Origin of the sequence: Streptomyces sp. NPDC032472 (assembly GCF_040636955.1) — a bacterium.
Taxonomy (GTDB): Bacteria; Actinomycetota; Actinomycetes; order Streptomycetales; family Streptomycetaceae; genus Streptomyces.
In genome coordinates, this window is sequence record NZ_JBEZVK010000004.1 from 57672 (window position 1) to 171179 (window position 113508).

General features: G+C 71.9%; 95 protein-coding genes, 3 pseudogenes and 1 CRISPR repeat array (2 of these 99 running past the window's edge). Of the genes and pseudogenes, 49 read left to right on the forward strand and 49 right to left on the reverse strand.

Translation table 11 applies throughout. The annotated features are described in order from the left end of the window. Window positions 1–199 carry the end of an EF-hand domain-containing protein gene (locus AB0F11_RS03545; RefSeq protein ID WP_362167900.1) on the forward strand. It extends 320 nt beyond the left edge of the window, so 199 of the gene's 519 nt are visible here — the last part of the coding sequence; the start codon falls outside the window, past its left edge; it ends in the stop codon at window positions 197–199. Between the two features lie 591 nt (window positions 200–790). Here the strand turns inward: AB0F11_RS03545 and AB0F11_RS03550 are convergent. From AB0F11_RS03550 to AB0F11_RS03560, 3 genes are all read right to left on the reverse strand, one after another. Next, window positions 791–2332, reverse strand: coding sequence for an FG-GAP-like repeat-containing protein (locus tag AB0F11_RS03550; RefSeq protein WP_362167903.1), 1542 nt, complete (start codon window positions 2330–2332; stop codon window positions 791–793). 180 nt (window positions 2333–2512) lie between these two features. Beyond that, window positions 2513–4966 (reverse strand): trypsin-like serine protease, encoded by a 2454-nt coding sequence (locus AB0F11_RS03555; protein ID WP_362167906.1) that lies wholly within the window; start codon window positions 4964–4966, stop codon window positions 2513–2515. A gap of 314 nt (window positions 4967–5280) precedes the next feature. Next, window positions 5281–5796, reverse strand: coding sequence for a hypothetical protein (locus AB0F11_RS03560; RefSeq protein ID WP_362168192.1), 516 nt, complete (start codon window positions 5794–5796; stop codon window positions 5281–5283). A 599-nt stretch (window positions 5797–6395) separates the two neighbouring features. On the opposite strand from AB0F11_RS03560, the gene AB0F11_RS03565 reads away from it, so the two are divergent. Continuing rightward, a complete protein-coding gene (locus AB0F11_RS03565) occupies window positions 6396–9761 on the forward strand; it encodes a hypothetical protein (RefSeq protein WP_362167908.1) in 3366 nt (1121 codons plus the stop codon). 143 nt (window positions 9762–9904) lie between these two features. On the opposite strand, the gene AB0F11_RS03570 is transcribed toward AB0F11_RS03565, so the two are convergent. Then, on the reverse strand, window positions 9905–11440 hold the full coding sequence (locus AB0F11_RS03570) for an AMP-binding protein (protein ID WP_362167910.1): 1536 nt from the start codon (window positions 11438–11440) through the stop codon (window positions 9905–9907). A gap of 186 nt (window positions 11441–11626) precedes the next feature. Between AB0F11_RS03570 and AB0F11_RS03575 the strand changes: the two genes are divergently transcribed. The 4 genes from AB0F11_RS03575 (at window position 11627) to AB0F11_RS03590 (ending at window position 15895) form a co-directional block, all read left to right on the forward strand. Then, window positions 11627–12814 (forward strand): amidohydrolase family protein, encoded by a 1188-nt coding sequence (locus AB0F11_RS03575; RefSeq protein ID WP_362167912.1) that lies wholly within the window; start codon window positions 11627–11629, stop codon window positions 12812–12814. Then, on the forward strand, window positions 12814–13968 hold the full coding sequence (locus tag AB0F11_RS03580) for an acyl-CoA dehydrogenase (protein ID WP_362167914.1): 1155 nt from the start codon (window positions 12814–12816) through the stop codon (window positions 13966–13968). Before AB0F11_RS03575 ends, AB0F11_RS03580 begins: the two co-directional genes overlap by 1 nt. 5 nt (window positions 13969–13973) lie before the next feature. Beyond that, window positions 13974–15017 carry an acyl-CoA dehydrogenase family protein gene (locus AB0F11_RS03585; protein WP_362167917.1) on the forward strand — a complete coding sequence of 348 codons (1044 nt, stop codon included), beginning with the start codon at window positions 13974–13976 and terminating at the stop codon, window positions 15015–15017. A gap of 359 nt (window positions 15018–15376) precedes the next feature. Beyond that, a complete protein-coding gene (locus AB0F11_RS03590; protein WP_362167920.1) occupies window positions 15377–15895 on the forward strand; it encodes an ATP-binding protein in 519 nt (172 codons plus the stop codon). 168 nt (window positions 15896–16063) lie between these two features. Here the strand turns inward: AB0F11_RS03590 and AB0F11_RS03595 are convergent, their stop codons facing one another. The 5 genes from AB0F11_RS03595 to AB0F11_RS03615 all read right to left on the reverse strand — a co-directional run bounded on the left by AB0F11_RS03595 (window position 16064) and on the right by AB0F11_RS03615 (window position 19665). Further along, entirely contained in the window at window positions 16064–16735 is a 672-nt protein-coding gene (locus AB0F11_RS03595) for a response regulator transcription factor (protein WP_362167922.1), read from the reverse strand. After that, on the reverse strand, window positions 16732–17913 hold the full coding sequence (locus AB0F11_RS03600) for a sensor histidine kinase (protein WP_362167924.1): 1182 nt from the start codon (window positions 17911–17913) through the stop codon (window positions 16732–16734). Before AB0F11_RS03600 ends, AB0F11_RS03595 begins: the two co-directional genes overlap by 4 nt. 10 nt (window positions 17914–17923) lie before the next feature. Further along, window positions 17924–18361 carry a hypothetical protein gene (locus tag AB0F11_RS03605; RefSeq protein WP_362167927.1) on the reverse strand — a complete coding sequence of 146 codons (438 nt, stop codon included), beginning with the start codon at window positions 18359–18361 and terminating at the stop codon, window positions 17924–17926. A gap of 237 nt (window positions 18362–18598) precedes the next feature. Next, window positions 18599–18799, reverse strand: a complete 201-nt coding sequence (locus AB0F11_RS03610; RefSeq protein WP_362167929.1) for a DUF397 domain-containing protein — start codon at window positions 18797–18799, stop codon at window positions 18599–18601. Between the two features lie 11 nt (window positions 18800–18810). Next, entirely contained in the window at window positions 18811–19665 is an 855-nt protein-coding gene (locus AB0F11_RS03615) for a helix-turn-helix transcriptional regulator (RefSeq protein WP_362167932.1), read from the reverse strand. A 264-nt stretch (window positions 19666–19929) separates the two neighbouring features. Here AB0F11_RS03615 and AB0F11_RS03620 point away from each other — a divergent pair, with 264 nt between their 5' ends. After that, window positions 19930–20328, forward strand: coding sequence for an ATP-binding protein (locus AB0F11_RS03620; protein WP_362167934.1), 399 nt, complete (start codon window positions 19930–19932; stop codon window positions 20326–20328). A gap of 109 nt (window positions 20329–20437) precedes the next feature. After that, window positions 20438–20974: a hypothetical protein gene (locus AB0F11_RS03625; RefSeq protein WP_362167937.1), complete on the forward strand. Its 537-nt coding sequence runs from the start codon at window positions 20438–20440 to the stop codon at window positions 20972–20974. Here the strand turns inward: AB0F11_RS03625 and AB0F11_RS03630 are convergent. Beyond that, entirely contained in the window at window positions 20893–21819 is a 927-nt protein-coding gene (locus AB0F11_RS03630; protein WP_362168194.1) for a cyclase family protein, read from the reverse strand. The genes AB0F11_RS03625 and AB0F11_RS03630 overlap by 82 nt on opposite strands. Window positions 21820–21934: 115 nt before the next feature. On the opposite strand from AB0F11_RS03630, the gene AB0F11_RS03635 reads away from it, so the two are divergent. From AB0F11_RS03635 to AB0F11_RS03645, 3 genes are read left to right on the forward strand one after another with little or no spacing between them, the layout of a single operon-like run. After that, a complete protein-coding gene (locus AB0F11_RS03635; RefSeq protein ID WP_362167939.1) occupies window positions 21935–22909 on the forward strand; it encodes an SDR family oxidoreductase in 975 nt (324 codons plus the stop codon). 15 nt (window positions 22910–22924) lie between these two features. Continuing rightward, window positions 22925–24148 (forward strand): acyl-CoA dehydrogenase family protein, encoded by a 1224-nt coding sequence (locus tag AB0F11_RS03640; protein WP_362167941.1) that lies wholly within the window; start codon window positions 22925–22927, stop codon window positions 24146–24148. After that, complete coding sequence (locus AB0F11_RS03645; RefSeq protein ID WP_362167944.1) at window positions 24145–25212, forward strand: Zn-dependent alcohol dehydrogenase; 1068 nt, start codon at window positions 24145–24147, stop codon at window positions 25210–25212. Before AB0F11_RS03640 ends, AB0F11_RS03645 begins: the two co-directional genes overlap by 4 nt. Before the next feature lie 576 nt (window positions 25213–25788). Here AB0F11_RS03645 and AB0F11_RS03650 read toward each other — a convergent pair. Beyond that, on the reverse strand, window positions 25789–26415 hold the full coding sequence (locus tag AB0F11_RS03650) for a flavin reductase family protein (RefSeq protein ID WP_362167946.1): 627 nt from the start codon (window positions 26413–26415) through the stop codon (window positions 25789–25791). A 158-nt stretch (window positions 26416–26573) separates the two neighbouring features. On the opposite strand from AB0F11_RS03650, the gene AB0F11_RS03655 reads away from it, so the two are divergent. Together AB0F11_RS03655 and AB0F11_RS03660 are read left to right on the forward strand one after the other, a co-directional pair. Then, window positions 26574–27479: a hypothetical protein gene (locus AB0F11_RS03655; RefSeq protein WP_362167948.1), complete on the forward strand. Its 906-nt coding sequence runs from the start codon at window positions 26574–26576 to the stop codon at window positions 27477–27479. A 196-nt stretch (window positions 27480–27675) separates the two neighbouring features. Further along, window positions 27676–28470 carry a VOC family protein gene (locus tag AB0F11_RS03660; RefSeq protein ID WP_362167951.1) on the forward strand — a complete coding sequence of 265 codons (795 nt, stop codon included), beginning with the start codon at window positions 27676–27678 and terminating at the stop codon, window positions 28468–28470. Between the two features lie 39 nt (window positions 28471–28509). On the opposite strand, the gene AB0F11_RS03665 is transcribed toward AB0F11_RS03660, so the two are convergent. The 4 genes from AB0F11_RS03665 to AB0F11_RS03680 form a co-directional block, all read right to left on the reverse strand. Continuing rightward, entirely contained in the window at window positions 28510–29322 is an 813-nt protein-coding gene (locus tag AB0F11_RS03665) for an enoyl-CoA hydratase-related protein (RefSeq protein ID WP_362167953.1), read from the reverse strand. Window positions 29323–29704: 382 nt separating this feature from the next. Further along, window positions 29705–31948: an acetate--CoA ligase family protein gene (locus AB0F11_RS03670; RefSeq protein WP_362167955.1), complete on the reverse strand. Its 2244-nt coding sequence runs from the start codon at window positions 31946–31948 to the stop codon at window positions 29705–29707. A 295-nt stretch (window positions 31949–32243) separates the two neighbouring features. Continuing rightward, on the reverse strand, window positions 32244–32630 hold the full coding sequence (locus tag AB0F11_RS03675; RefSeq protein ID WP_362167956.1) for an Imm7 family immunity protein: 387 nt from the start codon (window positions 32628–32630) through the stop codon (window positions 32244–32246). A gap of 95 nt (window positions 32631–32725) precedes the next feature. After that, the gene (locus AB0F11_RS03680) at window positions 32726–34093 is read right to left on the reverse strand and encodes an NAD(P)-binding domain-containing protein (RefSeq protein WP_362167958.1); all 1368 of its coding nucleotides are present in this window, start codon (window positions 34091–34093) and stop codon (window positions 32726–32728) included. A 174-nt stretch (window positions 34094–34267) separates the two neighbouring features. On the opposite strand from AB0F11_RS03680, the gene AB0F11_RS03685 reads away from it, so the two are divergent. Next, window positions 34268–34720 (forward strand): DoxX family membrane protein, encoded by a 453-nt coding sequence (locus AB0F11_RS03685; protein ID WP_362167960.1) that lies wholly within the window; start codon window positions 34268–34270, stop codon window positions 34718–34720. A 23-nt stretch (window positions 34721–34743) separates the two neighbouring features. After that, window positions 34744–35178, forward strand: a complete 435-nt coding sequence (locus AB0F11_RS03690) for a Zn-ribbon domain-containing OB-fold protein (RefSeq protein WP_362168196.1) — start codon at window positions 34744–34746, stop codon at window positions 35176–35178. A 111-nt stretch (window positions 35179–35289) separates the two neighbouring features. On the opposite strand, the gene AB0F11_RS03695 is transcribed toward AB0F11_RS03690, so the two are convergent. The 4 genes from AB0F11_RS03695 to AB0F11_RS03710 all read right to left on the reverse strand — a co-directional run bounded on the left by AB0F11_RS03695 (window position 35290) and on the right by AB0F11_RS03710 (window position 39260). Beyond that, on the reverse strand, window positions 35290–36156 hold the full coding sequence (locus AB0F11_RS03695; RefSeq protein WP_362167962.1) for an oxidoreductase: 867 nt from the start codon (window positions 36154–36156) through the stop codon (window positions 35290–35292). Window positions 36157–36343: 187 nt separating this feature from the next. Then, entirely contained in the window at window positions 36344–37075 is a 732-nt protein-coding gene (locus tag AB0F11_RS03700) for a pyridoxal 5'-phosphate synthase (protein ID WP_362167965.1), read from the reverse strand. A 402-nt stretch (window positions 37076–37477) separates the two neighbouring features. Further along, the gene (locus tag AB0F11_RS03705; protein ID WP_362167968.1) at window positions 37478–38017 is read right to left on the reverse strand and encodes a hypothetical protein; all 540 of its coding nucleotides are present in this window, start codon (window positions 38015–38017) and stop codon (window positions 37478–37480) included. 46 nt (window positions 38018–38063) lie between these two features. Continuing rightward, window positions 38064–39260 carry an acetyl-CoA acetyltransferase gene (locus AB0F11_RS03710; RefSeq protein WP_362167969.1) on the reverse strand — a complete coding sequence of 399 codons (1197 nt, stop codon included), beginning with the start codon at window positions 39258–39260 and terminating at the stop codon, window positions 38064–38066. A 112-nt stretch (window positions 39261–39372) separates the two neighbouring features. Here AB0F11_RS03710 and AB0F11_RS03715 point away from each other — a divergent pair, with 112 nt between their 5' ends. Together AB0F11_RS03715 and AB0F11_RS03720 are read left to right on the forward strand one after the other, a co-directional pair. Continuing rightward, complete coding sequence (locus tag AB0F11_RS03715) at window positions 39373–40539, forward strand: acyl-CoA dehydrogenase family protein (RefSeq protein ID WP_362167971.1); 1167 nt, start codon at window positions 39373–39375, stop codon at window positions 40537–40539. Continuing rightward, entirely contained in the window at window positions 40536–41000 is a 465-nt protein-coding gene (locus tag AB0F11_RS03720; RefSeq protein WP_362167974.1) for a nitroreductase family deazaflavin-dependent oxidoreductase, read from the forward strand. The genes AB0F11_RS03715 and AB0F11_RS03720 overlap by 4 nt, the downstream gene beginning before the upstream one ends. 39 nt (window positions 41001–41039) lie before the next feature. Here the strand turns inward: AB0F11_RS03720 and AB0F11_RS03725 are convergent, their stop codons facing one another. Then, window positions 41040–41687, reverse strand: coding sequence for a TetR family transcriptional regulator (locus AB0F11_RS03725; RefSeq protein ID WP_362167977.1), 648 nt, complete (start codon window positions 41685–41687; stop codon window positions 41040–41042). 246 nt (window positions 41688–41933) lie between these two features. Between AB0F11_RS03725 and AB0F11_RS03730 the strand changes: the two genes are divergently transcribed. The 3 genes from AB0F11_RS03730 to AB0F11_RS03740 all read left to right on the forward strand — a co-directional run bounded on the left by AB0F11_RS03730 (window position 41934) and on the right by AB0F11_RS03740 (window position 45940). Beyond that, window positions 41934–42734: a VOC family protein gene (locus AB0F11_RS03730; RefSeq protein WP_362167981.1), complete on the forward strand. Its 801-nt coding sequence runs from the start codon at window positions 41934–41936 to the stop codon at window positions 42732–42734. A gap of 180 nt (window positions 42735–42914) precedes the next feature. Next, window positions 42915–45365 (forward strand): PQQ-binding-like beta-propeller repeat protein, encoded by a 2451-nt coding sequence (locus AB0F11_RS03735; RefSeq protein WP_362167983.1) that lies wholly within the window; start codon window positions 42915–42917, stop codon window positions 45363–45365. Window positions 45366–45442: 77 nt separating this feature from the next. Next, window positions 45443–45940: a peptidylprolyl isomerase gene (locus AB0F11_RS03740; protein ID WP_362167985.1), complete on the forward strand. Its 498-nt coding sequence runs from the start codon at window positions 45443–45445 to the stop codon at window positions 45938–45940. Window positions 45941–46016: 76 nt separating this feature from the next. Here the strand turns inward: AB0F11_RS03740 and AB0F11_RS03745 are convergent, their stop codons facing one another. Genes AB0F11_RS03745 through AB0F11_RS03765 form a run of 5 tightly spaced genes read right to left on the reverse strand, consistent with a single transcriptional unit; the run spans window position 46017 to window position 49290 of the window. Continuing rightward, a complete protein-coding gene (locus AB0F11_RS03745; protein WP_362167987.1) occupies window positions 46017–46532 on the reverse strand; it encodes a hypothetical protein in 516 nt (171 codons plus the stop codon). Next, window positions 46529–47041, reverse strand: a complete 513-nt coding sequence (locus tag AB0F11_RS03750) for a hypothetical protein (RefSeq protein ID WP_362167989.1) — start codon at window positions 47039–47041, stop codon at window positions 46529–46531. The genes AB0F11_RS03745 and AB0F11_RS03750 overlap by 4 nt, the downstream gene beginning before the upstream one ends. A 2-nt stretch (window positions 47042–47043) precedes the next feature. Continuing rightward, window positions 47044–47541 carry a hypothetical protein gene (locus AB0F11_RS03755; protein ID WP_362167991.1) on the reverse strand — a complete coding sequence of 166 codons (498 nt, stop codon included), beginning with the start codon at window positions 47539–47541 and terminating at the stop codon, window positions 47044–47046. Window positions 47542–47579: 38 nt separating this feature from the next. Next, on the reverse strand, window positions 47580–48920 hold the full coding sequence (locus AB0F11_RS03760; RefSeq protein WP_362167994.1) for a hypothetical protein: 1341 nt from the start codon (window positions 48918–48920) through the stop codon (window positions 47580–47582). 13 nt (window positions 48921–48933) lie between these two features. Then, complete coding sequence (locus AB0F11_RS03765) at window positions 48934–49290, reverse strand: hypothetical protein (protein ID WP_362168198.1); 357 nt, start codon at window positions 49288–49290, stop codon at window positions 48934–48936. 267 nt (window positions 49291–49557) lie between these two features. Between AB0F11_RS03765 and AB0F11_RS03770 the strand changes: the two genes are divergently transcribed. Further along, window positions 49558–50007, forward strand: a complete 450-nt coding sequence (locus tag AB0F11_RS03770) for a hypothetical protein (protein ID WP_362167996.1) — start codon at window positions 49558–49560, stop codon at window positions 50005–50007. An 18-nt stretch (window positions 50008–50025) separates the two neighbouring features. Here AB0F11_RS03770 and AB0F11_RS03775 read toward each other — a convergent pair whose 3' ends face one another. The 4 genes from AB0F11_RS03775 to AB0F11_RS03790 all read right to left on the reverse strand — a co-directional run bounded on the left by AB0F11_RS03775 (window position 50026) and on the right by AB0F11_RS03790 (window position 52989). Next, window positions 50026–50490, reverse strand: coding sequence for a hypothetical protein (locus tag AB0F11_RS03775; RefSeq protein WP_362167998.1), 465 nt, complete (start codon window positions 50488–50490; stop codon window positions 50026–50028). A 95-nt stretch (window positions 50491–50585) separates the two neighbouring features. Further along, window positions 50586–51362 carry an enoyl-CoA hydratase/isomerase family protein gene (locus AB0F11_RS03780; RefSeq protein ID WP_362168000.1) on the reverse strand — a complete coding sequence of 259 codons (777 nt, stop codon included), beginning with the start codon at window positions 51360–51362 and terminating at the stop codon, window positions 50586–50588. Further along, window positions 51359–51826, reverse strand: coding sequence for an OB-fold domain-containing protein (locus AB0F11_RS03785; RefSeq protein WP_362168002.1), 468 nt, complete (start codon window positions 51824–51826; stop codon window positions 51359–51361). The genes AB0F11_RS03780 and AB0F11_RS03785 overlap by 4 nt, the downstream gene beginning before the upstream one ends. An 11-nt stretch (window positions 51827–51837) precedes the next feature. After that, a complete protein-coding gene (locus AB0F11_RS03790) occupies window positions 51838–52989 on the reverse strand; it encodes a lipid-transfer protein (RefSeq protein ID WP_362168004.1) in 1152 nt (383 codons plus the stop codon). A gap of 94 nt (window positions 52990–53083) precedes the next feature. Between AB0F11_RS03790 and AB0F11_RS03795 the strand changes: the two genes are divergently transcribed. Beyond that, a complete protein-coding gene (locus tag AB0F11_RS03795) occupies window positions 53084–54829 on the forward strand; it encodes an AMP-binding protein (RefSeq protein WP_362168006.1) in 1746 nt (581 codons plus the stop codon). A gap of 20 nt (window positions 54830–54849) precedes the next feature. On the opposite strand, the gene AB0F11_RS03800 is transcribed toward AB0F11_RS03795, so the two are convergent. From AB0F11_RS03800 to AB0F11_RS03810, 3 genes are all read right to left on the reverse strand, one after another. After that, entirely contained in the window at window positions 54850–55617 is a 768-nt protein-coding gene (locus tag AB0F11_RS03800; protein WP_362168009.1) for a class I SAM-dependent methyltransferase, read from the reverse strand. Window positions 55618–55941: 324 nt separating this feature from the next. Further along, the gene (locus AB0F11_RS03805; RefSeq protein ID WP_362168011.1) at window positions 55942–56178 is read right to left on the reverse strand and encodes a hypothetical protein; all 237 of its coding nucleotides are present in this window, start codon (window positions 56176–56178) and stop codon (window positions 55942–55944) included. A 193-nt stretch (window positions 56179–56371) separates the two neighbouring features. Continuing rightward, the gene (locus tag AB0F11_RS03810; protein WP_362168014.1) at window positions 56372–59536 is read right to left on the reverse strand and encodes a BTAD domain-containing putative transcriptional regulator; all 3165 of its coding nucleotides are present in this window, start codon (window positions 59534–59536) and stop codon (window positions 56372–56374) included. 132 nt (window positions 59537–59668) lie between these two features. On the opposite strand from AB0F11_RS03810, the gene AB0F11_RS03815 reads away from it, so the two are divergent. Together AB0F11_RS03815 and AB0F11_RS03820 are read left to right on the forward strand one after the other, a co-directional pair. Next, window positions 59669–60889, forward strand: a complete 1221-nt coding sequence (locus AB0F11_RS03815; RefSeq protein WP_362168016.1) for an amidohydrolase family protein — start codon at window positions 59669–59671, stop codon at window positions 60887–60889. 109 nt (window positions 60890–60998) lie between these two features. Then, complete coding sequence (locus tag AB0F11_RS03820; protein WP_362168018.1) at window positions 60999–61829, forward strand: trypsin-like serine protease; 831 nt, start codon at window positions 60999–61001, stop codon at window positions 61827–61829. A gap of 67 nt (window positions 61830–61896) precedes the next feature. On the opposite strand, the gene AB0F11_RS03825 is transcribed toward AB0F11_RS03820, so the two are convergent. After that, the gene (locus AB0F11_RS03825) at window positions 61897–62331 is read right to left on the reverse strand and encodes an NUDIX domain-containing protein (RefSeq protein ID WP_362168020.1); all 435 of its coding nucleotides are present in this window, start codon (window positions 62329–62331) and stop codon (window positions 61897–61899) included. A gap of 227 nt (window positions 62332–62558) precedes the next feature. Between AB0F11_RS03825 and AB0F11_RS03830 the strand changes: the two genes are divergently transcribed. The 9 genes and pseudogenes from AB0F11_RS03830 to AB0F11_RS03870 all read left to right on the forward strand — a co-directional run bounded on the left by AB0F11_RS03830 (window position 62559) and on the right by AB0F11_RS03870 (window position 72035). Further along, entirely contained in the window at window positions 62559–63467 is a 909-nt protein-coding gene (locus tag AB0F11_RS03830; RefSeq protein WP_362168200.1) for an LLM class F420-dependent oxidoreductase, read from the forward strand. 10 nt (window positions 63468–63477) lie between these two features. Further along, window positions 63478–64263: a glucose 1-dehydrogenase gene (locus tag AB0F11_RS03835; RefSeq protein ID WP_362168024.1), complete on the forward strand. Its 786-nt coding sequence runs from the start codon at window positions 63478–63480 to the stop codon at window positions 64261–64263. A 120-nt stretch (window positions 64264–64383) separates the two neighbouring features. Continuing rightward, the gene (locus AB0F11_RS03840) at window positions 64384–65505 is read left to right on the forward strand and encodes an LLM class flavin-dependent oxidoreductase (RefSeq protein WP_362168027.1); all 1122 of its coding nucleotides are present in this window, start codon (window positions 64384–64386) and stop codon (window positions 65503–65505) included. A gap of 301 nt (window positions 65506–65806) precedes the next feature. Next, window positions 65807–67546, forward strand: coding sequence for a D-aminoacylase (locus tag AB0F11_RS03845; protein WP_362168030.1), 1740 nt, complete (start codon window positions 65807–65809; stop codon window positions 67544–67546). Further along, entirely contained in the window at window positions 67543–69060 is a 1518-nt protein-coding gene (locus tag AB0F11_RS03850) for an aldehyde dehydrogenase family protein (protein ID WP_362168032.1), read from the forward strand. The genes AB0F11_RS03845 and AB0F11_RS03850 overlap by 4 nt, the downstream gene beginning before the upstream one ends. A gap of 91 nt (window positions 69061–69151) precedes the next feature. Then, window positions 69152–69382, forward strand: a pseudogene (locus tag AB0F11_RS03855) (amino acid transporter); the annotation flags it as partial. A gap of 97 nt (window positions 69383–69479) precedes the next feature. Then, complete coding sequence (locus AB0F11_RS03860) at window positions 69480–69803, forward strand: hypothetical protein (protein ID WP_362168034.1); 324 nt, start codon at window positions 69480–69482, stop codon at window positions 69801–69803. Window positions 69804–69878: 75 nt separating this feature from the next. Beyond that, a complete protein-coding gene (locus AB0F11_RS03865; RefSeq protein ID WP_362168037.1) occupies window positions 69879–70667 on the forward strand; it encodes a DUF4239 domain-containing protein in 789 nt (262 codons plus the stop codon). A gap of 147 nt (window positions 70668–70814) precedes the next feature. Further along, the gene (locus AB0F11_RS03870; protein ID WP_362168039.1) at window positions 70815–72035 is read left to right on the forward strand and encodes a glycosyltransferase; all 1221 of its coding nucleotides are present in this window, start codon (window positions 70815–70817) and stop codon (window positions 72033–72035) included. Window positions 72036–72116: 81 nt separating this feature from the next. Here AB0F11_RS03870 and AB0F11_RS03875 read toward each other — a convergent pair whose 3' ends face one another. The 6 genes from AB0F11_RS03875 to AB0F11_RS03900 all read right to left on the reverse strand — a co-directional run bounded on the left by AB0F11_RS03875 (window position 72117) and on the right by AB0F11_RS03900 (window position 80730). Then, entirely contained in the window at window positions 72117–72929 is an 813-nt protein-coding gene (locus AB0F11_RS03875; RefSeq protein ID WP_362168042.1) for a hypothetical protein, read from the reverse strand. Continuing rightward, window positions 72926–77479, reverse strand: coding sequence for a putative T7SS-secreted protein (locus tag AB0F11_RS03880; protein WP_362168044.1), 4554 nt, complete (start codon window positions 77477–77479; stop codon window positions 72926–72928). The genes AB0F11_RS03875 and AB0F11_RS03880 overlap by 4 nt, the downstream gene beginning before the upstream one ends. Beyond that, window positions 77466–78140 (reverse strand): hypothetical protein, encoded by a 675-nt coding sequence (locus AB0F11_RS03885; protein ID WP_362168046.1) that lies wholly within the window; start codon window positions 78138–78140, stop codon window positions 77466–77468. Before AB0F11_RS03885 ends, AB0F11_RS03880 begins: the two co-directional genes overlap by 14 nt. 126 nt (window positions 78141–78266) lie before the next feature. Then, window positions 78267–78587 carry a hypothetical protein gene (locus AB0F11_RS03890; RefSeq protein ID WP_362168049.1) on the reverse strand — a complete coding sequence of 107 codons (321 nt, stop codon included), beginning with the start codon at window positions 78585–78587 and terminating at the stop codon, window positions 78267–78269. A gap of 15 nt (window positions 78588–78602) precedes the next feature. Continuing rightward, complete coding sequence (locus AB0F11_RS03895) at window positions 78603–79463, reverse strand: TIGR03619 family F420-dependent LLM class oxidoreductase (RefSeq protein ID WP_362168051.1); 861 nt, start codon at window positions 79461–79463, stop codon at window positions 78603–78605. A gap of 118 nt (window positions 79464–79581) precedes the next feature. Further along, window positions 79582–80730 carry an ADP-ribosylglycohydrolase family protein gene (locus AB0F11_RS03900; RefSeq protein WP_362168202.1) on the reverse strand — a complete coding sequence of 383 codons (1149 nt, stop codon included), beginning with the start codon at window positions 80728–80730 and terminating at the stop codon, window positions 79582–79584. Window positions 80731–81223: 493 nt separating this feature from the next. Here AB0F11_RS03900 and AB0F11_RS03905 point away from each other — a divergent pair, with 493 nt between their 5' ends. After that, on the forward strand, window positions 81224–82318 hold the full coding sequence (locus AB0F11_RS03905) for a tyrosine-protein phosphatase (RefSeq protein ID WP_362168053.1): 1095 nt from the start codon (window positions 81224–81226) through the stop codon (window positions 82316–82318). Between the two features lie 675 nt (window positions 82319–82993). Here the strand turns inward: AB0F11_RS03905 and AB0F11_RS03910 are convergent. Together AB0F11_RS03910 and AB0F11_RS03915 are read right to left on the reverse strand one after the other, a co-directional pair. Beyond that, window positions 82994–85732, reverse strand: coding sequence for a bifunctional FO biosynthesis protein CofGH (locus AB0F11_RS03910; RefSeq protein ID WP_362168055.1), 2739 nt, complete (start codon window positions 85730–85732; stop codon window positions 82994–82996). Between the two features lie 49 nt (window positions 85733–85781). Next, on the reverse strand, window positions 85782–86597 hold the full coding sequence (locus tag AB0F11_RS03915; protein WP_362168057.1) for an SDR family oxidoreductase: 816 nt from the start codon (window positions 86595–86597) through the stop codon (window positions 85782–85784). A gap of 419 nt (window positions 86598–87016) precedes the next feature. Here AB0F11_RS03915 and AB0F11_RS03920 point away from each other — a divergent pair, with 419 nt between their 5' ends. The 6 genes and pseudogenes from AB0F11_RS03920 to AB0F11_RS03945 form a co-directional block, all read left to right on the forward strand. Then, window positions 87017–88426 carry a family 2B encapsulin nanocompartment shell protein gene (locus AB0F11_RS03920; RefSeq protein ID WP_362168059.1) on the forward strand — a complete coding sequence of 470 codons (1410 nt, stop codon included), beginning with the start codon at window positions 87017–87019 and terminating at the stop codon, window positions 88424–88426. Between the two features lie 1835 nt (window positions 88427–90261). Next, a pseudogene (locus AB0F11_RS03925) lies at window positions 90262–91407 on the forward strand (family 2 encapsulin nanocompartment cargo protein terpene cyclase); the annotation flags it as partial. A gap of 15 nt (window positions 91408–91422) precedes the next feature. After that, window positions 91423–92292: a geranyl diphosphate 2-C-methyltransferase gene (locus tag AB0F11_RS03930; RefSeq protein WP_362168061.1), complete on the forward strand. Its 870-nt coding sequence runs from the start codon at window positions 91423–91425 to the stop codon at window positions 92290–92292. Window positions 92293–92765: 473 nt separating this feature from the next. Then, window positions 92766–93563 carry a maleylpyruvate isomerase family mycothiol-dependent enzyme gene (locus AB0F11_RS03935; protein ID WP_362168063.1) on the forward strand — a complete coding sequence of 266 codons (798 nt, stop codon included), beginning with the start codon at window positions 92766–92768 and terminating at the stop codon, window positions 93561–93563. A 446-nt stretch (window positions 93564–94009) separates the two neighbouring features. After that, entirely contained in the window at window positions 94010–94873 is an 864-nt protein-coding gene (locus AB0F11_RS03940; RefSeq protein WP_362168065.1) for a helix-turn-helix domain-containing protein, read from the forward strand. Between the two features lie 96 nt (window positions 94874–94969). Beyond that, a pseudogene (locus tag AB0F11_RS03945) lies at window positions 94970–95276 on the forward strand (Uma2 family endonuclease); the annotation flags it as partial. Here AB0F11_RS03945 and AB0F11_RS03950 read toward each other — a convergent pair. Further along, window positions 95255–96448 carry a PLP-dependent aminotransferase family protein gene (locus AB0F11_RS03950; RefSeq protein WP_362168067.1) on the reverse strand — a complete coding sequence of 398 codons (1194 nt, stop codon included), beginning with the start codon at window positions 96446–96448 and terminating at the stop codon, window positions 95255–95257. The pseudogene AB0F11_RS03945 and the gene AB0F11_RS03950 sit on opposite strands and share 22 nt — an antisense overlap. Window positions 96449–96577: 129 nt before the next feature. On the opposite strand from AB0F11_RS03950, the gene AB0F11_RS03955 reads away from it, so the two are divergent. Next, the gene (locus AB0F11_RS03955; RefSeq protein ID WP_362168069.1) at window positions 96578–97417 is read left to right on the forward strand and encodes a hypothetical protein; all 840 of its coding nucleotides are present in this window, start codon (window positions 96578–96580) and stop codon (window positions 97415–97417) included. Between the two features lie 97 nt (window positions 97418–97514). Here the strand turns inward: AB0F11_RS03955 and AB0F11_RS03960 are convergent, their stop codons facing one another. The 3 genes from AB0F11_RS03960 to AB0F11_RS03970 all read right to left on the reverse strand — a co-directional run bounded on the left by AB0F11_RS03960 (window position 97515) and on the right by AB0F11_RS03970 (window position 99945). Beyond that, window positions 97515–97727, reverse strand: coding sequence for a DUF397 domain-containing protein (locus AB0F11_RS03960; RefSeq protein ID WP_362168071.1), 213 nt, complete (start codon window positions 97725–97727; stop codon window positions 97515–97517). A 214-nt stretch (window positions 97728–97941) separates the two neighbouring features. Then, window positions 97942–98826, reverse strand: coding sequence for a helix-turn-helix transcriptional regulator (locus AB0F11_RS03965; protein WP_361904453.1), 885 nt, complete (start codon window positions 98824–98826; stop codon window positions 97942–97944). A 381-nt stretch (window positions 98827–99207) separates the two neighbouring features. After that, complete coding sequence (locus AB0F11_RS03970; RefSeq protein ID WP_362168074.1) at window positions 99208–99945, reverse strand: GPP34 family phosphoprotein; 738 nt, start codon at window positions 99943–99945, stop codon at window positions 99208–99210. A gap of 562 nt (window positions 99946–100507) precedes the next feature. Between AB0F11_RS03970 and AB0F11_RS03975 the strand changes: the two genes are divergently transcribed. From AB0F11_RS03975 to AB0F11_RS03985, 3 genes are all read left to right on the forward strand, one after another. After that, window positions 100508–103165, forward strand: coding sequence for a hypothetical protein (locus AB0F11_RS03975; RefSeq protein ID WP_362168076.1), 2658 nt, complete (start codon window positions 100508–100510; stop codon window positions 103163–103165). Window positions 103166–103294: 129 nt separating this feature from the next. Further along, a complete protein-coding gene (locus AB0F11_RS03980) occupies window positions 103295–105142 on the forward strand; it encodes an MFS transporter (protein ID WP_362168079.1) in 1848 nt (615 codons plus the stop codon). Window positions 105143–105242: 100 nt separating this feature from the next. Next, window positions 105243–105431: a hypothetical protein gene (locus AB0F11_RS03985; protein ID WP_362168081.1), complete on the forward strand. Its 189-nt coding sequence runs from the start codon at window positions 105243–105245 to the stop codon at window positions 105429–105431. A 228-nt stretch (window positions 105432–105659) separates the two neighbouring features. Then, window positions 105660–106176: a CRISPR direct-repeat array (repeat unit 29 nt; unit sequence CTGCTCCCCGCACACGCGGGGATGACCCC). Window positions 106177–106530: 354 nt separating this feature from the next. Here AB0F11_RS03985 and AB0F11_RS03990 read toward each other — a convergent pair. Both AB0F11_RS03990 and AB0F11_RS03995 read right to left on the reverse strand, forming a co-directional pair. Beyond that, the gene (locus AB0F11_RS03990) at window positions 106531–106728 is read right to left on the reverse strand and encodes a hypothetical protein (protein WP_362168083.1); all 198 of its coding nucleotides are present in this window, start codon (window positions 106726–106728) and stop codon (window positions 106531–106533) included. Window positions 106729–106787: 59 nt separating this feature from the next. Beyond that, a complete protein-coding gene (locus AB0F11_RS03995) occupies window positions 106788–107543 on the reverse strand; it encodes a GntR family transcriptional regulator (protein ID WP_362168086.1) in 756 nt (251 codons plus the stop codon). A gap of 79 nt (window positions 107544–107622) precedes the next feature. On the opposite strand from AB0F11_RS03995, the gene AB0F11_RS04000 reads away from it, so the two are divergent. The 5 genes from AB0F11_RS04000 to AB0F11_RS04020 all read left to right on the forward strand — a co-directional run bounded on the left by AB0F11_RS04000 (window position 107623) and on the right by AB0F11_RS04020 (window position 111801). Next, window positions 107623–107901 carry a hypothetical protein gene (locus tag AB0F11_RS04000; protein WP_362168089.1) on the forward strand — a complete coding sequence of 93 codons (279 nt, stop codon included), beginning with the start codon at window positions 107623–107625 and terminating at the stop codon, window positions 107899–107901. A 325-nt stretch (window positions 107902–108226) separates the two neighbouring features. Next, entirely contained in the window at window positions 108227–108451 is a 225-nt protein-coding gene (locus AB0F11_RS04005) for a hypothetical protein (RefSeq protein WP_362168091.1), read from the forward strand. Beyond that, the gene (locus tag AB0F11_RS04010; RefSeq protein WP_362168205.1) at window positions 108448–109182 is read left to right on the forward strand and encodes a GntR family transcriptional regulator; all 735 of its coding nucleotides are present in this window, start codon (window positions 108448–108450) and stop codon (window positions 109180–109182) included. The genes AB0F11_RS04005 and AB0F11_RS04010 overlap by 4 nt, the downstream gene beginning before the upstream one ends. Then, on the forward strand, window positions 109179–109511 hold the full coding sequence (locus tag AB0F11_RS04015; RefSeq protein WP_362168094.1) for a hypothetical protein: 333 nt from the start codon (window positions 109179–109181) through the stop codon (window positions 109509–109511). The genes AB0F11_RS04010 and AB0F11_RS04015 overlap by 4 nt, the downstream gene beginning before the upstream one ends. Before the next feature lie 1396 nt (window positions 109512–110907). Next, window positions 110908–111801, forward strand: coding sequence for a hypothetical protein (locus AB0F11_RS04020; protein WP_362168096.1), 894 nt, complete (start codon window positions 110908–110910; stop codon window positions 111799–111801). Between the two features lie 179 nt (window positions 111802–111980). Here AB0F11_RS04020 and AB0F11_RS04025 read toward each other — a convergent pair whose 3' ends face one another. Both AB0F11_RS04025 and AB0F11_RS04030 read right to left on the reverse strand, forming a co-directional pair. Next, complete coding sequence (locus AB0F11_RS04025; protein ID WP_362168098.1) at window positions 111981–113099, reverse strand: endonuclease domain-containing protein; 1119 nt, start codon at window positions 113097–113099, stop codon at window positions 111981–111983. Between the two features lie 189 nt (window positions 113100–113288). Beyond that, a protein-coding gene (locus AB0F11_RS04030) for a hypothetical protein (protein ID WP_362168101.1) crosses the window boundary here: on the reverse strand, window positions 113289–113508 show its 3' end. It continues 257 nt past the right edge of the window; only the last 220 of its 477 coding nucleotides appear in the window; the start codon falls outside the window, past its right edge; it ends in the stop codon at window positions 113289–113291.

Below are 113508 nucleotides of genomic sequence, written 5' to 3' on the forward strand. Positions count from 1 at the left end.
GATCGCGGTGGCGGACGCGGACGGCGCGGGCCCGACCCCGGAGGCCGCGGCCCGCGTCCTGCGCGTGCTCGGCACGCCGGCGGAGCTCGCCGGGCAGATCGCGGCGGCCCTGGACGCGGACGGCGACGGCCGCATCCGGGAGGAGGAGATCCTGACGGCCTTCGCCGGCTACTGCGGCGTCGAGGCCCCGGACGCGTAACGGCCTGCCGGCCCGACCACCGCCCGGCGCCGGCGTCCGCCGTCGGGCGGCCGCCCGCTCCCCGAAGCCGGGCTCGGCGCCCGATGCTTGCCCGCCGGGCCGCGACAGTGGCCGCGCCTCCCGAGGCCGGGGCCCGGTGCCGCCTGTCCGGGGGACCCGGCGGGTCGGCATGCCGACCCGCTGCGCCGGGTCGTTTCCCCACCCCGCCCCTTCCCGAACCGGGGCTCCGCCCCGGACCCCGGTGCGGGGCTGCGCCACGCACCCCTCCCCCTGACTCCGTCCGGGGGATCCCCCAGGGGGAACGCCGCGCAGCGGCACGATCCATCCTGCGCGGCCTTTGGGCGCACCGGGCGTGGAGCGCCTGGAATACCGGGCCGGGCGAAGCCCGTGCACCCGGCGGGGGCCAGGCCGGGGGCCCATCGGTCACCGGGGCCCGAGCCCCGTCGAACGCGGCCACGCAGGCATGCTCGTGGAGCTGTCATCCGACTTGTCGGCGTCATCCTCCGCGTTCTGGTCAGGGTTGCGTCCGTCCGGTCGGTGTGGACCGGACGGACGCGGCTGTGCCTGCCGGCAGCTGGCGAGCCGGTGTGGTTATACGCCGCTGGCGATCTGGCCGATGCCGTTCCATCCGTCGACTCGGCCGTTGCCGAGCCAGGCGCTGTAGGCGGTGCTGGTGCCGCTGCCGCGCAGCAGGAAGTCGGCGTGGGTGTCGCCGTTGAAGTCAGCGAAGTGGACGCGGTTGTGTTCGGTGGTCACCCCGGAGGCGACTTGACCGACGTTGTTCCAGCCGCCGGCTACGTCGCCGCCCATGTTGATGTGGACGTTGACGGAGCCGTTGGGGTTGATGACCCAGTAGTCGGCCTTGCCATCACCGTTCCAGTCCGCCAGGCGTACCCGCGAGCGGTCGGTGGTGGTGCCGGTGGCGACCCTGCCGATGCCCTGCCAGGCGTTGGGGCCGCGGTTCAGCCAGACGCTGACGTTGCCGTTGTCGGCGATGGTGAGGAAGTCCGAGCGGCCGTCACCGTCCCAGTCGGCGAAGCGGACCTCGTCCTGCTTGGTGGTGACGCCCGACGCGACGATGCCAAGGTTCTGCCAGCCGGCGCCGACGTCGCCTCCGCGGTTGATGTGGACGTTGACGGAGCCGTTGGGGTTGATGACCCAGTAGTCGGCCTTGCCGTCGCCGTCGAAGTCGGCGAGGCGTACGCGCGAGCGGTCGGTGGTGGTGCCGGTGGCGACCCTGCCGATGCCCTCCCAGGCGTTGGGGCCGCGGTTCAGCCAGACGCTGACGTTGCCGTTGTCGGCGATGCTGATGAAGTCGGGCTTGCCGTCACCGTTCCAGTCGGCCCACCGCACCTGGTCACTGCCGCCGGCCTCGTTCGCGGCGGCGGAGCGCCGCGGTTCGATGGTCTTGGTGATCCACTGGGCGAGGTCGTCGGTGCGGGCGGCGATGGCGCCCGTACGGGTTTCGGCCGGGTTGGCGCCCAGGCAGCCGCCCTGCCAGGAACGGCTGTTGACGCCGACGAGTTCACCCGCGGCGTTGAGGAGGGGGCCGCCGGTGTCGCCCTTGCAGATGGCGTCGGTGCCCTTGCCGGTGATCGCCAGGGTGGTGGTGGCCGCGGAGTCGAGGGTGAACGTGCCGGTGTGGAGCTTGCCCGGCACCCACTCGGTCTTCGTCCGGCCGAAGCCGGCGGAGGTGAGGTCGGTACCGGCCGCGGGGGCCGTGGCGGCGACCTTGGCGGTGGCCGCGTCCCTGGCCGGCAGCACGAGACGGGCCAGGACCAGGTCGCGCTCCGCGCGGGGGGCGATTTCGGTGACTTCGCGGGTCTCGCCGTTGGCCAGCGTGACGGTGGCCTGCAGAGCGGGCTTCCCTGCGGGAACCTGCTCGCCCGCGCGGCTGGCGAAGCAGCTGGCGGCGGTGGCGACCCACCACTGGTCGACGAGCGTGCCGGTGCAGGCGCGGGCGTTGGCCTCGTCGCCGATGTTCAGCTTCACGACGGGTGCGTACTGGCCGGACGGGGCTTCCGGGCCGGTGAGGGCATGGGCCGGGGCGACGGCGACCAGGCCGGCGGCGACCGCGGTCGCAGTCACGACGAGGCTGGTCATCCGCGCCGGACGGGGACGGAGAGCAGACATGGGGAACTTCCTTATTGATGGAATTCGGTGCGCGATTGCGCGAGCGGCTCGGGTAGGGCCGGCTCCGGGAGGTGAGTCGTCGCGTCGCGTCGCGTCGCGGCTGCCCCGCTCCGGGGCGAGGCAGCGGCCCGCCCGTACCACGGTGGTTGCCGTGGTACGGGCGGGCCGGTGAGCGGCGTTCTACTTGGTGGTGGTGACGGTGATGTCGGTCGGGCTGCTGAGGGTGCCGGGGATCGCGCGCCAGGCGGTCCAGGCGTCCATCGTGGTGTCGAGGGTGGTGTTCTGGACCTTGCCGCCCGCATCGGTGGCGTAGACGTGGACGTTGTTCGCTGCGGAAGTGCTCGTGATGCGGGTCAGGCTGCTACCGCCGATCTTGTTCCAGGTCGGCTTCCAGCTTCCGGCCAGGTAGTCGCCGGTCTGCGCATAGAGCGCGCCGTCGGAGCCGATGGCCTGGACGCGGACGGTGTGGCCGATGCCGGAGACCGCGATGTCCTTGGCGCCGGTGAGGTTGCCGGGCAGCTCGCCCCAGACGGTCCAGTTGCCGGTGCGGCTGTCGAAGTCGCGACCGTAGACCTTGCCACCGTTGATGCCGTAGAGGCGGACGAAGGGTCCGGCCTTGACACTGGTGATGCTGGTCAGGCCCGTTGCCCCGGCGACCGGCGTCCAGGTGTTGTTCCAACGGCCGGCGTTGTAGTCGCCGGTCTGCGTGTACAGGTCACCGTTCGAGCCGATGATCTGGACGTACAGCACGTTGTTGATCATCGCGGCGGAGACGTCCTTGACGCCGCCGGCGCCACCGGGGATGTCCGTCCAGTTGCCCCAGGTGTTGGTGCGGACGTCGTACGTGCGGTCGTAGACCTTGCCACCGGCGATGCCGACGTAGCGGATGACGCCGCCGTGGTCCACTGCGGTGAGGTTGGTGATGGTGGCGCCGCCGACGTTGGCCCACTGGGCGCCGAAGGCGCCGGTGTCCAGCTTGCCGTTCTGGCTGAACAGGGTGCTGCCGGCAGCTGCGGCGAGTGTCACCTTCGTGGGGGTGACGGCGACCGCGGCGGCGACGTCGGAAGCCCCGGAGAGGCCGCCCTGGACCTCGCTGAAGGCGCTCCACGAACCGGTGGCGGCGTTCATCGATGCGTTGCTGATCTTGCCGTTGGCGCCGACGGCGTAGAGCTCGATGGTGTTGCCGGACGGGATGCTGCTGATGCGGGTGAGGCCGGTGCCGCCGACCTTGGTCCACGCGTCGTTCCAGCGGCCTGCGTCGTAGTTGCCGAACTGGGTCCAGACCCCGCCGTCGGAGCCGATGATTTGGACGTGGACGTTGTTGCCGACGGTGCTGGAGGCGATGTCGACGGCGCCGCTGACGCCGCCCGGGACCGCGCCCCAGGGAGACCAGGAGCCGGTGCGGGTGTCGTAGTCGCGGCCGTAGACCTCGCCGCCGCCGATGGCCTGGACGCGCACCGTGGTGCCGGATACCGCGCTGGTGATGTGGGAGAGCCCGACCGCACCGACCGCGGTCCACTTCGTGTTCCAGCGGCCTGCCCTGTAGTCGGCGGCCTGCTGGTACAGGTTGCCCTCGGAGCCGACGATCAGCACGTGGACCGTGTCACCGACCAGGGCGGCGGAGATGTCCTTCGCTCCGGCGGCGTCGCCGGGGACCTGGCCCCAGCCGGACCACTTGCCGGTCGCGAGGTCGAGGTCCTGGCCGTAGACGCGGCCGCCCGCGATGGCGTAGGCGCGGACCGAGTCCCCGTGGCGGACCGTGCTCACCCGGGAGACGTCTTGGCCGTCGACCTTGCCCCACGACGCGCCGTACTCGCCGTACCCGAGGTCGCCGGCCTGCGACCACATGGTGCCGCCGCCACCGGCGAGCAGGGCCACCTGGTCGCCGTTGCGAGGAGCGGTGACCTGAGCGATCCAGGCGCCGAGGTCGTCGACACGGGCGGAGACGGCGCCGGTGCGGGTCTCGGCCGCGTTCGTGCCCAGGCACCCTCCCTGCCAGGAGCGGCTGTTGACGGCCACGAGCTCCCCGGCCGCGTTCAGCAGCGGGCCGCCGGTGTCGCCCTTGCAGATGGCGTCGGTGCCCTTGCCGGTGATGGCGAGGGTGGTGGCGTCAGAGCTGTTCACGGTGAAGGTACCGGTGTGGAGCTTGCCGGGCACCCACTCGGTCTTCGTCCTGCCGAAACCCGCCGCGGTCACGTCGGTACCGGCAGCCGGAGTGCTTCCGGCGCGCTTGGCGGGGGCGATGCCCACGGCCGGGGCGGCAAGTCGGGCCAGGACCACGTCTCGGTCGGAGGTACTCGCCGAGACCTCGACGATGTCACGGCTCTGCCCGTTGCTCAGCCCCGCAGTCGATTTCAGGGCGGGCTTTCCGGCCGGAACCGGCTTACCGGGGGTGGCCGCGAAGCAGCTCGCGGCGGTCAGGACCCAGCGCGGGTCGACCAGCGTGCCAGTGCAGGCCCGGCTGTTGGCCTCGTCGCCGATGGTCAGCTTCACGGTGTAGGCGTGCTGGGCCGCCTGGGCTTCGGGTCCGGTGACCGCCTGTGCCGAGCCGGCCGATACGAGGCCTGCGGCAACCGCGGTGGCGGACACCAGTAGACCGGTCATCCGCGCGGAGCGCAGATGGGGTACAGACATGCTTCTCCCTTTGGAGCAGAGCGTCGGCACGCGGGATTCTCACGTGTGCCGGGGCGCAGGTCGACTGCGAAGTCGACCGTTGAGTCGGTGTGGTCGGGCCTCGGCCGGGGGCCGCTTGTCCGAAACGTCGCGGGCGCCGAGCCGGCTGTAGGAAAAGAGCGGATGGCGGTACGCGAACGATTCTCTCCGGGCGATCCTGGACCTCGTGGGAGAGAAGCAGATCGGATTCGGCTTCAGCGAATCCGTATGCAGCGCATCAGGGATTCGGAGTCGATGACTCGAGACAGGCGAAAGAACCGCCAGCCACAGGGGCTTTACTTGGCAGTCCTGATTTCCATGAGCATGAAATCACGGCCCTGCGCGTCCGCGCTCTCGCCGACCGGAGTCCAGTCGTTCTTCTTCACCTCGAACGTCTTCTCCTCGGCACCGGCCGACATCTCCACCTGCGTGTTATAGCTGTTTCCCTGGATGAAGTAGACCGCGGGAATCTCCAGAGTCAGGTAGCCACTGGTGCCCGTGACGCTGAAGCAGGTCTTTTCGTTCTTGCGGCCCCAGACCTCAAGCAGGTCGGTCGCGCTCCCGCAATCGGCGAGGAGGATATGGCCATCGCCGCGCTTGAGCGTGATGTGCCGCTCCGCAAGGATCTTGTCGGCGTTCGGATAGGCAAAGTCCTCGATGGCGTAGCCAGGGCCTTCGTCGGCGACCGCCTTCATGGAGGAGGTGTCCGCGGCGGATACGCCCGTCACGCCGCCCGCAATCGCGAACCATGCCAAGGCGCTGGCGCCCGCGGCTGCACCAAAGGTTCGCAGAATTGCCTTACGTGCCTTCATTGCTGTCCTAGTCGTCGGTTTCGAGGAAGTCTCGAAAGATGCATCAACGCCGGAGGTGAAGGCCGTCATCTGACCAACGGGAAACGACTCGTCCATGAGTCCGTCACCCACTGGAAGCCCCCCACTCCCAGCCGGATCGTAACTGTTCGTCAGGAGTTCCGTAAAGCTGGCCAGGGGCAGGTCGGTGACGAAACAGCGACGCACCGAGTCGCCCCCGCCGCACCTCCCGCATCGAAACGCACTGCGCCGACAGTCGTCCATCGATTACCAGGGTGCGAAACGGGGCAAGCCGCCCATGTGGGGAGTGACTTGTGCCACGCTGGAGAATCTCGCCGGTGGCTGCGGAATGTTGAGTTCCGAATTCCCTAACTGGAAGGCGGGATTCCAGATTTTCCCATGACTCAAACCGTGTCGTACGCTGCGTGTCGCGGGTGTTCAATACGCTGATTGCCTCGTAAGGTCGCGGTGCACATCTGTCGTGTCCCCGCCCGACTTCCTTACGGGCCGGGGCACATGGGCGCGGCCAAGGCAATTTCCCTGTCTGGCGATTCGCCACCGCCGGCGTGTCAACCGCCAGGCGCTGATTCCGAAGGACCGTTTTGGACACCATCTATTGGAGCAGGCGGCGTGTTCTCACCGCTGTAGCTGCCACCACGGCTGTCGTCACCACCTCCAGCCTGGTTCTCAACCCCGTAGCGGCATGGGCCGATACACCGCCGCCAGAGGGCGACGGCGGTGACCCGTTCAGGCTGCCCGACACCCCTCGAGCCAAGGTCGTCAAGGCGTGGCTGCTGGGTGGCAAGGGTGTCCGCGCCGCCGCCGAAGCGGTGTTGACCGGATCCGACGCCGAGGTCCAGACCTTCCTGACCGTCACGCTCCCCGCGGAGACGGCGATGGACAATCGCGTTGCCCTTGCCACCTCCCTCACGAGAGGCGGCAAGGGCACCCGGCGTGAGGCCATCGCGGCGATCAACGGCGGCGACGCCTCCATCGCCGCCTACCTCGCGGGCGGCTTCAAGACCGCCATCGCGGAGGACCTGCGGGTCGCCACCGGAATCGTGATGGCCAACGGCGGCAAGGGTGTGAACCGCGCAGGGAGCGAGGCCCTGAATGCCGGCACCCAGGCCGCGTTGGAGACATTCCTCACCGACGGCCAGTACACCGCCCGCCAGGAGGACATGCGCGTCGAGGTCGGCAAGCTCTCCTTCCAGGCGGGTCCGGAGGTGAAGAAGTACGCCTCGCGTGCCATGTCCGGCACCGCTGCCGACATCGAATGGTTCCTGGAGACCGGCCAGCACATCGCGCGCGCCCGCGACCAGGAGGCCTCGAAGATCGAGGAACTCGTCGCGGTCGTCGAACGCGAAGGCAAGAAGGCCGACGCGATGACGAAGCAGGCCGAGGAGGCCTCCGCCCGCGCCGTCAAGGCGGCGGACCAAGCCAAGGAGGCGGCGGAGAAGGCGGCGTACGAGGCCCAGCAAGCCCAGGCCGATGTGGCCAAGTCCGGCAGGGCCGCCCGCAAGGCCTCCGAAGCCGCGAAGGGGGCGGCCGACTCGGCGCGTGTCGCGACCAGCGCTTCCCACGCCGCCGTTCAGGCTTCCCGCCGCGCCGCTTACGCCGCCGCCGCCGCGAGCCAGGCCGCGGCCACCGCCGGCTCCGCTGCGGCCCAGGCATACGGCGCCGCCATCGCCGCGTCCAAGGACGCCTCCCAGGCATCCGCCGCCAAGGACGCCGCCGTCTCCGCCCGCAACGCCGCGGCCAGGGCGCGCAGTGCGGCGACCGCCGCCGACTACGCCGCCAATGCTGCGTCCCAGGCTGCGGGCGCCGGGTCCGCCGCCGCGTCGGCAGCGCGCAACGCCGCGGCCGCCGCGAAGTCTTCGGCGGTGGCAGCCGAAGCCGCGGGCGTCGCCCAGGCGGAGGCCGCAGAGGCCAAGCGCGAAGCGCAGATCGCCAGCGCCAACGCCCAGCTCGCCACCAATGCCGCCGGTATGGCACAGAATCTTGCGAACACGGCCGCGGCGGCTGCCCGCACCGCACGCGACGCGGCGAACAGCGCGGCCGACCACGCCGAGAAGGCCGCGGCCGCCGCGGAGTGGGCTGTCCAGTACGCAGGCCAGGCAGTGGAGTACGCGAACAAGTCGACCGAGTTCGCCAACGAGGCCAGCAAGGCCGCGAAAACCGCCACCGACGCCGTCGCCCAGGCGGTCGCGGTGGAGCAGGCCGCGCGGGAGGCCGAGTGGCAGCGCCTCGACCAGGACACGCAGCAGGCGATCGAGGAGACCCGTCTGCTCAAGCGGATCGAGGACCTGGAGCGGGCGGAACTCGCCGAGAAGCGCACCCAGGCCGCGCAGGCCGACCAGGCCCAAAAGGACCTCATAGCCCAGGCCGAGTCGGCACTCAAGGCAGGTGACACGAACCTCGCCGCCACCCTTGGACGCAAGGCGGCCGTCACCATGATGCGTTCCAAGGGCACCTGGTCGCTTGAGGCCGCACGCTTCGCCCTGTCCGGCACGGACTCCGACGTTCACACCTGGATCGACACCGCCCGGCAGATCGCCCAGCGGCAGGACGACCGGGAGACCAGCCTCTATCTCGCTCGGACCTGCGCCCCGGACATCGCCGATGCCGCGACCAAGGCGTTGGCGAGCAGCGACGCGGAAGCCGCCACGAAGTTCCTCGGCGGCGGCGCCATCCAGGCCGCCGCGACGGAGAACCGCGTCCTGGTCGGCCGCATCCTGGCCGGCAACCCCGGCAAGGCGGTGAAGGCGGCGGCGACCGAGGCGCTGAACGCCGGAACCGCCCAAGCCCTGCACGAATTCATCAACGTCAAGCACGAGGCGGCGCAGCAGGAGGACGACGCGGTCGCCACCGCAGCCCTCATCGCCACGGGGGGCCGGTACACCCAAGCTCATGCCAAGGCCGCGATGGAGGGCCCGGCGTGGATGCGCCGCAACTTCGTCTCCTCGGTCCAGTACAAGACCGCTCTGCTCGACTACGACTCCGCCACCCACATCGCCGCCATGCAGGGCGCGATCGCGGCCGCCGCAAAGATCGCGTACAAGGCCCAGGAGAACGCCCACCGTGCCCAGGAGGCGGCTGCGAAGGCCCGTGACGCCGCCACCGAAGCGCTGCAGTGGGCGGACAAGGCGAAGCAGTCGGCAACGCAGGCCGCCACCTCCGCACAGCAGGCGAACACGTTCGCGAATGACGCCGAGCAGTCGGCGGCGTCCGCGCAGGCCTCGGCCGACCGGGCGAAGAAGGCGGCCGCCACCGCGCGCACCGCCGCGCGCTCGGCGAACTACTCCGCCAACCGTGCCCTGGACGCCGCCCGCAGCGCGGTCGCCTCCGCCAACGCCGCTCAGGCTTCGGCCGCTTCCGCCCACGCCTCCGCCGTTCAGGCCGGACAGGACGCGAAGACGGCGGCGGCTGCGGCGAGCGACGCGCACCGGATCGCCACGGAAAAGCGGACGGCTGAAGTCGCGGAGGCTGCCAAGAAGGCGGCCGAGGAGGCGCGCGCGGCCAAGGAAGCCGGGAAGAACCCGGCCGACACCCCTGACAACGACACCGTCAAGAACGACCTTCCCTGGTGGAAGGACGCGAAGTGGTGGGCGAACGCGGCGAACTGGGCGAGCATCGGCACGGGTTTCCTCGCCGCCGGCTTCGGTATCGCCGGTATCTTCTTCCCGCCCCTGGAGCTTGTCGCTGGCGGGCTCGCGTGGACCTCCCTCGGCCTGTCCGCTGTCAGTACCGTGCTCACCGGAATCGGCTACGGATGGACGAGCGGCGAATTCAAGACGTCCCTCGGGGGCACGGCTCTGGGACTCCTCACCTTCGGCCAGTCCAAGTGGATCGGCGCGCTCAGCAAGATCGACGGCAAGGTGGTGGCTCCTGTGGCCACGAAGATCACGCAGTTCGGACACGACCTCATATCACCGGTCACCGGCCTCTTGGGAACCCTCGGCTTCTAAGGACGTAGAGGCAGTTAGGCGTTCAGGGCCGGTGGCCGGTATGCCATCGGCCCTGCCGCGTACGCCGAAGCCCCCAAAGGCGGCCGGCGCACTTGAAGGCGGCGCTGAGCTGTGACCTGGCCAGGCGGGCGGCCCTGGCCGGGCTACGCGAAGCGTTCGCGGAGTTTGTATTTGAGGACCTTGCGCAGGGTCTCGTTGCGGGGGAGGGCGTCGACCAGCTCCAGCTGCTCCGGCAGTTTGTGCGGGGACAGGCCCTGGCTGCGCAGGTACGCCGTCACCTGGGGCAGGGTCAGCGGGGTCGCGCCCGCGGGCTGCTCGACGACCGCGCAGACGCGTTCGCCGCGGTCGGGGTCGGGCAGGCCGATGACGGCGGCGTCGCCGACGCCGGGCAGGCGGTGCAGGAGGTCCTCTATCTCCTTCGCGGAGATGTTCTCGCCCTTGCGGATGATCACGTCCTTGCTGCGGCCGGTGAGGACCAGGTATCCGTCGGCCGTCAGGTGTCCGAGGTCGCCGGTGACGAGGAAGCCGTCCGCGTCGAAGGCCTCGGCGGTGGCGCGCGCGTCGAGGTAGCCCCGGCAGACGGCCTCCCCGCGCAGCCGGACCTCGCCGTCGGTGCCGGCGGGCAGCGGTTTGCCCTCGGCGTCGGTGATGCGGATCTCCATGCCGGCGGGCGGCCGGCCCTCGGTGCCGGCCAGGTGTTCGGCGGTGTCGTCGGGCGAGCCCATGGTGATCATCGGGACCTCGGTCATGCCGTAGCCGTGGGTGAGCCCGCAGCCCAGCTCGCGCACGACGGCGTGGTAGAGCTCCGGCGGCTTGGGGGCGCCGCCGCCCGCGAGGAGGCGCAGGGTGGGGATCAGCTTCCGGGACGGGTCCTTGCGCTGCTCGGCGAGGAACATCGAGTAGAAGGCGGTGGAGCCGCCCGCGACCGTGACCCCGTGGCGCCGGTAGCCGTCCAGGGCCTCGGGCAGCGCGAACTTCTCGAAGAGCACGGCCGGGAACCCGTAGAGCAGCAGCATCACCAGGTAGTCGGGCCCGCCGATGTGCGCGTACGGGAAGGCGATCGAGCCCACGTCGTCGGCGCCGAGCTGCAGGGCGTGGGCCAGGCAGGAGCCGCCGGCGATCAGGGAGCGGTCGGTGTGCAGGACGCCCTTGGGGTCCGAGGTGGTGCCGGAGGTCCAGTAGATCCAGCGTACGGAGGTCCCGTCGGCCGGCGGCGGGGGCAGTACGGCCGGATCGCCCTCGGGCAGGGTGTCGTACGCCTCGAAGACGCCCGGCGCCCCGAGCCGGCGGGCCATCGCGGTGTGGTCGAAGCCGCGCCACGTGCCGGGCACGGCGAAGTGCGCGGCCCCGGACTCGCGCAGGGCGAAGCCCACCTCGCGGTCGCGGTAGAAGGGGATGACCGGGGACTGGACGGCGCCGAGCCGGGCCAGGGCCAGGGAGAGCAGCACGGTCTCGATGCGGGTGGGCAGCTGCCAGGCGACGACGGTGCCGGGGCGCATGCCCCGGTCGTACAGGCCGGCGGCGGTGCGCTCGGCGCGCGCCCGCAGCTCCCCGAAGCCGATGCGGCGGCCGCCGTCGGCCTCGATCAGGACCGGGGCGCCGGGGGTGAGCGCGGCCCGGCGCTCGACCAGCTCCCACAGGGTGGGGGACTGTGCCAGCTCTCTCGCGGTGTCCGCCATGGCGGCCGACCTCCGTCCTGTCGTAGCGGTGCGGCGACCGAAGCCATTCCATTCCGTTCAATCTGACGGATAGTCAGATCGAATGGAGAGCGTAGGGCTCCGGCGCTTGTCGGTCCAGGGGTCGCGGGGCTAGCTTGTTTCTGACGATCCATCAGAAACGCCGGACACGGTGTGTTGGGGGGACCCATGGAACTGCCTCGGATCATCAGCGTCGACGATCACGTGATCGAACCGGCGCACCTCTTCGAGACCTGGCTCCCCGCCAAGTACCGCGACCGGGGACCACAGCCGCTGACCGCCGGCATCGGAGAGCTCCAGTACGTCGGCGGCAAGTACCAGATCACGATGGACCCGGACGGCCCGCCCACCGACTGGTGGATCTACGAGGACCTGAAGTTCCCGTACAAGCGCAACATCGCCGCCGTCGGCTTCGACCGCGACGACATGACCCTGGAGGGCATCACCCGCGCGGAGATGCGCCGGGGCTGTTGGGACCCCAAGGCCCGCCTGGCCGACATGGACCTCAACCACGTCGAGGCCTCCCTGTGCTTCCCCACCTTCCCCCGCTTCTGCGGCCAGACCTTCGCCGAGGCGCACGACAAGGAGGTGGCCCTCGCCTGCGTCCGCGCCTACAACGACTGGATGGTCGAGGAGTGGTGCGGCGACAGCGGCGGCCGGCTGATCCCGCTGTGCATCATCCCGCTGTGGGACATCGGCCTCGCCGTCGCCGAGATCCGGCGCAACGCCGCCCGCGGGGTGCGGGCCGTCACCTTCTCCGAGATCCCCACCTACCTCGGCCTTCCCTCCATCCACTCCGGCTACTGGGACCCCTTCTTCGCCGTCTGCCAGGAGACCGGCACCGTCGTCAACATGCACATCGGGTCCTCCTCCCAGATGCCCGCCGCCTCTCCCGACGCGCCGCCCGCCGTCCAGGCCTCGCTGAGCTTCAACAACGCGATGGCCTCGATGATGGACTTCCTCTTCAGCGGGGTCCTGGTGAAGTTCCCGCAGCTCAAGCTCGCCTACAGCGAGGGCCAGATGGGCTGGATCCCGTACGCCCTCGAACGCGCCGACGACGTCTGGCAGGAGCACCGCGCCTGGGGCGGGGTCCGCGACCTGATCCCGGAGCCGCCGTCCACGTACTACTACCGGCAGATGTTCTGCTGCTTCTTCCGCGACAAGCACGGCATCGCCTCGCTCGACGTCGTCGGCCGCGACAACGCCACCTTCGAGACCGACTACCCCCACGTGGACTCGACCTTCCCGCACACCAAGGAGGTCGCCCTCGACCATGTGAAGGGCCTCGACGAGGAGACCGTCTACAAACTGATGCGCGGCAACGCCATCCGCATGCTCGGCCTGGACCTCGTCTGATGGACCTCTCGTACACCGAGGAGGAGCAGGAGTTCCGCGCCCGACTGCGCGCCTGGCTCGCCAAGGTGCTGCCCGAGTTGCCGCCCAAGCCCTCTGCGGACGACTGGCCGGGCCGGCGCCGTTACGACCTCGGCTGGCAGCGGCGCCTGTACGACGCCGGCTACGCCGGGCTGCACTGGCCCGTCGACGCGGGAGGCCGCGGCGCCACCCCCACCCAGCACCTGATCTTCCTGGAGGAGACCGAGCGGGCCGGCGCCCCCTACGTCGGCGCGAACTTCGTCGGCCTGCTGCACGCCGGCCCGACCATCGCCGCCGAGGGCACCGCCGGGCAGCGGGCGCGCTGGCTGCCGCCCGTGCTGCGCGGCGACGAGGTGTGGTGCCAGGGCTTCAGCGAGCCCGGTGCCGGCTCCGACCTCGCCGCCCTGCGCACCCGCGCCGTCCGCGACGGCGACGCCTACGTGGTCACCGGCTCGAAGATCTGGACCTCCCACGCGGAGGTCGCCGACTGGTGCGAGCTGCTGGTCCGCACCGACCCCGAGGCCCCGAAGCACCGCGGGATCTCCTGGCTGGCCCTGCCGATGGACGCCCCCGGGGTCACCGTCAGGCCGCTGCGCACCCTCGCCGGCTCCGCCGAGTTCGCCGAGGTGTTCCTCGACGAGGTCCGCGTCCCGGTCGCCAACCGCGTCGGCGCGGAGAACGACGGCTGGCGCGTCACCATGGTCACCCTCTCCTTCGAGCGCGGCACCGCCTTCGTCGGCGAGGTGGTGGCCTGCCGGCGCACCCTCGGCGAGCTCGCCCGCGCCGCACGGGCCAACGGCCGCTGGGACGACCCGGTGCTGCGGCGCAGGCTGGGCCGGCTGTACGGGGAGTTCGGCGCCCTGTGGCGGCTGACCCAGTGGAACGTCAGCGAGGCGCAGCGCACCGGCGGGGTCCCCGGCACCGGCGGCTCCGTCTTCAAGCTGGCCTACTCGCACGCCCGGCAGGAGCTGTACGAGGCCGCCGCCGAGGTGCTGGGCGCGGGCTCGCTCGCCCTGGAGGAGGAGTGGGTGCGCGAGCGGCTCTCGTCCCTGTCGTACACGATTGCCGCGGGCACCTCGCAGATCCAGCAGAACATCGTCGCCGAGCGGATCCTCGGCCTCCCGAAGGGCCGGTGAGGGCCGTGGACTTCCAGCCGACCGAGGAGCAGCGGGACCTGCGGGCGGGCGTACGGGAGCTGCTGGCGCGGCGGTATGGGCGCGAGGCGCTGCGGGCGGCCGTGGACCGCGGGACCGCGGTCGACCGGGACCTGTGGCGGGAGCTCGGCGAGGCAGGCTTCTTCGCGCTGCGGCTGCCGGAGGCGGACGGCGGGGTCGGGCTCGGCCTCGCGGAGGCGGTGCTCGTCTTCGAGGAGGCGGGTCGGGCGCTGCTGCCGGGGCCGCTGGTCGCCACGCACCTGGCGGCCGGGCTGGTCCCGGGAGCCGCCGCGGGCACCACCGTGGTGACCGCGTGCGACCTCGACGGGCTCGACGGGCTCGACGGGCACGAGGGGTACGACGGGCCGCTGGTGGCCCACCTCGGGGAGGCGGACGCGGTGCTCGGAACGGCTGCCGGGGCGGGCAGCGGGCCGGGGGCCGGTGCGGCGCAGCCGGCTTCGGCGTTGCTCCATTCGGGTGAGCCGGTGCCCTCGGCGGACCCGCTGACCCCGCTGCACCGGCTGCCCGCGCGGCAGGTCCTGCCGGACCCGGGCCCGTACCGCGACGAGGGCGCGCTGCTCACGGCCGCGCTCCAGGTCGGCAGCGCGCTGCGCACGGTGGAGCTGGCGGTGCGGTACGCGAAGGAGCGAGAGCAGTTCGGGCAGCCGATCGGGGCGTTCCAGGCGGTCAAGCACCTGTGCGCGGGGATGCTGGTGCGGGCCGAGGTGGCCCGTACGGCGGTCTACGCGGCGGCGGTCGCGGCGGATGCGGTGTCCGGGGCGGCAGCGTCCGGGCTGGGGGCCACCGCGCAGGTCGCGGCGGAGATCGCGGGCGCGAAGCTGCTCGCCGACGAGGCGGCGGTGCGCGGCGCCCGGGATTGCCTCCAGGTGTACGGGGGCATGGGTTTCACCTGGGAGGCCGATGTGCACCTGCACCTGAAGCGGGCGTGGGTGCGGGCCGAGCAGTGGCGGACGGCCGCGCAGGCGCAGGAGGCGCTGGCGGCGGAGCTGCTGGCCACGGCGGCGCCGTAGCGCCGTGCCGTCGCATGATGTGGCGCAATGTCGTAGCAGGCTGTGACGAGGGGGGCACGGGTGGGACGAGGCGGGACGCATGTCCGATTACAGAGAGTTGATATCGATTTGTGTCCTCCGCCCGGCGCCGGGCGCCCCGGAGAGAGAGGGGCTGCTCCGGTACGCTCCCGGGAATGCGAGCGGTAGCGCGGCGTGAGCGTCGCACAGTATGCACCATGCCTACTCCTTCGCGCTGGAATATGCCCGAAGCGCTTGTTGTGGTGACTGTATGTCAACCATGCTGCTCGGCAAGGGGATCACAATCGGTGATCCCGTCCTGTCGCGAGGCGAAGTGTCCGCCGGTTCGGATGGTGTGAGCGGTGCAGGTGCTTCAGGTGCAGCTGGAGGTAGGCCCGGATCCCGCCGAGGTCGGCCGGGCCCGCAGATGGGCGCGGTCCCGGCTGGCGGGGTGCGGCATAGGGGACGACTCGCCGCTCGCCGAGACCCTGATCCTGCTGATCTCGGAACTCGTCACCAACGCGGTCGTGCACACCGGCTGTCCGGCCGTGCTGCGGATGCTGTTCGGCGAGCCCGGCGTGCGCGTCGAGGTCGCCGACACCAGCGACCGGGCCCCCGCCCGGCGGCAGGCCGCGGGCGACGAGACCAACGGGCGCGGCCTGGAGCTCGTCGACGGGCTCGCCGACCGCTGGGGCTGGCAGCGCGAGGGTGTGGGCAAGCACATCTGGTGCGAGGTCGACCGCCCCGACAAGCCCGGGGGCGGCGCACCGGACGGCTCTCCGGTCAGCCCTGCGGGCGGCTCGGCGGTCGGCCCTGCGGGCGGCTCGGAGCGGTCCCGCGAAACATATGGGTCGATCCGGGAACCGCGCGTGTACCTCTAACGAGGTGTTGACGGTTCGTCAACTGTTGATCACCCTTGTGTTGAGCGATTCGTCGCGAGGGGACGCCAAGGGCAGACCTTGACGAGTGCGGGTCGTGGGGTGGCGGCTGCCGTGCCGCGCTCGGGGCGTGCGCGACTGTACGCCGCCACCCGCTGGACCACGCCGCCGTCACCGGGGCGGCGTGACCAGCCCCATCTCGTACGCCTTGATCACCAGTTGCACCCGGTCCCGCGCGTCGAGCTTCGTCAGCAGCCGCGCCACGTGCGATTTCGCCGTCGCCACCGAGATGAACAGGTCCTGGGCTATCTCGCCGTTCGACCGGCCGCGGCCCACCAGCGTCAGCACCTCCTGTTCCCGCTCGGTGATGGCCGGCACCCGCGCGGCCGCGGGCGGCGGCCCGGAGACGAAGTCCGCGATCAGGCGGCGCGTGACCCCGGGCGCGATGAGCGCGTCGCCGGCGGCGACCACGCGGACCGCCGCGAGGAGGTCGTCCAGCGCCATGTCCTTCACGGCGAACCCGCTCGCGCCGGCGCGCAGCGCCCCGTAGACGTACTCGTCCTCGTCGAAGGTGGTGAGAACGAGGACCCGGGCGGGGGAGGCGGGGGCGGCTCCGGTCCCGGTGATCCGGCGGGTGGCCTCGATGCCGTCCATCTCCGGCATCCGGATGTCCATCACCACCACGTCCGGCGCGAGCTCTGCGGCGAGCCGGACCGCCTCGGCGCCGTTCGCCGCCTCCCCGACGACCTCCAGGTCCGCGGTGTCCTCCATCAGGACCCGCAGCCCCGACCGCACCAGCGGCTGGTCGTCGGCGAGCAGGACCCGGATGCGGCCGCTGCTCATCGCACATCCTCCGGGTCTTCCCCGTCGACCGGCAGGCCGGCCGCCACCCGGAACCCGCCTCCGGCCAAGGGCCCGGCCTCCAGTCGGCCGCCGAGCAGCTCGGCGCGCTCGCGCATCCCGGTGATGCCGAAGCCGCTGCCGGGGCCGGCGGGGCCGGGTCCCCGTCCGTCATCGGTGATCTCCAGCGCCAGTTCCGAGTCCCCGTATGCGACCTCCACGCGGCAGCGGCCCGCCCCGGCGTGGCGTACGACGTTGGTCAGGGCCTCCTGCACGATCCGGTACGCGGCCAGCTCGATCTCCTGCGGCAGCGGTCGCGGGCTGCCGGACCACACCAGCTCCACGTGCACGCCGGTGTCCTCGGCGGTGGCTGCGACGAGCCGGTCGAGGCCGTCGAGGCCGGGGGTCGGCGCGAGGGCGGCGGGTTCGCTGCGGCGCAGGCCCACCAGGGTCCGGCGCAGGCTCGCCAGGGTCTCCCGGCTGGTGGCCTCGATGGCCTGGAGGGACTCGCGGGCCCGCTCGGGCTGCTTGCCGATGACGCGGCTGCCGACGCCGGCCTGGATGGCGATGACGCCGATGCTGTGGGCGACCATGTCGTGCAGCTCGCGGGCGATGCGCAGGCGTTCGTCGGCGAGGGCCTGCTCGGTGGCGCGGGCGTGCGCCTGCGCGGCGGACTCGCGGCTGCGGCGTACGGAGTCCCCGATGAGCCAGGCCGCCACGACGATCGGCAGCTGGCTCTGGCTGAGCACGACCTCCGGACCGCCGTGCGCGGGCAGGGCGAACTGGCCGGTGATCAGGATCAGGGCCGTGGCCGCGGCGGCGAGGGCCGCCGTCCTGCGGGGCCAGGTCACGGCGACCTGTCCGAGCGCGGCGGCGGCGGGCACCACTGCGGCGGTCGTCAGCCCGGGGCTGTGGGAGAGGAAGAGCACGAAGGTGCCGTTGAGCAGCATCAGGCCGAGCGTCGTCAGCGGTGCCCGGCGCAGCAGCACGGCGGCGAGCAGGATCCCGAGGACGGCCAGGACGGGTCCGGGCTGGGTGATCTGTCCCCCGAAGCCGAGGGGGACGCGGGCGGTGAGCTGGGTGAGCAGCAGGGCGGTGAGCCCGGCGCCGACCCAGAGCGCCGTGGTCTGCAGGCGATGAGCGGTGGGCCGCCGCGCGACGGCCCCTGATGAGGTGTCCATGCCGTCGACCCTAGTGACGGCCCCGGCCGCGGACATCGGCCTCCGGGCTGCATCCCGCGGGCTGAATCCCGAGGTACCGCACGGGCAGCACCCGCCACTCGGCCCGCAGCCCGCTCCGCAGCATGATCCCGAAGCCGGCGGGCTCCCCGCGGTGCAGGGCCGCCAGGGCGTGGACCCGCCCCTCCCCACCGGCCCAGGCGAGCGCCCGCTCGACCTCGGCCGGGCTGAGCGCGAAGGGGTGGGTGGTCCGGATCTGGATCCGGACCAGCCGCACGGCCTCCTCGGGCGTGGCGAGCATGACCCGGTCCAGCAGCTCGGGAGCGGTGGTGTAGGCGTCCTTGAAGCACACCGCCTCGAACCAGTACCCGGTGCGGATGGCTGCCTTGCAGTCCCGTCGTGTGGGCGACGTGGCCCCCTCCGGGGGCGTGGATGGTTCCGGCCGGGGCATGGTTGCCCTCCTGTGGCTGGGGTGCAGTGGCGCAGGGCTGCACGCCAGTCAGGCGCAACTGCCGGGCAGCCCAAGCGGTTTACGACAGCCGAGCCGAGCTCGGTGACGCATTGCGACGGTATCGCTACGCGAGGCGCTGTGGCAAGTGTGCACCGGTGCATGTATGCCCCGCCACCGCCGATGCGAATGCCCCCGCCGAGGGCGGGGGCATGGGAGTGGCGGTCGCCGTCCGGGCGGTCAGCTCGCGAAGTGGTCGAACTCGCCCGCCTTGACGCCTCGGATGAATGCGGCGAGCTTGGCCGGGCTGGTGGTGATGACCAGGCTTGGATCGTCGCTCTCGCGCATCACGATGCTGCCGGCTTCCCGGCCGACCTCGATGCAGTTTTCGCCGTTGCCTCCGGAGAAGGAGGACTTCTGCCAACTGATGGGTGTGCTCATGCCGCTGTCTCTCACAGTTCTCGTGCGATGTGGTGGATGATCTGGCGGGACCCTTCCGGGTCGAGAGCCGCTTTCTCCGCGATCTCGAACAGCGTGCGGTATTTCCGCAGATCGGCGTCGGCGTCGAGGAACCGGCCCCCGAACGCGCTGTCGATCTGCACGGTGTCCAGCTGGGGGACGACGCCGTGCGCATAGAGGACGGGCTGGGTCACCTCGATGAAGTCCTCGCTGGTGAACGGGATCACGCGAATCGACAGCGTGGGTCGCGTGGACAGCTTCAGCAGGTGCTCCAGCTGCTCGCGCGCGACATCGCGCCCGCCGAAGCGCATGCGCAGCGCGGCCTCGTGGATGATGGCGTCGAACGGGGGCGGGTTCGGCCGGTCGAGGAGGGCGGCTCGCTTCATGCGGAACTCGACGCGGTCCTCGACTTCGCCGGCCGGAAGCTTCGGCGTGACGCCTGAAAACAACGCGCGGGCGTAGTTCTCCGTCTGGAAGAGGCCGGGCAGGGTCATGCTCTGCATGGATCGAAGTGCTATCGCATGGTGCTCGAGTTCACCGATGTCGAGGAAGCCCGGGGCAAGGATGCCCCGATATTCGTCAAACCAGTACTGCCCACGATGCTCCCTGGCGATGGTGCACAGGGCATCGATGAGGGCGTCGTCGTCGCAGGAGTAGAAGGTTGCGAGTCGCCGGATGCGCTCCTCGCTGACGCCGAGGCGACCGGCTTCGATGTGGCTGATCTTTGCTTGGTCGACCGACAACAGGCCGGCGGCTTGCCTGGCGGTCGCGCCCGCGGCCTCGCGCAGCTTCCGCAACTCGGTACCGAGTCGCGCCTGGCGTGCAGTCGGGTTGTCCCTCGGCGGCATGTGTCCCTTCCCCTTGTCTGACACGAGTCTGCCGGTATCCCCGGCGCGGGTCCACCGGCGTCCGCCGACATGACGAACAAGGTTGCACCGGTGCATAGTTGCACCCTATGGTCCGAGGTGCACCGCATCGAGCGCCAGTAGGGCCGAAGTGCAGCCGCTGAACCGCGCCTTGAGACGGCGCGTGTCACCCTGGGGGCGGCCAGAGCCACGGCACATGACGGGCGACGGCGGCGCGCGTACTCGTACCGCGTTGGGAGAACAACGATGGCAACGACGAACACCTACCGCTTCACCGCACCCAGCCGGGCCGACACCCCCCGGCTCGCGCGCGAATGGGTCGCCCTGGTCCTCCAGGCGGCCGGGCTCGCCCACCTCGTGGACCGGGCACGGCTGTGCACCTCGGAGGTGGTGACCAACGCCCACGTGCACACCCGCAGCAGGCGGATCTCGGTCGAGGTGGCGCTGGCCACGGGCAGCCCCGTCACGGTGACGGTCTACGACCAGGCCCCGGCCGTGGCGGCGACCCTGGCGGCCATAAGCGGGACACCGGCAGGCGACCTGGCCACCCATGGCCGCGGCCTCGGCCTCCTCGCGGCGTACGCCGACGACTGGGCCGTCACCGCCCGCCCGGGGCGCAAGGCGGTGTGGTTCCGGCTGGCGTGAGGCGGGCGGGGTTCCTCACCCGTGCGGGGGAGGGAGTTCGTGCGAGCGGCGGAGGCGGCCCGGCCGCCGTACGTCGCAGGATGAACCCATGCCCCGAAGCCGAACCCGAATGTCGCACAGGGTCGCCGCCGTCACCGCCTGTCTCGGCGCCCTCGCCTACACCGTCAGCAAGGTGGACCTGGCGAGGGACGGCGAGCTCGGCATGCCGGGCTTCCCCGCGCCGGCCGAGTCCTACGGTGCGGTCGCCGACGTCGCCACCGCCCAACTGGCCAACGCGGCCCTCGGGCTGCTGATGGCCGTCGTGGCGCTGGTTCTCCTCCGCCTCCCGCGAACCCGGCTCGTGCGGTGGCCGGTGCTCGCCGCCTCCTGGGTCGGTATTGCGATGGTCGGCGCCGGTGTCCTCGGCTTCGGTGCTCGCGCCGCGGGTCTGGCGCCGGGGTTGGGTCCGACCCCGCCCCATCTGCGCACGGCGCTGGCGGCCCTGCTCGTCGGCGCGGTATGGGCGGCGGCCTGGACGGTGGCCGCGGTCGCCGCCGTCCGCGGTGGCCGCGGCGGCCGCGCCGGTCAGAGGACGGCGACCGGGGCGACCGGGGTGCCGACCGCGCCGACGAAGGGCTCCGGCATGGCCGAGAGCAGGAAGGTGTAGCGGGACTCTTCTGCACAGGCTGTGGACAAGTTCTCGAGGTTCCAGTTCTGGCCCTGGAGCATGCCCATCTCCACCAGGTCCAGCGCGTGCACCGGCAGCCACAGGTCGTCGATCTCCGGCGGGAAGATCTCGAAGGTCAGGGTGTCGTTGGCGACGGCGGCCACGTCCCGGGCGTGGAACCACTGCGGGGTGCGCACGGACAGCCCGGGCGAGGGAAAGCCGTAGCCGTGCTTGTCGCCGGCCAGGTACAGCCGGACCTGGCCGGTGCGGACCAGCACGATGTCCCCCGCCCGCACCGCGACCCCGGCGAACTCCTCGGCCTCGGCCAGGTCCTCCGGGGTCACCGCGTGCCCGCCCGGCAGCCGGTCCAGGCCCTTGGCGCGGGCCACGTCCAGCAGCACCCCGCGGGAGACGACCGGCCCGGCCTTGTCGATGCCGCTGAACTCGGCCCGCCCGTGGGCGGTGACGGTGCCGGCGGGGCGGCCGTTGTAGATGCGGCCGGAGTGCGAGACGTGGGTGAGGGCGTCCCAGTGGGTGCCGGCCTGGAGCCCCATCGTCACCGCGTCGTCGCTGCAGGCCACGCCGCCCGGCCCGAACAGCTCCTGGTTGATCTGCACCATCGTGTGCAGCGGGTTGATGCGGCCCGGGATCAGGCCCGCCTGTACGCCGTCCTCCTTGAGCGGGAGGGCGAGCGGGATGCGGCGCCCGGTGCGGACCTCGGCGGCTGCGGCCCGTACGACCTCGTCGGTGATCAGGTTCAGGGTGCCGATCTCGTCGCCGGCACCCCAGCGCCCCCAGTTGTTGACGCGCTTGGCGATGTCGTGGAACGCGGCGGGCAGGGCCATGGTCCTCATCAGCTCCTTGCGATGCGGGGACGCGTGCCCGTCAGGGGCTTGTGCGGCGGCGTCCGGCTGCCCATAAAATCTAACGTTCCGTCAGAAACCGCGGGAAGGGGTCGGCGTGGGGAACTTCTTGGCAGGCAAGGTCGTGGCCGTCACCGGCGCGGGCCGCGGCATCGGCCGCGCCGTCGCACTCGCCGCCGCAGCCGAGGGAGCCAGGGTCGTCGTCAACGACTACGGCGTCGGCATCGAGGGCGGCGCACCGACCAGCGAGATAGCCGAGGCCGTCGTGAAGGAGATCCTGGCCGCCGGCGGCGAGGCCGTCGCCGTCGCCGACGACATCTCCACCATGGAGGGCGGCCAGCGCGTCGTCGACACCGCGCTCACCCGCTACGGCCGCATCGACGGCGTCGTCTGCGTCGCCGGCATCCTGCGCGAGCGGATGCTGTTCAACATGTCCGAGCAGGAGTGGGACCCGGTCCTCGCCACCCACCTCAAGGGCACCTTCACCGTCTTCCGCGCCGCCTCCGCCGTCATGCGCCGCCAGGGCTCCGGCACCCTCATCGGCTTCACCAGCGGCAACCACCAGGGCTCCGTCGCCCAGGCCAACTACAGCGCCGCCAAGGGCGGGATCATCTCCCTCGTCCGCTCCGCCGCTCTCGGCCTGCACAAGTACGGGGTCACCGCCAACGCCGTCGCGCCCGTCGCCCGTACCCGCATGTCCGCGAACGTCCCCATGGAGCTCAAGGAGATCGGCGAACCCGAGGACGTCGCCGCCCTCGTCACCTACCTCCTCAGCGACAAGGCCGTCGCCGTCGGCGGCGAGCGCATCACCGGGCAGGTCTACACGATCGCCGGACCCAAGATCGCCGTCTGGGCGCAGCCGCGCGAGCTGCGCGCCGGCTACGCCGAGGGAGCCTGGACCCCCGAGAAGATCGCCGATTTCCTGCCCGGGACGGTCGGTACCGACCCGATGCCGATGCTCGTGCAGCTGGAGGCCATGGCCAGGGCCGCGGCCGCCAAGGAGCGGCCGAACGCCCGCAACACCCCCGCCGCCGCCGAGGCCGGCAACACCCCCGCCGCCGGCAACGCCTAGAAGGGGCCGCGCACCGTGGACTTCAGCTTCGGGGTCGAGGACGAGGAACTGCGCGTACGGGCCCGCGCCTGGCTCGCCGGGCACCTCGGGGCCGACGGCCCGTACGCCGGGGCGGTCGGCCTCGGCGGGCCCGGCAGCGAGCACGAGGGCGTGGCGGCCCGCCGCGCCTGGGAGCGCGAACTGGGCCGCGGCGGCTGGATCGGCCAGGGCTGGGAGGTGCCGGCCGGGGCGTACGGGCAGCAGCGGCTCTCCCTGACCGGACAGGTCGTCTGGGCCGAGGAGTACGCGGCGCTGCGCGCCCCCGGCCGGGTCGGCCACATCGGCGAGAACCTCCTCGCCCCGACGCTGATCGCGTACGGCAGCCGCGAGCAGCAGGACCGCTTCCTGCCGGGCATCGCGCGCGGCGAGGAGCTGTGGTGCCAGGGCTACAGCGAGCCCGGCGCCGGCTCCGACCTCGCGGCCGTGCGGACCGCGGCCGTACGGGACGGTGCCGACGGGCGGCTGCGCGTCACCGGGCAGAAGATCTGGACCTCGCTGGCGCGCGAGGCGGACTGGTGCTTCGTCCTGGCCCGGACCGAGGCCGGTTCGCGCCGGCACCGCGGGCTGTCGTTCCTGCTCGTACGGATGGACCAGCCGGGGCGGGTCGAGGTCCGGCCCATCCGGCAGATGTCGGGGACTGCAGAGTTCAACGCGGTCTTCTTCGACGGGGCCGTCGCCGCGGAGGTCGTGGGCGGCGAGGGCAACGGCTGGGCGGTGGCCATGGGCCTGCTCGGCCTGGAGCGCGGAGTGTCCACGCTCGTCCAGCAGATCGGCTTCGCGGCCGAACTGGAACGCGTCCTGGCCGACTACGCCGACGGTGCGGGGTACGGCGGGGCGGACCCGGTGCTGCGGGACCGGCTCGTACGGCAGTGGGCCGAACTGCGCACGATGCGCTGGAACGCGCTGCGCACGCTGGGCAGCGCATCCGGATCCGACCCCGGGGCGCCGAGCGTGGCCAAGCTGCTGTGGGGCGGCTGGCACCGGCGGCTCGGCGAGCTGGCCGTCGCCGTCCGCGGCGCGGCGGGCGCGACCGGGCCGGCGGACTGGGCGCCCGACCTCCCGTACGAACGAGGCCTCGACGAGGCGCAGCGCCTGTTCCTGTTCACCCGGGCCGACACGATCTACGGCGGTTCGGACGAGATCCAGCGGAACATCATCGCCGAGCGCGTGCTCGGCCTGCCTAAGGAGAGCGGCCGGTGAGAGGCGTCGTGTTCGACGGCAAGCAGGTTGTGGTGGTCGACGATCTGGAGATCGGGGACCCCGGGCCGGGGGAGGTGCTGGTCGCGATCCGCGCGGCCGGGGTGTGCCACAGCGACCTGTCGGTCGTGGACGGGACGATCCCGTTCCCGGTGCCGGTGGTGCTCGGGCACGAGGGGGCGGGGGTCGTCGAGGCGGTGGGGGCGGGGGTGACGCATGTGGCGCCGGGGGACCACGTGTCGCTGTCCACCCTGGCCAACTGCGGGGCCTGCGCGGACTGCGACCGGGGGCGGCCGACGATGTGCCGCAGGGCGATCGGGATGCCGGGGCAGCCGTTCTCGCGGGGCGGGAAGCCGCTGTTCCAGTTCGCTTCGAACTCCGCCTTCGCCGAGCGGACGATCGTCAAGGCCGTGCAGGCGGTGAAGATCCCGGACGACATCCCGATGGCCTCGGCGGCGCTGATCGGCTGCGGTGTCCTGACGGGGGTCGGGGCGGTGCTGAACCGGGCACGGGTCGACCGGGGCGAGTCGGTGGTGGTCATCGGCAGCGGCGGGATCGGGCTGAACGTGCTCCAGGGGGCGCGGATCGCGGGCGCGACGACGGTGGTGGCGGTGGACGCCAATCCGGCGAAGGAGGCGGTGGCCCGGCAGTTCGGGGCGACGCACTTCGTGGACGCGTCGGCCGTCCCCGATGCGGTGGCGGCGGTGAAGGAGATCCTCCCGACCGGCACCGACCACGCCTTCGAGTGCGTCGGCAACGTGCGGCTGATCCGCCAGGCCGTCGATCTGCTGGACCGGCACGGGCAGGCGGTGCTGCTGGGGGTGCCGGGGTTCAGGGAGGAGGCCGCGTTCCAGGTCTCCTCGATGTACCTGGACAAGACGATCATGGGCTGCCGTTACGGCTCTTCCCGTCCCCAGCGCGACATAGCCCTGTACGCGGAGCTGTACCGGCAGGGGAAGCTGCTGCTGGACGAGCTCGTGACGGAGGTCTACCCGGTGGAGGACTTCGCCAAGGCCGCCGAAGCCGCCCACGCGGGCCGCGTGGCCCGCAGCGTCCTCACCTTCTGACCCGGCCCGGCCGCCCTGGCCCCCTCGCCGGGCCTGGGCCGCTGCGGTCCCTTGGCGGGGGCCGGTCGTTTCGGCTCCCGCCCTCTGAGCCGGTTCGGCCATCCCAGCCGCGCCCGCTTTCGAAGCGAGGGTCCGGCAATTCCAGCCGCGCCCGCTTTCGAAGCGAGGGTCCGGCAGTTCCAGCCTCGCCGGCGTTTGAGGCGCGGGGTCTGGGGCGGAAAGCCCCAGGAAACCCGGCTCCGCCGGGAACCGGGTTCTGCCCGGACCCTCCCCCAGACTTCGTCCGGGGGGACCCCCACTCAAACGCCGGCGAGGCTGAGATTGCCGGTCCTCGGCTTCGGAGGTTGGGGCTGGTTCTGCCGGGGGCACAGCTCCGCCCCCGGCTTCGCAGCCAGTGGCGGCAGGCCAGTCTCGCCCTCGCTTTCGAAGCGGGAGCTGCGTACATCCAGCCTCGCCGGCGATTGAGGCGCGAGTCCGGGCGGAGCCCGCTGCCCGGCGGAGCCGGGTTGCTCCCCCAGCCACCGCTGGGAGGTGCCCCCAGGGCCGGGGCCGCGAAGGTCGGGCGGAGCCGCAGGGTCAGGTGTCGGACAGGCGGCCGAAGCGGCCCTTGTGGAACAGGAGGGGGCCCTCCTCCCCGGCGGCGCCAAGGGCCAGGACCCGCCCGACCACGATCAGGTGGTCCCCACCGGTGTGCACGGCGTGGATGCGGCAGTCGATCCAGGCCGGAACCCCGTCCAGTTGCGGGGACCTCGTCACGGGGGCCGGCCGGTGGCCCACCCCGGCGAACTTGTCGGCCCCGCTCACCGCGAACTGCCGGCACAGCTCCCCCTGCCCCGCCCCCAGGATGTTCACGCAGAACACCCCGGCGCGGGCGATCCGCGGCCAGCTGGTGGACGTACGGGCCACCATGAACGTGACCAGGGGCGGGTCGAGCGACAGCGAGGCGAAGGACTGGCAGGCGAAGCCGGCCGGGCCGTCCTCGCCCTCGGCGGCCGGGGCGGTGACCACGGTGACGCCGCTCGCGAAGTTCCCGAGCACGGCCCGGAACTCCGCAGGGCCGACGGGGGCGCGCTCGTCCTCGCCGACGGCCCGCAGGTCGGCGCGGGGCAGGGCCGAGGGCTCCGGCTCCACCGATCCGGGTGCCGCGGAGCCGACTGATCTCAGGTATCGGACGACGGTGGCCGCCATCCCTGCATGTCCCATCACACTCCCGATTGAAACTGACGGTGTGTCAGATGGGAAGGGGTGGGCGGCGCCTGCTTTCGCCCCCGGGTCAGACGTCTCTTGAACGTGTTCAAGAGGTCGGGTATGGTCCCGTCCCGAGGGGACTTGAACATGTTCAAGCAAGAGGGGGCAGTGGCATGGAGGAGGCGGAGAGAGCCGCCCGCGGCTTCGGGACGCGCGGAGCCGGGCCGGTGGCCGTGGCGCAGATCCTGCTCTGGTGGGTCATCGTCATCGCCACCTGGGACGACGGCGACTTCGGCGTCGCCTTCGGTTACGGCGAACCCGTCGACTACCTGCTCGTGGCCGTCATCGTCGGGTACGCGCAGGCCTGGCTGTTCGCCCTCCCCGTGGTGCAGCTCGCGCGGCTGTCGGCCCGGTTCACGGGGTGGCCGGCCGCCGTATGGGCGGTGCCCTGGGGGGTCGCGCTCGCGGCGGCGTACGCCCTGCCCGTGCTCCGGGCGCCCCTGCGGCCGTACGAGGACACCTGGTTCTGGATCGCGGTCTTCGGCGTGCTCCCGGTGGCGGCCGCGGGCCATGCCTACCGGCGGAACCTGTCGAGCCGGCGGATGCTCTGGCGTACGGCCTGCCGGGCCGGCGTCGCCCTGCCGGTGCTCCTCGTGGCAGCCGTCCTCATTGCCGAGGCCCGGATGCCGGTCTCGCCCGACCCGCGGCTCGGCCCGGCGGAGCCGCAGGCCGCTGCCGCTGCGCCGGCCGACCCGCAGCGACCGGCGGAGCCGCAGCGGTCCGACTTCGTCGGGACGTGGGCGGACGGGAAGGGTGCGCGCCTGCTGCTCCACGAGGGCGGAGAGGCGTCGGCCGAGGAACTGCCGCTGGAGCGCCCCGCGGAGGGGACGGCACGCTGCTCGGGAGGCGGCACGTGGACGTACCGGAAGGGGGCCGTGCAGGTCGACGTGCCCGGCTGCGAGGGGGCGTGGGCGGCACCCATGGTCTGGGCGGCCGGGGGCACCGCCGGGGAGCCGCTGCTGTCCCGGATGGTCAGGGATCCGGCGGGCTGGGAGAAGCGGGAGCTGCACAAGCGCTGAGCGGCGCGAGGGCGGGCGGGGCGGCGCGAGGGCGGGGCGGGGGCGGGGGCCCGCCCCCGGTGTTCCCCCGCGCGGGTGAAACCCCCGGGCGACCCGGATCCCGTACGCACGGCTGCTCGACCCGGCTCGGCATGGTGGCGGGGGACCGGCGTACGGCCGTACGCCGCCCGACCGCTGACATCCCGGGAGGACCCCCATGCTCGGCACCGACTTCCGTATCGGCTCACCCAACTGGCTCGACCTCGGCAGCCCCGACACCGACGCCGCGGCCGCCTTCTACGGCGCCGTCTTCGGCTGGAGCTTCGCCTCCGCCGGCCCGGAGGCGGGCGGGTACGGGTTCTTCCAGGCGGACGGCAAGACCGTCGCCGCGCTCGGGCCGCTCACCGAGGAGGGCGCGAAGTCGGCCTGGATGGTCCACTTCATGGCCAAGGACGCGCAGGCAACGGCCCAGGCGGTCAAGGACGGCGGCGGGAAGATCCGCACGGAGCCCATGGACGTCATGGGCGAGGGCTGGCTCACGCAGGCCACCGACCCGCAGGGCGCCGAGTTCGCGGTGTGGCAGCCCGGCAAGACCGCCGGGCTCGAACGCGCCTCGGAGGAGAACTCCCTGGTGTGGGCCGAGCTCCACGTGCCGGACCCGGTCGCGGCCACCGAGTTCTACAACGGCGTCTTCGGCTGGCGCAGCGAGGAGATGCAGGCGCCGGGGATGACGTACCGCGTCCTCAGCACCAAGGACGGCGACCAGAAGCAGGCCTCCTTCGGCGGCGTCGCGCCGATGGGCGATGGGGCGGGCGGCGGGGGCGTCGAACGGCCGCGCTGGGTGCCGTACTTCCACGTGGCGGACGTCGACGCCACCGTCTCGGCGGCGCAGGGTGCGGGCGGCTCGGTGATCATGCCGGCGGCGGACGTGCCGGACGTCGGCCGGATCGCCTGGGTGGCCGACCCGTTCGGTGCGGTGTTCGCGCTGCTGAAGCCGAGCGCTCGGATGTAGGGCTGGGCTTGGGGCGCGGCTTGGGGATGGGCTTCGGCTTCAGCGGCCGTGGTACTTCGGGGTGCGGCGTTCCACGAAGCTCGCCACGCCCTCGGCCGCGTCGGCCGTGGCCATGTTGATCTCCTGCGCGGTGGCCTCGGCGGCCAGGGCGGCTGCCCGGTCACCGTCCAGCGAGGCGTTGACCAGCTGCTTGGCCAGGGCGATGGCCCGGGTCGGGCCCTGCGCGAGCCGCTCGACCCACTCCCGGGCGCGGGCCTCCAACTCCGAGTCCGGGACGACGCGGTTGACCAGGCCGAGCCGCTCGGCCTCGGCCGCCGGGACGGCGTCGCCGAAGAACATCAGCTCCTTCGCCCGCTGCGGCCCGACCAGTCGCGGGAGCAGGTACGCGCCGCCGCCGTCGGGGACCAGACCGCGGCGGACGAACACCTCGATGAAGCGCGCCGACTCGGCCGCCAGGACCAGGTCGCAGGCGAGGGCGAGGTGCGCGCCGATGCCGGCGGCGGTGCCGTTGACCGCGGCGACGACCGGCTTCTCGCAGTCGAGGACGGCCGTGATCAGGCGCTGGGCGCCCAGCCGGATCATGCGGGCCACGTCGCCGGCGATGCGTTCGCTGCCGGTGGCGGGGGCGCCGCGGAGGTCGGCGCCGGCGCAGAAGCCCTTGCCGGTCGCGGTGATGACGACGGCCCGGACGGCGGGGTCGGCGGAGGCCTCGGCCAGCAGCGCGATGACCCGCTCGCGCTGGTCCCAGGTCACGGCGTTCATGGCCTCGGGGCGGTTGAGGGTGATCCACGAGACGCCGTTGTCGATGCGGTGGAGTACCAGTGAGTCGAGGGCTTGGGGGGAGTCCGTCATTGGGGTGCTGCTCCCGTTTGGTGTGGGTGTGGGTGTGGGTGTGGGGGCGCGGTCGCAGGGGCGGGTGAGGGGGCGGGGCTGCCGCTGCGCGGAGCCGGTCCCCTCCCCGCCCCTTCCCGAAACCGGGCTCCGCCCGGACCCCTCACAGATCGGGGGCTCCGCCCCCGGACCCCCAGCGCCTCAAACGCCGGCGGGGCTGATTTCAGCCCGCGCGGCGTTTGAGCGCACCGGGCGCGGAGCGCCCGGAACGGGGTCCGGGGCGGAGCCCCGGTTTCGGGAAGGGGCGGGGAGGGGACCGGCTCCGCGCAGCGGGACCCGCGCCGCGGTCCGCACCCGGCCGGGGGCCGAGACCCGGCCGGGGTACGGGTCCGGCCGCGCAGCGTCACCGGCAGATGGCCAGGGCGTCCAGGGCCACCGCGCCCTGCCCGCGCGGGAGGACCATCAGCGGGTTGATGTCCAGCTCGGACAGGACGCCGCCGAGCTCCAGCGCCATCCGCTGCACCCGCAGGACCACCTCGACCAGCGCGTCGACATCGGCCGGGGGCGCTCCCCGGACCCCGTCCAGCAGGGCCCGGCCGCGCAGTTCGGCAAGCATCGCCCGGGCCTGGTCCTCGCCGAACGGCGGAACCCGTACCGCCGCGTCGTGCAGCACCTCCACCAGGACCCCGCCCAGCCCGACCGTCACGGTCGGGCCGAACAGCTCGTCCTGCGTGACGCCGACGACCATCTCGACGCCCCGCTCCACCATCTGGCAGACCAGGATCCCGTCCAGCGGCACGTTCTCGTAGCGGGCGATGTCCGTCAGCTCCCGGTAGGCGTCGCGGATCTGGCTCGCCGAGGTCAGGCCGATCTTCACCAGGCCCAGTTCCGTCTTGTGCGCGAGCTGCGGGCCCGAGGCCTTCATCACCACCGGGTAGCCGACCAGGCCGGCCGCGCGGACCGCCGCCGCCGCGCTCGTCACCAGCTGCTCCCGCGGCACCCGGATCCCGTAGGCCCGCAGCAGCTGCTTCGCCGCGTGCTCGCTGAGCTGCTGGCCCGGGCGCATCAGCGCCTGCGCCTTGCGGTACGAGGGGGACGGGGTCCGCGGGGCGTCGGCGAAGGGGGAGCGGTAGCCGGCGGTGAAGCGTTGGTGGTGGAGGTAGGCGCGCACGGCGGTGATGCAGTTGCCGAAGGTGCGGAAGGTCGCCACCCGGGAGGAGCCGAGCAGGGTGGTGCGGTAGGCCTCCTCGGTCCCGACGGGGGAGCCCCAGATCACGCAGATCAGCTTGTCGGTCTGCTCGGCCGCGTCCACGAGGTCCTGGGCGAGCCGGTCGCTCATGGGCGGGAAGGGCCCGGTGATCGGGCAGATCAGCACGCCGACGGACGGGTCGGCGAGGATCGCGTCGATGATCTTCCGGCCGCGCCAGTCGCCGACCGGGTGACCGCCGTTGTCGACGGGGTTGGCGACGTTCAGGTACTCCGGTATCCACTGGTGCAGCTCGTCCTGCTTGGCCCGGGAGAGCGTGGGCAGGTGGAGCCCGGCCTCGGTGGCGAGGTCGGAGAAGTGGGCGCCGGTACCGCCGGAGATCGAGTAGACGACGACCCCGTCGGCCTGCGGCCTGCGGGCCCGGGCGAGGAGGGCCGCGGTGTCCTGGAGCTCGTCGAGGCCGTCGACGCGGATGACGCCGAACTGGCGCATCGCGGCGTCCACGACGGTGTCCGCGCCGGTGAGCTTGCCGGTGTGGGAGGCGGCGGTGCGGGCGCCGGCCTCGGTCCGGCCGACCTTGACCGCGACCACCGGGACGCCGTTGCGGGCGGCCCGGTCGGCAGCGAGGAGGAAGGACCGGCCGTCCTTGAGGCCCTCGACGTAGCAGGCGATCGCGCCGACCTCGGGCTGCTCGGCGAAGTAGGAGATGAAGTCGGAGGTCTCGAGGTCGGCCTCGTTGCCCGTGGGAGCCCAGTGGGAGAGCCGGACGCCGAGCTCCTGGAGGGTGTAGACGGGCCGGCCCTGGTGGCCGGACTGGGTGATCAGCGCGATGGCCGGGCCGTCGAGGTCGTCCCGGAACTCGGAGAAGGCGTTGAGGTTGGTGTTCGGGCCGAGGAGGCGAAGGCCCGATCGCCGGACCGCCGAGGCGAGCCGCGCCTGGGCGGCGGCGCCGTCGGCGCCGGTCTCGGCGAAGCCGGAGGCGAAGGCCACGGCGTACTTCACCTTGGCCTCGGCGAGCTCGTCGATGAGGGGGAGCGGGTCCGCCACGAGCAGGACCGCGAGGTCCACCTGCCCGTGCTGCGCGGCCAGCGCGGCCACGGAGGCGTGGCACGGCAGCCCGAAGACGGTGGGGCGGGTGGGGTGCACGGGGTGGACGCGGGCCCCTACGCGCTCTGCCCAGGTGATGAGCTGGCGGGTGATCCCGGTATTGGGCCTGCCTTCGGTATCGGAGGCGCCGATGACGGCCACGGACTCCGGCCGGAAGAAGCGGTCCAGGTCCGGTACGTCGGCGTGCAGCGGCCGTCCGCTGACGTCCAGGGCGACCGCGTCGTCCGGGGAGGGCGCGGCCGTGGAGTGGACGGCCGTCCTGGGGGTCTCTCCGCAGGCCTCGACGCGTGCGCGGAAGTCGGTGGTGAGGGTGCCGTGAGTAGATCCAAGCATCGCTTCGCCCGCTCCTGCTCGATGAACTTCAAGCCAATTACTGACGTGTAGTCAGATTCAGATTACTGAACTGACGCGGCGTCAGGAACAGTGCTGCGCGGGAAAGGTGGTGGAGGGCGGTGGAGGGCGGTGGAGGGTGGTGGAGGGTGGTGGAGGGTGGTGGAGGTGATGTGTGGAACGGTGGCAGACGGGGTGGGGTGGGTCCAGGGGGGATTTCGGTCGGGTGGCGCCGCCCGGGAGGTGGGGAGGGCGCCTGGGGCGGCGCGCCTGGGGGAGGGTGCCTGGGGGAGGGTGCCTAGGGGTCTTCCAGTGTCGGGATGCATGGAGACAGCAGCGCCTCGGTGTGCTGAGTGACCGTGCCGCGGGCGAGCCTGAGTACGCGTAGCTCGTTCTCGTGGCCCGGGTCCTCGTCATCGCGTATGTGGAGGAGTCCGTAGGAACCGGGAGCCACCGCTGCCACATGCTCGAACAGGCCGACGACATCGGGCGACGAGCGGTGATTGGAATGGCCTCCCAGGTGGATGAACGGCTCGCCGTTCATCCACCGGAGGTCGAGGAGGTAAGGGCTGGCCAGCTGGGCGATGCGCAGCCGAAGCCCATCGACGATCTGTCGCAGTCGGACCTCGTCGTCGTCGGCAGCTGCCGTCTCCCGGACCGTGATCCAGCCGTGGTATTCGAACACGCCGCGATCCTAGTGAGGTTGGGTCGGGACGGGTCGGGTTGTCTGTCGCGTTCAGTCGTGCACGACTGCGGCCAGGTCTGCCGGCCGGACTGTTCCTAGGCGAGCGGGTCGACCGGGGGGAGGTCCGTGTACGGGAGGGACTCGTCGCGGTCGCGCTGGGTGCGGGAGCCGAGGCGGCGGGACAGTGCCCGGGCGATCTTCTCCGCGTCCAGGGCCATCTCGCGGAACATGCCGCTGATGGGGTTGGTGAAGCCGGTGAAGTACAGGCCGGGGGCTTGGGGCAGTGCGCGGGCGCCGTGCGTGCGGGGGCGGCCGCGCTCGTCGAGGACGCCGTCCAGGTGTCCGACCAGGCCTTCCAGGGCGCGCCGGTAGCCGGTGGCCGCTATCACCGCGTCCGGGGTGATGCGCGAGCCGTCCGCGAGGATCACCTCGTCGCCGTCGAAGCCGGCGACGGCGGCGACCGGCTCGACCCTGCCCGAGCGGACCGCGTCGATGAGGCCGACGTCCTGGACGGGGATCGCCCCCTCCTTGACCCTGCTGTACAGGCCGGTGGTGGGGCGGGGGAGCCCGTACGCCGCCAGGTCCGGGACCGACGCCTTCGCGGAGAGCGCGCCCAACCGGTCCACGAGCCGCACGGGCAGCCGCCGCACCAGGATCCCGGTGCGCTGGGCCGGCCAGCCGAGGGTGGAGCGGCGCACGACGTGGGGGGTGGTGCGGATGGCCAGGCGGATGCGGGGGGTGGTGGGGGTGCCGTCCGGGCTGCCGTCCGTGGAGATGGGGGTGGGGGTGGTGCTGCTCGCCAGGTCCGCGGCTATTTCGGCGCCGGTGTTGCCTGCGCCGACGACCAGGACGTCCTTGCCCTTGAAGGGGGTGGGGTTGCGGTAGTCGCGGGCGTGGAGGAGTTGGCCGCTGTACGTGTCGAGGCCGGGCCAGTCGGGCACTGCCGGGGTGTGGTTGAAGCCCGTGGCGACCACCACGGCCTGGGCAGCGAGGACGCGGCCTCCGGTGGCGTGGAGGAGCCAGCCGGGGTCGGGGGAGTGGTGCTTCTTGGTCCGCTTCTTCGTCTGCTGCTGCTGCTTCTTCTTCGGCTTGGTGGTGGGTGCGGGGTCGGTTTCGGACCCGGTCTCGGCGGGGGGTTCGGGGGCCCGCTCGATGCAGGTCACCTCCACGCCCGTGACGATCTCCAGTTCGTGGAACTCGGCGTACTTCTCCAGGTAGCGCACCACGTTGTCGCGGGAGACCCAGCGGCCGAAGCGGCGCGGGATGGGCAGCCCGGGGAGGGCCGAGAGGCGGCGGGTGGTGTGCAGGTGGAGGCGGTCGTAGTGGCTGCGCCAGGAGGCTCCGACGGTGTCGGACTTCTCCACGACCACCGCCCTTACTCCGCGGGCGCGCAGTGCGGCGGCCGCGGCCAGGCCGCCGGGCCCGGCGCCGATCACGTAGACGGGGCGGGGCTGGGTGGTCATGTCTGGGGCTGTGGGGACTCCGGGCATGAAGAGTGAGCGTATCGACACACAGCGTTGATGGGTCTCGGACAAGGAGGGAATCGATTGCGGATCGGTCACGGGGGTCTTGCGGGATGGCCGCGCGTCCGCTCAACTGACGTACCGTCAGATTGAGTGGCAGGGCAGGAGGGGTCAATGCAGACCATCTGGCTCAGTGGGGCCGAGTGGCTCGCCGTGCTGCGGATAGGCCTCGGCCTGTGGTGGCTGGAGAGCTGGCGGCACAAGGACAAGAAGGGCTGGTTCGAGCGCGGCACCGGTATCGCCTGGGCCGCCGACATCGCGGGCAAGCACCGCTGGCCGGTGGTCAAGCGGGGCTTCGAGTCCGTGGTCCAGCCGCGGCCGCGGATGGTGGCGTACGTCGTCGTCTACGCGGAGCTCGCGTTGGGGTTGGGGCTGGTGCTGGGCTTCCTGACGCCGATCGCGCTGGTGGGCGGGCTGCTGCTGAACCTGCTCTACCTGGTGCTGATGATCCACGACTGGGCCGAGCAGGGGCAGAACGCGATGATGATGCTCGTCGCGTTTGTCTGCTTCGTGGGGGTGGGCTGGCAGGTCTGGTCGCTTGATGCGTTGTGGGGGGTGTTCCTTTGAGTGGGCAGGGTGCGCGGGCTGGGCTGGGTGCGCAGGGTGGGCTGAATGTTCGGTTTGATCTGCCGGACGTGGATGAGTTCAGCCGGGCCTACTGGGATGCGGCCGCCGAGGGGCGGCTGCTGGTGCGGCGGTGCGGGGCGTGCGGGCGGGCGCACCACTACCCGCGGGAGTTCTGCCCGTTCTGCTGGGCCGGGGAGGAGCAGGTCGTCTGGGAGCAGGCCAGTGGCCGTGCTGTGCTCTACACGTGGTCGGTGATCCACCGCAACGACCTGCCGCCCTTCGGGGCGAGGGTTCCGTACACGGCGGCCGTGGTCGACCTGGCCGAGGGGCCGCGGATGATGACCGAGGTCGTGGACTGCGAGGCGGGCGGTCTGCGCGTCGGCATGCCGCTGGAGGTGGCGTTCCGGGAGGCTGCGGAGGGGGTCTGGGTGGCGGTCTTTCGGCCCGGGGTCTTCTAGGTTTCGGGTCCGTGCCTCTGGTTTCGTGCCTCTGGTTTCGTGCCTGTGGCTCCGCTTCTGCGGCCCCGAACCGGCCCCGCCGCCGGTCCGGGGTGTCGTGCCCGTTGGGTGTCAGGCCTCGAAGGTGGTGGCGCGGCCGACCGCCTCCCAGGCGTCCAGCTCGGCGCTGGATGCGGTTGCGTGCGCGCGGATGGCGTCCACGGCGTCGTGGCCCAGGGCCAGGCGCAGCGGGGTCTGCTCGGCGTCCAGGGCGGCCAGGATCGCTGCGGCGGCCTTGACGGGGTCGCCGGGCTGGGCGCCGTCGGAGTCCGGCAGGCCCGTGCGGACCGCGCCGACGGTGTCCTCGTACGCGGGCAGGGCCGTGGCGGTGCTCTGCAGGGCGCCGGGCCCGGCGAACCCGGTGCGGAAGGCGCCCGGTTCGACGATCAGGCAGGTGATGCCGTGCGGGGCGACCTCGCCGGCCAGGGCCTCGGTCAGGCCCTCCAGGGCGAACTTCGTCGCCGAGTACGCGCCCACGCCGGGGAACGACAGCCGCCCGCCCATGCTGCTCATCTGCACCACGGCCCCGGACTTCTGCGCCCGCATGTGCGGCAGTACGGCCCGGATGAGGGCGGCCGGGCCGAAGAAGTGCAGGTCCATCAGGTCGCGCAGTTCGGCGTCCGAGGTCTCCTCGACCGCGCCGACCAGGCCCCGGCCCGCGTTGTTGACCAGGACGTCGATCCGGCCGAAGCGTTCGACGACCTCGGCCACCACCGTGGCTGCCGAGGCCGTGTCCGCCACGTCCAGGGCCACGGGTACCAGCCGCCCGGGGTGCGCGGCGGCGTGCTCCGCGAGGGCGTCGGGCCGGCGTACGGCGGCGACGACGGTGTCGCCGGCCGCCAGTGCTGCGTCGGCGAGGGTGCGGCCGAAGCCGGACGAGGCGCCGGTGATCAGCCAGATCCGGCCGCCGGGCGTCATCGGCTTGTCCTGCACGGGCATGGAGACCTCCGGGTGAGTGGGTGAGTGGGTGAGTGGGTGAGTGGGTGAGTGCGTGAGTGGGTGAGTGAGTGGGTGGGTGAGTTGTGGCGCCTGCGGGGCATCCTTGATCAGTGGGTTGGTGTGTGTCCAGCTTCAAACTGGTTGCGGGCGTGGGTCGTTGGCGTTTTCTGCTCTCTGCGAGGGCCGCCTACGGCCAGAGCAGCTCGCGGGTCCAGGTGGTTGTGGTGTTCGGGGTGCGGGTGTAGCGCAGGCGGATGTGGCGGCGGGCGGCGTCGCCCTGGAAGAACTCCACCTCGGCGGGGTCCAGTACGTACCGGGTCCAAGTCGGGGCCGGCGCGTCCGGCTCTGCGCCGGCCCGCTCCCATGCGGCCGCCGAGGCCTCGGCCAGTTCCTGGGGCGAGTTCAGTACCTCGCTCTGCCGGCCGGTGAGCGCCGCTGCGAGGGCGCCCCGTGAGCGGACCGCCAGGTCCGCCCGGCTCTCCTTCGGGCCGCAGGCGGTGACCCGGCCGCGGATGCGGACCTGGCGGGCCACGGCCGGCCAGTAGAAGACGAGTGCGGCATCCGGGTGCGCGGCGAGCTGGCGGCCCTTGGAGCTGGTGGCGTGCGAGGCGAAGTGCCAGCCGCGGGCGTCGGCGTCGTGCAGCATCAGGATGCGGACGTCGGGGCGCCCGTCGGAGTCCACGGTGGCCAGGCTCATCGTGTGCGGCTCGACCTGCCCGGCCGCGGCGGCGTGCGTGAACCACTCCCGGAACAGGGGGAGCGGGGCGGAGGGGGCGGCGTCGGGGTCGAAGGCGGGGAGCTGGGTGTCCCACACCTTCAGGGAGTGGAGGGTCGCGTGGAAGGAGTCGGGGGAGTGGGGTGAGTCGGGGGAGGGGGATGAGTCGGGAGAGGGGGATGAGGTGTCGCTGTCACCGGCCATGGCGTCAGGCTAGGCGGTGGGGTGGGGGCTCCCGCTGTGGCCCGGCCGGAGCGGGAGGTGCGGGGGTTTCCCGTCAGTCCCAGTGTCTCTCCGGTTCGGGCCGGTGCCTCAAGGGCACTCCTCCTTCGTCGTCGCGTCGCTTCGCGATGGCCTTCGGCCACCCTTGACCCACCGGCCCGCCCCGGAAAGACAAGGACTGCCGGGAAGCCCCCGAAGGAACGGGACGGGGGCATGCTCCACAGGCGCCGGCATCAGGGAGCCGACGGGTGGGCTGCGGGCGCCTTCGATCGCTACGTGGTCGTCGTGTGGGTGGCGGCTGCGGGTTGGCGGCTTGCGGCTTGCGGCTTGCGGCTGCCGGTTGGCGGCTGCCGGTTGGTGTTGGGCTCGTTGTGGTCCGGGGGGTCATACTTCGTTGTTCTTGACCTCCAATGCCTCTCTCGCCAGTCCTATGAACGTGACGTACGCCTGTCGGAAATCCATGTACGCCGCGTCGTACGTGCGTCTCTGCTCGGGCCCGTTGTCGCCGATGAGCGCCTTGAGCCGGGGCTGCACGCGGCGCGCCAACTGCCGTACCTGCTCGGCTGCGTCGGAGACCTTGACGGGGCCGTCGAGGCGGACCTCGTTGGTCGCCTTGTTCATGTTGCCGAGGGCCGGAGCGAGGCGCTCGTACATCTGCGTCAGGACGGCGTCCCTGCTCTCGGGGGTGGGCGCTGCGTCAGCGTCGTCGATCTGCCACACCACCTCGTTGAACGCGTGCGCGCAGCTCATCATCTCCCGATAGGCGGATCGACGCCGGTCGCGCTGCTCGCGGAGGGCCTGGGCCAGGGTGGTGGTCCGGGCTTGTGCCAGCGCCGCCCGTGAGGTCGCCCTCGCGGTGATGTAGCTGGCTCCGAGCGCGGTCAGTGCAGTGAGGATGCCGACCCACAGTCCGCTGTTCGTCATGATCCGTGAGTCTGGCAGCCGGGGAGCGGTTGTTCGAAGGGGACGATCAGTCGCGGGCCAGGATGAGGGTGCCCGAGGAGCAGAACCAGCCGCCCGTGCCGGAGGCTATGGCCGTGCGGGGGAGGGTGCCGTCGGGCTTGGTGACCTGGCCTGCGCCGCGTTCGCCGCGGAGTTGGCGGACCGCTTCCACCAGGAGGAAGAGGCCGCGCATGCCGGGGTGGCAGGCGGAGAGGCCGCCGCCGTCGGTGTTGACCGGGAGGTCTCCGGTGGAGAGGAGGCGGCCCTTGTCCGCGAAGGGGCCGCCCTCGCCCTTGGCGCAGAAGCCGAGGTCCTCGAGGGTGACCAGGGTCATGTACGTGAAGGCGTCGTAGAGCTCGGCTATGTCGATGTCGGCAGGGGTCAGGGCGGCGCGGGCGAAGGCCTGGCGGGATGACGTCGCTGCCGGGGAGATCGTGAAGTCCTCCCATTCCGACATGGTGGTGTGGGAAGCCGATGTGCCCGAGCCCAGGATCCAGACGGGGGTCTTGGCGGTGTCGGGGACGTAGTCGGCGGCGGCGAGGAGGACCGCGCAGCCGCCGTCGGAGCGGATGCAGCAGTGCAGCTTCGTGAAGGGGTCGGCGATCATCTCGGAGGAGAGGACGTCGTCGACGGTGAGCGGGTCGCGGAACATGGCGTCGGGGTTGGTGGCGGCGTTCGCGCGGGCCTGGACCGCGATGGCGGCGAGCTGGTCGAGCGTGGTGCCGTACTGGTGCATGTGGCGGCGGGCGGCCATGGCGTACTTGGCGATCAGCGTGTGGCCGTACGGGACCTCGTACTGGAGGGGGCCGCGGGCGCCGAAGGAGAGGTTCGAGGTGCGGCGGCGGGCCTTGATGTCGGCGCGCGCCGTGGAGCCGTAGACCAGCAGGACGGCGTTGGCGTGGCCGGCCGCGATCGCGTCGGCCGCGTGGGCCGCCATGACCTCCCAGGTGGAGCCGCCGACGGAGGTGGAGTCGACCCAGGTGGGGCGCAGGCCCAGGTATTCGGCGACCTCGATCGGGGCGAGGGTGCCGAGGCCCGCGGAGGCGAAGCCGTCGATGACGCTGCGGTCCAGGCCGGAGTCGGCGAGGGCGCGGCGGGCCGCCTGGGCGTGCAGGGCGTACGGGGTGGGGCCGTCGACGCGGCCGCAGTCCGAGAGGGCGACGCCGACCACCGCGACGCGGCGGCGGGGGGCGGTGGGGACGGGCTGGCTCAGGGGTCCGGGCATGGGCGAACGGTATAGCTGATGGGGTGTCAGATTCTAGGGCGCGGGGCGTCTGGGCATCTCCGGGTGGTGGTCCTAATATGACGGGCCGTCAGGTTCGGGAGGAGCCGCCACGATGGATGCCGCCTTTACTGAGGAGCAGGACGGGATGCGCCGCGCACTGCGCGAGATCCTGGGCAAGCGCTGTGGGCCGGATGAAGTGAAGGCCGCCGTGCGGACCGGGGCCGGGTACGACCGGGAGCTGTGGGGGGTGCTGTCGCGGCAGCTCGGGCTGCCCGGCATCGCCATTGCCGCGGAGTACGGGGGCGTGGGGTGCGGGATGGGCGACCTGGCGCTGGTGTGCGAGGAGGCGGGGCGGGCGCTGCTGCCCTCGCCGCTGTTCGCCACCGCCGGGCTGGTCGCACCGCTGGTCGGTGGGCTGGGGAGTGGGCGGCAGCGGTCCGAGGTGCTGCCGCGGATCGCTGCGGGCGGGCTGACGGCCGCCCTGGCCGTGCCGGGGGCCGTTCTGGGGGCCGCGCTGGGGCTGACCGGGGACAACGGCGGGGAGTGGGCCGGGGGCGGGCGGGCCGGCGGGGTGCAGGCGCGGCCGGTCGACGGCGGGCGCTGGCGGCTGTACGGGGAGGTGGCGCAGGTACTCGACGGGCACAGCGCCTCGCTGCTGGTCGTGGCCGCGCACGCCGGGGGGTTCGCCCGGAGCCGGATCCTGCTGTTCCTCGTACGGGGGGATGCGCGGGGTGTGGTGCGGGCGAGGCGGGTGGGGGTCGATGAGACCCGGCCGCAGGGTGTGGTGCAACTGCGGGATGTGGAGGGTGAGTTGCTGGGGGACGGGGAGGGTGTTCTTCCCCTGTTGGGGCGGGTGGGGCAGGGGGCTGCGGCCATGCTGGCCGCGGAGGCCGTGGGGGCGGCCGGGGCCGTGCTCGACCGGACGGTGGAGTACGTCGGGGCGCGGGAGCAGTTCGGGCGGGCCGTGGGGTCGTTCCAGGCCCTCAAGCACCGGCTCGCCGATCTGTACGTACAGGTGCAGGCGGCCCGGTCGGCGGCGTACTACGCCGCATGGGACCCCGAGCAGGGCGCCCTGGCGCTGGCGCAGGCCCTGGAGGCGCTGCGGCTGACCTCGGGGGAGGCGATCCAGCTGCACGGGGGCATCGGCTTCACCTGGGAGCACGAGGCCCATCTGTACTTCAAGCGGGCGGCCGGCGACGAGCTGCTCTTCGGGCCGGTGCACCGGCTGCGGGGGCGGGCCGCGCAGGTCGCGGGGCTCTTCCGGGAGGCGGTCCGATGATCGGCGTGCGGTTCATGCAGCGGGTCTCCTCGACACCGCTGTTCGCCAAGATCGCTCCCCACGTGGTGCCCGCCCTGGACAAGGCCGTCCACCGGATCACGCGGGGCAAGGTCATCCTGAGCGCGCAGATGCTGCCCGGGGTGATCCTGACCGCCAAGGGCGCCAAGAGCGGGCAGCCCCGGCGTACGCCGCTCGCGTGCATGCCGGACGGGGACGGGTGGGTGTTGATCGGGTCCAACTTCGGGCGGCCCGGACACCCGGCGTGGACCGCCAACCTGATCGCGAACCCGGACGCGTCGGTCAGCTGGAAGGGGCGGGAGGTGGCGGTGCGGGCGCGGCTGCTGGCGGGCGGGGAGCGGGCGGCCGTGTGGCGGGCCGTGCTGAGGTTCTGGCCGCCGTACGCGACGTACCAGGCGCGCATCGAGCGCGAGATCAGGCTGTTCCGCCTGGAGCGCCGCTGACGAAGGGCCGGGGGACGGCGGACCCGGAGGGGTCCGCCGCTACCGGGTCGGCTTCTTGCCGGTGATGCCCAGGTGCACCAGCAGCGCCAGGTTCGGCTTGAGCTCGGCCTGCTTGACGCCCCAGGTCTGGAAGCCCTTCTGGTGCGAGGCGACCGCGGCCAGCATCGCCACCAGCGAGCCCGCCATCGCCGCCGGGCTGAGGTCCTTGTCGACCTTGCCCTTCGCCTGGAGCTCCTTCATCGACTCCGTAAGGGAGTTGGTGACCGAGTTCAGGATCTTCATGCGGATCTTGTAGAAGCGCTTGTCGCCCTCGGCCGCGCCGAGGTCGACCACGCGCAGGATCGCGTCGTTGCGGCGCCAGAAGTCCAGGAAGCCCTCGACGAGCTCCTCGGCGGCCGCCCAGCCGGCCTTGCCGACCCAGCTGCGGCCCTCGACCAGCGAGGTCAACTGCGCGCCCTCGGTGGCCATTTGCTCGGCGATCTCCAGGACGGCGCCCTCGACGTCCGGGAAGTACTGGTAGAAGGTCGCGGGGGAGGTGCCGGCCTTGCGGGCGACGTCGATGACCTTGACGTCGCGGTACGGCGAGGAGCTGAGCATCTCGCCGAGGCAGTCGAGCAGCTTCTGCCGCGTCGCCTGACCGCGCCGGCCGGCAACGCGGCCGTCGACGGTGCGTACTTGTCCTGTCATGCCGTCAGCTTACCGAGGGGTGATCTGCGCGCGATTCGGCCGCCTGCAAATGGGGTTACCTGCCGTCCGAGCTGGGCGGAAGCCCGCGCGGGCGGCCGTTTCCGGCCGGAATCAGACCGGTCACCCCACGTGAGGGGACCCGCCCGGTTCAGTTGGTTATCCCCCGATTAGTCTTGTCAACAGGCTGTGGACAAGCCCTCGGGCGGATCATGGCCGCAGGGGGATCGGAGCGGAAGGAAACGGGCAATGGCCGCATTCGCGGAAGGCACACCCTGCTGGGTGGACGCCTCGCTTCCCGACGTCGAGGCCGGCAAGCGCTTCTACGGCGAGCTCTTCGGGTGGACCTTCGGCGACAGCGCGGGCGCCGAGTACGGCCACTACACCCAGGCCTACAGCAACGGCCGCAACGTCGCCGCCCTCGCCCCCAAACCCGACGGCCGCATGCCCACCGTCTGGGGGATCTACCTCCACACCTCCGACGCCTACGCCTGCGCCGCCCGCATCCGCGCCTCCGGCGGCCAGCTGGTCATGGACCCCCAGCCGGTCGGCCCCTACGGCACCGCCGCCCTCGCCGCCGACCCGGGCGGGGCCGTCTTCGGCCTGTGGCAGCCCGGCACCCACCACGGCTTCGAGGCCCACGGCGAGCCGTTCACGTACTGCTGGGCCGAGGTCTACACCCGCGCCCGCGACGCCGTCGACGTCTTCTACGCCAACGTCTTCGGCTACGTCCCCGAGGACCAGGACGACGACGGCAGCGGCGTCGAGTACCGGCTCTGGTCGCCGCCCGGCAGCGCGCCCGGCGCCGAGACGGCCGTCCTGGGGCGCAGCCTGATCACCGACGCCTTCCCGGAGGTCATGCCCGCGCACTTCCTCGCCTACTTCGCCGTCCCCGACTGCGACCGCTCCGTGGAGACCGTCAAGCGGCTCGGGGGCCGCGTCACCGCCGACCCCTTCGACACGCCCTACGGGCGGATCGCCGTCGTCGCCGACAACCAGGGCGCCGTTTTCGCCCTGCTCTCGGAGGCCGCCGAACACGGCGCAGGCTGAGCTCGCCACGCCCCGGCCCGACTGTGACGACACGCCCCGGCCGCGGGCCTGACAGAATCGGGGTTGCGCGACTTCGGGCGGTGCCCGGAATGAGACGCTGCACGGGGACGACCGCCGTGCCGGCACGCGTGCAGGTGGAAACGGGCCAGGCAGAGGCCCGTACGGGGAGGTGTGAGGCGAGTGGTGGAGCAGCTGACGCAGCACGACCCGAGACGGATCGGCCCCTTCGAGGTGCTGGGACGGCTCGGCGCCGGCGGCATGGGGCTGGTCTATCTCGCACGGTCGGCGTCCGGACGCCGCGTGGCGATCAAAACGGTCCGGACCGAGCTCGCCGAGGACCAGCTGTTCCGGGTGCGCTTCACCCGTGAGGTGGAGGCGGCCCGCGCCGTCTCCGGCTTCTACACCGCGGCCGTCGTCGACGCCGACCCGCGCGCCGCCGTGCCGTGGCTGGCGACCGCGTACGTGCCCGCGCCCTCCCTGGAGGAGATCGTCAACGAGTGCGGGCCGATGCCCGCCCAGGCCGTGCGCTGGCTCGCCGCCGGCATCGCCGAGGCCCTGCAGTCCATCCACGGGGCGGGCCTGGTCCACCGCGACCTGAAGCCGTCCAACGTGCTGGTGGTCGAGGACGGCCCCCGCGTGATCGACTTCGGTATCGCCAGCGGCGTGTCCAACACCCGCCTGACCATGACGAACGTCGCCGTCGGCACCCCCGCCTACATGTCGCCCGAGCAGGCCAAGGACTCCCGCAGCGTCAAGGGCGCCAGCGACGTGTTCTCCCTCGGCTCGACGCTGGTCTTCGCCGCGACCGGACACCCGCCGTACCACGGGGCCAACCCGGTCGAGACGGTGTTCATGCTGCTGCGCGAGGAACCCAACCTCGAGGGGCTGCCCGACGAGCTGCGCCCGCTCATCGAGTCCTGCATGCAGATGGACGCCACCCAGCGGCCCACCCCCGCCGACCTGCAGGCGCAGCTCGCCCCGCACCTCTTCGACGGCGGCGACGACAGCGGCACCGCCTCCGCGTGGCTGCCCGGCCGGGCCATGGCGATGATCGAGGCCCGGCGTGCGGGCGGCCAGCGCACCAATGCCGTCCCCGCCCCCGGACGCGGCGGCGCAGGCGCCTCCCGTCCCGCCTCCGACGGCGGCCCGACCCAGCGCCGCGAGCCCCGAGGCGCCGCCGACCCGTGGACCGACCCGCGCACCGGCCAGCCCCTCCCGCAGCGTCCGCAGCACCCGCCGCGGCCCGCGACGCCCGCACCGTCAGGCGAGCCCGTCCGCCTCGGCGGCTCCCCCGTCCCGATCGGGCCCGGGCCGCGCGCGACCGCCGCCGCCCCCGCCGCGCACGCCGGGGCCGTCGACTCCGCGACCGGCTGGGTCCGCCCGCCCGGCGGCGGCGCGGCACCCCCCTCCGGGCACCTGCCCGCCCCGGCGTCCGCCTCCGGGGCCTCCGCGGCCGGAGCGGCGGCCGCCGTGCCCGCGCCCGGCCAGGCCCCCGACAGCGGCCGCTGGCGCCCCTGGCGGTTCCGCATGTCCAACGAGGTCTGGGGCACCCCGACCGTCGCCGGCGACCTGCTCTACGTCACCTCCTTCGAGGTGCACGCCCTGGACGTCGCCACCGGCCGCCGCCAGTTCAAGACCCGCGACGTCGCCTGGTCCATGGCCGTCGCCGAGGGCCGCATCCACGCCTCCGACGGACCCTCCCTCTACGCCCTGGACGCCTCCGACGGCGCCGAGCGCTGGCGGCTGTCCACCGACGCCTGGGTGTACGCCCTGCGCGCCGAACGCGGCACCGTCATCACCGCCACCCGCGGCGGCGGCGTACAGGGCTGGGAGGCCTCCAACGGGCAGAAGCTGTGGGAGCTGACCGGAGCCCAGAGCGACTTCGAGACCCCCGAGGCCGCGCCCGTCCTGCATGACGGCACCGTGTACGTCTGGCAGGACGCCCGGCTGCGCGCCCTCGACGCCCGCAGCGGCCTGGAGTCCTGGTCCTACCCGATCGGCGACGCCGCCTCCTGCGGCAACGTCCCCGTACGCGTCACCCCCGGCCCGGACGGCAACGTCTACGTCGCCGCCGGCACCCGCGTCCTGTCCGTCGACCGCGCCTCCGGCCGGGTCCGCTGGCACTTCGAGTCCCCGGCCGTCTTCCTGGCCCCGCCGGCCTTCGCGCCCGGCCCGGCCGTCACCGGCGGCGGCGTCTACCTCGCCGACTACCTCGGCACCGTCTACGCCCTGGACGCGGTCACCGGCAAGGACCGCTGGCGCATCGCCACCGAGCCGCGGCCGTCCGCCGACCCGGTGCTGGTCGCCGGCGGCAACGTCCACCTCGGCGCCGGCAGCGCCCTGTACACGCTCGACGCGGTCACCGGCACCCCGAAGTGGCGGTTCGCCGCGGGCGGCGAGATCACCGGCCCGCCGGCCGTCGCCGACGGGCGCGTCCACTTCGGCTCGGCCGACCACTGCCTGTACACGCTGGACGCGGCCGGCGGGCAGCTGCGCTGGAAGCTGGCCACGGGCGGCGAGATCGCCGGCGCGCCGGTGGCCGAGGGCGGTGTGGTCTACGCCTGCAGCAAGGACCGCTGCGTGTACGCGCTCGACGCGGCGAAGGGGACGGGCACCCGTACGTCCGGCTGAGCCGCGGGCCGCGGCGGGCGGCGGGGTTTCGGCCCCGCCGAGTGGCGCACGGTACCGGGAGTGACAGGATGTACCCCATGAGCAACGTCTACTTCGACATCAACATCGACGGCCAGCCCGCCGGCCGCATCGTCTTCCGCCTCTTCGACGACGTGGTCCCGAAGACCACGAAGAACTTCCGCGAGCTGGCCACCGGCCAGCACGGCTACGGCTACGCGGGCTCGCCGTTCCACCGCGTCATCCCGCAGTTCATGCTGCAGGGCGGCGACTTCACCAACCAGAACGGCACCGGCGGCAAGAGCATCTACGGCGAGAAGTTCGCGGACGAGAACTTCCAGCTCAAGCACGACCGCCCGTACCTGCTGTCGATGGCGAACGCCGGCCGCAACACCAACGGCTCGCAGTTCTTCATCACCACCGTCGTCACCCCGTGGCTGGACGGCAAGCACGTCGTCTTCGGCGAGGTCGTCGAGGGCACGGACATCGTCGACCAGATCGAGAAGCTGGGCTCCCCGTCGGGCGCCACCCGCGCCAAGATCGAGGTCGCGGCCTCGGGCGTCGTCGAGCAGGCCTGACCCTTCGGCATTCCGCCGACCCGCGCACGGCCGGACGGCCCCTCCCCTTGGGGACGGGGCCGTCCGGCCGTGCCCGTCAGAGCCGGAGCGCCCCGCGCCAGGTCCACCCGGCGCCGACCACGGTCTTTCGTAGCGGGTCCTTCATGTCCCGGGTGTCCAGGCGGAACGATTCGACCCACTTGCGGCGGCCGTCAGGCCCGCGTTCGAGCGTCCGGCGCGTCTGCACCGTGCGGATCGGCCCGCGGCCGCCCTCGCGCTGCACGATCCGGCCCGGCGGCGGCCCGGCGCGCGTCACGGCCCACTGCTCGTCCACGGCCCGGACCTCGCGCTCCTCGGGGAGCAGCCGGATCCAGACCTTGAAGGTCCGCTCCACCTGCCGGCGGTTGATGCCGGAGCCCCAGGCGGGCTCCAGGACCCGCCACTCGGCCAGCAGGTGGGCTTTCCCGCCGCCGGCCTCGCGCACGCCGAAGGGCACGCCCGTCCCGTTCAGCGCGAGCAGTGCGTGCCGGAGCTCCTGCGTGGGGAGCGGCACGGCGCCCGCATCGGCGTGGTGGGTGCCCATGTACCGGTCCCACAGTCGGCGGCGGGTCACAGCTTGAGGAGGACGCCGCGCCAGGTCCAGCCCGCGCCGAGGACCGCTTCGCGCAGCGGGTCCTTCAAGTCCGAGGTGTCGAAGCTGAAGTCCTCGGTCAGGCCGCGGCGGCCGTCGGGCCCCTTCTCGATGGTCCACCGCTTGGAGACCGTGCTCACCTGCCCGCGGCTCGCCTCGGCCGACACCACGATCCGGGGGGTGTCGCCGATCCAGCTGACCTCCAGCTGCTCGTCGAGCGCCCGCACTTCGCGCTTGTCGGCGACCAGGCGCAGCCTGATCTTCAGGGTGCGGTCGAGGCGGGAGGTGAGGAAGAAGTTCCGCCAGGCGGGTTCCAGGACCCGCCACTCGGCCACCAGGTCGGCCTTCTCCGCGGGGCGGGCGTTGCGTACGACGTACGGCTTGTCCGCGCCGCCGACCGCGAGCAGCGCCTCCCGGACCTCGGCGGCGGGCCGCGGGGCGACACCGCCGTCCGGGTGCCGGGTGCCGGTGAGCTTGTCGAACAGCCCCATCGTCAGGCCCCCGTCCCTGTGTCCGGGCGTACGGTGCGCAGGAAGGCCTGGAAGTCCGGCAGGACGCTGTCGTGCTGGGCGGCGGTGGCCGTCAGGACGGTGCGGATCATGGCGCGCTTGTGCGGGTCCACGGCGTCCACGATGGTCATGTAGACCTGCGTCTGGGCGAGGTCGCGGGCGGCGCCGGCGACGACGGCCGACAGGGCGAGGCGCTGGGTGAGGCCCGGCGCCTCGGGGGAGCCGATCTCGCGGCGGCCGACGAGGGCCACGGAGCCCGTGGCCTCGCGCACGCGCTCCACCGACGCGTCGGCCAGCTCCTCCAGCGTCACCTCGTCAGGCAGGAAGTCGCCGTCGATGGTGATGTTGGCGGTGAAGCCGGCGTCCGGCTGCGGGTGCAGCGCGATGAAGGCCACGTCGTGGGCGCCGACCTCCTCCGGAGGGGCCGCCTGCCAGCCCTCCGGCAGGCTGAATTCGATCGGCACGGGCAGTGTCGCGGGCATTTCGGGGCCCCCTTCCTCGGATTCCTGGGAAACGTACATCAGTCGAACCAGCCGCCGACCGTGTCCTTGACCCCGCCGGCGAAGTCGCCGACCGCGTCGGCCGCATCGTCGAAGGCCTCGCCGACCTTGTGGGGGTCGACCGTGAACTCCGCGCCGACGGATCCGCCGACGCCGACGGCGGCACCCACCTTGCCGCCGATGTGCCACTTGCCGTCCTCGCCCTTGCCGAAGGTGGCCTTGGCCTCGACGCCCGCACCGGCCCAGCCCTCGGCCGTACCGCCGGCGCCGATGCCGGCGAGCTCGCCGCCGCCGGCCGCGGTGGCCTTGGCGCCGGCGAATGCCTTGGCGCTGGCGTTGAGGCCGTCCTTGCCCGCGCCGACGCCGACCGAGGCCTCGCCGCCGGCGAAGCCCTCGACGCGGCCGTTGACGCCGACGTGCCCGTACTCGGCCTTGCCGCCCGTCAGCGTACGGACGCCCGCGGACACCTCGGCCTTGCCGTTGACGCCTGCGTTGGTGAGGCCCCAGCTCGCGCTGGTGCGGGCGCCCACGGTGAAGTCGTCGATGCCGGAGAGCTTGACCCCGCCCATGGTGGTCGAGCCCTCCGCCTTCGCGTGGAAGAGGTCGGCGTAGGCCTTGATCTGGCCTTCCTTGCCGTTCTTGACGCCGCTGATGGTGAGGCCGACATCGGGCCCGGTCACCGTGACGCCGTTGTCCTTCTCCTTGACGCCCGCTGAGGCGGCCTGGATGGCCTTCGCGTCCTTCACGGCGTCGTCAAGCTTGCCCTTGGCGCCGGCGTTGAACCCGTTGAACGTGGCGTCCGCGCCCTTGCCGAAGGCGTCCTTGTTGCTGTCGATGACCTCGGCGCTCAGCGCGAGCTTGACGTTCTGGTCGAGCTCGTCGACCGCCTTGACGCGGTCGTCGATGTGCTTCTGCCACTTGGCGACGGCTTCGCCGATCGTCTTCTGGCCGTCGGGGTCGTGGTGGTAGGCGCTGCGTTCGGAGGGGGTGAGCTTGGACCAGTCGAAGGCGACGCGGCCCTGCTCGGAGACCGACATGCCGGCGGCTATCGCGTCGTCGCGGGCGCTTTCGAGCTTCTTCTTCAGGTCGGCGAACTGGGTGTGCGCATCGCGCAGCAGGCTCGCGATCGCCTTGGCCTGGGTCTGCGCGGCGGCGTACTCGTAGCGCGTCGCCTTGAACCCGGCCTCGGCGGTGCCGGCGCTGACGCCGGTCCAGGTGTTGCCCATGGTGATCTTCTGGACGGTGTCGCCGTAGCGGGTCTCGACCTTGTTCAGCTCGGCGGCCATCGAGTCCCACTTGCCGGCCGCCGTCGTCAGCAGACCGAGGTCCGTGGTCATGACCTCGTGGTAGTTCAGTGCCACAGCTCAGCTCCCCCTACAGGCCGTTCAGCTTGGACTTGGAGCCCGGGAAGGAGCCGCCGATGCCGTAGTCGTTCTGCACGAACAGGCCCGAGGCCCCGCGCAGCGCGCCCTTCTCCGAGGACAGCCGGCCCATCAGCACCTTGACCTGCTTGTCCCAGGTCTCCGCGACCGTCTTCAGGCCGGCGGCCGTCTCCCAGCCGTCGAAGCCCTTCTGGGCGGTGCTGGTGGCGTCGTCCGCGTGCTCGGCGGCCTTCTTGGTGTTCGGCTCGAGCTCGGTCTCGATGGTGTTGGCGGCCGCCTTCTTCTCGGCGGGCGTGGAGGCGAAGTCCGCCTGCCCGCCACCGGAACCACCGGAACCGCCCGGGTCCATCGGCACATGATTGAGCCGCATCTCCACGTGGCGGTCCTGGCCGGATTCAACTGACATGTTGCGTCTCCCCCGTCGGCAGACCCTGATCCTATGCATGACAACCATGCCACTCCGCCGGGCGGCGTCGGCATCGTGTGCGAATGCAGTGAAGGACGGGAGGAGGGTGGTGCGCGGTTGCACGACTGGCGCGAAGAATCCGCTGTGGTGGTCTTGTCCGAGCCATTTGGTAGCGTGTCCCGCCGTTGTCCCGGGGGAAGGAATTGCGCCATGGTGGCCGGACGTCGTATCAGATTCAGTGCAGCACTCGCGGTTGTGGTGCTCTCGCTCACCGGCTTCTCGTCCGGTCACGGCAAGCACAGCAGTGGTGGCCACGGCTGCTCGTCCAGCAAGAGCCATGGCAGCAGCAACAGCAGCGACAGCACGAGCACCAGCGGCAGCAGCAGCAAGAACAAGAAGAGCGACGCCCCCGCCCACGCCACGGTCGTCTCCTGCGCCGCGCCCGGCCGCACGAAGGCCGTCCTCCAGGTGACCTCCGACCTCGACAGCCAGCGGACCGTGAGCGTGCCGCTCACCTTCGAGGGCAACGCGGGCGTGGTCGACCGGACTTCCGTCACCGTCACGCTCAAGCCGCGCGAAACCCAGACGGTCACCGTCCCGATGGTCAACGCGGGCAAGGTCGGCGACGTCCAGCGCTGCCAGGTCGGCAAGATCACCTGAGGCGGAGCCGCATCGCGGTCATAGCTTGAACAGGGCGCCGCGCCAGGTCCATCCCCTGCCGAGGACCACCTTCTGCAGGGGATTCCTCATGTCCCGGGTGTCGAAGCGGAAGGCCTCGACCTTGTGTCGACGGCCGTCCGCACCCTGCTTGAACTCCCACTGCCGGTAGACCCTGTCCGCCGGCCCACGGCCGTACTGCCGACCCGAGCCCTCGGGGGTCGGGCCCCACCGCTCTTCGAGGACACGCACCTCGTTTGCCAAAGGGTCGAGGCGCATCCGGGTCTTGAGGACCACGTCGAGTGCAGGGAACTCGCACTCGGCCACCAGGTCGGCACCTTCCTTCGGGGTGCCGTCGCGCACGACGAACCGCTTGGAGGGGCCGTTGACCGCGAGTAGTGCTGCCCGGACCTCCGCAGCGGGCGCTGGTGCGACCCCGCTGCGCGGGTACGCGGTACCAGTCAACTTGTCCCGGAGCCGTCCCATCACCGCGTGTCTCCCCCCGCTGGCCGGCATCGATCTTATGGGGGGACATCACGCGTCCGCGTCACGCTGAAGCCGCGCGGGGCCGGTCCCTTCTGTCAGCGCACGCGGGGCTCCGGCGTCGTCCGCCGGTCGGCGAAGAGGGCTGTCTGTCGGTCCGGGGGCAGGTTCCCCAGGGCGATCAGGGCCGGGGCCTGTGCCAGGGCCTGCTGCAGGGCCGCCTGCTTCGCCGACCACAGGGCCCGTACGGTGCCCTGCACCGCCTCCGTCGGGAAGGAGGCCAGCGTCCGCGCCGCCCGCAGGGCCGCCTCCAGCAGCTCCCCGGGCGCCGCCAGCTCCGAGACCAGGCCGATCTCGTACGCCCGCTGCGCCGAGAGCCGCTCAGCCGTCCCCATCAGGGACATCCGGGCCGCCTCCCCGAACGGCATCCGCTGCGCCATGTACACGGCCTCGTACGCGCTGACCATGCCGTACGAGGTGTGCGGGTCGAAGAACGTCGCGGTCCGCGAGGCGATGAGGAACTCCGACTCGCCCAGCAGGTAGAACGCCCCGCCGCACGCCATCCCGTTGACCGCGGCCACGACCGGCTTCCACAGGTCGGCCGCCTTCGGGCCGACCGCCTGCAGCGGATCGTCCACCGAGTACGGTGAGGAGGGCTGCGGCACGCAGACGTCCCGGTCGATGCCCGTGCAGAACGCGGCCTCGCCCGACCCCGTCAGCACCACCGCCCGGATCTCGTCGTCGTGGCGCAACTCCCGCCACGTCGCCGTCAGTGCGGCGGCCGTCGCGAGGTCGATCGCGTTGTGCCGGCGTTCCCGGTCCAGGGTGACGACCGCGACCCCGGCGGCCTCGTCCCGCTCCACCCGCAGCGTCACGGCCGCTCCAGCACCCAGCGCGGCACGGCGAAGCCGCCGGCCCGCCCGAACACCACCTGCACCCGCGCGCCGATCCGCAGCCGGGCCGGATCCACCGAGTTCAGCGGGGCGTCGGCGCCCGTGACCAGGTTCCCGGCCAGCCGGATGTGCGGGGCCTCGGCGAGCTCCACGAGGACCACGTTGTACGGGGCCTGCGCGGCGTACGCGGGCAGCAGCGGCGGATGCGGCCGCACGTACGACCAGATCCGGCCCTTGCCGCTCATCGGCTGCCACGCGGAGCCGAAGGACTGGCAGTGCGGGCAGCAGGGGCGCGGCGGGAAGCGGAGCCTGCCGCAGGCGGTGCAGGCCTGGATGCGGAGTTCACCGCGGGCGGCGTACTCCCAGAACGGGGCGCCGTCCTCGTCGGGGACGGGCAGGAGCAGGTCCTCGGCGGCAATACCGGCAGCGGTGGTGGTGTCCGTCATGGCTTCGCTCCTCACGCGCGCAGCAGGATCGCGGACGTCGGGACGCCCTCGCCCGCCGTCACCAGGCAGGTGGCGGCGTCCGGCACCTGGGCGGTGGAGGTGCCGCGCAGCTGCTTGACGCCCTCGTTGATCAGGTTGAAGCCGTGGACGTAGGCCTCCGACAGGCCCCCGCCGCCGGTGTTGATCGGCAGCCGGCCGCCCGTCTCCAGGGCCCCGCCCTCGGTGAAGGCGCCGCCCTCGCCGCGCCCGCAGAAGCCGTAGCCCTCCAGGGACAGCGGGATCAGCGGGGTGAAGGCGTCGTAGATCTGGGCGACGTCGACGTCCTGCGGCCCGAAGTCGGCCTGTTTCCACAGGTGCCGGGCGGCGGTCCAGGCGGGCCCGGACAGCGGGTCGTCGTTCCAGTAGTTGACCATGCCGTGGTGCTGGGCGGGCAGGCCCTGGGCGACGGCGTGCACGTACACCGGCTGCTGCCGGCAGTCCCGGGCCCGCTCTGCGGAGACGATGACGCAGGCCAGCGCGCCGTCGGTCTCCAGGCAGTTGTCGAAGAGGCACAGCGGTTCGCTGATCATGCGGGAGGTCATGTACATCTCGCGGGTCAGCGGCCGCTCGTACATGATCGCGGCGGGGTTCTCGTTGGCCCGGTTGCGGCAGGCCATGGCCACGTTGAAGAGGTGGTCGCGGGTGGCGCCGTACTCGTGCATGTAGCGGCGGGCCAGCATCGCGATCTCGTCGGCGGGCCGAAGCAGCCCGAAGGGGCGGGTCCACTGGCCGGGGGTGGGCAGCTGCACCGCGGTGTTCTTCCACGGTCTGGGGCCCGAGCCGCGTTTGCGGGAGCGCCAGGCCACGCCGACGGTGGCCTGGCCGGTGGCGACGGCGGCGGCGAGGTGGCCGACGGTGGCGCAGGAGCCGCCGCCGCCGTAGCCGACCTTGGAGAAGAAGGTGAGGTCGCCGGCGCCGATGGCCTTGGCGACCTCGACCTCGTCGGTCTCCTCCATGGTGTACGAGGCGAAGGCGTCGACCTCGGAGGGTGCGATGCCGGCGTCCGCGAGGGCGGCGAGGATCGCCCGGCAGGCCAGTTCCTTCTCGGACTCGGGGAGTTGCCGGGCGAAGGCCGTCTGCCCGATGCCGACTATCGCCGTGGCGTCCTTGAGTGTTGCCGCCATCGCCACCTCCGGGGGCTGCGCCAGTGCTGACAGCCGCGAAGGCTACAGCTAATCTGACGAACAGTCAGCTACCGGTTCCCGGGGAGGTCGGACGATGGACGAGGACGCAGGGGCAGCCGGCGCCGCACCCGCGGCGACACCGGAGGTCGAGGACGCGCGGGGGGACCTGCGCTGGGGGAGCATCGCCGGACTGGTCCGCGCCGCCGCCGCGCGGTACGCCGACCGGGAGGCGGTGGTGGAGGGCCGCATCCGCATCACCTACGCAGAGCTCGGCGCCCGCGTCGAACGGGCTGCGGCCGCCGCGATCGCCGCCGGCATCGGGGCCGGCGACCGCGTCGCCGTCTGGGCGCCCAACACCCTCGACTGGATCGTCTCCGCCCTGGGCGCGGTCTCGGCCGGCGCCGTCCTCGTCCCGCTCAACACCCGCTTCAAGGGCACGGAAGCGGCGTACGTCCTGCGGCGCAGCCGCGCCCGCCTGCTCTTCGTCACCGGCACCTTCCTCGGTACCTCCTACGTGGCCTCCCTGCGGCGAGCCGCGGGGAAGGCCGGGGCGGGGGAGGGGCCGCAGGCCGTTGCGCCCGGAGCCGCAGCCGGAGCCGCAGCCGCAGCCGGAGCCGGAGCCGGAGCCGCAGCCGGCGGCCGCGGGCCGCTGCCCGGGCTGCCGCACCTCGAACAGGTCGTGGTGCTCTCCGACGACGCCCCCGCCGACTTCCGGACCTGGAAGGACTTCCTGGCCGGGGGCGACACCGTGCCCGCCGCGGCGGTGCGCCGGCGGGCCGAAGCCATCCGCCCCGAAGCCCCCTCCGACATCATCTACACCTCCGGCACCACCGGCAGCCCCAAGGGCGCCGTCATCACCCACGCCCAGTCCCTGCGCTGCTACGAGGTGTGGAGCGCCCTCGCCGGCCTGCGCGAGGGCGACCGCTACCTGATCGTGAACCCCTTCTTCCACACCTTCGGCTACAAGGCCGGCATCCTCGCCTGTCTCATGCGCGGGGCCACGATGGTCCCCCAGCCGGTCTTCAGCGTGGACACCGCCCTCGCCAACATCGCCGCCGAGCGGATCTCCGTACTCCCCGGCCCGCCCACCCTCCACCAGTCCCTCCTCGACCACCCCCAGCGCGACCACCACGACCTCTCCGCGCTGCGCCTCGTCGTCACCGGTGCCGCCGTCGTCCCGCTCCGGCTCGTCGAGCGGCTCCGCGGCGAGCTGCACATCGCCACCGTCCTCACCGCCTACGGGCTCTCCGAGGCAGGCGGCATCGTCACCATGTGCCGCCGCGGCGACCCGGACGAGGTCATCGCCACCACCTCCGGCCGCGCCATCCCCGGCACCCGCGTCCGCATCGCCGCCGCCGACGGCTCCGCGCTGCCCGCGGGCGAGCCCGGCGAGGTGTGGGTCAGCGGCCACCACGTCATGCAGGGCTACTTCGAGGCCCCGGCCGAGACCGCCGAGGCGATCACCCCGGACGGCTGGCTGCGCACCGGCGACGTCGGCGTCCTCGACCCCGACGGAAACCTGCGCATCACCGACCGGATCAAGGACATGTTCATCGTCGGCGGTTTCAACGCCTACCCCGCCGAGATCGAGCAGCTCCTCGGCCTGCACCCGGACATAGCCGACGTCGCCGTCGTCGGCATCCCCGATCCCCGCCTCGGCGAGGTCGGCAAGGCGTACGCGGTCCGGCGCCCGGGCTCCACGCTGACCGCGGACGACCTGATCGCCTGGTCGCGGCGGGAGATGGCCAACTACAAGGTCCCGCGTGCCGTGGAGTTCGTCGCCGAACTCCCGCGCAACGCGAGCGGCAAGGTCCTCAAACGGGAGCTGCGCGCCCGGTAGCAGGAGCAGGCGCGGCGGCGTCAGGCCGGACGGGAGCCCTTGCGGGCGAGCACCAGCCGCAGCCGCGGGCTGCCGTCCGGCCGCCGCCCGAACTGCTCCAGCGGTACGGTCTCCACCGTGAACCCGGCCGCCCGCAGGTCCGCCCGGACCCCGCCCAGCGGGAAGGTCCGGTAGTACATGACGAACGGCGGCCGCCACACCGCGTTGCGCACCCGCATCGCCGCGTCGAAGCCGGCCACCAGCCACCACAGGGGCGAGCCCGGCGCGAGCGGCGCCCCGATCGGGAAGGCGAACACCCCGCCCGCGCGCAGCGCCCGGTGGACCCCGGAGAACAGGGCGGGCCGCTCCGTCGGCAGGAAGTGCCCGAACGCCCCGAAGCTGACCGCCAGGTCGTACGCGTCGTCCAGCGCGGCCGGCAGCGCCCGCGCATCGGCCCGGACGAAGCCGACCCGGCCGGCGGTGTCGCCCGGGCCGGCGCCCCCGCCGTCCCCGTACACCCGCTCGGCCTCGGCCAGCATGCCCGCGCTCAGGTCGACGCCGGTGACCCGCTCCCGGCACAGCCGGCGCAGCATGCCGATGCCCGCGCCGGTGCCGCAGCACAGGTCCAGGCCGGAGCCGAAGGAGCCCTCGTACCGGGCGAGGGTCTCCTCGACGGCGTCGAGGACGCGGTCCGGGGTGCGGAACGGCGTGTGGTCGAACTTCGGCGCGAGCAGGTCGTAGCCCCGCTCGACCGAAGAGAGGGCCTGTACGGCGAGCTCGCGCAGGCTCGGTCCCTGTGAGGTGAACACGCCCCCAGCCTAGTGACGCACGCAGCGCGGCGGCCGCGGTGGCTCCCCCTCCGGGCCACCGCGGCCGCCGTTCCCTGCGTTGTGCTCCCCCGTGGTTCTGGTTTCCCCGTGCTCCCCCGTGGGACGGTTCCTCCCCCGTGTCCCCCGGGGGCCGTGCTCCCCCGTGTTGCCCCCCCGTGCCCCCGTGTTCCCCCGTGGGGCCGTGCTCCCCCGTACTCCCCCCAGCCCCCCCGGTGGAGGAGCTCCACCTGATTCCCCCGTGAATCCCCCGTGGTGGAGCTCCCGCGTGCGTCCCCCGTATCCCCCGTGGGACGTCGTGCGGACTTACGGACGCGGACCGGACGCGTGGTTGTCCAGCGACACGATCCCCTCGTCCGCAGCCGGCTTGTCGAGCGGCTGGTCGAGCGGCTTGATCTCGATGCCGGAGGCGTGGTTGTCCATCGGCGTGATGTCGGCGTTCCCCGCGTGGCTGTCGAGCGGCTTGATCTCGATGCCCGAAGCGTGGTTGTCGAGCGGGATGATGTCGGCGTCGGCCGGCAGGCTGTTCTCGTTCGTCGTCATCGGATCTCCTGATGGATGGGTCGGGCCCGTTCGGCGATTCCCCCGCGGACCGCCGAACGGGTTTTCCTCCAGCGGACTCTCCGCGCCCCCCGACGCGGTGAGTCGATGCATCCATGGTGGCGCGCGGCGATAAACGAACGATGAATGCCTCGTTCAGCTTCCGTCCGCGCAGCTCAGAGGGTAACCGGGCCCGTCAGGCCGCGATTTCCGACGCCAGGAGCGCCTGCACCTCGGCCAGTTCCGCCGACCCCAGCTGCGCGAAGATCGACTCCGCGTCCCGCCAGCACACCCGCGCCCGGTCCCGCTGCCCGAGCCGCCGCAGCGCCTTGCCGAGGACGGTCAGCACCGTGGCCCGCCGCCACTCCCCGCCGATCCCGCGCAGCGCGATCGCCTGCTCGGCGTGCGCGGCGGCCAGGGTGGGACGGTGCGCCGCCAGGTGGGCCACCGCCAGCCGGAAGTGGGTGACACCCTCCCACAGCGGCTGGCGGTTGTCGTGGAAGAGCGACAGCGCCTCCGTCAGCTGCGCCTGCGCCTCGCCGAGCCGGCCCGCCTCGGTCAGGGCGATGCCGAGCGCGTAGCGGCCGTTGGCGAGCCGCAGGGTCAGGCCCATCCGGTCGTATATGGCGATGCCCTGCTCGGCGAGGTCGATCGCGCTGCCGAGCCGGCCCAGCTCCACGTGGATGCGGGAGAGGTTGCACAGGGCGCTGGCCTCGCCGATGTGGTTGCCGTCGGCGCGGAAGTTCTCGATGGCCTCCAGCAGGTAGCGCTCGCCGTCGGCGTGCCGGCCCTGGTAGAGGGCGATGATCCCGCGGTCGTTGGGCGCCCAGCAGCTGGGCAGCGGGTCGCCGGCCTCGCGGGCCAGGACCATGGCCTGGCGGGCCTCGTCGTCGGCCTCGGCGAAGCGGCCCGCGACCAGGTGGACGTTGGTCAGGGCGGTGCGGGCGCGGCCCTCGGCGTGCGGGTCCTTCGCGGCGTGCGCGGCGTCGCGCAGGGCCCCGGCGGCGGACTCGTACTGCTTGGAGTTGGCTCCGGACTCGGCGAGGTCCTTGGCCGCCCACAGCAGGTCCGCGGCCCGGCGCAGCACGTCCGCCTGCCCGGTCGTGCGCACGGCCGACTGCCGTACGCAGGCGAGCAGCGGGTCGGCCTCCGCGTACAGCCAGTCCAGGGCGGAGCGGGGCTCGGTGAAGCGCAGGCCGGGGTAGCGGGTGGCGGAGAGGTGGGCGGGGAGCCGGTCGCCGGGCCGCTCGACCGCGTACACGGCGGAGGCGGTGGCGAGGTAGAAGTCCAGCAGGCGGTCCAGGGCGGCGTCCCGCTCGCTCGGCGGCTGCTCGTCGCGCTCGGCGCACGCACGCGCGTAGAGGCGTACGAGGTCGTGGAAGCGGTAGCGGCCCGGGGCTGCCGATTCGAGGAGCGAGCAGTCGACTAAAGCCTCCAGCAGGTCCTCGGTGTCGTGCTCGGTCCGGTCGAGTACGGCGGCCGCGGCGGCGAGGGAGATGTCGGGCCCGTCGGCGAGGCCGAGGAGGCGGAACGCGCGCTGCTGGGCGGGTTCCAGCTGGCCGTAGCCGAGCTCGAAGGTGGCCTTGACGGCGAGGTCGCCGGCCTGGAGCTCGTCGAGGCGGCGGCGCTCGTCGGCGAGCTTGGCGGCGAGGACGGAGACGGTCCAGGTGCGGCGGGCGGCCAGCCGGGAGGCGGCGATGCGGATCGCGAGCGGCAGGAAGCCGCAGGCGCCGACGACGTCGAGGGCGGCCTGCCGCTCGGCGCCGACCCGCTCGGCGCCCACGATCCGGGTGAACAGCTGGAGGGCCTCCTCGGGGCTCATCACGTCCAGGTCGACGAGATGGGCCCCGGCGAGGCCCGCCATGCGGACCCGGCTGGTGACCAGCGCGGCGCAGCCGGCGGTGCCCGGCAGCAGCGGGCGGACCTGGGCGGCGTCGCGGGCGTTGTCGAGCAGGACCAGGACGCGCCGGCCGTCGAGGGTGGAGCGGTAGAGCGCGGCCCGCTCGTCGGCGGTGTCGGGGATCGCGGTGTCGGGGGTGCCGAGCGCCCGCAGGAAGGAGCCGAGGACGGCGACGGGCTCGGCGGGGCGGGGCTCGGTGCCCTGGAGGTCGACGTAGAGCTGGCCGTCGGGGAAGTGCGGGCGGGCGGCGTGCGCGACGTGCACGGCGAGGGTGGTCTTGCCGACGCCGCCGATCCCCGCGAGCGCGGAGACGGCCATGACCTGCCCGTCGGCGGTGGAGAGGATGTCGCCGAGCTCGCTGACGAAGGTGGCCCGGCCCGTGAAGTCCGGCACAGTGGCGGGCAGTTGGGCGGGCCGGACGTGGCGGGGCGCGGAGGCCCGGGCCGGGGCCTCGGCGCAGGCCAGCTCGGCGTCGGCGCGCAGGATGCGCTGCTGCAGCGCGGCCAGCTGGGGCCGCGGGTCGACACCGAGCTCGTCGGCGAGGAGGCGGCGGGTGTCGGCGTACACGGCGAGGGCCTCGGCCTGCCGGCCGCTGCGGTACAGGGCGAGCATGAGGAGCTCGCGCAGCCGCTCGCGCAGCGGATAGGCGGCCGTCAGGGCGGTCAGCTCGGAGACGGCCTCGGCGTGGTGGCCGACCTCCAGGTCCAGGTCCAGGCGGGTCTCCAGCAGCTGCAGGCGCCACTCCACCAGCCGGGAGCGCTCGGTCTCGGCGGCCGGTCCCGGGACCCCGGCGAGCGGCTCGCCGTCCCACAGGTCGAGGGCGCGGGCGAGCAGCGTACGGGCGAGGGCGCGGTCGCCGCCGGTGCGGGCCTGCTCGGCGTCGGCGGCGAGGGTGCGGGCGACGCCGAGGTCGAGGGTGCCGGTGGGGGTGTGGATGGCGTATCCGCCGGACTCGGTGACGAGCGTGCCCGGCGCGAGGACCTTGCGCAGGCGGGAGGCGTACGTCCGGATGGTGGCCAGGGCCTGCTGCGGCGGGTCCTCGCCCCAGATGGCGTCGATCAGCTCGGCGGCCGTGGCGGTACGGCCGTCGCGCAGCAGGAGCGCGGCGAGCAGGGCGCGCTGCTGCGGGGTGCCGGAGGGCACGGTCTCGCTGCCGCGCCAGGCGCGGATCGGGCCGAGGACGGCGAAGCGGGAGCCGGCCGGGTCGGCTTTGGCGGCTGCGGCGGTTGCTGCGGATGCGGCTCCGGTTGCGGCGGTGGCTCCGGCCGTGGCTGCCGGGGCCGCGGTGGTTGATGCGGCGGCCGGGGATTCGGTTGCGGGTGCTCCGGCGGACGTGGCCGCCTCGGGCACGGGGGTGTGCGCCGCCGGGGCGGGCGCAGCCTTCGGCCCCGGGGCGGCCGGGGCGGCCGGGGCGGCCCCGGGGTGGTTCCGCTGGTGCGGGATGGCCGGTATGCCGTCCATCTGTCGTCCCCCCTGCCTTCCGTCGGTGTAAGGGCCAGTCTGCCCTGTCTTGCTCGTACCCGTCAGCCCGTGTCGAACCGATCACTCCCCAAGTAGCTGACGGTTCGTCAGATGAACGCTACGGTGGGAGCCATGGAGACCTTTCCGAAGATCATCTCGGTGGACGACCACACGGTTGAGCCCCCCCATGTCTGGCGGGACCGGCTCCCGTCCCGCTACCGCGACACCGGTCCCCGCATCGTCCGCGCACCGCTCAAGGAAATGACCTTCCTCGGGGGCAAGTTCGCCCCGGTCATGGGCGCCAAGGGCGACGACGGCCCGATCGGCGACTGGTGGGTCTACGAGGACCTCCACCGCCCCCTCACCCGCCTCGACACCGCCGTCGGCTACGACCGCGACGAGATCCGGCTCGAGGTCATCACGTACGAGCAGATGCGCCCCGGCTCCTTCTCCGTGCCCGACCGCCTCGCCGACATGGACGTCAACCACGTCCAGTCCGCGCTCTGCTTCCCCACCTTCCCCCGCTTCTGCGGCCAGACCTTCACGGAGGCCAAGGACCGCGAGCTCGGCCTGCTCGGCGTCCGCGCGTACAACGACTGGATGGTCGAGGAATGGTGCGGCCCCGAAGCCCGCGGCCGGCTCATCCCGCTCACCCTCATCCCCCTGTGGGACGCCGAACTCGCCGCCGCAGAGGTCCGCCGCAACGCCGCGCGCGGGGTGCGCGCCGTCGCCTTCTCCGAGATACCCCCGCACCTCGGGCTCCCCTCCATCCACACCGACGCCTGGGACCCCTTCCTCGACGCCTGCAACGAGACCGGCACCGTGATCGCCATGCACATCGGCTCGTCCTCGCGCATGCCGTCCACCTCGGCCGACGCCCCGCCCGCCGTCGGCTCCACCATCACCTTCGCCAACTGCTGCTTCTCGATGGTCGACTGGCTGATGAGCGGCAAGTTCGAGCGCTTCCCGAACCTCCGGATCATGTACGCGGAGGGCCAGATCGGCTGGATCCCGTACATCCTGGAGCGCGTCAACGTGGTCTGGGAGGAGAACCGCGGCTGGGGCGGCGTCGCCGACAAGGTGCTGCGCCCGCCCGCCGAGCTGTTCGCCGAGCACGTCTTCGGCTGCTTCTTCGACGACGCCTTCGGGCTGCGCAACCTCGACGCCATCGGTGTGGGCAACGTCCTCTACGAGACGGACTACCCGCACTCCGACTCCACCTGGCCCAAATCCCGCGAAGTGGGCGAGAGCCAGATGGGCCACCTCGCACCGGACGTCGTCGAGCGCATCGTGCGCGGCAACGCGATCGACCTGCTGGGACTGACCCCGGAAGGACTCTGGGCGGGGGCGTAGCGGGACGCAAGGGTCGGGCGGGGCGGCGGCGTCCGTCCGACCCGCCCCTTGCGGCGAACGGGAAGGCCAAGGCATGCTTCGCCAGAGCAAAGCTGAAGGGGCGGCAGTGGTGGACAAGCGGACCTTGGTGACCGGCGTGTTGTGCGCCGCGGCGGCGCTCGGCGCGTCCGCTGCCATGACCTACGTGGTGCCGGACGCCGGCAGCCAACCGGAAACCCGCGTCAAGGCCGCCGCCCCCGCACAGCCCGCGCCCACTGCGAGTTCGCGCCCGCAATCGGCGAAGCAGCCCCAGCTGACCACCTCCGGCACCCCGAAGCCGGGCACCTCACCGGCCTTCACCGGCGCCCTGTTCCAGGGCAGCGTGCAGGGTGACCACTTCTGCACCGCCACCGTCGTGCGCAGTCCGGGCAAGAACCTGATCGTCACCGCCGGGCACTGCCTGCTCGCCGGCAAGGCCGACGGGAGTGGCGCCGTCTTCGCACCCGCGTACGCGAACGGCCAGGCCCCGTACGGCTCCTGGAAGATCGAGGAGGTCTTCGAGGACCCGCGCTGGGCGGACGACACCGACGACGACTACGACCTCGCCTTCGCCCGCCTCGCCCCGGACGACAAGGGCCGCAACATCGAGGACCTGACCGGCGGCGCCCCCCTGGACACCACGGGCCGCACCGGTGAGGAGATCACCGTCACCGGCTACCCGGCGGACCGCAAGGTCCCGCGCACCTGCACCGCCCAGGCGATCCGCGAGACCCCGACCGAGCAGCGCTTCGACTGCGCGGACTTCCCCGGCGGGACGAGCGGCAGCGCCTGGCTCGCGCGCGACGGCCGCATCATCGGCGTCCTGACGGGCGGCGACACCGACGACGTCTCCACGAGCACCATCCTCGGCGACTACGCGGCCACCCTGTACGCCAAGGCCACGGCGGCCGGCCGCCGCTGAGCGACCCCGACCGGTGGGCTCAGCCCGCCTCCGGCCTCGCCGGCGAGGCTGAATCGGGCCGGTGGGCTCAGCCCACCAGCCCCAGGTGTACGGGCTGCTCCCGTCCCAGCAGCTCGGCCAGCCGCGGCGGCCACGACGGCTCGCCCAGCGCGGCCAGCGCCTGGGGCGACAGCCACCGCCAGTACGCGTCGGGCGACTCCGGCACGGGGTCGCGCCGCGGGCCGGTGGTCACGTAGATGTGCTCGTGCTGGCGGACCGGGACGCCCTCGTGCGTGAAGTCGTGCTCCCAGGTGCACAGCAGCCGCTGCGGTTCGAGATCGGTCCAGCCGGTCTCCTCCCGCAACTCCCGCAGCACGCACTCCTCGGGCGTCTCCCCGGTCTCGATCCCGCCGCCCGGGGGCAGCCAGTGGATCCCGACCTCCACGTTGTTCTCCCGGAACAGGAACACGTCCCCACCGGGCGAGAGAACAACGATCCGCGCAGCCTGCCTGGGAATCCTCATCATCCCAGCGTACGACGAACGGCTGCACCGGTCACGGCAGTTACGGCGTCCATCCCTACCCCCTGCCTCTTGTCTGACGAACCGTCAGCTACCACCATGTCTCCGGCGCGACGGACGCGACGAACGCGACGAAGGCGAGGCGGGGACCAATGACGGAAACAGCAGGCACGGCCGGCACGCCCGGCACGGCAACACGCACGTTCCCCGAAGGCCGGCTGGCCTACGGCATGCAGCTCCCGATCCAGTCGCAGAGCACCCTCTACGCCGAACCCTGGGAGGCCGCGGCCGGTGCGGCCGACCTGGCCGAGGTGGCGCGGGCCGCCGACCGGGCGGGCTTCGGATACATCGCCACCTGCGACCACGTCGCCATCCCGCGCCGCCTCGCCGGCCCCATGGGCACCGTCTGGTACGACCCGGTGGCGACGCTGGCCTTCCTGGCCGGGATCACCGAGCGGGTGCGGCTGCTGAGCCACGTCGCGATCCTGGGCCTGCGCCATCCGCTGCTCTCCGCCAAGCAGTACGCCACCCTCGACCACCTCGCGGGCGGCCGGCTGGTCCTGGGCGTCGGGGCGGGACACGTCCAGGAGGAGTTCGAGGTCCTCGGCGTCGACTTCGCCGGCCGCGGCGCCCTGCTCGACGAGACCCTGGACGCGCTGAGAGCCGCCCTCGGCCCCGAGGAGTACCCGGCGTTCGAGGGCGAGCGGTTCTCCTTCCGGGACCTCGGCCAGCGGCCCCGCCCCGCCCAGGCCCGCGTCCCCGTCTGGGTCGGCGGTTCGTCCCCCGCGGCCGTGCGCCGCGCCGCGGTCCGGGGCGACGGCTGGCTCCCGCAGGGCGACCCGCGCGACCGGCTGCCCGCGCAGATCGCCCGGATCAGGGAGCTGCGCGAGGCGGCCGGGGCCACCGGTCCGTTCGAGTTCGGTGCGATCACCGAGGCGCTGTACGTCGGCGAGCCCGGCTGGGACACCGGCCGCCGGACCCTGGCCGGCAAGCCGGAGGTGCTCGCCGAGTCGCTGCGCGCGTACCGGACGCTCGGCGTCGACCAGATCCAGGTCCGCTTCCGCAGCCGCGACCGGTCCGAGCTGACCGACCAGATCACCGCATTCGGGGCCGAGGTGGCCCCCCTCCTCAACGACTAGGAGAGCAGACATGGGCAAGCTGGACGGGCGTGTGGTGATCATCACCGGTGCGGCGCGCGGGCAGGGCGAGCAGGAGGCGCGCCTGTTCGCCGCCGAGGGGGCCAAGGTGCTCCTCGGCGACGTGCTGGACGAGCAGGGCGCCGCCGTGGCCAAGGAGATAGGCGAGGACCGGGCGCGCTACGTGCGCCTGGACGTGAGCCGGGAGGAGGACTGGGCGGCCGCGACGGCCGCCGCCAAGGAGGCCTTCGGCCCGATCGACGGGCTGGTCAACAACGCGGGCATCCTGCGCTTCAACGAGCTGACCGCGACGCCGCTGGCGGAGTTCCAGGAGGTGGTGCAGGTCAACCAGGTCGGTGCGTTCCTCGGCATCAAGACCGTGGCCCCGGAGATCGAGGCGGCCGGCGGCGGCACGATCGTCAACACCTCCTCGTACACCGGCCTGACGGGCATGGCGTACGTGGGTGCGTACGCGGCCACGAAGGCGGCGATCGTCGGCCTGACGCGGGTGGCCGCACTTGAGCTGGCGGGCCGGAACATCCGGGTGAACGCGATGTGCCCGGGCGCGGTGGACACGCCGATGGCCAACCCCGGCCTGCTCGACCCGGCGAACATGGGCGACGAGGCGCGGGAGGCGATGGCGGAGCTGTACCGGCGGGTCGTGCCGATGGGGCGGGCGGGGCGGCCGGAGGAGATCGCGCGGCTGGCGCTGTTCCTGAGCAGCGAGGACTCCTCGTACATCACCGGGCAGCCGTTCGTGGTGGACGGCGGCTGGATGGCGGGCGTGAGCGTGCTGTGAGCGGTTCGTTCCGCGCGCGGCCTGATGGAGCGTCAGGTATTGACGCTCCGGCCTCCCCGATGGAACAGTCGACCCATCGAATCTGACGAGACGTCAGAAATCAAAGGACGGTGAACCCCCTTGGAATTCGGGCTCTTCGTGCAGGGATACGTCCCCCAGGCGCGGTCCAAGGTCGACCCCGAGGCAGAGCACAAGGCGCTGATCGAGGAGACCGAGTACGTCATCCAGGCCGACAAGTCCGGCTTCAAGTACGCCTGGGCCTCCGAGCACCACTTCCTGGAGGAGTACTCCCACCTGTCGGCCAACGAGGTCTTCCTCGCCTACCTCGCCCACGCCACCGAGCGGATCCACCTCGGCTCGGGCATCTTCAACCCCCTGGCGCCCGTCAACCACCCGGTGAAGGTGGCCGAGAAGGTCGCCATGCTCGACCACCTCTCCAAGGACCGCTTCGAGTTCGGCACCGGGCGCGGCGCCGGCAGCCACGAGATCCTCGGCTTCCTGCCCGGCGTCACGGACATGAACCACACCAAGGAGATCTGGGAGGAGACCATCGCGGAGTTCCCCAAGATGTTCCTCCAGGAGGAGTACGAGGGGTTCCAGGGCAAGCACTGGTCGCTGCCGCCGCGCAAGATCTTCCCCAAGCCGTACGGCAAGGCCCACCCGGCCATGTGGTACGCCGCCGGGTCGCCGTCCTCGTACGCGATGGCGGCGAAGAAGGGCCTCGGGGTCCTCGGCTTCAGCGTCCAGAAGGTCTCGGACATGGAGTGGGTGCTGGAGCAGTACAAGACGGCCATCCAGGAGGCCAAGGCCATCGGTGCCTTCGTCAACGACAACGTGATGGTCACCTCGACCGCGATCTGCGCGGAGACCCACGACAAGGCGGTCGAGATCGCGGTCAACGCGAACATGAACCGCTTCCAGTCGCTGGTCTTCCGCTACCACGACACCTTCCCGCGGCCGGAGGCGATTCCGCAGTGGCCGGAGATCCTGCCGGAGTACAACGCGGAGATCATCGAGCTCCTGATCGCGGAGGAGCTGCTGATCTGCGGTGATCCCTCCGAGGTCCTGGCCCAGTGCAAGCGGTGGGAGCAGGCCGGCGCCGACCAGCTGTCGTTCGGCCTGCCGACGGGGGTGTCCTACGAGGACACCATGACGACGATCAAGCTGATCGGCGAACACGTCATCCCGAAGATAGACACCGACCCGATCCACCGCACGACCCGCTTCCGCCAGTCGGCCTGACCCGGGCCGCCGGAGCCGGGCTCCGCACGGACCCTCCCCCGGACTCCGTCCGGGGGGACCCCCACTCAATCGCCGGCGGGGCCGAAATGTGCCGGCCCCCCGCTTTCGAGGCGGGGGTCCGGCAAAGCCAGCCTCGCCGGCGTTCGAGGCACGGGGTCCGGGGCGGAGCCCCAGAAGCCCGGCTGGTTCCGCCGCCACCTGAGCCGGGGGTCCGGCACATCCAGCCCCGCCGGCGATTGAGGCGCGGGCGCTCGGGCGGGCCCCAGGGGTCAGGACACCAAAGCGAAGGGACGTCACCGTCATGCTGGACCACCTGATCAAGGGCGCGACCGTCGTGGACGGCACCGGCACCCCCGCCCGCCCCGCAGACGTCGGCCTGCGGGGCGGCCGCATAGCCGTGATCGCCACCCCCGGCACCGTCACCGAAGACGCCCGCACCACCGAGGACGCCACCGGCCTCGTCCTCTGCCCCGGCTTCGTGGACCCGCACACCCACTACGACGCCCAGCTCTTCTGGGACCCGTACGCCACCCCCTCCATGAACCACGGCGTGACCACCGTCGCCGGCGGCAACTGCGGGTTCACCCTGGCCCCCCTCAACCCGGCCCGCCCCCGGGACGCCGACTACACCCGCCGCATGATGAGCAAAGTGGAAGGCATGGCGCTGGCCGCCCTGGAGGAGGGCGTGGACTGGTCCTGGTCCTCCTTCGGCGAGTACCTCGACGCCCTGGAGGGCCGCATCGCCGTCAACGCCGGCTTCATGGTGGGCCACTGCGCCCTGCGCCGCTACGTGATGGGCGAGGACGCCGTCGGCGGGCAGCCGACCCCCGACCAGCTCCGCAAAATGGTCGACCTGCTCCACGACGCCATGGCCGCCGGCGCCTGGGGCCTGTCCACGACCCAGTCCTCCACCCATTCCGACGGCGACGGCGCCCCCGTCGCCTCCCGCCACGCCGGCCCCGCCGAGCTGCTCGCCCTCTGCGAGGCGGTCGGCGAGCACGAGGGCACCCAGCTGGAGGCGATCGTCGCGGGCTGCCTGGACCAGTTCTCCGACGCCGAGATCGACCTCTTCGTGGAGATGTCCGCCGCCGCCGGCCGCCCCCTGAACTGGAACGTCCTCACCATCGACGCCGCCGTCCCCGAACGCGTCCCGCGCCAGCTCGTCCCGAGCGAGCGCGCCCGCAAGGCCGGCGGCCGCATCGTCGCGCTCACGATGCCGATCCTCACCCCCATGAACATGTCCCTCGGCACGTTCTGCGCCCTGAACCTGATCCCCGGCTGGGGCGAGGTCCTGGGCCTGCCCGTGCCCGAGCGGATCGCGAAGTTGCGCGACCCCGCCGTCCGCGCCGAGATGCTGCGCCGCGCCGACAGCAAGGAGGCCGGGGTGTTCCGCCGCCTGGCCGACTTCGGGCGCTACGTCATCGGGGACACGTACAGCAAGGACAACGAGGGGCACAGCGGCCGCGTCGTCCGCGACATCGCCGCCGAGCGCGGTCAGGACCCCTTCCAGTGCCTCGTCGAGATCTGCGCCAACGACGACCTGCGCACCGTCCTGTGGCCGATGCCGACCGACAACGACCCGGCCAGCTGGGCCCTGCGCGCCGAGACCTGGCAGCACGAGGACGTCATGCTGGGCGGCTCCGACGCGGGCGCGCACCTGGACCGGATGTGCGGGGCCCCGTACACGACCCGCTTCCTCGGGGACTGCCTGCGCGGCCGGAAGCTGCTGCCGCTGGAGCAGGCGGTACGGATGCTCACCGACGATCCGGCGCAGCTGTTCGGGCTGCGCGAGCGCGGCCGGATCGCCGAGGGCTGGCACGCGGACCTGGTGCTGTTCGACCCGGAGCGCATCGACGCCGGGCCGGCGACGCTCGTGCACGACCTGCCGGGCAACAGCCCGCGGCTGGACGCGCGGGCGGTCGGGATCGTGTCGGTACGGGTCAACGGCGTGGAGACGGTTCGCGACGACGAGGTGACGGGCGCGGTCCCGGGCACCGTGCTGCGCTCGGGCCGCGACACGCGGACGGTGAGCACCCGATGACGATGGGAACGGGAACGGGAACGGGAACGCGGACGGGTCCGCAGCGGCTCTTCATCGGCGGCGACTGGGTCGAGCCGGCCGGCGGCCACTACGAGGTGGTCAACCCCGCGGACGAGTCGGTGGTCGGACTGGCCCCCGAGGCCTCGCCCGCCCAGGTCCTGGAGGCGGCCGCGGCGGCCGCCGAGGCCTTCGAGGGCTGGGCGCGCACCCGGCCGGAGGAGCGGGCGGCGATGCTGGACCGGGCCGCGGACATCATCCAGCGGCAGTACGAGCCGTGGTCGGAGCTGGCCCGCGCCGAGACGGGCGCCACGACGGCGATCGCCCGCGGCATGCAGGTCGGCGTCGGGGTGGCCCGGTTCCGGCGGTACGCCAAGGGCGCCCTGGAACCGGTGGAGCGGGGTCTGCCGCCGCAGGTCACCGAGGCCGGGCCGATGGGCCGCGCGAGCATCCTGGGCGCGCTGGAGGTGCGCCAGCCGGTCGGCGTGGTCACCTGCATCACCTCGTACAACAACCCGTGGGCCAACCCGGCGGGCAAGGTGGCCCCGGCCCTGGCCATGGGCAACACGGTGGTGGTCAAGCCGGCCCCGCAGGACCCGCTGTCCGTGTTCCGGATGGCGGAGGCGCTCGCCGAGGCCGGGGTCCCGCGCGGTGTCGTGAACGTGGTCGGCGGGCAGTCGGTGGAGGTCGGCGAGGCCGCGGTGGCCTCCCCGCACGTGGACATGGTGTCCTTCACCGGGTCGACGGCGGTCGGGCAGCGCATCGCCGAGGTCTGCGGCCGGACGATGAAGCGGCAGCTGATGGAGCTCGGCGGCAAGGGCGCGGCGATCGTGCTGGACGACGCCGACCTCGACGCGGCGGTCGCCGGCATCGGCACCACCTTCTCCTTCTACAGCGGGCAGATCTGCACCGCCCCGACCCGGGTGATCGTGCACCGGTCGGTGTACGGGCCGCTGGTGGAGAAGCTGACCGGCTACCTCGCGCACATGAAGGTCGGCGACCCGGCCGAGCGGGGCACGGTGGTCGGCCCGGTGATCTCGGCGGCGCACCGGGACCGGGTGGAGTCGTACATCGAGCTCGGGCGGAAGGAGGGGGCGCGCCTCGCGTACGGAGGGGAGCGCCCCGTGGTCGGTGCGGGTGGCGGTGACGGCGGGGGCCGAGGCTTCTACGTGGCGCCGACGCTGCTGGTGGACTGCACGAGCGAGATGCGGGTGGTGCGGGAGGAGATCTTCGGGCCGGTGGTGGTGGTCGTCCCGTTCGACGGCGGGGAGGACGAGGCCGTCGCCCTGGCCAACGACAGCGACTACGGGCTGCTGAGCTACGTGTGGTCCGGGGACGCGGCGCGGGCCTTCCGGGTGGCGCGCCGACTGCGGGCGGGCGGGGTCGGGGTGAACACGATCGGCCGGAACATGGAGGCGCCGTTCGGCGGCTTCAAGCGCTCGGGGGTCGGCCGGGACGTGGGCTCGTACGCGCTGCACGCGTACAGCGAGGTGCAGTCGATCGTCTGGCCGAGCTGAAGGTCGAAGAGTCGAGAGGTTGAAAGTCACACGGGAAACTTTTGAATAGGGTGAAACGGACATGGCTGCGGTTTCCGCGCGTCTTGCCGGTCTGGGCGGCCTGCTGCTCGCCGGGGTCTTCCTCAAGACCCTGGTCGACATGTGGGACCCCTCGTACGGCTCCGGCTCCACCGTCCTCGGCGTCGGCAGCGTCTTCGTCATCGGCGTGGGCCGGCTGGCCCTCGGCCTGGTCGTCATGGCCGTCACGGCACGCCGCAGCCCCGCCTCCTTCCGCGGTGGGATCCTGACCAAGGCGACGCCGGCGCTGGTGGTCGAGGACTGAGCCCGGGCCCGGGAAAACCGGCCCCGAACGGGGTGCGGCGGGCGCGACACGCCGCACCGGGGGTGACCCCCGCCCCCGGCAGGTCGTTCACCAGGGCATGAACGTCAACGCCAACGCCATGAAGCGCAGCCTCGCCGCCCTCGCCCTGTCCTCCGGCGCCCTCGCCCTCGCCGCCGGAGCCGCCCACGCCGACGCCACCGCCACCGCCAACGGCGAAGCCGTCAGCGGCCAGGCCGTCGCCCCGCTCGCCAAGCGCGTCGGCGACATCGTCGACCACCCGGGCCACGCCGTGCAGGACACGCGCACCGCCCTGGGCGTGACGGCGGGCGCGGCCGGCGCGGCCGCGAAGTCCACCGACTCCTCGCTCGCGGGCACGGGCACGGCCCTGCAGGGCCTGCCGCAGGCACCCGAGGTCCACTGAGGCCGCGGCCGGGGCCCGGTCCCGGCGCTGGGTCCAGCGCCGGGCCCTCGGGCGGAGTCGGTCGTTGATCAGCGCATGATCCTCTGGTTGCTCAACACCTTCTCCACCTTCACCCTGGGCCTCATCCTGGTGGGCGGTTTCATCGGCCTCGCCGCGGCCGGCAGCCTGGCCGCCCGCCGCCGCTTCCCGCACCTCGCGGGCGGCGAGCACAACGAGATGGTCGGCGTCGCCCTCGGCATGTTCGGCGCGATCTACGGCATCATCCTCGCGTTCGTCGTCGTCACCCTCTGGACCCAGCTCGAGAACACCCAGACCACCGTCGCCACGGAGGCCACCGACCTCGCCCTGATCGTCCGCAGCGCCGAGGCCTTCCCGCCCGCCGACCGCGCCCGCGTGGAACACGCCGTCGGCGAGTACGTCCACTCCGTCGTCGAGGTCCAGTGGCCGCTGATGCGCGAGGGCCGCCCCAGCTACGACGCGACCGCCGAGCAGACGCACGGCCTGTACAAGGCGCTCCAGGCGTACGAGCCCACCGGCCACCGCAGCGAGACCTTCTACGACGAGGCCGCGGGCCGCCTCAACGACGTCGCCGCCCAGCGCCGGGCCCGCATCGACATGGCCAGTACGTCACTGCCGACGCTGCTGCAGGTGCTGGTGTACGGCGGCGCGCTGGTCATCCTCCCGCTCACGTTCCTGTTCGGGCTGCGCAGCCTGAGGATGCAGCTGCTGTTCGTCTCGGCGGTGGCGGCCCTGATCGGCTTCAGCCTGCTGCTGGTGATGGTCCTGGACCGCCCCTTCGCGGGCGAACTGAGCGTGAGCCCGAGCCCGTACAAAGAGGCGGCGCTCGCGCAGTTCTGGCGGTAGGGGTGGCCAACGCGGCCGGGCGAAAAGGCAGTTCTCACTTCCCGCCACTCTCAACGTATAGCGCACCAGGGGGCTTGCGGCAAGGCCCCGGTCGTCCCGCAGAATCACGATCAAGATCAGGGACTGGCTGCGGAAATGGAGCACTTCATGCGCGTTTTGTTGTCTGCCTACGACTCCCGCGGAGGCGTCGAACCGCTGGTGGGGCTCGCCGTGCGGCTGCAGGAGCTCGGCGCGCAGGTGCTGGTCTGCGCGCCGCCGGACGAGGAGTTCGAAAAGCGGCTGGCCGTGGTCGGCGTGAAGATGGTGCCGACCGGCAAGTCGGTGCGCGACCTGGTGACTGGCAAGGTCCCGCCGACCGCAGGCGGCGTGCCCAAGCGCGCGGCCGAGCTGGTCGCCGCGTTCCACCAGAACGTCATGGCGGTGGCCGAGGGGTTCGACGTACTGGTGGCGACCGGTCTCGTACCCGCCGTCGCCGGCGTCCAGGCGGCCGCCGAGCAGCTGGGGATTCCGTACGTGTACGCGAGCTACCAGCCCGTCAGCCTGCCGTCGCCGCACCACCCGCCGATCCCGCGCCCGGGCCGGCCGCTCCCGCCGGACGTCACCGACAACCGCGCGCTGTGGGACCAGGACGCCGAGGACGTGCAGGCGGTGTTCGGCGAGCCGATCAACACCTACCGCGAGTCGATCGGCCTCGCCCCGCTGGACGACATCCGCGACCACGTCTTCACCGACCGGCCGTGGCTGGCCGCCGATCCGGCCCTGGCCCCGTGGCGGCAGCCGGCCGACCTCGATGTCCTGCAGACGGGGGCTTGGGTCCTGCCCGACGAACGGCCGCTCCCCGCGGAGCTGGTGGAGTTCCTGGACGCCGGCACGGCCCCGGTGTACGTCGGCTACGGCAGCATTCCGATGCGGGATCCGCAGGACGTCGCCCGGGTGGCCGTCGAGGCGATCCGCGCGCAGGGCCGCCGCGTGGTCATCTCCCGCGGCTGGGCCGACCTGGCCCTGATCGACGACGAGGACGACTGCTTCGTCGTCGGCGAGGTCAACCACCAGGCGCTGTTCCGCCGGGCCGCCGCCGTCATCCACCACGGCGGCGCGGGCACGACCACGACGGCCACCTGGTCGGGTGCGCCCCAGGTGGTGGTCCCCCAGGGCGCGGACCAGCCCTACTTCGCCGGCCGCGTGGCCGACCTGGGCATCGGCGCGGCCCACGCCGGCCCGACCCCGACGGTCGAGTCGCTGTCGGCGGCCCTGGAGACGGCCCTGACGCCGCAGGTGCGCACCCGGGCCGCCGCGGTGTCGGAGGCGTTCCGGACGGACGGCGCAGCGCGGGCAGCAAAGCTGCTGCTGGAGCGCGGCGACGCGTAAGACCGCCAGCCCCACCACCCGTGCCCTACCGGGGAGACGAGCCGGTCGGCGAGTTCCTCGTGACCGGCTCGCCGAGGTCGTTCATTTCCCGCTTCGGCCGGCTTCTCGGTGCCGGAAGGCCACCCAGGCCGCGCGGACGGCGGCCTCAAGTTCGTCATCGTCGAGATCCCCGGGTTCGGCAAATTCGGGATCGACGGCGTAGTCCTCGAGGATCATGAACACCTCGTCGAACAGAGCGCCGAGCGCCCCCTGGATCCGTTCCCCGTTCGTCTGAGAAGCGCGACGGGCCTCCCACCAGCCGTGGGCGAAGTCCGGTGCACTGCAGGTGCCGTCGGTGAACCCGTCGAGCAGCGCCACTTGCCGCGCCGCCGCACTCGTCGGGTCGATGTCGCCCAGGCGGGACCACGCCCGGTGCGCGGGTCTGTAGGCGACTGCCACGGCCGACAGCGCCGGGTGACTGCCCGAGAGCTCGCGCGCATAACGGCCGAAGCGTGCGCGTGCCGTATCGACCCCCTCTCCGACCGCCGCCGCCATGAATGCGGAAGTGCCCGCGATCAATGCATAGCCGGGCGCGGGAAAGAGGACGGCTCCTTGCAGGTCGGGCGTGCACAGCATGAACGGCGGATGGATGTCCAAGCCCTGCGTGTCGGTGGACAGCCGGGACGTTGTGCCGGTGATTGCCCCGGGGCTGTCTGCGAGGTTCGCGGCAAGGACGTACGGTGCCCCGACCGCGCGGCACCCGGCGGCGATCCGCCGTGCCACTGCCGCATCGAGCTGTGGACCCGCAGGCACCGGAGCCACCGATTTGTCCCGCAGCCAAGACGGCGCGAAAGCGCCGTCTTGGCCGAGCGCAGCCTGCACGCCCGATGCCTCTTCGTACCCTGAACCGGTCACCACAGAAACCCTTTGTCGATGATCCCCTGGAACTGTTTGTCGCTCAGTTTCCAGGCCGACCAGAACTTACCATCAGCGCGCAGCATCACCATCTTTTGGGATGCCGGATCGATGAATCCGACCGCCGATCCTTGATTTCTGTAGTTGAAGCGGTAAATCTTCGTTCCATCCCCTGTCATGTGCTCACGCATGGCCTCTTCGAACAGCTGCAGGTTGGCCTTGTTCAGGTTGCCTGGGTTATCGAGGAAGTCTCCCCCATGGGCGGCAAACTTTTTGCTCATTACCTTCTGGCTCGAGAAGTCAGCCTTGTCCGCCCACGCGCGTTGTGGGCACGGAGCGAGCCCCAGCGGGTCGGCCCAGGAGTGAGGATTATCGACGTACGTGGCGGGATTGGGCGCGGGGCCGAGTCCCAACGGGTCTAGCGTGAGGTAGCGGGCCGTTTCGGGGTCATAGGTGCGGAAGTAGTTGTGGTGGAGGCCGGATTCCGGGTCGTAGTACTGGCCCGGGAAGCGGAGCGGGGTGTAGGCGGTCGCGTCGCGGTTCCAGGTTGTGGTGCCCCAGAGCGTGGCGCGGGTGTGCCATGCCGTGGTGCCGTCTTCTGCGAGGAGGTGGGTGGGGGTGCCCACCAGGTCCGTGACGATGGTGAAGAAGCGGTCGTCAACCTCGTCCTGAGTCATGCGCTCCATCTGGGTGACGGGGTGGAGGCCTTGGTGGGTCCAGGTGAGGATGACCGCTCCGCTGTTCTGCTCGCAGAGGGTTGTGCCGTCCCAGGTGAAGAGGGTCTCCTCGACGACCGTGCCGGCCGGTGACAGACGCTGCTTGGCCGTACGGCGGCCCAGGGCGTCGTACTGGTAGTGCCAGCGGGTGCCGTCCGGGGTGGTCACTCCGACCAGGAGGTCTTCGGTGTTCCACTCGTAGCGCCAGGTGTCGGGCTTGCGCGAGAGCCGGGTCTTCTGCCTGAGGGTGATGCGGCCCAGAGCGTCGTGCTCGTAGCGGATCGATCCTGCATGGGTGATGCGGGTGCCTGTGTAGGCGCGGGCGCCCTGGGCCTCCTCGCCGGGATGCCGGCTGGGCCAGGAGGCGGCGGCCTGGTTGCCGGCCTCGTCGTAGGCGTAGCGCTCCGACCAGGAGTCGGCCTCCACCGTCGTGACGCGGGCCGCCGCGTCCAGGGTGAAGGTGCGCGGGCCGGTGAGGGAGTCGTCGATGCCGGTCAGGTAACCGTCGTCCCGGTAGCTGTAGCCGCGCCGCTGGAGGGTGCGGCCGTCCAGGCCGACCACGGACTGGGCGGTGCGGCGACCCATCACGTCGTACTCGTGGGTGAGGGCGAGCGACGGGCCGAGCGTACGGGCCAGCTCCTGGCCCGCTGCGTCCCGCTCGAACGTCAGCGTCCGACCGGCCGTGGTGAGCGAGGTCCGCCGGCCTGCCGCGTCGTACGTCCAGTGGGACTCCGCGCCCGTGGGTGTCGTGCGGCTGATGCGGCGGCCCAGGGCGTCGTAGCCGTACGTGAGGGTGCGGCCGTTCACCGTCTCCGAGAGGAGCTGCCCGGAGGCGTCGCGGAGCCAGGTGACCGTGGCCTCCGGCGAGGACGCTGTCGCGAGGGCGTCGAAGACGTCGTACTCGTACGTCGTGACCAGGCCGGCCGCGTCCTTGCGGATTGCCTGGCCGAGTGTGTTGTGCTCGTAGGTGGTCACCTCACCAAGGGCGTTGGTGCGGGAGGTCAGACGTCCCGACGCGTCGTACCTGTAGGTGAGGGTGCGGTCGTCGAAGTCAGTCTCCGAGGCCAGGCGGCCGGCCGGGTCATAGGCGTAGGTCCAGGTCAGACCTTGGGGATTGGTGACTCCGGTGAGCTGGAGTTGCGTGTCATGGTTGAAGGTGTAGCGGGCGCCGGCCGGGTCGGTGCGGGCGGTGAGGAGATCGAAGTCGCCGTACTCGGAGACCGTGACACCACCGATCGCGTCCGTGTGGGTCAGGCAGTTGCCCTCGCCGTCATAGGTCCAGGACTCCTCGGTGCCGTCGGGATGCACGCGGTGCAGGAGGCGGCCTTCGACGCTCCAGGTGAGGTGTGTGGTGTGGCCCAGCGCGTCCGTGATGGCGATCGGGCGGCCGAACGCATCGCGAGTGTAGGTGGTCGTCCCGCCCAGGGGGTCCGTCACCGAGATGACTTGGCCTGTCGGGTCGCACCGGAGTGCCGTGGTGTTGCCCAGGGCGTCCGTCACTGAGGCGAGGTGGCCGCGGGTGTCGTAGGCGAAGTGGGTCGTGGCGCCGGTGGGATCGGTGACGGAGGTGCGGTTGCCGTGCTCGTCGTAGGTCTGGCGGGTCATCCTGCCGTCCGCGGCGATCAGTTTCACCGGTAGGCCGAGTGCGTTGTATTCCGCCCGCGATACGCGGCCGTCCGGGCGGGTCACGCTGATCAGCTGGCCCGCCTCGTCGTACGTGAGGCGGGTGGTGTGGCCGAGGGGGTCGGTGCGCACCAGGAGCCGGTTGCGGCGGTCGTGCCCGAAGCGGGTGGTCCCGCCGGTGGGGTCGATCTCCGCGGTGATCTGGGCGCGGTCGTTGACCAGGAACTGCGTGCTGTGGCCGAGGGAGTCGGTCAGCGTGGTGCGGCCGGGCTCGTAGGTGAAGCGGACGTTGAGGTGGCCGTTGGTGCCGGACTGGGCGACGCACCGGTGCTGGTCGTCATAGGTGTAGTCGAAGTGGCGGTCGTTCGTGTCGGTCCAAGAGGTGATCCGGCCGAGCTCGTCGTAGCTGAAGCGCAAGGGGCAGCCCGAGGAGTTGATGACCTCGGTGAGGTGTCCGTCGGTGTAGCCGTATCGGAGGATCTGGGTGCCGTCGGCCAGGGCCAGGCCGGTTATTCGGCCGTCAGAGGTCGTCAGGCGGACCTCGTAGCCGCCGCTGTGGGAGATCGCGGCAGGGGCGCCTGCTTCGTTGTACGTGAAGGTGATCCAGGCGCCGTTGCGGTCGTCGATCTGCAGGAGCAGGCCGTGTTCGCTGAAATGGCGCACCCGGCCCGTGTCAGGGTCGGTGACCGTGTAGCCGCCGTCGGCCTGCTGTTCCAGCGGCCAACTGCGGCCCAGGTGCGGCAGTACCGCGGCTTCGGGCGATGGGTGGGGGTAGCCGAGCAGGCTGCCGTCCTCGCTGACCAGGACCACGCCCTCGTCATCGAACTCCAGCCGCTGGTCGACGGTGCACGCCCAGGTGGGTCCGAACCAGCGGCCCAGACGGTACGACGACTCGAACGTCCGGCTGAACACCAGCGGAAGGGAGCCGGGGAGGACCAGGTCGGTCTGGGGGAGCGTCATCCGGCCCGTCGCGACGTCGACCGGATCCTCCCGACAGGTCTTGCAGTCGGACTCACGCGACCTGTCGTGCGGGTCGTGACGCAGCTCCTCGCCGGCCGAGGGGCCGTCCGGCTCCTTCGGACCATGTGGGGTCTTCGGCGCCTTGGGCGTATGCCCCAGGTCGTCGGCAAGGCGGGCGGCTCCGGCGGCGGTCCGGGCACCGCTGGTCAGCAGGCTTGACCCCCTGGATACAACCACGTCCGGCACGAGCTTCCCGCCGAACTCGTGCGGGTCCTGCAACGCGCTGTCCAAGACGGCTTTGGCTGTGGCGTCCGGGGTGTTGGCAGCCCTCAGGAAGTCCGCCGCCATGCTGTTGAGGCCCATCTGGGCCACAGTGGGGTGGGTGATGTTGTAAGGGTCTTTGGAGTCGAGCGCGCGGGCGGAGTTGACCATGCCGGCCGTGCCCTTGGCGATACCGCCGAAAAAGTGCTGGTACTCGGCGCCCTTGCGTACGATCTCGACCATTGCCGCCTCGGCGGCCGACACCTTCGGAGCTGCGTCCCGAGCCTTCTCCAGAGCCTGCGCCACCGAGTGGGCGACGTCGTCACGCTGGCGCCGCGCCTCGGCCAGCTTCTGCTGGGCTGCCTTCATTCCATCCGCACCCGGATCGGTGAAGCCACCCGGGCGAGCCGGCAGCGGATCCTGCCCGGCCTTCACCGCCGCCTCGTATTCCTTGGCCCACGTGTCGTAGGCGGTACGGGCGTTCTCTGACAGCTTCACCGCGGCCTTGTACTCGTCGAGCGCCTCCTTCGCCTGCCCTTGCGCCCACGTCACCGTGTCAGCGAACCGGGCAACCGCGCCGGCCGCCGATTCGAAGGCAGCCGCGGCCGCGAACCAACGAGGGGCCTTCTCCTGGACGGAGGTCCTGAAGGCGTCAGCCGCGGCTCCCGATATCCCGTCCGTGCCGAGCTTCCTCAAGCCCTCCCCGGTGCGGGTGAAGGCCGCGTGGAAGTCACGCAGGTGGCCGGCCGTCGCACGCAGGCTGCTGGCGCTGCCGTGGACGAGCTGCTTGGGATCTTCGGTTTGGCCGAGCTCGACCTCGCCCACGTCGGCGCCCAGCCGGTTGGCAGCTGAGTTCGCCGAGTTGCGGACAGCGTTGGCGCCCTCCTGCCAGCCGACACCCTCCAGCACATCGGCAGTCTTGTCGCCGGCCCACTCGACGGCGTTACCCGCGAACGCCGCGCCCCGCTCCAGCCAGTTACCGCCGGACACCAGAAACTTCCCCCTGATCGTCATTCTGATCACCGCTGTCAGCACGGGCCTGCTGCGCCGGCCCTTGCGGGTTGCGCAGTTGGTCGAGCGTGTCGCGGTCCATTCCCTGAGCCTCGGCGACGTTTTCCAGTAGGCCGCCGCCAATACCCTCGTTGAGCACGCTGTGCTTGGTTGCTGCCCAGGTGCGGTCGAAGTCCTCTCTGGCCTGACGGGCCTGCTCCGGTGTCTCCCCCTTGAGCGCGTGATCCGAAAGGATCGCGGCCATCGACTTCTTCTCGATGTCGTCCTCCGACGCGTAAGGATTGCCGACGCCCGCGTTGACCAGCACTTTGAACGTGCCCCTGCGGTACTGGTCCTCCTCCCAGACCGAGCCCGCCGCAATCCCCAGCCGCTCGGCAAGCCCACTGGTACTGATCACCAGACTCGCCACACCCAGATCCCACCGCTCGCAGAAGCCCTCCAGGCCGGAGGCCACCGCCGGATGGCCGGCCTCGAAACCTGTCAGTGCCAGCCGGCTCATACCGGACCCGGCCACGGCCAAGGTGTCCGTAGCGAACTCACGCAACTTCCCGACCGCGGAACGCAGTCCGTCCTGGATGCTCTGCACGGCGACCGGATCCATCTCCAGGTCTTTGCTGCCGCCACCACTCACGATCCCCACCCCCAAGAATTCTGAGGAGGTTACATGATCACTCGATTGAGCCATGGTGTGACAGGCGCACATCCAGCCAGGTCAGCGGCTTGTTGCATGCTGCTCAGTTCAGCTGCTGATCTCGAAGAGGGGCGGTCAGGACGCCGAGATCGAGGCGTGCTGGCCGAATTGCATCTGCTTACGTCCTGCTCCGCTGGCCGTCGTGGCGGGGGCCGGATCGTCCGGGACGTAGATGCTGATCTGGTGGGTCGTGGGGTGGTGGAGGCGGCCGCAGAAGATGTCGATGCGGAGCAGGCGCGGGTCGGTGACCGTGTGCTCCTCGTGCAGGCGGCGGACGTACGCCCTCAGCTCCGTCTGATCCTGTGTCGAGGGCAGCGGTTCCCAGTGGCCGGGCGGGAGTTCCGACTCGCGGAGCCCCCGTCCCCTGGCGCGCTTGCGTTTGCGTTGGCCCGGCATGTGCGGCGGCTCTCCTCAGAGGTACTGCGCGTAGTCGTCAAGGGTGCGCAGCACCTCGTCCTCCTCCGCGGAGGGGAGTTGGAGGACGACCTCCTCGATGCCCAGCTCCGCGTAGTGCGCGAGCTTGCCCGGGGTGGGGCGGACGGCGTACGGGACGACCTGGAGGGATTTCGGGTCGCGGCCCGCGGCCTCCCAGACGTGGCGCAGCACCGGGAGGGATTCGGTGAGGCCGCCGCCGCCGATGGGGAGCCAGCCGTCGGCGTGGTCGGCGACGGCGGCGAAGAGCTTCGGGCCGGCCGCGCCGCCGAGGAGGGTGCGGGGGCCGTGCAGGGGCTGGCCGGGGCCGAGCTCACGGGGCGGCTGGGCCGGCTTGGGCCAGGCGGCGCTGGCCTGGACGGAGGCGTACTGGCCCACGTACGCGGCGGGTTCGGGGGCCCACAGGGTCCGCATGAGGGCCATGTTGTCGCGGACGAGTTCGCGGCGGGTGCGCCATTCGACGCCGTGGTCGGCGGCTTCCTCGACGTTCCAGCCGTAGCCGACGCCGAGGGTGAAGCGGCCGCCGGAGAGGTGGTCGAGGGTGGCGACCTGCTTGGCGAGGCCGATGGGGTCGTGCTGGGCGACGAGGGTGATGCCGGTGCCGAGGCCGAGGCGGCTGGTGACGGCGGCGGCCTGGCCGAGGGCGACGAAGGGGTCGAGGGTGCGCCCGTACATCTCGGGCAGGTCGCCGCCCATGGGCGCGGCGGTGTCGCGGGCGACGGGGATGTGGGTGTGCTCGGGCAGGTAGAGCCCGGCGAAGCCGCGTTCCTCGAGGCTGCGGGCGAGGCGGACGGGGGTGACGGAGCGGTCGGTCAGGAAGATGGTCGTGGCGATCCGCATGGGCGAGGCAACCTCCGTGGCGTGGTACGGCCAAAGCTACGGCGTCCGGGGCGGGAGCGGCAGGGGGCGGCGACCTTGAGCCCGCGGTGTCCGATGCCGGCCCGCCCCTCCCGGGTCGTCAGGCGCGCGGGTAGCGGGCCAGCCAGCCGGGGGCGGCGGTGGTCGGGGTGTGGAGGGCGGGGCCCTGGGTCATCTCCAGGGCGAAGTCGTCGGCGAGTTCCAGCAGGGTGGCGCGGCCTTCGAGGTCGGCGAGCCAGGCGGCCGGGAGGGCGGTCTCGCCGTGGAGGGCGCCGAGGAGGGCTCCGCACATGGCGCCCGCGGCGGTGGAGTTGCCGCCGAGGTTGACGGCGAGGCGGAGGCCGTGCGGGACGTCCGTGGCGGCGAGCGCGCAGTGGACGGCGGTGGCGAGGGTGGCGGCGGCGTCGGGGACCGTGGGGTCGGTGGCCGTGGTGTCGGGGGCCGCGTCGGCGGGGGCCTCGGTGCTGCGGTCCGGGGTGGGACGGTCCGGGGTGGGGCGGGCGCCTGTGGCGGCGGCTGCGACGGCGTGTTGGAGGGCGTCGGTGACGGGCTGGTGGCCGGGGCGGGAGCCGAGGAGGCCCAGCGCCCGCTGGACGGCGGAGTCCGGGGTGTCGCCGCGGGTCAGGCCGTGGACGATGACGGCGAAGGCGCCGGCGGCGAGGTACGCGGTGGGGTGGCCGTGGCTCTGGGCGGCGCACTCGACGGCGAGTTGCAGGACGAGGGCGGGCTCCCAGCCGATGAGCAGGCCGAACGGGGCGGAGCGGGCGGTGGCTGCGGCGTCGCGGGCGGTGGGGTTCTTGGGGCGGGCGAGGGTGCCGAGGACGGTGTCGGCGAAGCCGGTCAGGGAGTTGCGGTCCGGGTCGCGGCGGGCGTAGAGCCATTCCTCCCGGGCGAGCCAGCCGTTGTCCTTGCGGCGTTCGTCGGGGCCCCAGTCGTGCTGGGTGGCGGCCCAGCGCAGGTAGGCGCGGTGGACGTCGGTGGGCGGGTGCCAGGCGCCGGTGTCGCGGCGTACGTGGGCGCGGATGAGGCCGTCGACGGTGAACAGGGTGAGCTGGGTGACGGAGGTGATCGCGCCGCGGCGGCCGTGGGCGGGGGCCGGGTCGGTCAGGCCGTGCGGGCCGTGCGCCTCGCGGATGGCGTCGGGGGAGAGACCGGCCACGGGTGCGCCGAGGGCGTCGCCGAGCGCGGAGCCGAGGAGGGCGCCACGGACCCGGCTGCGGAAGTCCTGCTGCTCGGCACGGCCCCACAGGCCGGTGGCGAGCGGGGACCGCCCGCCGAGGGTGGCCCCGGGCGGGGCGGCGGCGGTGGTGGTCGCGGGGCGGGGCTCGGGCCGCGAGGGTGCGGGTGCGGGTGCGGGTGTGGGCGCCGGTGCGGATGTGGGCGCGGGCGCCGGTGCGGGCGCCGGTGTGTTCGCGGCCGCGGGCTCTCCCGATGCCGCTTCCGCGTGTGCTTCTGCTGCGCTCGTCGCCGTGTCCATGGTGCTCCCCCCGACCCCGCTTGCTCTGGCGCGCACTGTAGTGGACATGCCTGATCAAAACCGGAAGGTGACGGTCGAGAGGCCTGTGGGAGAGGAGAGAAAGGCCGGATTGTGGACGGACTCCAGGGGGCGGGTGGGCTCCCGGACGCCGGTGATCACCGCAGGTGGGGGCTGGTGGCACGTTTTGTCAGTCGCCTTCGGAGTGGCTGGTTTCGGCCATGCCCCGTTCACGCGGTGTTCCGCGCACGCCCGGAGCCTGGGCGGCATGAAGAAGGCATTCCTCACGGCGACCGCCGTCACGGGCGCGCTCACCGCCTCCCTCGTCGCGGCCCCTGCCGCCACCGCCGCCTCCGCGTCCGCGGGCTGGGACCTGCCCTGGGCCGGGCACCACCACAGCCGGACCGCCATCCCGTTCTCGGAGGCCACCGTCACCGCCGGGGCCGACGGGTCGTACACCGTGCAGTGGAAGGCGCCCGGGGTCCGCCGGGTCGAGGTCAAGGCCGGCGGCAAGGTCGTCGCCAAGGGCGGGGCCGAGGGGCGCGCCGTGGTCACCGGCCTGCCCGCCGCCGACCGCCAGTGGTTCGACTTCGACCCGGGCCGGGGCGGTTCGCTGCACCTCGCCGACCGGCTGATCCGGCTGGAGGGCGCCGTCAACTTCCGTGACGCGGGCGGCTACCGGACCGCCGGCGGGCAGTGGGTCAAGATGGGCGAGGTCTACCGCTCCGACGCGCTGAACAAGCTGACCGAGAACGACCTGGCGAAGCTGCGGCGGCTGCGGGTGCGGAGCGTCTTCGACCTGCGGATGGAGAGCGAGCGTACGAAGGACCCCGACAAGGTGCCTGCGGGTGCGGCGTACACCGCTGCCGACGTCTTCGCCGGCTCGGGGGTGCTGGCGGCGATGCCGAGGACGCCGGAGGAGGCGGCCAAGGCGATGGTCGACGCCGAGAAGGCGATGGTCTCGGGGGAGGGCGGGAAGGCGGCGTACGCCGGGGTGTTCCGGGGGATGGAGCGGGACCGCGACCGTGCGGTGCTCTTCCACTGCACCGCGGGCAAGGACCGTACGGGGTGGGGTGCGGCGGCGCTGTTGACGGCGCTCGGTGTTCCGCGGGAGACGGTGATGTCCGACTACCTGGCCAGCAACGACTACCGGCGGGCGGCGAACGATGCGGTGCTGGCGCATCTGCCGGCGCAGCAGGCGGCGGTGTACAAGCCGATGCTCGACGTCCGGCCCGAGTATCTGAATTCCGGGTACGAGGAGGTGAAGGCGCGCTACGGCACCTTCGACCGCTACCTCAACGACGCGCTGTCCGTCACCCCGCGCGACCTGACCCAGCTCAAGAAGGACCTCCTGGTGGGCTGACCCCGGCTCCCGGCGGCCGGCTGCTCTGACCGGCTGCCCCCTGGGCCGGCTACGTCCGGGGTCGCTGTCCCCCTGGACCGGTTGTCCTTGGTTGGGCGGCTGCCCCCTGGGCCGGTTGCGTCCTTGGGCGGCTGCCCCCTGGGCCGGTTGCGTCCTTGGGTGGCTGCTCGCTGGGCCGGCTGACCCCTGAGCCGGCTGCGTCTGGGCCGCTGCGCGGGGCCGTTTCCCCACCCCGCCCCTTCCCGCTGTGCCCGATAGCGGCTTCGCCGCGTGCGGGGCCTGCGGCCCCGGCCCCGCCGACCGCCCGGGCTCCGCCCGGCCCCGTTCCGTGCGCTCCGCGCCCGGTGCGCTCAATCGCCGCGCGGGCTGGATGGGCCGCTCCGCGCCCGGTGTGCTCAATTGCCGCGCGGGCTGGATGGGCCGCCCCGTGTCGGGTGCGCTCAATCGCCGCGCGGGCTGGATTTGTCCAGCCCGCGCGGCATTCGAAGCCGAGGCCCGGCCAATCCAGCCCCGCCGGCGTTTGAGGCGCGGGGTCTGGGGCGGAGCCCCAGGAGCCAGCCGGCTGCGCCCGCGCCTGGGACAGGCGTCGGCAATTTCAGCCCCGCCGGCGATTGAGGCGCGAGGTCGGGCGGGGTCCGGGGGGCGGCGGAGCCGGGTCAAGCGACCGCGGCCGGGTCAGTCCAGGAGTGGGAGGAGCGGCGGGAGGTGGCCGTCCGAGGCGGCCGCGGCGCGCCGGCGCTCCGCGGGGACCTCGCCGTACAGGGTGGTGCGGGGGCGGGCCGGGCGGCCGGCCGCGGACGCCACTGCCACCAGGTCGCGGACCGACTTGTACGAGCCGTAGCCGGAGCCCGCCATCCGGGAGATGGTCTCCTCCATCAGGGTCCCGCCCAGGTCGTTCGCGCCCGAGCGGAGCATCTCCGCCGCGCCTTCCGTACCCAGCTTCACCCAGCTGGTCTGGATGTTGGTGATGTGCGGGTGAAGGAGCAGGCGGGCCATGGCCGTCACCGCACGGTTGTCCCGGATCGTCGGCCCCGGCCGGGCGATGCCCGCCAGGTACACCGGCGCGTTCGTGTGGATGAACGGCAGCGTCACGAACTCCGTGAACCCGCCGGTCCGTTCCTGGATGCGGGCCAGCGTCCGCAGGTGCCCGAGCCAGTGGCGCGGCTGGTCCACGTGCCCGTACATCATCGTCGAGGAGGACCGGATCCCGAGCTCGTGCGCGGTGGTGATCACGTCGATCCAGTCCGCGGTCGGCAGCTTGCCCTTGGTGAGGATCCAGCGCACCTCGTCGTCGAGGATCTCCGCGGCCGTGCCGGGGATGGAGTTGAGCCCGGCCTCCTTGGCGGCGGTCAGCCAGTCCCGTACGGACATGCCCGTCCGGGTGGCGCCGTTGACGACCTCCATCGGGGAGAAGGCGTGTACGTGCATGCCCGGGACCCGCTGCTTGACCGCCCGCGCGATGTCGAAGTACGCCGTCCCCGGCAGGTCCGGATGGATCCCGCCCTGCATGCACACCTCGACCGCGCCCACCTCCCAGGCCTGCGCGGCCCGCTCGGCGACCTGCTCCAGCGACAGCGTGTACGCGTCGGCGTCGGTGCGCCGCTGCGCGAAGGCGCAGAACCGGCAGCCGGTGTAGCAGACGTTGGTGAAGTTGATGTTCCGCGTGACGATGTACGTGACGTCCTCGCCCACCACCGCCCGCCGCAGCTCGTCCGCGATCCGGCACAGCGCGTCCAGCGCCGGCCCGTCCGCGTGCAGCAGTGCGAGCGCCTGCGCGTCGCTGAGCCGGGTCGGGTCGTCGGCGGCCTGGGCGAGCGCGGCCCGTACGTCGGTGTCGATGCGCTCGGGCAGCATGCCGGGTGCGGCGGCCTCGCGCAGGGCGTCCCAGTCGCCGTAGACGTGGTCGAAGTCCTCGCGGCGGTCGCCGGTGCGGCCCTCGGTGTCGATGGTGGTGTGCAGGTCGGTGCGCCCGGCGGCGGTGAAGACCTCCTCGGGCTCCTGCCACGGGTGCCCGGTGACCTCGGCGTCGGGACGGGCCAGTCCGGTGTCCGGATCGGCCAGCGCCCGTACGTGCGGCAGCAGCCGCGGGTCGAGCCACGGCTCCCCGCGCCGTACGAACTCCGGGTACACGCACAGCCGCTCGCGCAGCTCGAACCCGGCCGCGGCGGACTGCTCGGCCAGCTGCTCGATCTGCGGCCAGGGCCGCTCGGGGTTGACGTGGTCGGGGGTCAGCGGGGAGACGCCGCCCCAGTCGTCGATGCCGGCGCCGATGAGGCGGGCGTACTCGCCGTCGACCAGGTTGGGCGGGGCCTGCAGGCAGGCGGAGGGGCCCATGATGTGCCGGGCGACGGCGACGGTCGCGACCAGGTCGTCCAACTCCGCATCCGGCATCCCGCGCATCGCCGTGTCCGGCTTGGCGCGGAAGTTCTGGATGATCAGCTCCTGGATGCCGTGGTAGGCGCGGGCGGTGCGGCGCAGCGCGAACAGCGACTCGGCGCGCTCCTCGTAGGTCTCGCCGATGCCGATGAGCAGGCCGGAGGTGAAGGGCACGGAGGAGCGGCCGGCGTCTTCGAGTACGCGCAGGCGTACGGCGGGCTCCTTGTCGGGGGAGCCGTGGTGCGGGCCGCCGGGCTCGGACCACAGGCGGGTGGCGGTGGTCTCCAGCATCATCCCCATGGACGGGGCGACGGGCTTGAGCCGCTGGAAGTCCGCCCAGGACATCACGCCCGGGTTGAGGTGGGGCAGGAGGCCGGTCTCCTCCAGGATCCGGATGGATATGGCGCGTACGTAGGAGATGGTGTCGTCGTAGCCGTGCGCCTCCAGCCACGCGCGGGCCTCGGGCCAGCGGTCCTCGGGCTTGTCGCCGAGGGTGATGAGGGCTTCCTTGCAGCCGAGGGCGGCGCCGCGGCGGGCGATGTCGAGGACCTCGTCCGGGGACATGTACATGTCGTGGCCGGAGCGGCGGAGCTTGCCGGGGACGGTGGCGAAGGTGCAGTAGTGGCACTTGTCGCGGCAGAGGCGGGTGAGCGGGATGAACACGCTCTTCGAGTACGTGATCACGCCCGGGCGGCCGGCGGCGGCCAGCCCGGCGTCGCGGACCCGGGCGGCGGACGCGGTGAGGTCGTCGAGGTCCGCACCGCGGGCCTGGAGCAGCACGGCCGCCTCGGCGGCGTCGAGCGCGACACCGTCGCGGGCGCGGCGGAGCGCACGGCGCATCGCGTTCCCGGTCGGGCGGGGGGCCGCCGCCGCGTCGGGGGTCGGGGTGCCGCTCGGGGCGTCGCTCGGGGTGCCGCTCGGGGCGTCGTTCTGGGCGTCGTTCTGGGCGTCGCTTTGGGCGCAGCTCGGTGTGTCGCTCTGGGTGCCGCTCAGTGCGTTGCTCGGTGCGTCGCTCGGGGCGTCACTCGAAGGGGTCATGCCGTGAGCATACGATCCGGGCCCGCGGCGGCGCGGTGCGTCCCGGCCCTCACCGCATCAGCTCCCCGGCGTTGACCAGCAGGGACTGGCCGGTTATCGCCCGGGCCCGGTCGGAGGCGAAGAACACCGCGGCGTCGGCGACGTCCCCGTCGGTGGCCAGGTCGGGCAGTGCCATCCGCCGGGCGAGGCGGGCCCGGACCTCGGCCTCGGGGATGCCCTCGGAGTGCGCGGTGAACGTGACGAAGGCCTGGACCGGCGGCCCCCACATCCAGCCGGGGAGCACGGTGTTGACCCGGATGCGGTGCGGGCCGAGCTCGCGGGCCATGGAGTACATGGCCGAGGTCAGTGCCCCCTTTGAGGCGGCGTACGCGGCCTGCTGGACCTCGCTCGGGGCGGCCACGGCGGACTGGGTGCCGATGATGACGACCGAGCCGCCGGTGCCGCCGCTTCCGGCCTTGCCTCCATTGGCGTTGGCCTTGAGGGCGGGGAGGCAGGCCCGCGTCATGCGGAGGGTGCCGAGCAGGTTGACGTCGAGGACCTGGCTCCAGGTGGCGAAGTCGGCGTCCTGGATGCCGCCGAAGTAGGAGTCCCAGGCGGCGACGTGCACGACGGCGTCGATGCCGCCGAACCGCTCGACGGCGAGCGCCGCGAGGGCCTCGCACTGCGACTCGTCGGAGATGTCGGTGGTGCGGTGGGCGGTGTGGGTGCCGTCGGGGTCGATCTCGGCGGCGGATTTGGCGAGATTCGCCTCCGTGCGCGCGCCGAGCACGGCGTTCCCGCCCTCGCGTACGACGGCGGCCGCGACCTGGTGCCCGAGGCCGGCCCCGACACCGGAGACGACGACGGTCTTCCCTTGCAGCAGCATGTGCGATCGCCTCCTGGGGCGGCGCGGGATCACTTTCTCTGACGGGGCGTCAGGTTAGGGGGGCGGGGTCAAGGAGGGAAGGGGTCGACCCGATTGTGTCGATCGGGGCGATTGGGTCGATCGGGTCGAGCGTTCCGCGCCTTGCCCGTGCCTCGCGCGTGCCTCGCCCGCGCATTCGACGCGGCTGGAATGTCGCTGGTCGCCTGGGCAAACGTCTTCGGCCTCAAGATCACCGCTTCGAGGTAAAGCTGCCCTCTGCCAGGGGGGATCGGGTGCATCGGCCGTTACTGTTCCCCGGGATCTGGACGTAGTTCCCGAATCCCGGGCATTCATCCTCTTACTCCTCAACCCTCTTTTTCACCCCACCGGTGACGCGCAGGTGCGCCGTTCGCCGCCCTTGCGAAGGAGAGCTCGCCCGCATGACCGTCGACACCAGCCCCGAGGCGCAGCTGGAGCCGCAGCAGTCCAGCCTGGGCACCGCGGCTGCCCGCAACCTTGCCAGCACGACCAAGTCCGCCCCGCAGATGCAGGAGATCACCTCCCGCTGGCTGCTGCGGATGCTCCCCTGGGTCGAGACCAAGGGCGGCACCTACCGGGTGAACCGCCGGCTCACCTACACCGTCGGCGACGGCCGCATCGAGTTCGTCCAGGACGGTGCCAACGTCCGCGTGATCCCGCGTGAACTGGGCGAACTGGCGTTCCTGCGCGGCTTCGACGACGAGGAGGTGCTGAACGCCCTGGCCGGCCGGTGCGTGCAGCGCGACTTCCGCGCCGGCGAGGTGCTGGTCGAGCGCGGCACTCCTGCCGAACGGATTCACCTGATCGCGCACGGCCGGATCAACCAGACCGCGGTGGGCAAGTACGGCGAGGACGTCACCGTGGCCGTGCTCGCCGACGGCGACCGCTTCGGCGAGCACGCGCTCCTCGACGGCGAGGGCACGTGGGACTACACCGCCACCGCCGAGACCCCCGGCACCCTGCTGACCCTCACCCGGTCCGACTTCGCCGCGATCCTGGGCACCGCGCCGCACCTCCAGGCGCACGTCCAGCAGTTCAGCTCGCTGCCGCACCAGCGGCAGAACCGTCACGGCGAGGCCGAGATCGCGATGTCGGCCGGCCACACGGGCGAGCCGGAGCTGCCCGGTACGTTCGTGGACTACGAGCTCAACCCGCGCGAGTACGAGCTCTCCATCGCGCAGACCGTGCTGCGCGTGCACACGAGGGTCGCCGATCTGTACAACGGGCCGCACAACCAGACCGAGGAGCAGCTGCGACTGACCATCGAGGCGCTGCGTGAGCGGCAGGAGCACGAGCTCGTCAACAACCGGGAGTTCGGGCTCCTCCACAACGCCGCCTTCAAGCAGCGGATCCAGACCCACTCCGGCCCGCCGACCCCGGACGACCTGGACGAGCTGCTGTGCCGGCGGCGCGGTACGAGGCTGTTCCTGGCACACCCGCGGACGATCGCGGCGATCGGGCGGGAGTTCAACGCCCGCGGGCTCTACCCGGACCACGTCGACGTCGGCGGGCAGTCGGTCCCGGCGTGGCGCGGGGTGCCGATCCTGCCGTGCAACAAGATCCCGATCAGCAAGGAGAACACCAGCTCGGTGATCGCCATGCGTACGGGTGAGGACAACCAGGGCGTCATCGGCCTCCGTCAGACCGGCCTGCCGGAGGAGTACGAGCCGGGGCTGTCGGTGCGGTTCATGGGCATCGACGACCGGTCGATCATCTCGTACCTGGTGACGACGTACTTCTCCGCCGCGATCCTGGTGCCGGATGCGCTGGGTGTGCTGGAGAACGTGCAGATTGCCCGACGGCACGACTAGGTCGGGGCATGCGGGGCCGGGCCCGGAGGGCCCGATGGGGGCCGGGGTGGCTTGGTCAGCCTGGCACCTGGGTGGTCCGGTGGCCGTTCGGCCTGGGCGGCTGGGTGGCCTGACGGCGGGGGCGGTCTGATGGCCGGGCCGGTCTGATAGCCGGGCCGGTCTGACGGGGTCTGGCTGACGGTCGCTGCCTGAGGGCGTCTGGCTGGTGGTCTCTGCCGACGGCCGGTCGGGTCGCGCCTGATGGCCGGCGCAGCTGCGGCGGTCTGGTCGATCCGCCGGTCTGACGGCCAGTGCGCTGCTACGGCGCGCATGGCTCGACGAGCGCGATGGTCTGACGGTTTGGTGCCCCTGACGGTTGCGATCCGTGGAGGTCGTGATCGTCGCGGCAGTCGAGATGGCCGCCTGGCCTGACGGCCGTGGTACCCGAATCGGCTGTCGCGGCTGGGACGGCCGGGACGGGTGGAATGCCCCGACGGCTGCGGGGCCTGACGGCCCGGGTGCCCGATCGCTCGGCCTGACGGCAGCGGGGCCTGAGGGTCTTGGGCGTGACGGCTGCGGAGCTGGACGGTCTCAGGCCTCGCGGTTGCGGGGCGTGGCGGTCCCGGTCTGACGGCCCTGGTGCCTGATGGCCCGAGGCCTGACGGCCCGGGTGCCTGACGGCCCGGGTGCCTGACGGCCCGGGTGCCTGACGGCCCGGTGCCTGACTGCTCTGACAGCTTCGGCTGACGGCTCCGGGCCCTATCGGTCCCGATGCCTGACGGTCCTGGCCTGACGGGTGTGGGCGTGACGGTCTCGGGTCTGACGGCTCGGCGCGTGATGGCCTGAGGCCTGACGGCTTAGGGGCCTGGCGGCCTCAGGGCCGATGGCTGTGGGACCTGGCGTCGCGGGCCCTGACTCCCCGGTGGCTGGGGCTCGAGGCCGTATGGCTTCTGAGCCTGACGGCCTTGAGGCCGGCGTCCGGCGGTTCGGGCCTGACGGTCGCGGTGCCTGTGGGCTTTGGGGCCCGACGGTCCCGGCGCCTGCGGCTCTGGGCCCGATGGCGTCGAGGCTGGGGCTCAGCGCCTGCCGGCCCCGAGACCTGCTGGGCCTGCGGCCCGGTGGGTCGGGGGGCACGACGGTTCCAGGGCCTGTGGCCCTGGCGCCTGACGGCTCCGCCGCCCGGCGGGTGCCTGAGGGGTCCGGCACCTGGCGGTCGGAGCCTGCGGGCACCGCGCCTGGCGGCCGGGGCCTGACGGTCCCGTGGCCCGGTCGACGGTATGGCCTCTTGGTCGCCGCCATGGCGGCTGCGGTAGCCCGGGATTCCCGGGTCGGACGAGCGTGCCCGGTATCCGGGTCAGCCCAACCACCTCATCAAGGAGTTACGGATGCCCGTTCCCGGGCCTTCCCCGCTGCAGACGAGCCTGCCCGGCGCTGCGGCTCGATTCGGGGCCCATGTCCTCGCCGCGGCCGCGGCGCAGCCCGCCGACGGTGTTGAAGCCGCCGTCGCGGGGCGGCCCGGTCTGCCGGGGCCGCCTTCGCCGGCGGCGCCGTCCTCCGGGTCCGGTCCGTTCGTACCCGCGTCGGCCGCGTCAGGCCTGCCCGGAGAAGGGGCCGTGCCCGCGGCTGGGCCGGAGCCGGCTCGCGTCGTCGCCGGGTACGCGGCCCAGCCGGGTGCCGGTGCCGGTGCTGTTGCCGAAGCCGTCGGCGGCGGCTTCGGCGGCGGCGTCGGCGGGCGGTCCGGTCTGCCGGGGCCGCCTTCGGTGGCGGCGCTGAGCTCCGGGTCCGGTGCTTCCGCCGGGGCCGCGGCCGCCTCGGTCGCGTCGGCTGCGGGGCCCCGGCCCGCCGCGCCGGAGCCGGGCGCCGCCCTCAAGCGGCTGCTCCGCGGCCCCAGTGGCCTCGGCACCGCCGGGCTGTCCCTGGCCCGGCGGGGTCCGGCCGCGGAGGGGACCGCGGTCCCGGCGCTGCCTGCCCCCGCGCCGGAGGCGGAGGCAGCGGCGGCGGAGTCCCGGTCGCCGGAACCCGTCGGCCGGCCGATCCCCGGCCTCTACTACCACCCCGTCCCCGAGCCCGACCCCGCCCGCGTGGCCGAGGTCAGCCGCCGGATCAAGGCCTGGGCGGTCGACGAGGTCGAGCTGTATCCCCCGGAGTGGGAGGACCAGTTCGACGGCTTCTCCGTGGCCCGCTACATGGTCGCCTGCCACCCCGACGCCCCCACCATCGAGCACCTGATGGCCGCCACCCGCCTCATGGTCGCCGAGAACGTCGTCGACGACTGCTACTGCGAGGACCACGGCGGCACCCCCGTAGGCCTCGGCGGCCGCCTCCTCATGGCGCACACCGCCCTCGACCCCGTCCACACCACCGCCGAGTACGCCCCCGGTTGGGCCCAGTCGCTGCACTCCGACGCCCCGCGCCGCGCCTACCGCTCCGCCATGGAGTACTTCACCCGGCTGGCCACCGCCTCCCAGGCGGACCGTTTCCGTCACGACATGGCCCGCCTGCACATGGGCTACCTCGCCGAGGCCGCCTGGGCCGAGACCGAGTACGTACCCGAGGTGTGGGAGTACCTGGCGATGCGCCAGTTCAACAACTTCCGCCCCTGCCCCACGCTCACCGACAGCATCGGCGGGTACGAGCTGCCGGCCGACCTGCACGCCCAGCCCGCCATGCAGCGGGTCATCGCGCTCGCCGGCAACGCCACCACCATCTCCAACGACCTGTACTCGTACACCAAGGAACTGGACGCCCGCGGCAAGCACCTGAACCTGCCCGTGGTGATCTCCGAACGCGAGGGCCTCTCGGATCGGGACGGCTACCTGAAGGCGGTCGAGGTCCACAACGAGCTCATGCACGAGTTCGAGGCCGCGTCCGCCGAACTCGCCGCCGCCTGCCCCGCCCCCAACGTGCTGCGCTTCCTGCGCGGCGTGGCCGTCTGGGTCGACGGCAACCACTACTGGCACAGCACGAACACCTACCGCTACAGCCTGCCCGACTTTTGGTAAGGATGGGATTTATCCGTGACCAGCACCGTCAGCACCACCACCTTCATCCCCGCTCCCGCCACGCCCTACCAGGGGGACATCGCCCGCTACTGGAACGCCGAGGCCAGGCCGGTGAACCTGCGCCTCGGTGACGTGGACGGCCTCTACCACCACCACTACGGCATCGGGGACGTCGACCACGCCGCGCTCGGGGACACCCGGGACAGCCAGTACGAGAAGAAGCTGATCGCCGAGCTGCACCGGCTGGAGTCGGCCCAGACGGACGTGCTCCTGGACCACCTCGGCTCCATCGGCCGCGACGACACGCTGGTCGACGCCGGCTGCGGCCGCGGCGGGTCGATGGTCATGGCGCACCAGCGGTTCGGCTGCAAGGTGGAGGGCGTCACGCTGTCCTCCAAGCAGGCCGACTTCGCCAACGGCCGCGCCCGCGAACTCGGCATCGAGGAGTCGGTGGCCGCCCGCGTCTGCAACATGCTGGACATGCCGTTCGAGACGGGCTCGGTGTCGGGGTCGTGGAACAACGAGTCCAGCATGTACGTCGACCTGCATGACCTGATGTCGGAGCACAGCCGCATCCTGAAGGTGGGTGGGCGGTACGTGACCATTACCGGGTGCTGGAACCCGCGCTACGGCCAGCCGTCGAAGTGGGTCTCGCAGATCAACGCCCACTTCGAGTGCAACATCCACTCCCGGAGGGAGTACCTGCGCGCCATGGCCGACAACCGCCTCGTGCCGCAGGCCGTGATCGACCTGACGCCGGCGACGCTGCCGTACTGGGAGCTGCGGGCCACGTCTTCGCTGGTCACCGGGATCGAGGAGGCGTTCATCAACTCGTACCGGGATGGGTCGTTCCAGTACGTGTTGATTGCGGCTGACCGGGTCTGACGTCTGACGTCTGATGGATCTGATGGTCTGAGCTGCTGTACGAGGTTGAGGGCCCGGCCCGCGGTGAGCTGTGGGTGGGGCCCTCGCTGTGCTTGGGGCGGGGTTGCGCTCGGACAGGATCAGAGAGGAGCCCGGGGGCTGCCCGCCAGTCCCATCGTCCTTCCGGGCCGGCCGCCGGCCTCAAGGGCGCTCCTGCGTCGCGTCGCTACGCGATGGCCTGCGGCCACCCTTGACCCCGACGACCGCCCCGGAACGACGAGGACTGTCGGGCGGCCCCCGGGGGAGGGGGAAGGGACGGCCCTGGGGGACCTACGGACGCCTCGGCCCTGGTGGTCGGGTGGCCGGCGGCTTCGGGCGCATCAGATCGCTACGCGCTCCTGCCGTCTCAGCGGCCGCCGGGCCGCCGCTGGCCAACCGGCGGCGACTGTGAAAATCGCTGTCCCGCCACCGGGGCACGGTGATACACATCCGGCGTGGAAAAGAATCTTGAGTTCTCCGACCTGCTGCGACTGATCGATGAACGGTCGACCGCCTTCCGCGCCGCGGTCGCCGCCGCGCCCAGTCTCGATGCACAGGTGCCGACCTGCCCCGAGTGGACGCTGTTCGATCTGGTGAAGCACCTGGGTGGGGGAGACCGTTTCTGGGCCGCCATCATCGGCGCGGGGCCTGCCGACGGTCCCCCGGCCGAGGCCGTCGCTGCGCGCGCCGCTCTGGAAGTGCCTCGGGAGCGTGAGGCGCTGCTGGCCTGGCTGGCCGCGTCGACGCAGCTCCTGCTGAGCGCCCTGCGCGAGGCAGGACCGGACGCCGGCTGCTGGGCGTGGTGGAGTGCCCTGCAGACGCCGCGGACCTCCGGCGGAGTCGCCCGGCACCGGGCCCAGGAGACCGCGGTGCACACGTACGACGCCCAGCTCGCCGGGGGCGCCCCGCAGCCGCTGCCGGTCGAGGTGGCACTGGATGGTGTGGAGGAGTTCCTGTTCACCTGCGTCGCGACGCCCAGCGCCTGGCCGCACAAGCCCACCACCTTCGACTTCCACACCGCTGAGGGCCTCTCCTGGCGCCTCACGGTCGACGGCGACGGCGCACGCTCCATCCGCATCCCCGCGCCCACTGCCGCGACCGGCGAGGACTTGGACGCAGCCGGCGTCTCCATCCATGGCACGGCCAGTGAGTTGATCCTCTACTTGTACGACCGGATTCCGGCCCGCTCCTTGCACGTTGACGGAGACGCAGGGCTGCTCGACCTGCTCCGCGCCTGGGAGCCGGAGGAGTAGGACGTAGCGGGGCCGCGCTCCTGGGCTACGGACACATGGCTGTTCGGACCGGGTCTTGAGAAGGTGTGCGGCGGTGGCGTGGGGGCCGGATCGCCCTGCGGTCAAAAGACCAAAGAACTGGGGGAAAGAACCAAACCAAACCCCTCCAGCCTCCCCGTTCGCCCGCAATCGCTCGGTTGGGTGAACTTGGCCAAGTGGGGTGGATTTCGGGGTGGTTGGCAGGCATATGCTCGCCGCGACAACCGCAGACATGAGACGGCCCCCGGCGGGACTGCAATCCCGGCCGGGGGCCTGATCCACGAGGAAGTAGCCCCTTCCCGATGGTCTTCCAGAAGATTAGCGCGGGCATGCCCGCAGCGCTCCGCACTCCGCGCGGAACCGCCCGATCCGGTGGCCTTTCCGGCGTGCGTCACTCGAATGTCCCCCTCACGGGCAACTTCGTTGTCGTGAGCAACCTGCTCGTCCAGCACCGTGAGCTGTCGCTGCTGGCGATCGGGGCCGCTGCGCATATCCAGTCGCTTCCCGAGGGTGCTCCGGTGAGCATCCGGGCCCTGGCCGAGCGGTTTCCCGAGACCGAGCACCGCATCGGGCGGGCGCTGCGGGAGCTGGAGGCGGCGGGCTTCCTGCGGCGCACACGGCTGCGGACGGTCGAGGGCAAGGTCGTTACCCGTACCGTCTCGTACAACTTGCCGCTGGTGGACGTGCCGCCGGAGACGGAGACGGATTCCGAGCCGGAGCCGGAGCCTGATCCCGACCCGGAGGCCGAGCCCGAGCTCGAACCGGAACCCGAGCCCGGGCCGGAGGCGGGGCCGCCGGGTGGGGACGTGCCTCCCGAGTCGGCCGCGCCGGTCCCCGTCCCTGACGGGTGGGGTGATCTCGGCGGCGGCTTGCAGGAGCGGGTGCGGCCGGTGGCGGCGGGCCGCACGCCCGTCCAGCGGGAGGCGGCGGCGCTGTTGGCCGGGCTGCGGGTTCGGGAGCCGCGGTTGCTGCTGTCCGAGCGGGACGTCGAGCGGCTCGTGCCTGGCGTTGTGGAGTGGCTGGAGCGGGGGGCCGCACGCGAGGCGGTGCGGCGGGCCCTCACTGCGGACGTGCCGTCCGACCTGCGGAACCCGGCCGGCCTGATCGCCTACCGGCTGCGCGCCTCGATCCCGGCGCTGCTGCCTGCTCTTGAGTGGGGGCCGATTGGTTCGCTGCCCCCGGACAGGCCCCGGGTCCCGTTCCAGACCTGCGACGGATGCGAACGCGCCTTCCGCTCCCCGACACCGGGCCGCTGCCGCGACTGCCGGGGCGACGGCCGGGCGGCTGCCTAGCACGAAGGTGATGACTCGGGCCCGCGGGCAACGACGAGGAGCCACCATGACCAGCGCCCCGGACGGCAGCGCCTCCTACCGCACCATGCGGTCGAGGACATGCAGGGGGAGGGGTCCTTCGACCCCCGCACCGTGATCGCGGCGGTCGAAGTCGTCTCCCGTTCCAACCCGGACAACGACTGGGTCGGCAAGGTCCGGGACTACCCGCTCATCGGCATCCCGGTCTACGCGGTCTTCGACCCGCGCAGTGGTACGGGGGGGGGTGATGACCGACATCCACCAGACCGCGGACGGGCCGCGCTACGCGACCCGTAAGGACTTCGTCTACGGCGAGGACGTGACCATCGCCGAGTGGACCATCTCCACCGAAGGCCTGCCCCGCTATGCAGAGACGCCCGAATAGGCAGCGGCTGCCGTGGCGAGGCGGGTGAGGCCCGTGGTGATCTCCTCCGGGGTGTGTGTCGTGAAGGACAGGCGGAGGGTGCGGGGGTCCGGGGTGCCCGTGTGGAAGGGGGCGCCGGGGACGAAGGCCACGTCGTGGGTGATGGACGTCTTGAGGAGCGCCGTGGCGTCGTGGCCCTCCGGGAGGCGGGCCCAGATGAACATGCCGCCCTCGGGGTGGTTCCAGGTGGAGGTGGGTGGGAGGGCGGTCTCCAGGCCCGCCAGGAGGGCGTTGCGGCGGGTGCGGTAGGCCGTGCGGACGCGGGATATGTGGGCGTCCAGGTCGGCCGTGGTGAGGTAGTGGGCTGCGGCCAGTTGGTCCACCGTGGAGGTGTGGAGGTCGGCTGCTTGCTTGGCCACTGCTGCGGCGCGGCGCAGGGCTGCGGGGGCGCGGAGCCAGCCCAGGCGGAGGCCCGGGGCCAGGATCTTCGAGAAACTGCCCAGGAGGGCCGTGCGGTCCTCCGCGCCCGGGTGCGCGGCCAGCCAGGGGATGTCCCGGCCCTCGAAGCGGAGGTCGCCGTACGGGTCGTCCTCCACCAGCCAGAGGCCCAGGCGGGCGGCGATACGGGCCACCTCGGCGCGGCGGGCGGCGGTGAGGGTGCGGCCGGTGGGGTTCTGGAAGGTGGGGATGGTGTAGAGGAGTTTGGCGTGCTCCCGTTCCACCAGCTCTTGGAGGGCGTCCGGGAGGAGGCCCTCGTCGTCGCAGGGGACGGGCACGACCCGGGCCCCCGCCATGCCGAAGGTCTGGAGGGCCGCCAGGTAGGTGGGGTTCTCGACCAGGACCGTATCGCCCGGGTCGACGAGCGCGGAGGTGACCAGGGCCAGGGCCTGCTGGGAGCCTGTGGTGATCAGCAGGTCGTCCGGCGTGGTCGGCAGGCCGCGGGCCGTTGCTCGGGCTGCGACCGCCTCGCGGAGCTCCGGGGCGCCCTCGGTGGTCGAGTACTGCAGGGCCCGGCCGGGGGAGGAGGTGAAGGCGGCTTCGTAGGCCGCCCGGAGGCCCTCGGTGTCGAAGAGCTCGGGCGCGGGCAGGCCGCCGGCGAAGGAGATGACCCCGGGGCGGGCGGTGAGCGCCAGGATCTCGCGGATCGGGGAGCCGCCGACGGCGGTGGCACGGGCGGCGAGGGGCGGCAGCATGGCGACTCCTTCGTGGGTGGCGTGGGGGCAGGCTAGACCGGGGTGGGTGTAGGTGGCATCTATGTATCGAGGGGTGGGATGTCGTTCTGGGTATCGCTATCTGAGGGGGCGTCGGCTAGATAGCCGTGCATGACGACAGAAGACACGCGCGTCGAGGACTATGCGGTGCTGGCGGCCGTCGGGCCGTACGGGGTGCGGCCCGGCCATGCGCTGATCACCATGGTCGAGCCGCACCCGGGCCACGAGTACGCGTACAACCGCTGGTACGAGGACGACCACTACTACGCCGGGGCCATGGCCATGCCGTGGATGTACGCGGGCCGCCGGTGGGTGGCCACCAGGGAGCTGCAGGAGCTGCGCTACCCGGAGAAGTCGGCGGTGGCCCAGCCGGTCACCGCCGGGTGCTACATCTCGACGTACTGGGTCACCGCGGGCCGCTACGACGAGCACATGAAGTGGACCGTCGGCATCAACAAGCGGCTCAACCGCGACGCCCGCGTGTATCGCGAGCGGACCCATGTCTTCACCGCGTTCCAGGACCACGCGGCGACCGTGTACCGGGACGGGGCCGCCGGGCCGCGGGACTTCCATGCCCTGGACCACCCGTACGAGGGGCTCGTGGTGGAGGTCGTCGATGCCGAGGGGCCCGAGCAGCGGGCGGAGTTGCTGGAGTGGCTGTGCGGCCGGGCCTTGCCGGTGCGGCTCGCGGGTTCGCCGGCGGCGATGGTGGTGGCGTTCCGGCCGACGCCGCTGCCCGGCGACCGGATGACGTACGTGAAGCAGGTCGAGGGGGTCGACAACCGGCTGACGCTGCTGTGGTTCCTGGAGGCGGACCCGCGCAGCTGCTGGTACCGGTTCCGGGGGCTGGATGCCGAGGTGGCCGGGGCCGGGCTGGGGCGGGTGGAGCTGGTGGCGCCGTTCATCCCGACCGTGCCGGGGACCGACCGGTACGTGGATCAGCTGAGGTAGCTGCGGCGCCGGGCATGACAGAGCCCCCTCGGCCAGGACGGCGGACCAGTCGAGAGGGCTGCGGTCAATGCTGCGGACAGGGCGTTCCTCGCGGCCTTCAGACGAGGTGCCCCAGCCCGCCCTCGGTGACGCCGGTGACGAAGGAGGTCCAGGAGTCCGGCGCGAAGGTGAGGGACGGGCCGTCCTGCACCTTCGAGTCGCGGACCGCAATGGCCTCCACGACGGGGGACTTGACCTCGACGCAGGCGCCGTTTCCGCCGGAGTAGGAGGACTTGGTCCAGTTTTCCGTCGCGCCCTGACGAATAGCCATGTTTTTCTCCGGTTCTGCGAGTGGGGCCAGAAGGGGGTGGTGCGCCGGCCATTCGTTTCTTCCGGCCGACGTGATCGACGCTACCGGCAGCATCCGATGGCTGAAGAGGTCATTCACCCGACCGGGTGGCATATTCCATTCAGGACTTCTGTGGCTGGGGTTTGACGGTGTACCGTACCGGCCCCCCTCGCCACCTGGCCCGTTTCCTCCCTGTTTACTTGTCCTTGCCTGAATACTGGTCGATGATCTCGGCGATGAACTGCCGCGTCTGTTCCACATTGAGGGCCTGGGCGCGCAGGTGCTCGTACATCACGCTGTACTTCTGAACGTCATTGGCCTTCTCGAGGTACAAATCGCTCGTGACGCCTTCGATGTAGACCACCGTCGAGTCGGAGGCGTCCGGGAATTCCAGGATCGCGTACTGGCCGTTCACCCCCGGATGGGCGCCCATCGAGAACGGCATCACCTGCACCGTGATGTACGGCTGCTCCGACTGCTCTATCAAGTACTCGAGCTGGCGGACCATGACCTGTGCGTCGCCCACGTGCCGGCGCAGCACGGCCTCGTCGATGACCGCCCAGAGGCGGAGGGGGCCGACGTCCGGGTTGTTGTTGTCGGTTTCGGAGAGGCGTTTCTGCCGGTGCATGCGCACCTGTACGCGCTTCTCCACGTCCGCCGGCGCCGTCTCGGGCAGCGCGCCGCGGATGAGGGCCTGGGCGTACTCCGGGGTCTGGAGCAGGCCCGGGACCATCTGGGGTTCGTACGTGCGCAGGCTGGCCGCATCGGTCTCCAGGCCGATGTAGACGCTGTACGGGATGTCCCCGAAGGCGTGCCACCAGCCCTGCTGGCGGGAGTCCTTGGCCATCTGCATCAGGGACTCGACGAGCCGACGGTCCTCGACCTCGTACACGTCGCACAGGTCGCGGACGTCGCGCTGGCTGATGGACCGGCGGCCGTTCTCCAGCCTGCTGATCTTCGACTGGGACACGAGCAGGCGCTCGGCGACCTGTTCGGCCGTCATGCCCTTGTCCTCGCGGAGCTTGCGCAACTCCATGCCCAGTCGGCGGCGTCGGACGGTGGGATTGACATTGGACGCCACGTGAACGGCACCTCCGCCTTCTTCTGGATCTGTCTCTCTGCGTGTCTGATGCTGAGCAGATTGCCACCGAAGGGCGGGGCGGCGCCGGAGAACGGCCCGGAAATGCGGGCGCGCGGGGTGGCGAGACCGGCGGACCGGACTCGCCACCCCGCGCGCTGGCGGCTCCCGAACCGGGTCGGAAACGACTCCGGTTGCGGCGATGGCGTTTCGGTGGAGCTGTGGATCTGCGCGTGGTTCTCGGTGGTGCCGCGGTGCGTTTGTGCATGGTGCGGTGTGGTGCCGGGCGGTGCGTGGTGGTGCCGAGTGGTGCTGGTGCGGCTGGTGGTGCCTGGTGGTGCGGGTGTGGCGCCTGTGCGGCGCCGGGCGCTCGTGCCTCCCGGCTCAGTGCGCGGCGGCGCGCGCCATCGCTCCCGTGCGGCGTGCCTGCATCGGAACCCCGTTCGCCGTGGCACGCGCGGCGGGCGGTGTTGCTGCACGCTCCCGGCGCGGCTGTGCGGCCACGCCGTTCTGGACGTCCATCACGGCATGCGCCACGAGGCCGCCCATCGGGTCGTGCCGGATCAGGTCCCGCAGCCGGGACCTGGACGACCGCCCCTCGTTGCCCGGGTACAGGTGCTTGCCGAGGCCGACCGCATGGGCCAGCGCGGCGAGCGCCGCGGTCCGCGGGTCCGGCGGGACGCCGGTGCGGATCGCGCTGTCGAGCCGGGCGCGGATCTCACGGCTGATCGCCGTGTCCGTCGCCTGGTAGCGCGTCGTCGGCAGCACTCCGCACATCTGACCCGCGACGGCATGGACCATGCCGCAGCGCTCCAGGTGGGCGAGGTACACCTGGCGGAGCCCCAGCCGGGGTCCGCCGATCCAGTGGACGGCCCGTACCGGGCTGCCGCGCCTGCGCAGCAGTTCCAGTGCGGAGTCCAGAGTCGGATCTCCTGTCGGCCGTGGCATCACCACGGCGATACGATCCCCGTCAGGGGCTATCCGTCCTGCCAGAGCCAGCTCCACTAGCTGTGCCCCGGCCAGGCCGAGGTCGAGCGACTGCGGCTGCGCCGTGGTACCCGTGGCCGGGTCCAAAGCGAGCAGCAGAAGCTCCTCCGGAATTGTTCTGCGGCTCCTGCCCATCCATGCCTCCCCGCGTGGATGAGTGACAGGGTGACGCCTCTCACATTCATCTGTCGAGAGTGCCTGTTCGCTTTGTGGGGGAACCGGCAACTATGTCGTTCTCGTCTAGCGCGAGGGCGATGCTCCCGAGACGGGACACTGTTAGACATTCGGACAGCCGGACGTGGTGGAGATCGAGGAGGAACCGGTGGCGGGCGAGTCCCCCGACAAGTCGGTTGATGAAGAAGTGCCGGGGGCGGCGAAGTCCGCTGCGGAGCGCGACCCGCGGTTGTCGGTTTTCCGGCCGCGGGATCCCGAGTCCGTGGATCGCTCGGATGACAAGTCGGATGACAGGGGTGACTCGGGTGACCCGGGTGACTCGGGTGGGGAGGCTGGCCGTGATGCGGTGAAGCCGACCTCGTCGTCGGCGTCGTCGGCGTCGTCGGCGCGCACCGCCACCGCGGATGCGGATGCGGACTCGGATGGGGACGCGGGTGTGGACGCGGGGGATGACGCCGAGTCCGGCTCCGGCGGTTCCGCCGGTTCTGCCGCGGACCCGAAGGCTTCCCCGTCCTCCGGTCGAGTGGACTCCGAACCGGGTTCGGCGCCCGCCCGGGCGGCCGTCTTCCGCGAGCCGAAGTTCGACTCCGACCCGGAGGACGACAAGGCCGCAGTGGGCTCCGACCCCGCCGACAGCGAGCGCACCGCCGTCTTCCGGGCGCCGAAGTTCGACTCCGCTTCTGCTTCCGCTTCGGCCGCCGCCAAGTCGACCGCGGACCCCGAGCGCACCGCCGTCTTCCGCGCCCCGCGCATCGACGCCCCTTCCGCCGTGTCCCGGGACACCAAGCCGGCCGAGGCCGACTCCGACGACAGCGGCCGCCCCGCGGCGGGCGAGGACAAGCCGTCCGCTTCCGCTTCGGCGGACAAGGCCGCCGAGCGGTCGGCCGACGTCGACTCCGCCGACAGCGGCCGCGGCTCGCTCTTCCAGCCGAAGCAGACCTCGGCTTCCGCTTCTGCCGCCGAGCCGTCGGGTGACGTCGAGTCCGCCGGCAGTGAGCGCGGGTCCCTGTTCCAGCCGAAGAAGGCGTCGGCTTCCGCTTCCGCTCCGGCCAAGCCGGCCGGCGACGGCGACGCGGCCGACAGCGAGCGCACCGCGGTCTTCCGTGCCGTGAAGCCGGGCGCCACGGGGACGGACAAGCCGTCCGCTTCCGCTTCGGGCCCGGGCGGTGCTACCGGGCGGTCCGGCGGCGACGTCAAGTCGGCCGACAGCGGCCGCGCTGCGGACCCCCGGTCCGCCGCGGGCACGGACAAGGCCGCGGGGGGTGCCGCGGGCAGCGGCTCGGCTTCCGTTTTCCAGCCGAAGAAGCCGTCGGGCCCGGCCAAGCCGGCCGCCGACGGTGACGCGGACGACAGCGAGCGCACCGCCGTCTTCCGCGCCCCGAAGCCGGGCGCCGTGAAGCCGGCCGCCGGGCGGTCCGGCGGCGACGTCGAGTCGGCCGACAGCGGCCGCGCTGCGGACCCCCGGTCCGCCGCGGGCACGGACAAGGCCGCGGGGGGTGCCGCGGGCAGCGGCTCGGCTTCCGTCTTCCAGCCGAAGAAGCCGTCGGGCCCGGCCAAGCCGGCCGCCGACGGCGACGCGGACGACAGCGAGCGCACCGCCGTCTTCCGCGCCCCGAAGCCGGGGGCCGCCGCAGGCGCGGACAAGGCTGCCGCAGGGCCGGCCGGTGACGGCAAGGGCGGGAAGGCGGCGGGTGGGGACAAGCCCGTCGCGTCCCGGCCCGTGCCGCCGAAGTCGGTCGGCGGCGAGAAGGCCAGCACCTTCGTGCCGCTGCGTGCGGACGGCGGGCCCGCGAAGCCCGCCGCCGGAGCCGCGCGCCCGGCGACGGCGACGGCGCCGAAGCCGGCCCCCTCGGCCGGGCTGGACCCGTCCGAGCGGACCACGCAGCAGCCGCTGCCGCCCAAGCCGCCGCTCGACATGCTGGCGGACCTCACGAACAACCCGCCCCCGCCGCCGACCCCGATGCGGACCGTCGTCCGCCGGTTCAAGATCTACGCCCCGCTCGTCGTCCTACTGCTGATCATCCTGGCCGTCGTGCAGCTGGTGCGCCCGCTGCCCGAGCCGACGCTGAAGATGACCGCGAAGAGCACGTACACCTTCGACGGCGCCGCCCCGACCCTGCCCTGGCCCAAGGAGGGCCAGGCGTACATGGCGGCGTCCGGCCTCGGGACCGTCGGCACCTTCGGCGAGCAGAAGCCGATCGCGATCGGCAGCGTCGCCAAGACGATGACGGCGTACGTGATTCTGAAGAACCACCCCATGAAGAAGGGTGAGAAGGGTCCGATGATCGACATCGACAAGGCGGCGGTCGATGACGGCAAGAAGGACTCCGAGGGCGAGTCGACGGTCAACACGCTGAAGGAGGGCGACAAGATCACCGAGTACGACGCCCTCGCCGCGATCATGATCCCGTCGGCGAACAACGTCGCGCGGCTGCTCGCCCGCTGGGACACCGGCGGCGACCAGGAAGCGTTCGTCAAGAAGATGAACGACACCGCCAAGGAACTCGGCATGACCAACACCACGTACACCGACCCCTCGGGTCTGGACGCGACGACGGTCAGCACCGCCGAGGACCAGGTCAAGCTGGGCCTGAAGGTCGTGGAGATGCCCGAGCTGATCGCGATCACCAAGCTGGTGAGCTGGGTCGACCCCTACGGCAGGTCCTGGCCGAACTGGAACCACCTCATCCCCGGCAACGGCGCCCTCGGCATCAAGACCGGCTCCACCACCAAGGCCGGCGGCAACCTGCTCTTCGCCGCGGAGAAGAAGGTCGGCAAGACCAACCAGCTGATCGTCGGCGCGGTCCTCGGCCAGCACGGCACCCCGATCCTCGACACCGCCATCGCGGCCAGCAAGGCGCTGATGCTGGCCACGCAGAAGTCGCTGGTCAACGCGACCGTCGTGAAGAAGGGCGACACCGTCGGGTACGTGGACGACGGCCTCGGCGGCCACACCCCGGTCGTCGCCACGGCCGACGTGGAGGCGGTCGGCTGGCCGTCGCTCAGCGTCGCACTCAAGCTCGGCAACGGCGAGGCCAAGCTCCCGCAGACCGCCAAGGCGGGCACCGAGGTCGGCGTGCTGACCGTCGGCGAGGGGGCCAGCCAGGTGAAGGTGCCGGTGGCGCTGAAGAGCGACCTCGCCGCGCCGGGCCTCGGCGCCAAACTGACCCGTGTCGGCTGACGGCCGCCACCGGTGACCGTGACCGCGTGATACCGGCGCCCCGGGCAACCCCGGGGCGCCGGAGCGCGTCTAGGACCCGGAACGGGGACGCAGGTGTTCGAACCGGGTGGGGGAGTAGGGCAGTGAGCAGTGACCACCGCTGAACAGCAGCACAGCCGGGGGCCCGCCGCGGCCGCCGCCGGCGGGTCCGCCGCGCCCGGGGGAGCCGCCGCGAGCGGCTCCGCGCCCGGGGTCCTGGGGTGGGCCGAGCGGCATCCGGTGGCCGTCGCGACCGCCGTCGCCGCGGTGCTGCACGTCGTCTGGTTCTTCACCTTCGCCAACAGCGGCGGCGACCTGGCCGCGCAGGACGCCTGGGCCGAGTTCGTCGGCCGGCATCCGGACTCGGCGTACAACCTCGCCTGGTACGGAGGCATGCACCCCGTCTCGTACAGCGTGGTCTCGCCGTACGTGATGTACATGATCGGCGTCCGGACGACCATGATGGCCGCCGGCACCGTCTCCGCGGGGCTGCTCGCCCTGATCCTGACCCGCTGCCGCGGCGCCGTCCGCCGGCCGCTGTGGCCCGCCCTCGCCGGGGTGTACGGGCTCTTCTGCAACGCGATGTCCGGGCGGGTCACCTTCGGGCTCGGCGCGATGTTCGCCCTCGGCGCGGTCGCCGCCGTCTTCTGCTGGCCCCGCAAGTGGGCCGTCCGCCGCTGGGCCAAGGCCGCGGTGGCGGCCCCGCTCGCCGGGCTCGCCACCGCCGCCAGCCCGGTCGCCGGGCTGTTCCTCGGGGTGGTCGCGGCCGCGCTGTTCCTGAGCCGGCGGCGGCCGGGGGCGTACGCGCTGGGGCTGGCACCGGTGGCGGTGGTCGGGCTGTCGGCCTGGCTGTTCCCGTTCTCCGGGACGCAGCCGATGAAGCTGGGCTCGGCGTGGCTGCCGTTCGTGTTCGGGCTGGCCATCGCCCTGCTCGTGCCGAAGCGGTGGAAGACGGTCCGGATCGCCGCGGCCGTCTACGTCCTCGGTGTGTTCCTGACCTGGGCCATCGACTCCCAGGTCGGCTCGAACGTCACCCGGATGGTCATGCTGTTCGGCGGCGCGGTCCTGCTGGCGGCGGTGCCGTACGCCGCGCCGGGCTCGCGGCGCCGCCGCGCGGTGATCGCCGCGTTCGCCGGGCTGACCGTGTGGATCACCACCAACAGCATCACGGACATCGTCCGCACCACCCCGGTGGCAGCCTGGAACCGGGAGCTGGCCCCCCTGGTGGACCAGCTGCGCAAGGCGGGCGCCGAGCGCGGCCGCGTCGAGGTGGTCCCCGCCAGCAGCCACCGCGAGTCCTCGGCCTTCCCCGCGTACGTGAACCTCGCCCGCGGCTGGAACCGCCAGGCCGACCTGGAGCGCAACCCGCTCTTCTACGACGACACCCTCGACGCCGAGAGCTACCGGGCCTGGCTGGAGCGCTGGGCCGTGCACTACGTGGTGCTGCCCGCCGACAAACCCGACTCGGGGGGTGAGGCCGAGGCGAAGCTGGTGCGCGCGGGGCTGCCGTACCTGCAGCCGGTGTGGGGGGACGAGAACTGGCAGCTGTTCAAGGTCGACCGGCCCACGGACCTGGTGGCGGGGCCGGCCACCGTGGTCCGCGCCGGTGCGGACCAGCTGGTCATCGACGTGCAGGCGGCCGGGCGGGTGCTGGTGCGGATCCCGCACTCGCCGTGGCTGGGGCTGGTGGACACCGCGGGCAGGGCGGTGCCGCCGCCGCAGGAGACCTTCGCCTCGCGGGCCCGCGGTGGCGGCGGGGGCGCGGGCGCGGGTGCGCGCCCGAGGGAGTACGCCAACACGGCCGGGTGCCTGTTCAAGGCGGCCCCCGACGCCGCCGGGGACGTGTGGACGGAGCTGCTGGCCCCGGCGCCGGGGCAGTACCGAGTCGCGGCGAAGTACCAGCTGCCCCGGGGAACACCCTGCCCGGAGGACCTGGTCCACGCGGCGCCGCGACCGTGACGGATGGGTGCGCCGCCCGGCGCCCGGGTGCGCCCCTTCCCATATCTGCATAGGATCCCAAATAGTCCGATTGGGTGCTTCCCGAGGAGTTGACGACGGGATGAGCAAAGAGCAGAAGGTTGATCTCCGCACGCCCGAGCCGGGGCACGCCCCGCAGCCGAAGGGGCACGGCTTCGACGGCCCGGTGCGGAGCAAGGTCAAGGGCGGGCTGCACACCAAGGCGGCCCTCAAGCGGGCCGGTGCGCCGGTGGGCGACCGCATCGGCGAGCGCACCAAGGGCCTGAGCTGACCCCCGTCGACCACAACCGCAGCCCTTCCGCCCCCGCCGGCCGGAAGGGCTCCCGCACACCCCCACGGGCCGGGGCCCTCCACGGGCCCCGCCCGCCCAAAGCCGACGCCGGCCAGTTGTGGCCGTTCGCGCACGTGGGGCGTTTTGTCGCGGCTGCGCCTCTTGTCGGATTCGCTGAAAGCGAAGCAGAAGGCTCGGCGGCCCGGGTAGAGTCCCAGGCCAGAAAGCCTGCTCCCCGCACACGCGGGGATGACCCCTCACCACCGTGTGTGGATTCCAGCTCACTACACTGCTCCCCGCACACGCGGGGATGACCCCCAGGCCGTCGCCGCCGCGTTCAGGGCGGCGTTCTGCTCCCCGCACACGCGGGGATGACCCCCGCCGGCGGGTGCGGGCCTTGTGCCATCGGTCCTGCTCCCCGCACACGCGGGGATGACCCCCGGGCGGCGATCTCGGGGTAGTCGCTCACGACCTGCTCCCCGCACACGCGGGGATGACCCCCTCCGCGACGCCCGGTTGAGGGTGGTCGATGCTGCTCCCCGCACACGCGGGGATGACCCCTCCTGGCGCACCTCTACGTGCAACCCTCCAGCCTGCTCCCCGCACACGCGGGGATGAACCCGTACGGGACGGGAAGTCCGTCTGCGCGCTCTTCCTGCTCCCCGCACACGCGGGGATGACCCCCGGATTCGAGACGGCCAGCGCCGATTCGAAGACTGCTCCCCGCATCCGCGGGGGTGACCTGCCGTCTCGAGTCAGGGGCTGGGGGGCTAATCCGCGGCTCCTTGCGTACGGCATGGCGGCCGGGGGTAGCGGTCGCAGTGCCCGGCGGTGGGCGCGTGGCCGGGGCAGGCGTTGGTGCTGCCGCCCTGCATGCCAAAACGGCCCGGAGCGTGAGTGCTCCGGGCCGTCTCTTCTGGTGCCCCCGGCAGGATTCGAACCTGCGACACCCGCTTTAGGAGTTCGATCCACACCCTGTGGGCGGTCCCGGACGGGCGCCCAACCGGGCTACCAGTAACCGCCTGCTGCTGCGCCTGTCCGTGCCCGTTGATGTCAGCGCTGGATGTCAGCGGAACGGCCCCGGCACCGGATCCCTGCCTTACGGCCGGGCATAGGCGGACGGCTCGGCTCCCGGCGGGGGCTTCCTGCTGAGCGTCACGTAGACGGGAAACTCCTCGGAGCCCACCCGCAGGTTCTGCCACTGATCGACATCGTGGATGGCGTATCGGTGCAGGTACTGGAGGAAGAGCTCCAACTCCTCGTCCGACAGCGGCTCGTCGTGCCTCTCGTTACGCATGGCCAGGAGCGTAGGCCACCGGCTGAACGCTCCTCCGAGGGGCTATCTCCCACGCCGGGCTAGCGGCTGATCGGGACCTCGTAGACGATCTCGCACAGCGCGACGGGGATGACGATGTCCGCCGTCTCCACGGGCTGACCCTGATCGCTGTAGTAGGTCCGTCGGATATGGGTCACCAGGGCCGCCTTCTGGATCCCCAGGAGCGACGCCTCCTCGGCCGTCGCCTGCCGCGGCTCCGGCTGTTCGACGGCGTGGCTGACCGTGATGCCGATCTCGGCCATCCGGTTCACGACGCCCGCCCCGGCGTGGGGTCCACCCTCAGGCAGCACAACGAGGGTGCCGGCGGTGAGCTGGTACGGCTCCCAACTCGTCGACAACTGCACCGGCCGACCGTCGGCCAGGAATTCATAGACCGTGCGGACACACAGATCGCCCTCGACGATCCCAAGGCGTGCTGCGATCTCGGCCGACGCGGGGACCTTGGCCTCGGTGCGGCTCTCCCAGTTGCCCTGTTTGCCCAGGACCTGCATATCGGCACGGAACGGAGATCCGCCGCGTTGCTCCCGGGCCGAGGAACGGACCACACGCACGCGCTGCCGGGGCTCCGCGACGTACGTACCCGAACCTGCACGGCCCTCCAGCACGCCCTGGGAGATCAACAACTCCTGCGCACGCCGGACCACATTCTCCCCGACACCGCACTCCTCGGCGATCTGGGCACGCGAGGGGAGCCGATCACCGGGGGTCCACTCGTGCTCCGCGATCCGCTGCCGCAGTACGTCGGCGATGCGGAGATAAGGCGGCTGCTCAGGCATGTGGAAAATCTAGTCCACTAGCTCTAATCTAGTTAACTAGCTTCACTCAACGTGATCAATTGGCGACGGAGGCCCTCCTGTGCCCGCTTCGGAAGCAAGGGCCGAGGACATCGCCGCCCAGCTGTCCGCCCTCGGACTGACCACACGTGTGGAGCGGCACGCCACGTACACGTCGATCGAAGCGGAGGTGCCGGAAGTACTGCCCGCCGATTCGTGGCGGGAGGTCCTGGAAGTGGTGGCGGAGGCCGATCGATTCGGGCTCCTCGCCAGCAGCTTGACCGGCCGCACCCTCTGGGCCGCCGTACGCAAAGCGGTCCCCGCGACGGGCGATGTCCGGGGACCTGGCCATCAGCGATAGGAGCTGATCAGCGTGTTCAACCGTATGGTCCCCACGACCGCCCGCACCAGTGGGCGCCCCCTACCGAAGCGCGGACCACGCCGCCGTTCGGCCTTCACCTGGCCCGGCCGGGAGGGGGTCCTCTGATGCCTCCCCACCAGCAGCCCCGCGCGACCTACGCGGGGGCAGGCCCCTTCCGGTCCGTCTCGTGCTCGATCGGCACACATCGAGAGTGCGCGCAGTCGTCCCCCGCCACGGGACCGGTCGATGTTCCCGTGATCTACGAGGCATGCGACTGCTCGTGCCACACGGCGGCTGATCCGTACAAGCCGCGGCAGGTGGCCCGGTGAGGGGATGGGCACCGAGTGGTGCGCTCGCCATCAACGTCGAGATCACCTCGATCAGCGTGCAACGCGGGGACGTCATCCAGTTAGGCGGACAGCCATGCCGTGTGGCTGACCTCATCCAACTGCCTGCCGGAGCCAAACGACTCGTCTTCGAGTCGGGTGAGCTGCTCACTATGCAGGCCCGGACCCGGCTCGTCGCCCTCCGGATGATGAGGAAGTGGTGATCCAGCCCGTGCCTTCCCGACGCCAAGCCATCGCCGACGACCTCCGCAAGGAGATCTCAGCGGGCCGCTTGAAGGCCGGCGAACGCCTCCCCTCTGAGGCGCAACTCGCCGCCCACTACAAGGTCAGCACCCCGACGCTCCGAAATGCCCTCGCCCTCCTCCAGAGCGAAGGGCTGGTCGAGAAGATCCACGGCAGCGGCAACTTCGTCCGCCACCACCTCCCCAGAGTCACGTACCTCGGCGGAGGCGCCACACCGGGCGTAATCAACGAGGCCCACCAAGTCAGCGTGCACACCACACACCTCCGAGCGCAGGGCTACCTGGCTGCCCTACTCAAGGTGTCGCCACACAGCCCGTTGACCGAGTTCCTCTGTGTCACCTACGAGGACAAGTCGCCCCACAGCTTGGCCCGCATCTACGTCCCCCGAGACCCGGTGCCGGCCGACACACTTGGCGGGTCTTCCTTACCCGAAGGGATAGTGGCGCAGCAGGCGACCCTTCGCCCTCTGCTGGCCGAAGTCCAAGAGAAGGTCAGCGCCCGCCTCCCAACGCCGGACGAAGCGAAGGTGCTTCGCATCAGCTCGACCCTGGCTGTTCTCTCGATCACCCGCGTGGCGACGGACATCGCGGGACGCGTGGTCGAGGCGACGCTCCTGGCCCTCCCCAGCGACCGCGCTGACGCCGTCTTCACCACCCACCACACGAGCGAAGCAAGGAGCACGAAGGGATGACAACCTACAGCGAGCTGCGGCTCCTCCCCTGGACGGGCCCCGACGGCAAGCCCTGCTTCCTGAGCACCGACGACAACGGCGGCTACCTGTCCCGCTTGGCCGACAACACCGAAGCGGCACAGCTCGGCCTGGCGGTCGAGCTCCTGGACCACGCGCTCGAAGTACTGGCTGACAACGAAGCAGGCACGGAGGAACTCCACCAGCTGGCAACGGATCTGATCGGAGCCCTCAAAGACGCGGTCCGCGTAGCAACCAGCCGCGGCCACCGCCTACCGATACCAACGCAGGCCCCTCACGCCCGACACGACGACGCATCTCCAGTGGCTTAACGGCAACACCGCAGACCAACGGCAGCGAAGCCCCAAACAGAACGTGGGGCTTCGCTGCTTGGAGGCGCCGTCTACCCGCACACGGCTCCGGAGGGCCCGTGCGTCTCACGCGTTTCAGCAGGTCAGGGGTCTCGGGGTAGCGTCGGCTGCCCGGTCAGTCCACGAATAGGCCGCAGCTTGCAGGGGTACCTTGCATGGGCTGCCTCGGCGCACAGCCCGCTAGCGGAGGAACGAGTACACCAGCACGACCACCACTAGGACACCCAGCCAGAGTGGGACGCCGGTCGTCGTGAACCGCCCTCGGTTGTCCCTGGGCTGCGGCCGTCGTCGCTTGGCCATTCCCGACCCCCTACGATCGCGATACTTCCTGACGCCCAGAGTGGGGCTGATGACCGCATGCAGATAGGGCGAGAACCAGCCGCAACTGCCCGAGCACTAGTTTGGAAGACGCGCACGCGCCTACCCCCTGACCAGCCAACTCCCTGACCTGCAGCTCCCCGACCGCTCTGCCGCCGTTTCCCGCCACTCCCCGCGCAACGCCCCCCAACCGGGCACGCGAAGGACACGCCGCCCGACCGCCGGCACAGTCACCCGCCGAACAGCTGCGGAGTTGGGCAGAGCTCCATGGGCTTGTCCGGCCGATCCGCCCAGTGCCACCGCACCAGCTTCCTCGGGCACCGCCAAAGCGCCCCACAAGTCCGCAGACCGTCGTCCTCCCGCAGGAACAGGGCAAAGCCCCGACTCGTCATCGACTGCCCGCACTGGGGGCACGCAGGGGGACCACCAGACATGCTGAGCACTCTATCCCGGCTCCACCTTGCGGCAGGCTGGTAGAAGCGTGTGCACACGGCGGAGGCCGCGCTTGCCTGGAGCATCGGTGCAGGTCGCCCACGGCTTGGCACACCATCATGAGCTACCTGTCCGCAAATAGGCCGGGTCTGGTCGCAGGCTCGGCTCAGACTGAGCAACGAGACTCCCGCGTGAGCCAGTGGCCGCACCCATCCCACTCCGGCACATAGGTATGATCGTGCGATTCGTGCGGCCCAAGTAGGGGGGTTCACGCTATGGGTGGACATGCGCTTGATCCGTCTTCTCACACCAAGAAGGACCTCCGCGACGTCCTGAAGGAGCTAGTGGCGGCAGGTTGGACGCTCACCGCCGGCGGCCACTGGGGGGTGCTCCACTGTCCCTGCGAGGAAACGTGCCTCACGATCCCGGTCCCGGGGACCCCCAAGAACCCCAGTAACGCTGCGCGACGGATCAAGCAGGCAGCCGGTCGGTGTCCGTTGCCTCCCGGGGACCCGCGGCGCACCATCCGTCCTGTTGTCAATTGACAAGTGGGTGTCGGGGCCTGAGACTGGCAGCCTGGGGGCCGAGTGTGGAGGGAGCGACGGCGATGGAATTCGAGTTTAACTTTATCGTCGACGGCATCTCGGTAGACGATGAGCTTGCGCTACACGCGCTGTATGAGAATTTTGATGCACTTCTTTTCGCGCAGTCGGAAAGGGAAGTGCTAGTCATTACGGGCGAGGGTGACAACCCTGTGGTTGCCGCCCACTCTGTGATTAATGGCCTGAAGAGCGCATTGCCTCAGGTTTCTATTCTGAGGCTTGATGCCGATCTCGTTGGCGTTTCTGACATTGCCACGCGGGTAAATCGTACTCGCCAGAACGTGGCGCAATGGGTTGCTGGAATCCGTGGAGACGGCGACCCTTTCCCGCCGTCAGAGGGGGTCGTGGGGCGATCTCAGGTTTGGCGCTGGGCAGAGGTTAATGAGTGGCTGGAGAGGCAAGGGCTCGGGGATGGAGTTCGCCGCCCCAACCGTGACGAAGCACTCATGATCGACCTGATCATCTCCCAGACTCTGAAAGCCTCCAAGGATGGACGTCCCTCCTTGGAGGTAGTGGCAGAGCAGGACGAACGTGCCGCTGATCGCATGGCGGTCATGCACCTTATCGGCGAGGCGGTCAAAGACCCCACGTTCCTCGATGGGATTAAGGGCCTGCCCAGGCGTGACTCGCATCGAATCAAGGTCGTTTGCGCAGTACTTCTGGACCCGTTGACCAAGATAGTGGATTTGCTTGGGGTCGATGAATTCTCAGGTGCTTTGGCTGTGGCCACGGCGCCTGGTGAGCTTCACATCACTCCGATTTCTGCGGCTCCCTTCCCTGGGGTGATTCCGGTTGAGGAGCTTGGGCTGGGGCGCGATGCGACAGTAGGAGATCTGATCATGCTTCAGCGCGCCGGCAAGCTTGCTGAAGGAGCACCCCTGTCGCTCAGCTTCGCGTAACTGGTAGTTGGTGCATACTCGAACCGTGTTAGTCCCAGACCCACGCCATCAGCCTGCTAATGGTCGCATGGGTGAAGCTGCGCCCTGCTGAGCTGCGGTTGAGTAGCCGGCCGTCATCAGCGTCGGCCGCACCGAGCGCCCTCCGAGGGTCCGTTGCCGGCCTGGGAGGGCGCTTGCTGTTAGGGAGTATCAGAGGATTGAACGTTCCTGACACTGGCAACGGGTATAGGGGTGCGGCGGAGGTAATTAGAGAGGGCTAGTGCCCGCTCGGCCGAGTCGCCAAGCATTCCCGCAGCTTTGTTGCATGAGCTGCAGAGCAATCCTCGGATGCACCGTCCGCAGGATCCGACCGGCTGGTTGCAACAGGAGTGATCGTGATCCACGTGAAAGGACCGACCAAGAGAGTCGCTTGTTTGCGCTCCGCACACAGCGCACTTGAAATCCTGGCAACTCAGTATTCTGTTGTAATCGGCTCGAGTTATGTTATGTCGGCGGAGGGTATGGCACATACGGCAGTACGCGGATCGTAGCTCTCGATTCCCGTTGCGAGTCGGGAATTCGTCAACATGTAGCCACAGGGAGCATGAAGAGCAGTATCTTTCGCCGGATTCGTTCGTCTTGCGTTTACTGCTGCGGTACTCTCCGATTGGCCTGTCAGTAGATCCGTGCTTCCGTAGTTGGTTGTAGTGAGATGAACAATATCCGGCCACGTCGGCAACGCGCACACAGCAGTTTGCGCGGCATATGTCTCCGTCCTGAACCGCGCCAGCGGCAACTCTCTTGCGGCGATCGTCGCGCACTGCCGCCGCATAATGCGTTGAACAGAATCCCCTTGATGCGTGAGGCTTGGTGCAACCTGTAACGCTGCAAATGGGTTCGTATGAACGGCGGAGTGGCTTGAGTTCACGGCCCTTCGTGAGCTGCTGGTAATGCCCGCTGCAGTACCCTCTGCTCAGTATTCTCTTTTCGCACCCTTCGAAGGCGCATATCCGGTCGCCCGTCACAGGCCCCCCCACTCTTCGTTCACAGTTAGCGGATTCAGCTGCCGTAGCTACAGCGAGTCCTGCTGTCATCCCGTCTGCCATCGACCCACACGTACGTGGAGCGGGCGCGGGTCCTGGCGTCCAGGTGGAGCGCCCTGCTGGACGTACGACCTGGACGCCAGGACCCGTGTCTGCTCGGCTTGCCTGGGTCGATGGCAGACGGGATGACAGCTCCCCACCCGTACCACGAACCGACCGGCAGCCGCACGACTGGCCCCGGTCATCCCGGAGTCTGAGCGCCCCCGCCGGAGGCATCTGTCCTGACCGTCAGCCGACCGATCAGTCCGGGTTCATCCCATCAAGCCCTTGCCACAGTGGCGCGCGGCCGGCGGTCCGGGCTGGAGCGGGGCGGAGACAGGAGCGCAGGCCCGGGGCGACGGGCGCGCGACGCCGCGCCGTGCGCGGCGGAAGCGCCCTTGATGAAGTAGGGAAAGTCTTACCGCGCTAGTTGCCCGTGGATGCCAGGGCGATGCGGTTGGCATCGATGCGGGCCGCCAGGTCGCCCAGTAGGCAGGTGATCCGAGCCTCAGGGAGTGGTCTGAAGTCCGATACCTCACGACCCTCGGGAATGTAGTTGAAGGGGTTGACTCCCCATCCGGGGATGGCGCTCCAGCCGGCTTGAATCTCGGCGGCATGTCCGTCCGCAGAAGACACTCGTAGCCAT

Bases quoted from the DNA above. Each gene is read 5' to 3' on its own strand.
- AB0F11_RS03550 (WP_362167903.1), bottom strand. From the start codon at position 2,332: ATGTCTGCTCTCCGTCCCCGTCCGGCGCGGATGACCAGCCTCGTCGTG.
- AB0F11_RS03555 (WP_362167906.1), bottom strand. From the start codon at position 4,966: ATGTCTGTACCCCATCTGCGCTCCGCGCGGATGACCGGTCTACTGGTG.
- AB0F11_RS03560 (WP_362168192.1), bottom strand. From the start codon at position 5,796: ATGAAGGCACGTAAGGCAATTCTGCGAACCTTTGGTGCAGCCGCGGGC.
- AB0F11_RS03570 (WP_362167910.1), bottom strand. From the start codon at position 11,440: ATGGCGGACACCGCGAGAGAGCTGGCACAGTCCCCCACCCTGTGGGAG.
- AB0F11_RS03575 (WP_362167912.1), top strand. From the start codon at position 11,627: ATGGAACTGCCTCGGATCATCAGCGTCGACGATCACGTGATCGAACCG.
- AB0F11_RS03580 (WP_362167914.1), top strand. From the start codon at position 12,814: ATGGACCTCTCGTACACCGAGGAGGAGCAGGAGTTCCGCGCCCGACTG.
- AB0F11_RS03595 (WP_362167922.1), bottom strand. From the start codon at position 16,735: ATGAGCAGCGGCCGCATCCGGGTCCTGCTCGCCGACGACCAGCCGCTG.
- AB0F11_RS03600 (WP_362167924.1), bottom strand. From the start codon at position 17,913: ATGGACACCTCATCAGGGGCCGTCGCGCGGCGGCCCACCGCTCATCGC.
- AB0F11_RS03605 (WP_362167927.1), bottom strand. From the start codon at position 18,361: ATGCCCCGGCCGGAACCATCCACGCCCCCGGAGGGGGCCACGTCGCCC.
- AB0F11_RS03610 (WP_362167929.1), bottom strand. From the start codon at position 18,799: ATGAGCACACCCATCAGTTGGCAGAAGTCCTCCTTCTCCGGAGGCAAC.
- AB0F11_RS03615 (WP_362167932.1), bottom strand. From the start codon at position 19,665: ATGCCGCCGAGGGACAACCCGACTGCACGCCAGGCGCGACTCGGTACC.
- AB0F11_RS03620 (WP_362167934.1), top strand. From the start codon at position 19,930: ATGGCAACGACGAACACCTACCGCTTCACCGCACCCAGCCGGGCCGAC.
- AB0F11_RS03625 (WP_362167937.1), top strand. From the start codon at position 20,438: ATGTCGCACAGGGTCGCCGCCGTCACCGCCTGTCTCGGCGCCCTCGCC.
- AB0F11_RS03630 (WP_362168194.1), bottom strand. From the start codon at position 21,819: ATGGCCCTGCCCGCCGCGTTCCACGACATCGCCAAGCGCGTCAACAAC.
- AB0F11_RS03650 (WP_362167946.1), bottom strand. From the start codon at position 26,415: ATGGGACATGCAGGGATGGCGGCCACCGTCGTCCGATACCTGAGATCA.
- AB0F11_RS03655 (WP_362167948.1), top strand. From the start codon at position 26,574: ATGGAGGAGGCGGAGAGAGCCGCCCGCGGCTTCGGGACGCGCGGAGCC.
- AB0F11_RS03660 (WP_362167951.1), top strand. From the start codon at position 27,676: ATGCTCGGCACCGACTTCCGTATCGGCTCACCCAACTGGCTCGACCTC.
- AB0F11_RS03665 (WP_362167953.1), bottom strand. From the start codon at position 29,322: ATGACGGACTCCCCCCAAGCCCTCGACTCACTGGTACTCCACCGCATC.
- AB0F11_RS03670 (WP_362167955.1), bottom strand. From the start codon at position 31,948: ATGCTTGGATCTACTCACGGCACCCTCACCACCGACTTCCGCGCACGC.
- AB0F11_RS03680 (WP_362167958.1), bottom strand. From the start codon at position 34,093: ATGACCACCCAGCCCCGCCCCGTCTACGTGATCGGCGCCGGGCCCGGC.
- AB0F11_RS03685 (WP_362167960.1), top strand. From the start codon at position 34,268: ATGCAGACCATCTGGCTCAGTGGGGCCGAGTGGCTCGCCGTGCTGCGG.
- AB0F11_RS03695 (WP_362167962.1), bottom strand. From the start codon at position 36,156: ATGCCCGTGCAGGACAAGCCGATGACGCCCGGCGGCCGGATCTGGCTG.
- AB0F11_RS03700 (WP_362167965.1), bottom strand. From the start codon at position 37,075: ATGGCCGGTGACAGCGACACCTCATCCCCCTCTCCCGACTCATCCCCC.
- AB0F11_RS03705 (WP_362167968.1), bottom strand. From the start codon at position 38,017: ATGACGAACAGCGGACTGTGGGTCGGCATCCTCACTGCACTGACCGCG.
- AB0F11_RS03710 (WP_362167969.1), bottom strand. From the start codon at position 39,260: ATGCCCGGACCCCTGAGCCAGCCCGTCCCCACCGCCCCCCGCCGCCGC.
- AB0F11_RS03715 (WP_362167971.1), top strand. From the start codon at position 39,373: ATGGATGCCGCCTTTACTGAGGAGCAGGACGGGATGCGCCGCGCACTG.
- AB0F11_RS03720 (WP_362167974.1), top strand. From the start codon at position 40,536: ATGATCGGCGTGCGGTTCATGCAGCGGGTCTCCTCGACACCGCTGTTC.
- AB0F11_RS03725 (WP_362167977.1), bottom strand. From the start codon at position 41,687: ATGACAGGACAAGTACGCACCGTCGACGGCCGCGTTGCCGGCCGGCGC.
- AB0F11_RS03730 (WP_362167981.1), top strand. From the start codon at position 41,934: ATGGCCGCATTCGCGGAAGGCACACCCTGCTGGGTGGACGCCTCGCTT.
- AB0F11_RS03740 (WP_362167985.1), top strand. From the start codon at position 45,443: ATGAGCAACGTCTACTTCGACATCAACATCGACGGCCAGCCCGCCGGC.
- AB0F11_RS03750 (WP_362167989.1), bottom strand. From the start codon at position 47,041: ATGGGGCTGTTCGACAAGCTCACCGGCACCCGGCACCCGGACGGCGGT.
- AB0F11_RS03755 (WP_362167991.1), bottom strand. From the start codon at position 47,541: ATGCCCGCGACACTGCCCGTGCCGATCGAATTCAGCCTGCCGGAGGGC.
- AB0F11_RS03765 (WP_362168198.1), bottom strand. From the start codon at position 49,290: ATGGACCCGGGCGGTTCCGGTGGTTCCGGTGGCGGGCAGGCGGACTTC.
- AB0F11_RS03770 (WP_362167996.1), top strand. From the start codon at position 49,558: ATGGTGGCCGGACGTCGTATCAGATTCAGTGCAGCACTCGCGGTTGTG.
- AB0F11_RS03775 (WP_362167998.1), bottom strand. From the start codon at position 50,490: ATGGGACGGCTCCGGGACAAGTTGACTGGTACCGCGTACCCGCGCAGC.
- AB0F11_RS03785 (WP_362168002.1), bottom strand. From the start codon at position 51,826: ATGACGGACACCACCACCGCTGCCGGTATTGCCGCCGAGGACCTGCTC.
- AB0F11_RS03790 (WP_362168004.1), bottom strand. From the start codon at position 52,989: ATGGCGGCAACACTCAAGGACGCCACGGCGATAGTCGGCATCGGGCAG.
- AB0F11_RS03795 (WP_362168006.1), top strand. From the start codon at position 53,084: ATGGACGAGGACGCAGGGGCAGCCGGCGCCGCACCCGCGGCGACACCG.
- AB0F11_RS03805 (WP_362168011.1), bottom strand. From the start codon at position 56,178: ATGACGACGAACGAGAACAGCCTGCCGGCCGACGCCGACATCATCCCG.
- AB0F11_RS03810 (WP_362168014.1), bottom strand. From the start codon at position 59,536: ATGGACGGCATACCGGCCATCCCGCACCAGCGGAACCACCCCGGGGCC.
- AB0F11_RS03815 (WP_362168016.1), top strand. From the start codon at position 59,669: ATGGAGACCTTTCCGAAGATCATCTCGGTGGACGACCACACGGTTGAG.
- AB0F11_RS03825 (WP_362168020.1), bottom strand. From the start codon at position 62,331: ATGAGGATTCCCAGGCAGGCTGCGCGGATCGTTGTTCTCTCGCCCGGT.
- AB0F11_RS03830 (WP_362168200.1), top strand. From the start codon at position 62,559: ATGCAGCTCCCGATCCAGTCGCAGAGCACCCTCTACGCCGAACCCTGG.
- AB0F11_RS03835 (WP_362168024.1), top strand. From the start codon at position 63,478: ATGGGCAAGCTGGACGGGCGTGTGGTGATCATCACCGGTGCGGCGCGC.
- AB0F11_RS03845 (WP_362168030.1), top strand. From the start codon at position 65,807: ATGCTGGACCACCTGATCAAGGGCGCGACCGTCGTGGACGGCACCGGC.
- AB0F11_RS03850 (WP_362168032.1), top strand. From the start codon at position 67,543: ATGACGATGGGAACGGGAACGGGAACGGGAACGCGGACGGGTCCGCAG.
- AB0F11_RS03860 (WP_362168034.1), top strand. From the start codon at position 69,480: ATGAACGTCAACGCCAACGCCATGAAGCGCAGCCTCGCCGCCCTCGCC.
- AB0F11_RS03865 (WP_362168037.1), top strand. From the start codon at position 69,879: ATGATCCTCTGGTTGCTCAACACCTTCTCCACCTTCACCCTGGGCCTC.
- AB0F11_RS03870 (WP_362168039.1), top strand. From the start codon at position 70,815: ATGCGCGTTTTGTTGTCTGCCTACGACTCCCGCGGAGGCGTCGAACCG.
- AB0F11_RS03890 (WP_362168049.1), bottom strand. From the start codon at position 78,587: ATGCCGGGCCAACGCAAACGCAAGCGCGCCAGGGGACGGGGGCTCCGC.
- AB0F11_RS03895 (WP_362168051.1), bottom strand. From the start codon at position 79,463: ATGCGGATCGCCACGACCATCTTCCTGACCGACCGCTCCGTCACCCCC.
- AB0F11_RS03905 (WP_362168053.1), top strand. From the start codon at position 81,224: ATGAAGAAGGCATTCCTCACGGCGACCGCCGTCACGGGCGCGCTCACC.
- AB0F11_RS03910 (WP_362168055.1), bottom strand. From the start codon at position 85,732: ATGACCCCTTCGAGTGACGCCCCGAGCGACGCACCGAGCAACGCACTG.
- AB0F11_RS03915 (WP_362168057.1), bottom strand. From the start codon at position 86,597: ATGCTGCTGCAAGGGAAGACCGTCGTCGTCTCCGGTGTCGGGGCCGGC.
- AB0F11_RS03920 (WP_362168059.1), top strand. From the start codon at position 87,017: ATGACCGTCGACACCAGCCCCGAGGCGCAGCTGGAGCCGCAGCAGTCC.
- AB0F11_RS03950 (WP_362168067.1), bottom strand. From the start codon at position 96,448: ATGCTGCCGCCCCTCGCCGCCCGTGCCACCGCCGTCGGCGGCTCCCCG.
- AB0F11_RS03955 (WP_362168069.1), top strand. From the start codon at position 96,578: ATGACGACAGAAGACACGCGCGTCGAGGACTATGCGGTGCTGGCGGCC.
- AB0F11_RS03960 (WP_362168071.1), bottom strand. From the start codon at position 97,727: ATGGCTATTCGTCAGGGCGCGACGGAAAACTGGACCAAGTCCTCCTAC.
- AB0F11_RS03970 (WP_362168074.1), bottom strand. From the start codon at position 99,945: ATGGGCAGGAGCCGCAGAACAATTCCGGAGGAGCTTCTGCTGCTCGCT.
- AB0F11_RS03985 (WP_362168081.1), top strand. From the start codon at position 105,243: ATGAGCAAAGAGCAGAAGGTTGATCTCCGCACGCCCGAGCCGGGGCAC.
- AB0F11_RS03990 (WP_362168083.1), bottom strand. From the start codon at position 106,728: ATGCGTAACGAGAGGCACGACGAGCCGCTGTCGGACGAGGAGTTGGAG.
- AB0F11_RS03995 (WP_362168086.1), bottom strand. From the start codon at position 107,543: ATGCCTGAGCAGCCGCCTTATCTCCGCATCGCCGACGTACTGCGGCAG.
- AB0F11_RS04015 (WP_362168094.1), top strand. From the start codon at position 109,179: ATGACAACCTACAGCGAGCTGCGGCTCCTCCCCTGGACGGGCCCCGAC.
- AB0F11_RS04020 (WP_362168096.1), top strand. From the start codon at position 110,908: ATGGAATTCGAGTTTAACTTTATCGTCGACGGCATCTCGGTAGACGAT.
- AB0F11_RS04025 (WP_362168098.1), bottom strand. From the start codon at position 113,099: ATGCCTCCGGCGGGGGCGCTCAGACTCCGGGATGACCGGGGCCAGTCG.